Source organism: Mariprofundus sp. EBB-1, assembly GCF_003665155.1.
Classification (GTDB): Bacteria; Pseudomonadota; Zetaproteobacteria; order Mariprofundales; family Mariprofundaceae; genus Mariprofundus.
This window is the reverse complement of the sequence record NZ_RCFQ01000005.1, coordinates 1-113,556: the sequence shown is the minus strand read 5'-3', so window position 1 is coordinate 113,556 and position 113,556 is coordinate 1. Positions and strand designations below refer to the sequence as shown.

102 protein-coding genes and 1 pseudogene are annotated in these 113,556 nt (G+C 46.6%); 40 read left to right on the top strand and 63 right to left on the bottom strand.

What is annotated here, in order from left to right; translation table 11 throughout:
- Positions 1–239: 239 nt before the first annotated feature.
- The 3 genes from recQ to D8Y20_RS03705 all read right to left on the bottom strand — a co-directional run bounded on the left by recQ (position 240) and on the right by D8Y20_RS03705 (position 3,643).
- Entirely contained in the window at positions 240–2,081 is a 1,842-nt protein-coding gene (recQ, locus tag D8Y20_RS03715) for a DNA helicase RecQ (protein WP_121541697.1), read from the bottom strand.
- A gap of 155 nt (positions 2,082–2,236) precedes the next feature.
- On the bottom strand, positions 2,237–2,806 hold the full coding sequence (locus D8Y20_RS03710; protein ID WP_121541696.1) for an outer membrane beta-barrel protein: 570 nt from the start codon (positions 2,804–2,806) through the stop codon (positions 2,237–2,239).
- 165 nt (positions 2,807–2,971) lie between these two features.
- Entirely contained in the window at positions 2,972–3,643 is a 672-nt protein-coding gene (locus tag D8Y20_RS03705; protein ID WP_121541695.1) for a spermidine synthase, read from the bottom strand.
- Between the two features lie 411 nt (positions 3,644–4,054).
- Between D8Y20_RS03705 and D8Y20_RS03700 the strand changes: the two genes are divergently transcribed.
- Together D8Y20_RS03700 and D8Y20_RS03695 are read left to right on the top strand one after the other, a co-directional pair.
- Positions 4,055–4,498 carry an NfeD family protein gene (locus D8Y20_RS03700; protein ID WP_121541694.1) on the top strand — a complete coding sequence of 148 codons (444 nt, stop codon included), beginning with the start codon at positions 4,055–4,057 and terminating at the stop codon, positions 4,496–4,498.
- A complete protein-coding gene (locus D8Y20_RS03695; RefSeq protein WP_121541693.1) occupies positions 4,498–5,463 on the top strand; it encodes an SPFH domain-containing protein in 966 nt (321 codons plus the stop codon). Before D8Y20_RS03700 ends, D8Y20_RS03695 begins: the two co-directional genes overlap by 1 nt.
- A gap of 127 nt (positions 5,464–5,590) precedes the next feature.
- Here the strand turns inward: D8Y20_RS03695 and D8Y20_RS03690 are convergent, their stop codons facing one another.
- From D8Y20_RS03690 to D8Y20_RS03675, 4 genes are all read right to left on the bottom strand, one after another.
- Positions 5,591–5,884: a 4a-hydroxytetrahydrobiopterin dehydratase gene (locus D8Y20_RS03690; RefSeq protein WP_121541692.1), complete on the bottom strand. Its 294-nt coding sequence runs from the start codon at positions 5,882–5,884 to the stop codon at positions 5,591–5,593.
- 171 nt (positions 5,885–6,055) lie between these two features.
- Positions 6,056–6,373: a HigA family addiction module antitoxin gene (locus D8Y20_RS03685; RefSeq protein ID WP_121541691.1), complete on the bottom strand. Its 318-nt coding sequence runs from the start codon at positions 6,371–6,373 to the stop codon at positions 6,056–6,058.
- A gap of 9 nt (positions 6,374–6,382) precedes the next feature.
- Positions 6,383–6,676, bottom strand: a complete 294-nt coding sequence (locus D8Y20_RS14005) for a type II toxin-antitoxin system RelE/ParE family toxin (protein WP_121541690.1) — start codon at positions 6,674–6,676, stop codon at positions 6,383–6,385.
- Between the two features lie 168 nt (positions 6,677–6,844).
- A complete protein-coding gene (locus D8Y20_RS03675) occupies positions 6,845–7,426 on the bottom strand; it encodes a hypothetical protein (RefSeq protein WP_121541689.1) in 582 nt (193 codons plus the stop codon).
- A gap of 129 nt (positions 7,427–7,555) precedes the next feature.
- On the opposite strand from D8Y20_RS03675, the gene D8Y20_RS03670 reads away from it, so the two are divergent.
- From D8Y20_RS03670 to D8Y20_RS03660, 3 genes are all read left to right on the top strand, one after another.
- Positions 7,556–8,578, top strand: a complete 1,023-nt coding sequence (locus D8Y20_RS03670) for an integron integrase (protein WP_121541688.1) — start codon at positions 7,556–7,558, stop codon at positions 8,576–8,578.
- A 49-nt stretch (positions 8,579–8,627) separates the two neighbouring features.
- A complete protein-coding gene (locus tag D8Y20_RS03665) occupies positions 8,628–9,290 on the top strand; it encodes a DUF3800 domain-containing protein (RefSeq protein ID WP_121541687.1) in 663 nt (220 codons plus the stop codon).
- Positions 9,291–9,400: 110 nt separating this feature from the next.
- Complete coding sequence (locus D8Y20_RS03660) at positions 9,401–10,000, top strand: class I SAM-dependent methyltransferase (protein ID WP_121541686.1); 600 nt, start codon at positions 9,401–9,403, stop codon at positions 9,998–10,000.
- Between the two features lie 94 nt (positions 10,001–10,094).
- Here the strand turns inward: D8Y20_RS03660 and D8Y20_RS03655 are convergent, their stop codons facing one another.
- From D8Y20_RS03655 to murA, 10 genes are all read right to left on the bottom strand, one after another.
- Positions 10,095–10,523 (bottom strand): Hsp20/alpha crystallin family protein, encoded by a 429-nt coding sequence (locus D8Y20_RS03655; RefSeq protein WP_121541685.1) that lies wholly within the window; start codon positions 10,521–10,523, stop codon positions 10,095–10,097.
- 260 nt (positions 10,524–10,783) lie between these two features.
- Entirely contained in the window at positions 10,784–11,539 is a 756-nt protein-coding gene (hisF, locus tag D8Y20_RS03650) for an imidazole glycerol phosphate synthase subunit HisF (RefSeq protein ID WP_121541684.1), read from the bottom strand.
- A gap of 151 nt (positions 11,540–11,690) precedes the next feature.
- The gene (gene hisA / locus D8Y20_RS03645; RefSeq protein WP_121541708.1) at positions 11,691–12,431 is read right to left on the bottom strand and encodes a 1-(5-phosphoribosyl)-5-[(5-phosphoribosylamino)methylideneamino]imidazole-4-carboxamide isomerase; all 741 of its coding nucleotides are present in this window, start codon (positions 12,429–12,431) and stop codon (positions 11,691–11,693) included.
- 87 nt (positions 12,432–12,518) lie between these two features.
- Complete coding sequence (locus D8Y20_RS03640) at positions 12,519–13,601, bottom strand: cytochrome c family protein (protein WP_121541683.1); 1,083 nt, start codon at positions 13,599–13,601, stop codon at positions 12,519–12,521.
- Between the two features lie 199 nt (positions 13,602–13,800).
- Positions 13,801–14,430 carry an imidazole glycerol phosphate synthase subunit HisH gene (gene hisH / locus D8Y20_RS03635; protein ID WP_121541682.1) on the bottom strand — a complete coding sequence of 210 codons (630 nt, stop codon included), beginning with the start codon at positions 14,428–14,430 and terminating at the stop codon, positions 13,801–13,803.
- Between the two features lie 86 nt (positions 14,431–14,516).
- Positions 14,517–15,104, bottom strand: coding sequence for an imidazoleglycerol-phosphate dehydratase HisB (hisB, locus tag D8Y20_RS03630; protein WP_121541681.1), 588 nt, complete (start codon positions 15,102–15,104; stop codon positions 14,517–14,519).
- A complete protein-coding gene (hisC, locus tag D8Y20_RS03625) occupies positions 15,101–16,186 on the bottom strand; it encodes a histidinol-phosphate transaminase (protein ID WP_236075226.1) in 1,086 nt (361 codons plus the stop codon). The genes hisB and hisC overlap by 4 nt, the downstream gene beginning before the upstream one ends.
- 45 nt (positions 16,187–16,231) lie before the next feature.
- Positions 16,232–17,533, bottom strand: coding sequence for a histidinol dehydrogenase (hisD, locus tag D8Y20_RS03620; protein ID WP_121541679.1), 1,302 nt, complete (start codon positions 17,531–17,533; stop codon positions 16,232–16,234).
- Between the two features lie 41 nt (positions 17,534–17,574).
- Positions 17,575–18,246 carry an ATP phosphoribosyltransferase gene (gene hisG / locus D8Y20_RS03615; protein ID WP_121541678.1) on the bottom strand — a complete coding sequence of 224 codons (672 nt, stop codon included), beginning with the start codon at positions 18,244–18,246 and terminating at the stop codon, positions 17,575–17,577.
- Positions 18,239–19,534 (bottom strand): UDP-N-acetylglucosamine 1-carboxyvinyltransferase, encoded by a 1,296-nt coding sequence (murA, locus tag D8Y20_RS03610; protein WP_121541677.1) that lies wholly within the window; start codon positions 19,532–19,534, stop codon positions 18,239–18,241. The genes hisG and murA overlap by 8 nt, the downstream gene beginning before the upstream one ends.
- A gap of 276 nt (positions 19,535–19,810) precedes the next feature.
- On the opposite strand from murA, the gene rho reads away from it, so the two are divergent.
- Positions 19,811–21,769 carry a transcription termination factor Rho gene (rho, locus tag D8Y20_RS14000; RefSeq protein WP_121541676.1) on the top strand — a complete coding sequence of 653 codons (1,959 nt, stop codon included), beginning with the start codon at positions 19,811–19,813 and terminating at the stop codon, positions 21,767–21,769.
- A 351-nt stretch (positions 21,770–22,120) separates the two neighbouring features.
- Here the strand turns inward: rho and D8Y20_RS03600 are convergent.
- Positions 22,121–22,456 (bottom strand): annotated as a pseudogene (locus D8Y20_RS03600) (transposase); the annotation flags it as partial.
- 432 nt (positions 22,457–22,888) lie between these two features.
- On the opposite strand from D8Y20_RS03600, the gene carA reads away from it, so the two are divergent.
- The 5 genes from carA to pilQ all read left to right on the top strand — a co-directional run bounded on the left by carA (position 22,889) and on the right by pilQ (position 29,287).
- Positions 22,889–24,016: a glutamine-hydrolyzing carbamoyl-phosphate synthase small subunit gene (carA, locus tag D8Y20_RS03595; RefSeq protein WP_121541674.1), complete on the top strand. Its 1,128-nt coding sequence runs from the start codon at positions 22,889–22,891 to the stop codon at positions 24,014–24,016.
- A gap of 504 nt (positions 24,017–24,520) precedes the next feature.
- Positions 24,521–25,603, top strand: a complete 1,083-nt coding sequence (gene pilM / locus D8Y20_RS03590) for a type IV pilus biogenesis protein PilM (RefSeq protein ID WP_121541673.1) — start codon at positions 24,521–24,523, stop codon at positions 25,601–25,603.
- Positions 25,600–26,184 (top strand): PilN domain-containing protein, encoded by a 585-nt coding sequence (locus tag D8Y20_RS03585; protein ID WP_121541672.1) that lies wholly within the window; start codon positions 25,600–25,602, stop codon positions 26,182–26,184. Before pilM ends, D8Y20_RS03585 begins: the two co-directional genes overlap by 4 nt.
- An 11-nt stretch (positions 26,185–26,195) precedes the next feature.
- Positions 26,196–26,801, top strand: a complete 606-nt coding sequence (locus tag D8Y20_RS03580; protein ID WP_236075225.1) for a type 4a pilus biogenesis protein PilO — start codon at positions 26,196–26,198, stop codon at positions 26,799–26,801.
- A gap of 53 nt (positions 26,802–26,854) precedes the next feature.
- Positions 26,855–29,287 carry a type IV pilus secretin family protein gene (gene pilQ / locus D8Y20_RS03575; RefSeq protein WP_121541670.1) on the top strand — a complete coding sequence of 811 codons (2,433 nt, stop codon included), beginning with the start codon at positions 26,855–26,857 and terminating at the stop codon, positions 29,285–29,287.
- Between the two features lie 6 nt (positions 29,288–29,293).
- Here the strand turns inward: pilQ and hemW are convergent, their stop codons facing one another.
- The 3 genes from hemW to D8Y20_RS03560 form a co-directional block, all read right to left on the bottom strand.
- Positions 29,294–30,457, bottom strand: coding sequence for a radical SAM family heme chaperone HemW (gene hemW, locus D8Y20_RS03570; RefSeq protein ID WP_121541669.1), 1,164 nt, complete (start codon positions 30,455–30,457; stop codon positions 29,294–29,296).
- A gap of 16 nt (positions 30,458–30,473) precedes the next feature.
- Entirely contained in the window at positions 30,474–31,991 is a 1,518-nt protein-coding gene (locus D8Y20_RS03565) for an Rne/Rng family ribonuclease (RefSeq protein WP_121541668.1), read from the bottom strand.
- A 72-nt stretch (positions 31,992–32,063) separates the two neighbouring features.
- Entirely contained in the window at positions 32,064–32,627 is a 564-nt protein-coding gene (locus tag D8Y20_RS03560) for a nucleoside triphosphate pyrophosphatase (protein ID WP_121541667.1), read from the bottom strand.
- A gap of 62 nt (positions 32,628–32,689) precedes the next feature.
- On the opposite strand from D8Y20_RS03560, the gene D8Y20_RS03555 reads away from it, so the two are divergent.
- Both D8Y20_RS03555 and D8Y20_RS03550 read left to right on the top strand, forming a co-directional pair.
- Entirely contained in the window at positions 32,690–33,679 is a 990-nt protein-coding gene (locus D8Y20_RS03555; protein ID WP_236075224.1) for a polyprenyl synthetase family protein, read from the top strand.
- Between the two features lie 125 nt (positions 33,680–33,804).
- Positions 33,805–34,161, top strand: a complete 357-nt coding sequence (locus D8Y20_RS03550) for a glycine zipper domain-containing protein (protein ID WP_121541666.1) — start codon at positions 33,805–33,807, stop codon at positions 34,159–34,161.
- A gap of 34 nt (positions 34,162–34,195) precedes the next feature.
- Here the strand turns inward: D8Y20_RS03550 and D8Y20_RS03545 are convergent, their stop codons facing one another.
- From D8Y20_RS03545 to D8Y20_RS03535, 3 genes are all read right to left on the bottom strand, one after another.
- Positions 34,196–34,936: a pseudouridine synthase gene (locus D8Y20_RS03545; protein ID WP_121541665.1), complete on the bottom strand. Its 741-nt coding sequence runs from the start codon at positions 34,934–34,936 to the stop codon at positions 34,196–34,198.
- Positions 34,936–35,946 carry a methyltransferase gene (locus D8Y20_RS03540; RefSeq protein WP_121541664.1) on the bottom strand — a complete coding sequence of 337 codons (1,011 nt, stop codon included), beginning with the start codon at positions 35,944–35,946 and terminating at the stop codon, positions 34,936–34,938. The genes D8Y20_RS03545 and D8Y20_RS03540 overlap by 1 nt, the downstream gene beginning before the upstream one ends.
- A 79-nt stretch (positions 35,947–36,025) precedes the next feature.
- Entirely contained in the window at positions 36,026–39,223 is a 3,198-nt protein-coding gene (locus D8Y20_RS03535) for an FkbM family methyltransferase (RefSeq protein WP_161957570.1), read from the bottom strand.
- A 265-nt stretch (positions 39,224–39,488) separates the two neighbouring features.
- Here D8Y20_RS03535 and D8Y20_RS03530 point away from each other — a divergent pair, with 265 nt between their 5' ends.
- The 6 genes from D8Y20_RS03530 (at position 39,489) to fliS (D8Y20_RS03505) (ending at position 45,105) form a co-directional block, all read left to right on the top strand.
- Positions 39,489–40,682, top strand: a complete 1,194-nt coding sequence (locus D8Y20_RS03530; protein WP_121541662.1) for a flagellin — start codon at positions 39,489–39,491, stop codon at positions 40,680–40,682.
- Positions 40,683–40,750: 68 nt separating this feature from the next.
- Positions 40,751–41,128 carry a flagellar protein FlaG gene (locus D8Y20_RS03525; RefSeq protein ID WP_201265514.1) on the top strand — a complete coding sequence of 126 codons (378 nt, stop codon included), beginning with the start codon at positions 40,751–40,753 and terminating at the stop codon, positions 41,126–41,128.
- 3 nt (positions 41,129–41,131) lie between these two features.
- Positions 41,132–43,492, top strand: a complete 2,361-nt coding sequence (gene fliD, locus D8Y20_RS03520; RefSeq protein ID WP_121541661.1) for a flagellar filament capping protein FliD — start codon at positions 41,132–41,134, stop codon at positions 43,490–43,492.
- Positions 43,493–43,595: 103 nt separating this feature from the next.
- Positions 43,596–44,030, top strand: coding sequence for a flagellar export chaperone FliS (fliS, locus tag D8Y20_RS03515; RefSeq protein WP_121541705.1), 435 nt, complete (start codon positions 43,596–43,598; stop codon positions 44,028–44,030).
- Between the two features lie 59 nt (positions 44,031–44,089).
- Positions 44,090–44,419, top strand: coding sequence for a hypothetical protein (locus D8Y20_RS03510; protein WP_121541660.1), 330 nt, complete (start codon positions 44,090–44,092; stop codon positions 44,417–44,419).
- 281 nt (positions 44,420–44,700) lie between these two features.
- Entirely contained in the window at positions 44,701–45,105 is a 405-nt protein-coding gene (fliS, locus tag D8Y20_RS03505) for a flagellar export chaperone FliS (RefSeq protein ID WP_121541659.1), read from the top strand.
- 222 nt (positions 45,106–45,327) lie between these two features.
- Here fliS (D8Y20_RS03505) and D8Y20_RS03500 read toward each other — a convergent pair whose 3' ends face one another.
- The 5 genes from D8Y20_RS03500 to D8Y20_RS03480 all read right to left on the bottom strand — a co-directional run bounded on the left by D8Y20_RS03500 (position 45,328) and on the right by D8Y20_RS03480 (position 49,959).
- The gene (locus D8Y20_RS03500; protein WP_121541658.1) at positions 45,328–45,666 is read right to left on the bottom strand and encodes a phosphoribosyl-ATP diphosphatase; all 339 of its coding nucleotides are present in this window, start codon (positions 45,664–45,666) and stop codon (positions 45,328–45,330) included.
- Between the two features lie 5 nt (positions 45,667–45,671).
- Entirely contained in the window at positions 45,672–46,028 is a 357-nt protein-coding gene (hisI, locus tag D8Y20_RS03495) for a phosphoribosyl-AMP cyclohydrolase (RefSeq protein ID WP_121541657.1), read from the bottom strand.
- A 117-nt stretch (positions 46,029–46,145) separates the two neighbouring features.
- On the bottom strand, positions 46,146–47,444 hold the full coding sequence (gene hemL / locus D8Y20_RS03490) for a glutamate-1-semialdehyde 2,1-aminomutase (RefSeq protein ID WP_121541656.1): 1,299 nt from the start codon (positions 47,442–47,444) through the stop codon (positions 46,146–46,148).
- 252 nt (positions 47,445–47,696) lie between these two features.
- Complete coding sequence (locus tag D8Y20_RS03485) at positions 47,697–49,151, bottom strand: SLC13 family permease (RefSeq protein ID WP_201265513.1); 1,455 nt, start codon at positions 49,149–49,151, stop codon at positions 47,697–47,699.
- 40 nt (positions 49,152–49,191) lie between these two features.
- Positions 49,192–49,959, bottom strand: coding sequence for a bifunctional 2-polyprenyl-6-hydroxyphenol methylase/3-demethylubiquinol 3-O-methyltransferase UbiG (locus D8Y20_RS03480; RefSeq protein WP_121541655.1), 768 nt, complete (start codon positions 49,957–49,959; stop codon positions 49,192–49,194).
- Positions 49,960–50,189: 230 nt separating this feature from the next.
- Between D8Y20_RS03480 and D8Y20_RS03475 the strand changes: the two genes are divergently transcribed.
- Entirely contained in the window at positions 50,190–50,543 is a 354-nt protein-coding gene (locus tag D8Y20_RS03475; RefSeq protein ID WP_121541654.1) for a cupin domain-containing protein, read from the top strand.
- Between the two features lie 138 nt (positions 50,544–50,681).
- On the opposite strand, the gene D8Y20_RS03470 is transcribed toward D8Y20_RS03475, so the two are convergent.
- The gene (locus D8Y20_RS03470; RefSeq protein WP_121541653.1) at positions 50,682–53,324 is read right to left on the bottom strand and encodes a PAS domain-containing hybrid sensor histidine kinase/response regulator; all 2,643 of its coding nucleotides are present in this window, start codon (positions 53,322–53,324) and stop codon (positions 50,682–50,684) included.
- Between the two features lie 167 nt (positions 53,325–53,491).
- Here D8Y20_RS03470 and D8Y20_RS03465 point away from each other — a divergent pair, with 167 nt between their 5' ends.
- From D8Y20_RS03465 to D8Y20_RS13580, 3 genes are all read left to right on the top strand, one after another.
- Positions 53,492–54,334, top strand: coding sequence for an ion transporter (locus D8Y20_RS03465; protein WP_121541652.1), 843 nt, complete (start codon positions 53,492–53,494; stop codon positions 54,332–54,334).
- Positions 54,318–56,198, top strand: coding sequence for a diguanylate cyclase (locus tag D8Y20_RS03460; RefSeq protein ID WP_121541651.1), 1,881 nt, complete (start codon positions 54,318–54,320; stop codon positions 56,196–56,198). Before D8Y20_RS03465 ends, D8Y20_RS03460 begins: the two co-directional genes overlap by 17 nt.
- A gap of 114 nt (positions 56,199–56,312) precedes the next feature.
- The gene (locus D8Y20_RS13580; RefSeq protein ID WP_153232653.1) at positions 56,313–56,453 is read left to right on the top strand and encodes a hypothetical protein; all 141 of its coding nucleotides are present in this window, start codon (positions 56,313–56,315) and stop codon (positions 56,451–56,453) included.
- Here D8Y20_RS13580 and D8Y20_RS03455 read toward each other — a convergent pair.
- Positions 56,421–58,547 carry a YgiQ family radical SAM protein gene (locus D8Y20_RS03455; RefSeq protein ID WP_121541650.1) on the bottom strand — a complete coding sequence of 709 codons (2,127 nt, stop codon included), beginning with the start codon at positions 58,545–58,547 and terminating at the stop codon, positions 56,421–56,423. The two genes, D8Y20_RS13580 and D8Y20_RS03455, sit on opposite strands and share 33 nt — an antisense overlap.
- A 155-nt stretch (positions 58,548–58,702) precedes the next feature.
- Here D8Y20_RS03455 and D8Y20_RS03450 point away from each other — a divergent pair, with 155 nt between their 5' ends.
- Together D8Y20_RS03450 and D8Y20_RS03445 are read left to right on the top strand one after the other, a co-directional pair.
- Positions 58,703–59,350, top strand: coding sequence for a DNA-3-methyladenine glycosylase I (locus tag D8Y20_RS03450; RefSeq protein WP_121541649.1), 648 nt, complete (start codon positions 58,703–58,705; stop codon positions 59,348–59,350).
- Between the two features lie 106 nt (positions 59,351–59,456).
- Positions 59,457–59,816: a YbaN family protein gene (locus D8Y20_RS03445; RefSeq protein WP_121541648.1), complete on the top strand. Its 360-nt coding sequence runs from the start codon at positions 59,457–59,459 to the stop codon at positions 59,814–59,816.
- A 330-nt stretch (positions 59,817–60,146) separates the two neighbouring features.
- Here the strand turns inward: D8Y20_RS03445 and D8Y20_RS03440 are convergent, their stop codons facing one another.
- The 14 genes from D8Y20_RS03440 to D8Y20_RS03375 form a co-directional block, all read right to left on the bottom strand.
- Positions 60,147–60,476 carry an ASCH domain-containing protein gene (locus D8Y20_RS03440; protein WP_121541647.1) on the bottom strand — a complete coding sequence of 110 codons (330 nt, stop codon included), beginning with the start codon at positions 60,474–60,476 and terminating at the stop codon, positions 60,147–60,149.
- 70 nt (positions 60,477–60,546) lie between these two features.
- Positions 60,547–61,038 (bottom strand): hydrogenase maturation protease, encoded by a 492-nt coding sequence (locus tag D8Y20_RS03435; RefSeq protein ID WP_121541646.1) that lies wholly within the window; start codon positions 61,036–61,038, stop codon positions 60,547–60,549.
- 3 nt (positions 61,039–61,041) lie between these two features.
- Complete coding sequence (locus D8Y20_RS03430; protein WP_121541645.1) at positions 61,042–62,532, bottom strand: Ni/Fe hydrogenase subunit alpha; 1,491 nt, start codon at positions 62,530–62,532, stop codon at positions 61,042–61,044.
- Positions 62,533–62,545: 13 nt separating this feature from the next.
- The gene (locus D8Y20_RS03425) at positions 62,546–63,088 is read right to left on the bottom strand and encodes an NADP oxidoreductase (protein WP_121541644.1); all 543 of its coding nucleotides are present in this window, start codon (positions 63,086–63,088) and stop codon (positions 62,546–62,548) included.
- Positions 63,081–63,824 (bottom strand): 2Fe-2S iron-sulfur cluster-binding protein, encoded by a 744-nt coding sequence (locus D8Y20_RS03420; protein WP_121541643.1) that lies wholly within the window; start codon positions 63,822–63,824, stop codon positions 63,081–63,083. Before D8Y20_RS03420 ends, D8Y20_RS03425 begins: the two co-directional genes overlap by 8 nt.
- A complete protein-coding gene (locus D8Y20_RS03415) occupies positions 63,824–65,566 on the bottom strand; it encodes an NADH-ubiquinone oxidoreductase-F iron-sulfur binding region domain-containing protein (protein ID WP_121541703.1) in 1,743 nt (580 codons plus the stop codon). Before D8Y20_RS03415 ends, D8Y20_RS03420 begins: the two co-directional genes overlap by 1 nt.
- Before the next feature lie 148 nt (positions 65,567–65,714).
- The gene (locus D8Y20_RS03410) at positions 65,715–66,428 is read right to left on the bottom strand and encodes an urease accessory protein (protein WP_121541642.1); all 714 of its coding nucleotides are present in this window, start codon (positions 66,426–66,428) and stop codon (positions 65,715–65,717) included.
- Positions 66,421–68,784, bottom strand: coding sequence for a carbamoyltransferase HypF (gene hypF, locus D8Y20_RS03405; protein ID WP_121541641.1), 2,364 nt, complete (start codon positions 68,782–68,784; stop codon positions 66,421–66,423). The genes D8Y20_RS03410 and hypF overlap by 8 nt, the downstream gene beginning before the upstream one ends.
- Before the next feature lie 18 nt (positions 68,785–68,802).
- The gene (gene hypE, locus D8Y20_RS03400) at positions 68,803–69,840 is read right to left on the bottom strand and encodes a hydrogenase expression/formation protein HypE (RefSeq protein ID WP_121541640.1); all 1,038 of its coding nucleotides are present in this window, start codon (positions 69,838–69,840) and stop codon (positions 68,803–68,805) included.
- Positions 69,840–70,988 (bottom strand): hydrogenase formation protein HypD, encoded by a 1,149-nt coding sequence (gene hypD / locus D8Y20_RS03395; RefSeq protein ID WP_121541639.1) that lies wholly within the window; start codon positions 70,986–70,988, stop codon positions 69,840–69,842. The genes hypE and hypD overlap by 1 nt, the downstream gene beginning before the upstream one ends.
- Positions 70,985–71,233, bottom strand: a complete 249-nt coding sequence (locus D8Y20_RS03390; protein WP_121541638.1) for a HypC/HybG/HupF family hydrogenase formation chaperone — start codon at positions 71,231–71,233, stop codon at positions 70,985–70,987. Before D8Y20_RS03390 ends, hypD begins: the two co-directional genes overlap by 4 nt.
- Position 71,234: 1 nt before the next feature.
- Positions 71,235–72,089, bottom strand: coding sequence for a hydrogenase nickel incorporation protein HypB (hypB, locus tag D8Y20_RS03385; RefSeq protein ID WP_121541637.1), 855 nt, complete (start codon positions 72,087–72,089; stop codon positions 71,235–71,237).
- Positions 72,089–72,430 carry a hydrogenase maturation nickel metallochaperone HypA gene (gene hypA / locus D8Y20_RS03380; protein ID WP_121541636.1) on the bottom strand — a complete coding sequence of 114 codons (342 nt, stop codon included), beginning with the start codon at positions 72,428–72,430 and terminating at the stop codon, positions 72,089–72,091. The genes hypB and hypA overlap by 1 nt, the downstream gene beginning before the upstream one ends.
- Positions 72,431–72,585: 155 nt before the next feature.
- On the bottom strand, positions 72,586–73,005 hold the full coding sequence (locus D8Y20_RS03375; RefSeq protein WP_121541635.1) for a CBS domain-containing protein: 420 nt from the start codon (positions 73,003–73,005) through the stop codon (positions 72,586–72,588).
- 201 nt (positions 73,006–73,206) lie between these two features.
- On the opposite strand from D8Y20_RS03375, the gene D8Y20_RS03370 reads away from it, so the two are divergent.
- Positions 73,207–73,728, top strand: coding sequence for a CREG family protein (locus D8Y20_RS03370; RefSeq protein ID WP_236075222.1), 522 nt, complete (start codon positions 73,207–73,209; stop codon positions 73,726–73,728).
- A gap of 93 nt (positions 73,729–73,821) precedes the next feature.
- Here the strand turns inward: D8Y20_RS03370 and D8Y20_RS03365 are convergent, their stop codons facing one another.
- The 5 genes from D8Y20_RS03365 to D8Y20_RS03345 form a co-directional block, all read right to left on the bottom strand.
- Complete coding sequence (locus D8Y20_RS03365) at positions 73,822–74,628, bottom strand: adenylate/guanylate cyclase domain-containing protein (RefSeq protein WP_121541634.1); 807 nt, start codon at positions 74,626–74,628, stop codon at positions 73,822–73,824.
- 159 nt (positions 74,629–74,787) lie between these two features.
- On the bottom strand, positions 74,788–75,048 hold the full coding sequence (locus D8Y20_RS03360) for a (2Fe-2S) ferredoxin domain-containing protein (RefSeq protein WP_121541633.1): 261 nt from the start codon (positions 75,046–75,048) through the stop codon (positions 74,788–74,790).
- The gene (locus tag D8Y20_RS03355) at positions 75,048–75,617 is read right to left on the bottom strand and encodes a YqiA/YcfP family alpha/beta fold hydrolase (protein ID WP_121541632.1); all 570 of its coding nucleotides are present in this window, start codon (positions 75,615–75,617) and stop codon (positions 75,048–75,050) included. The genes D8Y20_RS03360 and D8Y20_RS03355 overlap by 1 nt, the downstream gene beginning before the upstream one ends.
- A gap of 285 nt (positions 75,618–75,902) precedes the next feature.
- Entirely contained in the window at positions 75,903–76,124 is a 222-nt protein-coding gene (locus D8Y20_RS03350; RefSeq protein WP_121541631.1) for a hypothetical protein, read from the bottom strand.
- A 204-nt stretch (positions 76,125–76,328) separates the two neighbouring features.
- Positions 76,329–77,354: a DUF3187 family protein gene (locus D8Y20_RS03345; RefSeq protein ID WP_255418404.1), complete on the bottom strand. Its 1,026-nt coding sequence runs from the start codon at positions 77,352–77,354 to the stop codon at positions 76,329–76,331.
- Between the two features lie 255 nt (positions 77,355–77,609).
- On the opposite strand from D8Y20_RS03345, the gene D8Y20_RS03340 reads away from it, so the two are divergent.
- From D8Y20_RS03340 to D8Y20_RS03330, 3 genes are all read left to right on the top strand, one after another.
- Positions 77,610–78,521 carry a cation diffusion facilitator family transporter gene (locus D8Y20_RS03340; RefSeq protein WP_121541629.1) on the top strand — a complete coding sequence of 304 codons (912 nt, stop codon included), beginning with the start codon at positions 77,610–77,612 and terminating at the stop codon, positions 78,519–78,521.
- 8 nt (positions 78,522–78,529) lie between these two features.
- Positions 78,530–79,006: a paraquat-inducible protein A gene (locus D8Y20_RS03335; RefSeq protein WP_161957569.1), complete on the top strand. Its 477-nt coding sequence runs from the start codon at positions 78,530–78,532 to the stop codon at positions 79,004–79,006.
- A gap of 475 nt (positions 79,007–79,481) precedes the next feature.
- On the top strand, positions 79,482–81,389 hold the full coding sequence (locus tag D8Y20_RS03330) for a SurA N-terminal domain-containing protein (protein ID WP_121541627.1): 1,908 nt from the start codon (positions 79,482–79,484) through the stop codon (positions 81,387–81,389).
- A 26-nt stretch (positions 81,390–81,415) separates the two neighbouring features.
- Here D8Y20_RS03330 and lpxK read toward each other — a convergent pair whose 3' ends face one another.
- Together lpxK and D8Y20_RS03320 are read right to left on the bottom strand one after the other, a co-directional pair.
- Positions 81,416–82,438 carry a tetraacyldisaccharide 4'-kinase gene (lpxK, locus tag D8Y20_RS03325; protein WP_121541626.1) on the bottom strand — a complete coding sequence of 341 codons (1,023 nt, stop codon included), beginning with the start codon at positions 82,436–82,438 and terminating at the stop codon, positions 81,416–81,418.
- On the bottom strand, positions 82,431–83,660 hold the full coding sequence (locus D8Y20_RS03320) for a 3-deoxy-D-manno-octulosonic acid transferase (protein WP_236075220.1): 1,230 nt from the start codon (positions 83,658–83,660) through the stop codon (positions 82,431–82,433). Before D8Y20_RS03320 ends, lpxK begins: the two co-directional genes overlap by 8 nt.
- Positions 83,661–83,775: 115 nt before the next feature.
- Here D8Y20_RS03320 and D8Y20_RS03315 point away from each other — a divergent pair, with 115 nt between their 5' ends.
- The gene (locus D8Y20_RS03315; RefSeq protein WP_121541625.1) at positions 83,776–85,164 is read left to right on the top strand and encodes a cation:proton antiporter; all 1,389 of its coding nucleotides are present in this window, start codon (positions 83,776–83,778) and stop codon (positions 85,162–85,164) included.
- 169 nt (positions 85,165–85,333) lie between these two features.
- Here D8Y20_RS03315 and D8Y20_RS03310 read toward each other — a convergent pair whose 3' ends face one another.
- A complete protein-coding gene (locus D8Y20_RS03310; protein WP_121541624.1) occupies positions 85,334–86,125 on the bottom strand; it encodes a GDSL-type esterase/lipase family protein in 792 nt (263 codons plus the stop codon).
- A gap of 277 nt (positions 86,126–86,402) precedes the next feature.
- Positions 86,403–88,643, bottom strand: a complete 2,241-nt coding sequence (gene katG, locus D8Y20_RS03305) for a catalase/peroxidase HPI (protein ID WP_121541623.1) — start codon at positions 88,641–88,643, stop codon at positions 86,403–86,405.
- Positions 88,644–88,802: 159 nt separating this feature from the next.
- Between katG and D8Y20_RS03300 the strand changes: the two genes are divergently transcribed.
- Positions 88,803–89,705, top strand: coding sequence for a hydrogen peroxide-inducible genes activator (locus D8Y20_RS03300; protein WP_201265512.1), 903 nt, complete (start codon positions 88,803–88,805; stop codon positions 89,703–89,705).
- Between the two features lie 43 nt (positions 89,706–89,748).
- Here the strand turns inward: D8Y20_RS03300 and D8Y20_RS03295 are convergent, their stop codons facing one another.
- The 6 genes from D8Y20_RS03295 to D8Y20_RS03270 form a co-directional block, all read right to left on the bottom strand.
- Positions 89,749–91,215: a catalase gene (locus D8Y20_RS03295; RefSeq protein WP_121541622.1), complete on the bottom strand. Its 1,467-nt coding sequence runs from the start codon at positions 91,213–91,215 to the stop codon at positions 89,749–89,751.
- A gap of 155 nt (positions 91,216–91,370) precedes the next feature.
- Complete coding sequence (locus D8Y20_RS03290) at positions 91,371–91,766, bottom strand: DUF2391 family protein (protein ID WP_121541621.1); 396 nt, start codon at positions 91,764–91,766, stop codon at positions 91,371–91,373.
- Positions 91,767–91,865: 99 nt separating this feature from the next.
- Positions 91,866–92,498 (bottom strand): hypothetical protein, encoded by a 633-nt coding sequence (locus tag D8Y20_RS03285; RefSeq protein WP_121541620.1) that lies wholly within the window; start codon positions 92,496–92,498, stop codon positions 91,866–91,868.
- A gap of 108 nt (positions 92,499–92,606) precedes the next feature.
- A complete protein-coding gene (gene kdsB / locus D8Y20_RS03280) occupies positions 92,607–93,326 on the bottom strand; it encodes a 3-deoxy-manno-octulosonate cytidylyltransferase (protein ID WP_121541699.1) in 720 nt (239 codons plus the stop codon).
- A 2-nt stretch (positions 93,327–93,328) separates the two neighbouring features.
- On the bottom strand, positions 93,329–94,246 hold the full coding sequence (gene rfaE1, locus D8Y20_RS03275) for a D-glycero-beta-D-manno-heptose-7-phosphate kinase (protein WP_121541619.1): 918 nt from the start codon (positions 94,244–94,246) through the stop codon (positions 93,329–93,331).
- Between the two features lie 164 nt (positions 94,247–94,410).
- Entirely contained in the window at positions 94,411–95,778 is a 1,368-nt protein-coding gene (locus D8Y20_RS03270; RefSeq protein ID WP_121541618.1) for a glycosyltransferase family 39 protein, read from the bottom strand.
- A 259-nt stretch (positions 95,779–96,037) separates the two neighbouring features.
- Between D8Y20_RS03270 and D8Y20_RS03265 the strand changes: the two genes are divergently transcribed.
- The 5 genes from D8Y20_RS03265 to D8Y20_RS03245 all read left to right on the top strand — a co-directional run bounded on the left by D8Y20_RS03265 (position 96,038) and on the right by D8Y20_RS03245 (position 100,644).
- A complete protein-coding gene (locus D8Y20_RS03265; protein WP_161957568.1) occupies positions 96,038–97,153 on the top strand; it encodes a DegT/DnrJ/EryC1/StrS aminotransferase family protein in 1,116 nt (371 codons plus the stop codon).
- Positions 97,154–97,162: 9 nt separating this feature from the next.
- Positions 97,163–98,110 (top strand): glycosyltransferase family 2 protein, encoded by a 948-nt coding sequence (locus D8Y20_RS03260; protein WP_121541616.1) that lies wholly within the window; start codon positions 97,163–97,165, stop codon positions 98,108–98,110.
- Complete coding sequence (locus D8Y20_RS03255; RefSeq protein WP_161957567.1) at positions 98,094–98,522, top strand: GtrA family protein; 429 nt, start codon at positions 98,094–98,096, stop codon at positions 98,520–98,522. Before D8Y20_RS03260 ends, D8Y20_RS03255 begins: the two co-directional genes overlap by 17 nt.
- Positions 98,523–98,543: 21 nt before the next feature.
- Positions 98,544–99,467, top strand: coding sequence for a WxcM-like domain-containing protein (locus D8Y20_RS13965; protein WP_121541614.1), 924 nt, complete (start codon positions 98,544–98,546; stop codon positions 99,465–99,467).
- A 364-nt stretch (positions 99,468–99,831) separates the two neighbouring features.
- Complete coding sequence (locus D8Y20_RS03245; RefSeq protein ID WP_121541613.1) at positions 99,832–100,644, top strand: ion transporter; 813 nt, start codon at positions 99,832–99,834, stop codon at positions 100,642–100,644.
- A 120-nt stretch (positions 100,645–100,764) separates the two neighbouring features.
- Here the strand turns inward: D8Y20_RS03245 and D8Y20_RS03240 are convergent, their stop codons facing one another.
- The 3 genes from D8Y20_RS03240 to D8Y20_RS03230 all read right to left on the bottom strand — a co-directional run bounded on the left by D8Y20_RS03240 (position 100,765) and on the right by D8Y20_RS03230 (position 106,461).
- Positions 100,765–102,276, bottom strand: coding sequence for an OmpA family protein (locus D8Y20_RS03240; RefSeq protein ID WP_121541612.1), 1,512 nt, complete (start codon positions 102,274–102,276; stop codon positions 100,765–100,767).
- Complete coding sequence (nadA, locus tag D8Y20_RS03235; protein WP_121541611.1) at positions 102,269–103,372, bottom strand: quinolinate synthase NadA; 1,104 nt, start codon at positions 103,370–103,372, stop codon at positions 102,269–102,271. Before nadA ends, D8Y20_RS03240 begins: the two co-directional genes overlap by 8 nt.
- 131 nt (positions 103,373–103,503) lie before the next feature.
- On the bottom strand, positions 103,504–106,461 hold the full coding sequence (locus D8Y20_RS03230) for a PAS domain S-box protein (RefSeq protein WP_161957566.1): 2,958 nt from the start codon (positions 106,459–106,461) through the stop codon (positions 103,504–103,506).
- 240 nt (positions 106,462–106,701) lie between these two features.
- On the opposite strand from D8Y20_RS03230, the gene ilvD reads away from it, so the two are divergent.
- The 4 genes from ilvD to D8Y20_RS03210 all read left to right on the top strand — a co-directional run bounded on the left by ilvD (position 106,702) and on the right by D8Y20_RS03210 (position 113,463).
- On the top strand, positions 106,702–108,549 hold the full coding sequence (gene ilvD, locus D8Y20_RS03225; RefSeq protein WP_121541609.1) for a dihydroxy-acid dehydratase: 1,848 nt from the start codon (positions 106,702–106,704) through the stop codon (positions 108,547–108,549).
- Between the two features lie 242 nt (positions 108,550–108,791).
- On the top strand, positions 108,792–109,871 hold the full coding sequence (gene dinB, locus D8Y20_RS03220; RefSeq protein WP_121541698.1) for a DNA polymerase IV: 1,080 nt from the start codon (positions 108,792–108,794) through the stop codon (positions 109,869–109,871).
- 571 nt (positions 109,872–110,442) lie between these two features.
- Positions 110,443–111,615, top strand: coding sequence for a formylglycine-generating enzyme family protein (locus D8Y20_RS03215; protein ID WP_121541608.1), 1,173 nt, complete (start codon positions 110,443–110,445; stop codon positions 111,613–111,615).
- A 135-nt stretch (positions 111,616–111,750) separates the two neighbouring features.
- Positions 111,751–113,463: a YfaP family protein gene (locus D8Y20_RS03210; RefSeq protein ID WP_121541607.1), complete on the top strand. Its 1,713-nt coding sequence runs from the start codon at positions 111,751–111,753 to the stop codon at positions 113,461–113,463.
- Positions 113,464–113,556: the final 93 nt, after the last annotated feature.

Here is a 113,556-nt window from a genome sequence, read left to right as displayed (position 1 = left end):
GGTTCCATTAACGGTGCGTTGGCGCGGTTATGAAAAAACGGTGCTGTTTACATTGAAGTCGCGCATCAATATGCATTATCGCGTATTGCTCGGCCGTAACTGGCTACGTGGTGATTATCTGGTTGATGTTGATCGCACCCCGGCAGCGGTTGATTAGCACTCAGATATGGTTGATCAGCGATTGTTTAAGGGGTGAAGGGTAAGGAGTACTGAATGCCCTGTATGACTTAAGTCGTGAGCTATCTATTCATTATTTCATTTAGAAAAGCTTCACCGTACCTGCTAAATTTGACTTCGCCGATGCCTGAAATTTCCAGCATCTGGGATTCGCTGCCGGGTTTGGCGATGACCATCTCTACCAGTGTTTTGTCCGGGAAAATAACGTAGGGCGGTACATTCTGATCTTTAGCCAGTGTGCTGCGTAGTTGGCGCAGTTGTTCAAACAGCTCCTGATCATGCGTCGATAAATCCTGAGCGAAGCGTCTGACTGCTGCATTGGATGATGAGCTGCTTCTCTTTTTCTTCACTTTTGATGCTTTACTCAGTTTTCTTAACATCACGGTTTGTGGCGATTCACTGCGTTTAAGTAAGGGCCATGCTTTGGGTGTGAGTTTGAGTACACCATAGCCTTCCACATCGGTAGCCAGATAACCGTGTGCAACCAGTTGGCGGAATATGCCGCGCCATTCCGGGCTGCTATGTTCCTGACCAATGCCAAAGGTACTCAGTTGATCATGATTATTGGCTTTGATGCGCTCGTCATCTTTACCGAGCATGATATCGATAATGTATTGGGCACCAAAGCGCTCCTTGGTACGATAGATGCAGGAGAGTATTTTTTGCGTGGCGATGGTGGCATCCCATGTTTCTGGTGGATTGATGCAGTTATCGCAATTGCCACATGGCTTTTCTAAGGTCTCACCAAAATAGGCCAGCACAGCCTGACGTCTGCAACTGGTGAGCTCACACAGGCCGAGCATAGCATCGGTCTTTTGCAGCATCATGCGTTTAAACAGCTCATCGGCATCACTGTTCTGGGTGAACAGGCGCAGATTGATCACATCTTTCAGGCCATAATTCATCCATGCATTGGATGGCAGTCCATCACGGCCAGCGCGACCAGTCTCCTGATAGTAGGATTCGATGTTTTTCGGTAAATTCATATGGGCTACAAAGCGTACATCGGGCTTATCAATACCCATGCCAAAAGCGATAGTAGCAACAATAATCAAGCCATCCTCACGCAGGAATCGTTGTTGATGCTCTTGACGTATATCCTGATGAAGACCGGCATGATAGGGCAGGGCGGTGCGGCCTTTTTTATTGAGCCACTCGGCTGTGGTCTCAACATTTTTACGGCTCAGGCAGTAGACGATGCCGGCATCATCAGGGTGATTCTCCTTGATGAATTTCAATAGTTCTTCACGGCCATTCCCCAGATCGTTGATGGCATAATGAATATTGGGGCGATCAAAACTGTTGATGAACAGATGCGCCTGCTGCAGGGCCAGTTGTTCAATGATTTCAATGCGGGTGCGCTCATCAGCAGTCGCAGTAAGTGCTATGCGTGGTACGTTGGGATAGCGCTCATGCAACATGGATAACTGCTGATATTCTTTGCGGAAATCATGACCCCACTGGGCCACACAATGCGCTTCATCAATAGCGAATAGCGATATCTCACAGCGGTCGATGAGGTTCAGGGTATAGCTGTTGAGTAGCCGTTCAGGAGCCATGTAAATGAGATCGTATGCACCATGGATAAATGCTTCCTCGATCTCACGCTGTTCGCTGGCATGGAGCGTGGAATTCAAAAAAGCAGACTTGATTCCCAGTTGTTGCAATGCATCAACCTGATCTTGCATGAGTGCAATCAGCGGTGATATGACAATTGCAGTGCCACTGCGCACAAGTGCAGGTATTTGATAACAGATAGATTTTCCACCACCTGTTGGCATCAGTGTTAATACATCCTGACCATCGATGATGGCTTCAATAATATCTGCCTGATGATGACGAAAATCATCGTAACCGAAGGTGGACTGTAAAATGTGACGGGCTTGCGGCATGTGCTGATCCATCAAGCGAGTATCTATCAACTGCGATGGCCTGTCACTTACAGCGAAAGCGAAACGAGGGAGAAATAAAAACGGCCACCTGCCTGAGCAGATGACCGTTGATTACTGACAAATAGTTACTTAAGAAAGCGCTGATGTATTCAGCATATCCTTAATGATTAATAGTTATAAGCGAATGTGGTGGTGAAACCGTTTACATCCAGGCCGCTAAATGAGGTGTTTTTTGTTGCCAGGTCAGCTTTGGTGGAAAAACGAGCCCATTCCATACCAATAGTGAATCTGTCATTGTAGCGGTAAGTACCACCTAGACCATAGCTGAATCCAGTACTGCTTTTTGTGGTTTTAATGAGTGAATTGGCAGGGGTATGGCTGGCGTTGACGGTGCTGAATCCCGCCAAAGCATAGAGATCGAAACCGTCGGCAACTTCAATTTTAGGTTTGGCAAATGCGGATACAAACCAGTTCACCTGAAATTCTTCACTGAGTACAATCGTACGTTCTTCGCGCTGTTCTGCGCCAGTTGTGCCGACGCGAAATTCTGTAGCGAAATATTCATGCAGGTTCGCGCCTACAAAACCAAAGCCACCGATGGTGGTTTTTTTGTTTGCTCCAGGTTCGAGTTCAAAAATACCAAGTCCTATGCCCGCATAAGGTTCAATTTCAATAGCCTGGGCCGCGTTGGCCTGTGTTAATAGCAGAGCCGTAGTCATCAAAAGTATTTTTTTCATGGTGATCCTCCAAATTTTTCCGACATTATCGCCGTATAATGCATAAGCGCAAATCCGTTCTACTGTCGGCTATGGTATGAACGGCTACGGCTTACCTTGTGGGGGTGTTGCACTTCGTATCATTTCAGTTTGCATCAAGGGAGAATTACCATTAAATGGTATGAACTACGTGCGAATAGCAACCCAGATGGTGTGTCGGTTATTGGCCTGATTTTTATGGCCCCGCACACTATGTACTTTCACATCAAAGCCGATTTTCATTAAGCGTTGTGTGAAGCTGGGGGATGAAAACCCCGACCAGACCGTGAGGACGCCACCGGGTTTCAATGCATCAAAGGCATTGTTAAGACCGCGCAGGCTGTAGAGGGAATCATTGTCATCAATAGTAAAAGCGTCCGGGCCATTATCGACATCCAGCATGATGGCATCAAAGCTATTTTTATGCTCAAACATGATTTTACCGACATCACCTTCAATCACCTTTACACGTTCATCCTCCAAAGGTGAGCCGGCCAGAATACCCAGATATTCATAATTCCAGCGTATGACGGCAGGCATCAGTTCTGCAACGGAAACAGTCGCTGTTGGGCCTGTATTGGAAAGTGCGGCAGCCAGCGTAAACCCCATACCAAGGCCACCGACCAGCACATGGGCATTTTTACGTTTTGCGATGGGCTTGCAGGCCAGCTCGGCCAGCACATCTTCCGAATTATGCATGCGTGAATTCATCAGGTCGCCGGCTTGATCGACTCGGATCGAGAAATCCATACCGCGTTGATATAGTTTCAAGGTTGCACCATGTTCTGTAGCTGTATCGAGTAGTCGAAAAGGTATCATGTCGGCAAGTGTCCACTTGGCCGTGATCTACGCAAGTTTGGTGGGGGCGGTTTTAATGAGTGAGGGGGCATAGGTAGGGCAATCGTAGTAAAATATCCTGTGTTTTAGTATCACTGTTCAGCATTTTTACCGCAGAGTACGCAGAGTTTCGCAAAGTAAAGACAAAAACAGATGCAATCCTCATGTTTTACTATTCTGTTATATTACAATTTTTTGATCATTGTAATGACTTCTTTGCGCCAAGGTGACAACATTTACGTACGACATAGGGTAAACCTGTGACGTGCAGGACGCACAAATGCTATAGACGCGGACGGTTAAATATTTAAAGAACTTGGCCTAGGATCACAGGAGGCCATGTTGTTACATTTGGACATTATGACTATGCTTTAAAATCGATCAGGAGGTTACATGTTTGAATCGTTGGGATTAGAGGTTTGGCATTTATGGCTACTGGCAGGATGTGTGATTGCAGTAGTCGAGTTGATACTGGTGGGTTCTTATTATCTGTTGGCATTAGCTGCCGGTGCAGGGGTCGTAGGCATAGCGGCTTCAATGACCGAGCTGTCGATGCAGGCACAGTGGCTGGTTTTCATATTGGCAACGGCTGCGGCGACGGGGCTGTTATATTTCCTGCGCTCCAAAGGTGGTGATGAAGAAATTGATAATATCTCATTTATGGTAGGTAAACAGGTGAAAGTGGTTGAAGACGTTTCACCGCGCGGTCGTGTGGATTATAAAACGGTGACATGGGAAGCTGAATCAGAAGACAGACTACAAGCTGGTGAACCGGCGATTATTATTGGCGTCAATGGTAGTACGCTGTTTGTCGCCAAACTTAAGGAGAATAACTGATGGATATGGTAATGATTGCGATCGCAGTAGTGGTCGTTGTAATAGTTTTTAAAGGCGTGGTGGTAATTCGTAACTCAGAGCGCATGGTGATTGAGCGCTTGGGTAATTATAGTCGGACATTAATGCCAGGTATCAACTTCATTGTACCTTTTCTTGATCAACCACGTGAATTTATCTGGAAATCGCCTGCGTCAGGTGGCGCATTGGGTCGTTTATTGGGTGACGCTGGTGATTCTGCCTATTCAAGTCTAACCAGCGTCAAGCGCATTGATATCAGGGAAACTGTATTGGATTTTCCATCACAGACAGTGATTACACGCGATAATGTGAGCATCCAGATCAATGCGTTGCTCTATATCGAAATTACCAATCCGCATGATGCAGTGTATCGCATCGCCAACCTGCCAAATTCAATTGAGAAACTTGGCCAGACTACCCTGCGTAGTCTGGTTGGGGAGATGGAACTGGATAAAACACTCTCATCACGTGAAGACATCAACGCACGCTTGCAGATTACGCTGGATCAGGCCGCTGATGACTGGGGAGCCAAAGTTAAGCGTGTGGAAGTACAGGATTTGAACGTACCTGACGCAGTACAGGCGGCGATGGAAAAACAGATGCGGGCAGAGCGTGATAAACGCGCATCTATTTTGGAAGCAGAAGGTTCTCGTCAATCGGATATTCTCAAAGCCGAAGGTGAAAAGCAGGCCGCGATTCTGGTGGCTGAAGGTAATCGTGAAGCACGTATTCTTGAAGCTGATGGTGAAAAGGCCGCGCTGGATAAGCTCAAAGAAGCTTTGGGTGATGAGGGTTTCAGTCAGTACCTCATTGCGATCCGTTATCTGGACACACTCAAGACGGTTGGTGCCGCTGGTGAAGGCGACAAGACCGTATTTATGCCGATTGACGCAACAGCCACGCTGGGTGCTATCGGTGGCATTAAAGAATTGTTCGGGTCGAAATAAAAGAGGGTGTGAAAAACGTCATGGTAGGCTGCTGGGTGGTGTTGTGTTTCCTGAATTCAGTAGCCTGGCCATTGCCTGCTATGCATCAATGATAGACCTGGCCCTGAAGCGATTCCGCGTGAACGCTCTATTTTTTTGAGGCTATTTCTTCCATTTTCATTGCCAGTGAGAAATCGCGTTCGGTAATTCCGCCAGCTTCATGTGTAGTTAAATCGACAGTCACTTTCTTATATACGTTAAACCACTCGGGATGGTGATTTGTGGATTCAGAAATCAGTGCTGCTTCTGTCATAAAGCCAAATGCCTGTACGAAATCATTAAATATATACTCACGATGTAGTTTGTTGTTTTCAACAGACCAGCAATGATATGTACTGATAAACGCTTGAATCTCTGTGTTGCTTGCTTTTACTAATGCCATTGCTTATTTCCTCTATGGTATTGCCTTATATTGTTCGCAGCAATGGGGGGAGCGAGCTGTGTTATGTGTTTTCATCTGCGGAGCTATTGTGAGCAAGAGAGAATCCTGATCTGGCCCCGCTGCTCAAATTCAGCCAAAAGTGGTGCACTTACAACTTGAATCCACCTTTGGTTAGGCGATTTTCTGAACATGTTGATAGTCTTGAATGGCATTCAGTTCAGTCGCCTCTGTATTTTTTGCTTTGAAAAGCTCCCATCGCATTTGCATATTAAGCCAAAAATCAGCTGACATTCCAAAGAACTTAGCCAAACGAAGAGCAGTACTTGGGGTAATACCTCTTTTTTTATTGACCAGTTCATTGACGCGCTGATAGGGCACATGGATTGCATCAGCAAGGTCGCGCTGGCTGATATTCATAGGAATAAGAAATTCTTCCCGAAGCATTTCGCCTGGGTGGGTAGGCTCTCTGTCACTTGGAATACGTATCATGATTCACCTCTAATGATAGTCCGTTATTTCTACGTTGTATGGGCCTGTTTCACCCCATATAAAACAAATTCGGTATTGCTCATTGATGCGAATACTGCACTCATCTTTTCTGTCTCCAGACAGGTTTTCCAGTCTATTGCCCGGTGGAATCTTCAATTCCTCCAATAATAGGACAGAATCGAGTTGATCCAACTTCCTGGTGGCGACTCGCCAAAGCGTTCTAGGGCAAGATTTTCGCGCTAATTTTGAGTTGAAGCCATTAAATATGTCTTCCGTAGCTTGATCTCTAAATGATACGATCATAGTGACATGATAGCATGGACATCATGCTATTCAAGTTTTACGAATGTTTGTGTGCATAACGCCTAGTTCAGCGGCACCGAACACGGAGAGGCTTTTTGCGAAAAAATGCCGAAGGCATTCGCAAAAAGGCGCGGAGTGTTCGGGGTCCGCTGGAACTATTTGTTAGGTTCATTTAATCGATTTAAACCATTGCCAAAGTTTCACGCCATTTTTGATCAATTCCCAGTCTTCTGCATGCGTAATGGCAAGCGACGTCGCTGAATGCACACCCAGCGGATTCCTTAGGTTCTTAGGTGAGATTTCTTTTAGAGCATCCGATACTGTTTGGATGTGAGCACTCATTGAGTTGAAAGCCTCTTGTTCAGTGCTCCCTTTAATCGTCATTACATTCTTCAAGTAACTACCGTGCTGTTCTCTAGCGAACACAATAAGACAAGGAAGTTTTTCAGTGTTTTCGAGCTCGAAGGCCTCTAATAGCTCCTTATTTGCTCTCGGTTCCTCCCATACGGGAACCATCATCGCTAATATTCCTGGGGGTGGCGATGGCATTACATATGTTCCCGGTTCTGCTCGGGTGCAAAAAATTGGCCATAAATCACCAGATATTTCATCTAGCGCGCGCCAGTAATCGTCGTCATAAACGACTTTCTTGACGTGCGCATGCGTGTCTGTAAACAAAAGCACGCCATAAATGCTGGCTTCTTTATCCGACGGCTTGTGCGTTTTCAAGACTCGTTCAATCCATGCCATGTGCTTCTCCTTCGATAAACCTAACTAACGTAATAACAGGCTTGGTTTTCCATCTATTACGCTCCTATATACGGCCTTGATTTCCTTGCTATTGGATATTACTGTTGAAACAAGGAATAAGGAGCCAGATTGCCGTCGTATCCATCAAAGGTCAACGAAAAGTCAAAGTTTAGGCCAACATCTATTCGGCTGATGGATCAGGTGCGTGAGGTTTTGCGCTATCATCATTATGGGCGAAAAACTGAATTGGCTTATGTGCGTTGGATTAAGGGCTATATTTATTTTCATCACAAGCAACACCCAAAGGATATGGGGAAGCACGAGATCGAGGCCTATTTGAGCGATTTAGCGGTCAATCAGAACGTTGCTGTATCGACACAAAATCAGGCTTTCAATGCCTTGTTATTTTTATACAAACAAGTGCTGGATTTGCCGTTCACAGACGATATTTCTGCGATTCGTTCTAAAAAGCGTGTGCGCTTGCCTGTCGTTCTTAGTGTGAAAGAAGTCGGCCTTATCTTTGACAGTTTGCGAGGTGATCATTTGTTGATGGCGCGCATCATGTATGGCGGCGGTTTGCGTCTGATGGAGCTATTGCGTTTGCGTGTGCAGGATATTGATTTTGCCAATGGTTATTTATCGATTCGGACTGGCAAAGGTGATAAGGATCGCACTACATTATTACCCGTCTCAGTGCGCGATGAACTGCGACAGCATCTACTCAAAGTGCGGGGAATGTTTGAAACCGATTTGTGCGAAGGTCATGCCAATGTCTGGTTGCCGGGGGCGTTGGCTAAGAAATATCCCAGTGCGCCAAAATCTTGGGAATGGCAATATGTGTTTCCATCCAAATCATTATCCAAAGACCCTCAAAGTGGGGAGATACGCCGCCACCATGTCAATGAGTCGGGCTTACAAAAGGCTATTCGTAGCGCACGCAGCAAGGCGGATATTAACAAGCGGGTGACCACACACACCTTGCGCCATTCTTTTGCTACGCACTTGCTGGAATCAGGCACAAATATTCGGGTAGTACAGAAACTGCTCGGTCATGCAGATGTGAAAACGACTGAAATCTACACGCATGTGTTGCAGCAGAACCTGGGTGCGGTTGTGAGCCCGCTTGATTCGTTACAGAGTCCTGGCGGATGAAAAAAGAACAGCGCCAGCGCATTGTTAATCGTCACCGGGATAGCCTTAAATGAAAACCTTATACCTGTTTATTGATGAGGGTGGGAATTTCGATTTTTCATCGGGCGGTACTGAATATTTTATGCTTACATGCCTAATCGAAGAGCGTCCATTCCCAAGTTACGATAAGTTACGAACGCTTCGCTATGATCTGCTGGAAGAGGGCATCAACATAGAATATTTTCATGCCACTGAAGATAAGCAGGCTGTGCGCAACAAGGTGTTTTCAGTCGTTCAGGAAAATTTGGATCATGTGCAGGTCTGTTCGATGATTGTGCAGAAAAACAAAGTGAACCCCTCACTGCGGGAAGAAAGTACATTCTATACCCATGTGTTTAACATGCTGATGAATTGGGTTGTGAAGAAACATGTACACGGCAAAGACTATGAACGGGTGATATTGTTTACCGATGTGATGCCTGTAGCCAAGAAGAAAAAAGCGATGGAAAAAGGTGTGAAGACGGTGCTTAAAGCGTTATTGAATGAAGGAATCACCTACCGCATTTATCATCACCAATCAAAATCTAACTTGAACTTACAGGTCGTAGATTATTGTAACTGGGCAATTTATCGCAAGTGGTCGCGAGGAGATGTTCGATCATATGATATCATTAGCGCAAGCATTGATGCTGAATGGAATGTGTTCAGGAATGGTAATGCGGAGTTTTATTAAATGTTAAAAATGCGACCACCCCGGCTATCCTCCGAAGAGGAAGAGCTCCATGAGCTCTTGTTACCGGGGTGGAACCTTTTAATTGAAAACAGGGCAAGGCTATATATCGAATGAAAAAAGAACAACGTAAACGTATTGTAGATCGGCATCGGGATAGTCTTAAACGTCATGGTTATCATGCCAATGCGCTCTACTGGAGCAGCAAAGAAATTCAGGATATCCGTTTTCGGGTGCTTTCAGAAATAGGCATTGAATCGGGTGATGCACTGCTTGATGTAGGTTGTGGGTTTGCCGATTTTAAAGGCTGGATAGAAGGTCATGGCAAGGTTGTGGAGTTTACCGGCGTTGACCTCTCACCTGATCTGATTCGAGTAGCTAAAGAGAAACATCCGGATGCAAAACTACTATGCGGAGAGTTATTTGATTTTCACTTTGATGACGAATCGTTTGACTGGGTTATTCTGTCCGGTGCGATGAATGAGCAGCTGCATGATCAGGGTGAATATGCCCGTAAAATGATCGCTAGGATGTTTGCTCTCTGTGGCAAAGGCTTAGCCTTTAATATGTTAGATGCTCGCACACTCAAGGCCCATGACCTGCAAAGTGTTGAGCCTCAGGAGATGCTTGAGTATTGCCAGAGCCTGTGTGCCGATGTGCAGCTACGGGATGATTATCTGCCCAATGACTTCACGATCTATATGCGCCGCTAAAAAAGAGTCTGTTAGTACATTACTGGATACACTTGATCATAATGCTTGAGCGGGACCTGATGTTAGGTCCCGCTCTTTTCATTTCAGTAAGATATTAATGAATATCAATGGCTTTGGGTTTGGCGCTTTCTCGTTTAGGCAGCCTAACCTCCAGGATACCATCCTTCATGGTCGCTGCGACTTTCTCAGCATCGACATTTCTGGGAAGGCTGAAGCTGCGAGAAAAACTTCCGTACGCGCGTTCAACGCGATGAGCATTTTCTTCCTTATAATCCTTCTCATAACGTCTTTCGCCTGAAAGTGTCAGTACGCCATCTTTTACTTCAAGATGGATATCTTTTTTATCAATGCCTGGCAGTTCAGCTTGAACCAACAGAGCATCATCGGTTTCTCTAATATCCACCGATGGAGCCCACTGGCCAGCATCTCGTGCTGTATCAAGGTGACTATCGTCAAGTAGGCGGCCGAGTTGCCGATTCATACTTTCAAGTTCATTCCATGGTGTCCAACGCATCAGGGTCATAACACACCTCCTTCATAGATTTTAAGCCGTTATCTTTCTCCGGCATTAAATATGTAAGGTGATGTTTTTTGCATTTCAAGGGGCTGTAATCACCGATGTATATCGGTCATTTGTGTGGCATGAAGATCGGTTAAAAGCATTTTCGGTTCATCCACAGGGGGGTGAGAAAGTTTAGGAATAATCTGCTCAAACCTACAAGCTGGGGGATAGGGTCATCCCATTTGAATCACATTATTGTCTCTAATTTTTCGGAGAAGCAATTAAATGCGAACAGGAATACCTTTTTTGGCCAGGTAGGCTTTGCTTTCAGCAATAGTGAAGGTGCCGAAATGGAAGATCGAGGCTGCCAGTACTGCATCGGCTTTGCCTTCGCTTAAACCTTCAGCCAGATGTTCCAGTGTTCCAACCCCGCCGGAAGCGATGACATTGGCACTGATTGCATCAGAGACAGCACGTGTAAGAGGGATGTCGTAACCATTCTTGGTGCCATCTGCATCCATGCTGGTCAGCAGGATTTCACCAGCGCCATAATCGGACATACGCTTGGCCCATTCCACAGCATTGATGCCGGTCGGTTTGCGGCCACCATGGGTGAAACACTCCCAGTGATCATCGACAGATTTTGCATCAACTGCTACCACAATCGTCGATGATCCGAAGCGTTCAGCAGCCTCTTTGACCAGATCAGGATTGAAAATAGCAGCAGTATTGATCGATATTTTATCGGCACCGGCATGCAGCAGGTTTTCGATATCAGCCAGCGCTTTCACACCGCCACCAACAGTCAGCGGCATAAACACATGTTCAGCCACTTCAGTAACCATATGATAGAGCGTGTCACGGCTTTCGTGGCTGGCACGGATATCGAGGAAAGTGAGTTCGTCAGCACCCTGCTCATCATATTTAATAGCAGCTTCAACCGGATCACCGGCATCAATGATATCTACAAACTGTACGCCTTTGACCACGCGACCATGGGCGACATCCAGACAGGGAATAATGCGTTTGCTTAACATTATTTTTGCACCGCAGAGGACACAGAGTCTCGCAGAGTAGTGGCAAACAGGGTTCTAATGGACTTCATTCCAAAAGGTGTTTCAATTAGTTTCAAGGTTAATTTCTTTGCTTCCTTTGCGTAACTTTGCGTCCTCTGCGGTAAAATGGTTTTCATTTCAGAATCCGCATGGCTGCAGCGAAGTCGATGCTGTTCTCATAAATAGCCCGGCCGGTGATCGCACCACAAATGCCATCGCCTACATGCGCAGCACAGGCTGTGACATCATCCATTTTGGCGACACCACCGGATACGATGACAGGAATGGAGATAGCTTTGGCAAGGTTGACGGTCTCTGGAATATTCGGGCCAGTCATCATGCCGTCACGGGCGATGTCGGTGTAGATAATCGATGCCACACCAGCATCTTCAAATTTAAGTGCCAAATCAATAGCACTCACATCAGTCACATCATCCCAGCCGTGCACAGCAACCATGCCACCTTTGGCATCAATCCCGACACAGATCTGGCCGGGGAATGCTTTACATGCTTCTTCCACAAGGCTTGGCTTAGAAACGGCAATAGAACCCAGGATCACGCGTTGAATACCAAGATTAAGGGTAGCTTCAATCATGGAGAGATCACGCAGACCACCACCGAGTTGCACGGGGATGGTCATCTCGGCACAAATAGCGCGAATAGCGTCCTGATTGGCGGGTTTGCCGGCAAAAGCACCGTCGAGATCTACAACGTGTAGGCGTTTGGCACCCAGAGACTGCCAGTGCGCAGCCATGGCGGCCGGATCATCACCATAATCGGTGGCATCATCCATACGGCCCTGTTTCAGGCGTACACAGTGGCCACCTTTCAAATCGATAGCGGGAATAAGTTCAAATGGGGTTGTGTTTTTCATGCGGCCAATGATGACGATTATACATAAGAAATGCACCCGCAAATACATTGCGGGTGCATCACTAGGATATAAATGATGAACTTCGTTTTAGCTATCTGTTTTGCGTTTTATAGATGCCTGTGATTTAAGGGTACGAAGGTATGCCACAACATCTTTAGCATCTTGACCACATATGTGTTGTGGTAACATTTTTGTAGAGGCGTAATTGTTGCCGGTTAATTTTTTAATGCTTTTTCCAGAATGACAAATCCAATCCGTCAGGTTTTCTTCATTCCATGTGAAGTCGGCCTTTGCCAGTGAGGCTCCATATTTGTAATCCTGAGACTTGCCAGCCTGCTGGCCAACTATACTGAACAAATTAGGGCCGAACTTCTTTTCCTGATTGGGCTCGAAGTTATGACAGCTCTGACATTTTTGGGCCAAGCCATGGCCGCGTTGTGCATTGCTTGCCAGTTTCAGGTCTGCTTTCTTTGCTGCCTTGTGCGCTTGTTTTTTGACTGTTTTTTTGGTGGCGACTTCAGTTTTTGCCACTGTATTCACATGGTCCTTTTTTAATTTCGCAGTTGTTTCAGCAGCGCTGGGCTGCATTTGCATGTTGTGCTCTGTGTCTGCGTTTGGCGTAACCAGATGAATGGAAAGGGCGGCGAGTCTTTCTGCTTCAAGAACCACCGCCAGTTGTTTCTCTGCATTTAATTTACCTAGCATGGCCGCTTTGGCATCATTCTGATGTTGCTCATTCAGCATGCGAATATCTATGAGTGCTTTCTCTTTTTCAGCCAGCAATGCTTTTGCATCCGATTGTTCCATAGCCGCTTTTAATAATAAGTTTCTGGTTTCAGTTGCCTGATCGTGTGTCTTTTTTGCCCAGGCTGCTCTCATGGCGGCTTCTTTTTTCAGGGCCTCTGATTCTTCTGTTGCCATTGCAATGGCATTGCGAACCGCTTCACGCTTTTTCTCGGCATCTTCAACGGCTAATAATTTATTGTCATCGGCTGTTTTGATGGCATTTCTAGCATCAAGAACCTGATCAAGGGCGGTCTGAACTGCAGCCATTTTATTGACTGCCATTTCTGCAGAGCGCGCATTGCTTTGATCGGCAGTACTTTCACTGCACCCGCTGACTACTACCCCGATAAATATTAAACTGCTAATCCATGCAAACATCTTCATTAGTGACTCCCACAAATATGATGCGGCAATGTTAGTGCTGATAACCAAAGCGAATGTGACATAGATTACATAAGCATATTATGCAAAATATGGCTGTTAGCTATGTGTTAAGTGATTGTTAATACTTGTTTTTAATAGGTTTTAATTTTTTTGCATAGTACAAAGAAGCCCGGTTGAACACCGGGCTAATGCAATAATTTTAAGGTTTCCATTGCTGGAAAGCTTCCAACATCGCCAAGCCTGCACGTTGGGACTTCTCCGGATGAAACTGAACTGCGACCACATTATCATGCCCGATTGCAGCGGCAAAGGGGTGATCACCATAGGAGCAGGCAGCCAACAGGTGGGCGGGATTTTCCGGAGCACAGTAGTAGGAGTGCACATAATAGACCTGTTGATTGGCTAAGGGCGCAAGCACCGGATGTGTATCTTTTTCTGATGAGAAAATAACGTCATTCCAGCCCATATGCGGAATTTTGAATCCGCGTTCAGGGTGATCTTCCGGGAAATGTTTTACTGCTCCAGAGACAATACCCAGTCCCGGATAACGACCAAATTCATAGGAGACATCCATCAGAATTTGCATGCCAAGGCAGATACCAAGAAAAGGGGTGCCGGAAGCAATAGTCTCTTTCAGTGCTGCATCCATGCCTGTTTCTTTCAGTGCAGAAGCACAATCACGAAAGGCACCAACACCGGGTAATACGATGCGATCATAGTTCAGTAGTGATTCAGCATTATCCACCAGCTCAACGCTACTGCCGGTTTTCTCCAGTGCTTTAGCAACCGAATGTAGATTGCCCATGCCATAATTTATTAGTCCAATCATAATGGGGTAGTGAGGGGTAAGAGAGAATCGGTGAGGGGTAGGAAGTTCATCACTAACTTCTAACTCCTGACTGCCTTACTTCTGACTCACAATGCTCCTTTTGTAGATGGGATACCACTCTGGCGGGGATCATTTTCCACAGCCATACGCAGGGCGCGACCAAACGCTTTAAACACGGTCTCGATGATGTGGTGGTTGTTGCGTCCACGCAGTGAATCGATATGCAAGCTGATTCTGGCATGATTCGCTACGGCCTGAAAAAACTCTTTAAAGAGATCGACATCAAAGTTTCCAACCATCTCTTTAGGGAAATCGACATGATATTCAAGATCCGGACGACCGGAGAAATCGAGCACTACACGAGAGAGTGCTTCATCCAGTGGCACATAAGCATGGCCGTACCGAACAATTCCTTTTTTATCGCCGATCGCTTCACGCAGGGTTTCACCCAGACAGATGCCGATATCTTCAACCGTGTGGTGGGCATCAATATCAAGATCGCCTTTGGCATTGATGGTTAAATCAATCAAGCCGTGGCGGGCAATTTGTTCGAGCATATGATCAAGGAAGGGGATGCCGGAATTGAGTTCGGAAGCACCAGTGCCATCAAGATTAATAGATAAGCTGATTTGTGTTTCTTTGGTATTGCGTTCAATACTGGCTATTCGCGTCATGCTGAAACTCCATTGATAATGTCATCCATTGCAGCCAACACTGCATCGTTTTCATCCTTGCTGCCAATCGTGATACGCAAACAGTTGCTCAGCAAGCCACCAGAGGCGTGCATGTTTTTGATCAGGATACCGTGTGTTTTGAGCTGATCAAAGAGTGCATTGGCATCAGGGACTTGCATCAGAATGAAATTAGCCTGCGATGGAAATGTATTCACGCCGTTGAATGTCTGCAGCGCTTTGGACATGCGTTTGCGTTCCTTTTTGATCTCAGTGGCTTGCATTTCAAATAGATCAAAGTGATCCAGTAAAAAGGAGGCTGCAGCTTGTGTCAGCGCATTAATATTGTATGGCATGCGTACCTTGTTCAGGTGGGCGATGGTTTCTGCTTCACCAATGACATAACCCAGCCGTAAACCGGCCCATCCTAATTTTGAAAAGGTGCGTAACACCAATACATTGGAAGCCACAAGATGTGTGTGGCTACGTTCAGAGAATGGCCCATAGGCTTCATCAATGACCAACAGACCATCAAATCCATTGGCTATTCTGGCGATAGTCTCTTCCGGCCACAGGTTGCCTGTCGGATTGTTCGGGCAGGCAAGAAATGCAATTTCAGCTTTTTCGCGTCCACACACCTGTAAAAACTGATCGGCATTCAGGCTAAAGTCATTGGCCAGAGGCACGGTGGCGACAGGGCGTTTAAACCAGCGAGAAATAAGATCATACATCACAAATGTGGGAGAAGGTACTACACAGGTGCCGGGATCTATCGCCATGATAATCATCTGAATGATTTCATCAGAACCATTACCAAGCAGGATCTGATCCGCATTTACACCAGCGTGATGCGCGATCTTCGTGCGTAGCTCAGCCATCTCGGCATCGGGGTAACGATTAATATCCACTGAACTAAGACACGCATCCCAGCTTACTTTTAAAGATTCCGGAAGCTTGAATGGATTTTCCATCGCATCCAGTTTGATCATGCCGGAGCTATCCGGTACGTGATATGCGGATAAGGATTTAATATCTTTTCTTATCAATGTACTTTCACCTGTACGCACGCTGTTTGTTCGCCGCACATTACTGTGAGGAGATGGTTCTCAATAGATATGTGGTTTTCGATTTTATGATTTGTCATTGAGTCGCAATTCAAGGGTTAAGGCATGTGCTTGCAGGCCTTCGCGGTGGGCCAGATGGGCTGCGGCAGGGCCAATCTTTTGTACTGCATCACGGGTTGCACGAATAACACTGCTGCGCTTCTGAAAATCGTACACGCCCAATGGAGAAGAGAAGCGGGCGGTACGATTCGTCGGTAGTACATGGTTAGGTCCGGCAATGTAATCACCGAGTGCTTCTGGTACATAATGACCGATAAAGATTGCACCTGCATGCCTGATGGCCGGTAACATGGCATCGGGGTTCTCCAGAGCCAGTTCCAGATGTTCAGGCGCAATAATGTTCACTACATCAGCAGCTTCATCCCAATTCTGTACATGAATCAAGGCACCATGGGTTTCCACTGATGCACGGGCAATGTCTGCGCGTGGCAATACGGAAAGGTGTGCTTCAATAGAATCAGCCACCTGAGCTAACAGGTGTTTATCTGTAGAAATTAAAATACTTTGTGCAGCCTCGTCATGTTCAGCTTGTGAGAGAAAGTCAGCTGCAATCCAGGCAGGGTTTCCACCATCGGCGACCACTACGATTTCAGATGGGCCGGCAATCATATCAATACCGCAGGTACCAAAGACCTGTCGTTTGGCAGCTGCTACATATTTGTTGCCGGGGCCAACGATTTTATCGACGGCTGGAATAGTCTCTGTGCCGTAAGCCAATGCAGCAACAGCCTGGGCACCTCCGACAGCAAAACCACGCTGTACGCCGGAAACATAAGCGGCGGCCAGCACCAGCTCATTGATTTCACCATTTGGCGTTGGAACCACCATGATGACCTCTTTGACACCGGCTACTTCAGCAGGCACGGCATTCATCAATACGGAAGAGGGGTATGCCGCTTTGCCACCGGGTACATATAAACCGACACGATCAAGCGGTGTAACTTTTTGACCCAGTGTCATGCCAATATCATCGGTATATTCCCAGTCATCCTGTTGCTGATGCATGTGATATTCACGAATACGATTAGCTGCGAGTGTAAGCGATTCCCGATCCATATCGGACACTGCGTTCCAGGCTTCCTGCATACGTTCACGGGTGATTTCAATACTTTCACCGGTACAGGCCCAGCCATCAAAACGCTCGGTATAATCACATAATGCAGTGTTACCGCGTGTTTTTACATCAGCAAGGATGCCAGCAACCAAGCCTTGCACATCATCACCGGTATCAGCTTCTCTGCACAGTAAATCATCGAGTTGTTTGGCGAAGTCACTGTTCTTTGAGTCCAGTCTGAGAATGTTGATCATGTCTTTTTCCCCTGTTCCTTACCTGTCTTTTAGACTAATTATTATTTTGTTTGTTCAGACAGCTCAACAGCCTGACGCAGCGATTCAATAATGGATTGAATGCTATGTTTGCGTGTAGCAAAACTGGCCGGATTCACAATCAAGCGGCTGGAAATGTTACACATAGTTGTCTCTTCTATCAGGCCGTTGGCTTTTAATGTGCCGCCAGTTTCAACCAGATCGACAATACGTTCTGCCATGCCAACCAGTGGCGCTAATTCCATAGAGCCGTAAAGATGAATGATTTCAGCCTGTATGCCTTGCGCTAGAAAATATTCCGAAGCCAGTTTATCATATTTGGTGGCAACACGAATGCGGCTACCTCGCTCAGGCGTGCCTGCTTCTACCAACGCTTTCGGGCCACACACACATAGGCGGCAGCGGCCAATTTTCAGATCCAGAGGTTCATAAACGTGGGGACGGTATTCCAGCAGTGAATCGCGACCGGCAATGCCCATATCCGCAGCGCCCTGCTCAACATAGGTACAGACATCAGCAGCGCGAATAATTAGAAAACGTACCTTTTCACCGTGACAATCTCCATCCACCATCAGTTTGCGGGTGGTTTGTACATCCTCGGCCGGATGCAGGCCGGCAGCCTGCAATAACGGCAGGGTCTGCTCTAGAATACGGCCTTTTGACAGGGCGATGGTTAACGGTCTTGAATCAGACATCCGATTGTACTCCCTTCATCCAGTTTTCACTGGCACTGTGCCGTTTAATACGTGCACCAAGTTTACTTAATTTTTCTTCAATGCGTTCATAACCACGGTCAATATGATAGACACGGGAAATAACAGTTTCACCATCAGCCGCCAATCCTGCCAACACAAGGGATGCGGAAGCGCGCAAATCCGTTGCCATCACTGGTGCAGCGGAAATACGTTCACAGCCTGTAACCAGTGCTGTATTACCGTCAAGACGTATATCGGCCCCCATGCGTGCAAGTTCCTGCACATGCATGAAACGGTTTTCAAAAATGGTCTCTTTGACTACGCTGGTACCATCTGCCAATGTCATTAAAGCCATAAACTGGGCTTGCAGATCGGTGGGGAAGCCGGGGTGGGGCAGGGTGTGGATATCGACTGCTTTTAATCGGCCTTGCGCTTTGCAACGGATAAAATCATCACCGTATTCAACCAGACATCCGGACTCTTTCACACGCGCCAGAAATGCTTCGAGCAGTTCCGGGCTAATGCCCGTTACGGTTACATCACCACCGGTAATCAATCCGGCAGCAAGATAGGTAGCCGCTTCAATGCGGTCTGCAATGGTCGTCATTTCACCACCATGCAGGCGATCAACACCTTCAATAATAATACGATTATTGCCATCGCCATTGATCTTGGCTCCGAGTGCACGCAGGGATTCAGCCAGATTAACGATCTCGGGTTCGCGGGCAGCATTATCTAATATAGTAATGCCATCAGCTAAAACAGCCGCCATCATCAGGTTTTCAGTACCTGTTACAGTCACCTGATCGAAAACAATGTGTGCGCCCTGTAGTTTGCCATCAACCCTGGCAATGATATCACCCTGTTCGACTTCAATGGTAGCGCCCATGGCTTCCAGACCTTTGAGATGCATATCAATCGGACGTGCACCAATGGCACAGCCACCGGGAAGGCTGACTCTAGCATGTCCAAAACGGGCTAACAGTGGCCCCAACACCAATGAAGATGCACGCATAGTTTTGACTAGCTCATAGGGTGCTTCGGATTTACTGGCATTGCGGGTATCGACATGCAGACAGTGCTGATCATCGTAGGCCACATCAGCGCCTTGCCAGGCTAGTAGCGTCATCATGGTTGAAATGTCGCGTAAATGAGGGATTCGATGATAGACCACTGGCCCATCGACAAGAATTGCGGCGGCCAGCAATGGCAGCGCTGCATTTTTTGCGCCGCTAGCTTCGATGGTGCCGGAAAGTGCTATACCGCCCTGAATAATGATTTTGTCCATGATTACCTACCGTTTAAAAGATGGCAACGCTAACGGTAGAAAGCTGGCCAAACAATGCCCGTGAATTTACCTGGTGAGACGGCCTTATCGCATGTTGAAATGGGTGAATATAAAGTTGACATGGCAAAGGGCAACAATTAGCAATGCACCTGTTGTCGGTATTGTCTTCCGGCTTTTCGATCTCCCCTCAGGACTTATTGTCAGCTTTAACTGTCAGCTTCCCAGCACCCAATTTGTCCATCATTGTATCGTTATTAGAATACTTGGAGTATTTTTATGTCTCAAACTACAGAACCAACACAGGATGTGGTGGCATCAAACGCAGCCGATGCTGTCGCAGAAGAGAAGCCACGTCGCCGTGGACGGCCACCGAAATCTGCAGCTGAAAAAGCTGCAACATTAGCTTCGAAGGAAAAAGCTTCGAAAGATGCAGAATCAAATGATAAGCCTGTTGTGAAAAAACGGGCGGCAAGAAAACCTGCAAAAGCCAAGGCTACGACGAACGAGACTGTTGAAAGCAAGACCAAAGCTGCAGCCAAGGATGTTGGCACAGAAGTTGAAACAAAAGCTAAACAAGAAGCTGTAAAAACTACTCCAACAAAAGCTACTCCTGAAATGCCAAAAGAAACGTCAAATGAAACAGCCAAAGAATCGGTCAAAGCGCCTGCCAAAGAAGCTACAGCAGAGCTTACTAAAGAGACTTCAAACGAAGTGAAAAAAGATAAACCTGAATCAAAACCACGACGCAGAGTCAGACCGCAAAAGGGTGATCAGGCTGACAATGCACAGAAAGGTGGAGAAACGAAACAGCACAAAGATGGCGCTGATAATCATGCTAAAGAAGACAATCAGCATGGCTCAGAGCAGCAGCCACGTAAAAACCGATGGAAAAAGGGCGACCGCAATAATAACAACAAACAACGTGGTCGCCGTGAAGAAGTGGAAGAAAAGATCTCTGATGAAATGCAGGGTGTTTCACTGCATCTGAAAGAAATTTCATCCAAGACTCCGATGGAATTGGTGGAGCTAGCCGACACCTATGGTCTTGAAAATGTAGCGGGTCTGCGTAAACAGGAACAGGTGTCTGCGATTCTGCGTGCGCATGGGTTGCGCTGCGGTACGATTTACAGTGAAGGCGTGTTGGAAATCTTACCGGATGGTTTTGGTTTCCTGCGTTCAGCTGATGATAACTATCTATCAGGCCCTGATGATGTGTATGTTTCATCGCATCAGATTCGCCGTTATTTCTTGCGTAAGGGTGATACCGTCTCCGGTGAAATTCGCCCTCCCCGCCGTGGTGAAAAGTATTTTGCCCTCAAAAGTGTTGAAACCAGTAATGGTGAATCACCTGAAGTGGCACGTACCAAGGTATTGTTTGATAATCTAACGCCTTTGTATCCGGATGAACGCTTGCATATGGAGATCGAGAATCCGACCAAGAAAGATATTACCGGTCGTATTATTGATATTGTATCCCCAATTGGTAAAGGCCAGCGTGCATTATTGGTAGCGCCGCCGCGTACTGGTAAAACAGTCATGATGCAGTCCATTGCGCATTCGATTGAAGCCAATCACCCAGAAGCTGTGCTGATGGTATTACTGATTGATGAACGTCCGGAAGAAGTGACCGATATGAAACGTTCTGTGAGGGGGGAGGTGATCTCATCCACCTTTGATGAACCTGCACAGCGTCATGTTCAGGTCTCTGAAATGGTGATTGAGAAGGCCAAACGCTTGGTTGAGCATGGTAAAGATGTGATTATCTTGCTTGATTCTATTACCCGTTTGGCACGTGCGTATAACACGGTTGTTCCATCCTCCGGCAAGATTCTAACCGGTGGTGTGGATGCCAATGCGCTGCACAGGCCAAAACGTTTCTTTGGTGCGGCGCGAAATATTGAGGATGGCGGCTCACTAACCATTATTGCTACTGCGCTGGTGGATACCGGTTCGAAGATGGATGAAGTGATTTTCGAAGAGTTTAAGGGTACCGGTAATATGGAGATCAAACTCGATCGCAAGCTCACGGATAAACGTGTGTTCCCATCGATTGATATTGCGCCATCTGGGACCCGTAAAGAGGAGTTGCTTACCCCGCGTGATGATCTGCAGAAGGTGTGGATTTTGCGTAAGATTCTCTCGCCGATGCATGCTGTTGATGCAATGGAGTTCCTGATCGATAAATTGACTCCTACCAAGAACAACGCTGAGTTCTTCGATCGGATGAATCAATAAGAAGCAGTGAAAACAGTAAAAAGGCCGGGCTTAGAGCCCGGCCTTTTTTTTGCGACAAAATCACTGTTCTTCTCTGATGTGGAGTAGAAATCGAACTGAATGGCTGCTCCTTTAATCGGACCCATTCGTCAAGCTCCCACATTTAACAGGATATAACGGGGGTTGTCTCTGTGTGGGTCAAGCTCCTTTCCGCAGTCGGCTGGTGATCCTGATCCAGCTCGCTGCAAGCAATAGTCGGACAGAATGGAGAGCCTGGCTTTCGGACGCGCTTGGTTGGCGCAGCAGTCATTTACGGCTTCATCCAGACATTCGTCCACACGAGGGACGTTTCTGTTACAGCTCTAAGTCAGTTCATATCGCAGTCTCCTTAGATCCATAACGGAAATCAGAGCCATCGACCCACATCTTGTGGAGGATGACAGCAAGCTTTCGTGCCACTGCGATCACAGCGCGTCTGTAGCCTTTGGTTTTCATCAATCGTAATCCCCACACCTTGAGTGATGACCATTCAGTTGAACGAATTACCAGAGAGTGAGCGGCTACGTAAAGTGCACAACGCACATCGGTATCTCCAGCCTTGGATATGTGCCCTGGATTATCAACTTCACCGGACTGGAAACGCCTCGGTGTTAAACCGAAGTGTGCAGCCACGGTTCGTGAGCGTTTGAATCTGCTTGGGTCATCAACAAAGACATCAATCACACGAACCGGATTATCTTCGCCAACATAATCATCAAGAAGTTCAGGAAATAATGTGCTCTGGCTGCGGCTTTCGCCTTCAATGAAACGCTTCATGAAAAACACCCCACCAACGTTATGAGATAATCATACCATTAATGTTCAGCGTTTTCACACGGTCCGGGCCGAAATACGCCATTGAGCAATAAAGGCACCTGACTTGCAGATATGATATTGATTAGGCATGACTTACTATTCAGGGATCTGTAAGTGGCCAAAGCGTGTGAAAACGTAATTCAAACAGTGATTCGGGGGGATGTGCTGCGAAGGAGTGTGGATTGATGAATAAGCGCTCCATTTGCATGGGTTGGTTCATCGGGCTCGACTTTTCTGTGTGGATTTCGTAACCTGCGCGTCGTTAAAACAGTGAGGTAATCATACATGGCGGACTCGAATATTGGGGCGATATTGGTATTAGCTGACGGACGTGTTTTTCGCGGTGAAGCTATTGGTGCTATCGGAAATACAGTTGGTGAAGTTTGTTTTAATACATCTCTGACGGGTTATCAGGAGATCCTCACAGATCCTTCTTATACGGATCAAATTATAACATTTACCTATCCACATATTGGCAATGTAGGCATTAATGAAACAGATATGGAGTCCGATGCGATTTCAGTTCGTGGTTGTATAGTGCGCGCACCTGCTCGTATTACATCCAATTATCGAAGCGAACAGGATTTCAATGCATGGTTATCTGATAACGGTGTTGTCGGTATTGCAGGTATTGATACGCGTGCGCTGGTGCGTCATCTGCGTGATCATGGTGCGCAAAATGGTGTGATTGCATCTGATGGTATGTCCGAAGCTGATGCGCTAATTATTGCTCAAGCCTGGGATGGTCTCGATGGGCGTGATCTGGTTGGTCAGGTCAGTTGCAAGGCTCAATCCGAGTGGCATCAGGGTACCTATGATTTAGATCGGGCTGAGTTTCAAGCACCATCCAGTGAGAAGCATGTAGTCGCGTTTGATTTTGGTTGTAAGCGTAATATTTTCAGAAAGCTATCCGATCGTGGTTTGAAGGTGAGTATTGTACCGGCCTCAACATCTGCCGCAGATGTGTTGGCGATGAAACCGGATGGTATTTTCCTCTCAAACGGGCCAGGTGATCCGGCCGCTGTTGGTTATGCAGTGGAAACCATTCGTGAATTGCTAGACGCTGACACGCCAGTGTTTGGTATTTGCATGGGGCATCAATTGCTCAGTCAGGCCTTAGGCCTCTCAACCTTTAAATTGAAATTCGGTCATCGCGGTGGCAATCATCCGGTGAAAGATGAAACAACGGGTAAGATTGAAATTACCAGCCAGAATCATGGTTTTGCAGTTTCAGATGAGCGCGTTCCCGATCATGTGGAAATTACACATCGCTCACTTTTTGATGGTACTGTGGAAGGTTTGAAGGTGAAAGATAAACCTATTTTCTCCGTGCAATACCATCCGGAGGCCAGCCCTGGTCCACAGGATGCAGATTATCTGTTTGATCGATTTGCGGATCTGATTGTCCAATAGGTTGGCAAAGGTCGCCCTGTCATGGGGGTGACGGTGAACTTTTCTTTAATCTTGCGCTGTTCCTTCGGGGCTAAATGCTTTTCCATGCGTTACTAAAAAGGCTTCGATCATTGTATTGCTTGTGATCGATCCTGCTTTGTATATGAGCATGCCATAGTTTTTTTGCTTAATGTATTTAGCGGAAAAAGCGCTGGATATTCTTCAGTGTATTCATCTTTTAAGCTTGAGTTGCATTGATAATATGGATTTTCTGCCAAGTGTTATACCATATTTGCGTTGTAATGATGACCATCTTTCGGCTGTTAAACAGCGATACATCATCAAAGAGAGGGGCTGATCCTCCATGGTTGGCTTGATCTTTGCTTAACTGATTTGAGAAGGCTGTGCATATAAATCATAGTAAAAATTGACGCTTGTTTATTAGAAGCTAAACTTGACTTAATTGCTTATTATAAGATAACTTGCATGAGTTTGTGTTAGTAATGCTTAAGCTGCGGAGGGTAAGTGTCCTTTTTTTCAAATAAGTCTGAGGGTGTGATGGGAATCGACATTAGTTCTACTGGCATTAAGCTGGTAGAATTAAGTAAGGGTCGTTCTGGTTATGATCTGACTTCAATGGCCAGGGTGGCGTTGCCACGCGATGCGATTGTTGAAAACACTATTATTGATTCTACCGCCGTTTCTAATGCCTTGATTGAAGCAGTCAAACTCGCCAAACCATCAACTAAGAACGTAGCACTGGCTGTATCCGGTAATGCTGTAATTATTAAAACCATCCATGTGGCGGCAACCACTGAATTTGATCTGGAAGCACAGATTGCGTTCGAAGCCGATCAACATGTGCCTTATGATGTGGATGATGTGTTTCTGGACTTTTTTATTCAGGGTGTTTCTGCAGAAGATCCGGAAATGATGGATGTTGTACTGGTAGCCTGTAAGCGTGAGGTGATTGAAGATTATCAACTTGTGCTCAATGAGGCCGGTTTACATGCGAAGTTTGTCGATTGTGGTGTGTTTGCATTGGAAAATGCAGCTGAAATTACAGATGAACACACAGTCTCTATTGAAGATGAATATATGTCGCCGGACGAAGATGCAGAGGTGAATGCGCTGATAAATATTGGCGCCAATATGATGAATATCAATGTGCTTATTAATGGCCGAATGTCCTTTGTGCGTGATCAGTTTTACGGCGGTCAAAATTTAACTGAAGAAATTCAGAAAGCTCATAATATGAGCTATCACAATGCTGAGCAGTTAAAAATCAATAATTTTTCTGACATTCATGCTGATGCACTCGAACATTTTTATGTCGGGTTGACGTCTGAGCTGGTGCGTTCACTGGACTTCTATTCAGCCAGTCGAGCCGAGTTTCCGGTGCGTAAGCTATTTCTCAGTGGTGGTTGTGCATTATTGCCGAACATTACCACGGAGCTGGAGCAACGGCTGGGTATAGACACGATGATACTTAATCCAATGCAAAATATTAATATACCATCCCGCCAATTCAATGCGCAACAAGAGCGTGATTTAGGTCCGATGATGATGGTGCCGGTTGGCTTGGCATTACGGAATTTTGATACATGATTCGTATTAATCTTATTCCCTACCGGACTGCACGCCGCGAGTCTCAAATTATTCAGCATATCAGTGCTTTTATTGCTGTCATTGTGTTGGCTGCATTGCTGGGCTTAGGGGTGCATACGATGGCATCTTTGCAACTGGCTGATTTGAAAGAACAGACCATGGTGTTGCAGCAACAGAACATAGATTTGAAAACGAAGATTGGTAAAATTAAAGACTTGGATAGTTTGCGTACAAATGTTGAACGCAAGCTGGGGATTGTCGATGATCTGCAAGAAGGGCGTTTTCATTCTCTACATACGCTGAATACTATTGCTACAATGATACCGAAAAATGTCTGGCTCAAATCCGCTTCTGATCAGGGCCTTGATATTAAATTATCCGGTTTGGCCGAGAGTAATAAGGCTGTAGCAAATTTCATGCGTAAATTGGATCAGTCTGCAATTTTCTCGAATGTGCGCTTGGGTGAAATTACCAGGGTAGTCCAAGATGGATTGCCGTTGCGCCGGTTTAGTCTGACTCTGGCACGTGATGACGTGAAAAAGGCACAGGTATCAAAAGCTGGTAGCGGGAAAGGTTCCTGATGTTTGATTCTATGAAACTATCTATATACGAGTCATTGCGTCCTTTGCTGCCTTTACCGTTGTGGCACAAACTCTTGTTTTTACTGGCGACATTTGGCGTAATTATTGCAGTCTATTTTTATATGGGATGGATGCCCCTGCAGGAACAAATCTCCAATCAACAGTCAGCAATGCAATTGCAGAAGACTATGTTGCTGAGGAATCAACATCTGGCTCATGATTTGCCGCGCAAACAAAAGGAATATGCGACACTTGAGAAGCAATTGAAAGTTGCCTTGAATATGTTGCCTAGAAAATCACAAATCCCGGATTTGTTGGAAAATGTGTCGTGGGCTGGTAAAGATTCCGGTCTTGAATTTAAGGCATTTAAACCTGGTAATGAAGTGAACAGGTTGATTTATGCTGAAGTGCCTGTGAAGTTTCATATATCCGGTAGTTTCCGGCAGTTGTTAACATTTTTGAAACGGGTTGGAGAGATGCCACGTATTGTGGATGTGAAAAATATGAAGTTATCACCCGGTGACAAAGCTGGAGAGTTATCGGTGACAGGGTTGGCAGTGACGTATCGGTTTGTCGAAGCGAAAGCAAAGAAAGGCCGTAAGGGGCAGCGTAAATGAGTATGAAGTGTTCAACGTTGAGATACGTCCGGGAGACATGGATGAGGCGAATCATGAATAAAATTGCAATAACCCAACAAGCGGCTTGGCGTTATCTGTTAGCACTGCTAATGCTATCCCTGTGTTGTGGACACGTTACCTTGGTGCAGGCAGCTACCATTGGCAGTTTGCAGGTCCTTTCTGATGAATCAAGTGACAACCTGCGTATTACAATGGATGAGGCTGCTGAATATCAGGTGTTTAACCTTGAAGGGCCAAAGCGATTGGTGGTGAGTTTTCCTAATGCCACACTGTCTAATGGCGTAAGTGCGATCAAGGGTGGTGGCAGTATAGAAAATATCGTGCCTGTTCAGGATAGTAGCGGCGTTCGGATTGAAGTGGGCCTGGCTAGTGGTACTGCATATGAGATTATTGAAAAGGGAAATGATCTGCTGGTTAAGTTTTCAGGTCAGGCTCCATCGGCTAAAAACAGTAGCGGCACCGTATTGCAAGATATTGAAGTGCGTGAACTGGACAATGTCACTGAGTTAATACTGCGTGGTCAGCATATGGATGCGAACCATAACGCACTATTGAGCAATGATGGCGCTACCATGGTATTGGACTTTTGGGGTGGTAAATCCAGTCTGCCAAAAGAGTATTATACCTATACAGCACGACGCTTGAATCATGTTGCGATTGGTTCAGCGGAAGGGCGCATGCGTCTGGTTGTTTCCTTGCTTTCTGAAGCTGGCGTGAATCACCAAATTGATGCGAGTGCGAACGAAATGGTTATCCGCTTTGGCAATATCAAGCCAATTGCCCATGCCGGTACGATGCTTGTCGAGGCCATTGATTTTCAGCCGGATGACCGTATTGCACACCTGGTCATTCGTACGGATGAAAGTAATCCCATTATCAATTTGCAGGAAAAAGATGGAAAAGTTATCGTTGATTTGAAGAAGGCTCAATTGGCACCCGGTCAGGAACGTAGCCAGGATGTGCGTGCTTTCCCTGGTCCGGTACAGCAAATTGACAGCTATGCAGTGGACAAAGATGTGCGCATTGTCGCTCGCCTGCGTCAAAAAACAGTAGTGACATCGTACCAAACCGGTAATGTGTTAACGATAACACTCAAACCAGCGGATATGATTGCTGTAGCACAAGCTGATGAAGATGTGGCCAAGGATGAAAAGGTATATAGCGGACAAAAAGTGACCTTTCAATACAAGGATATTGATATTCGGAATGCCTTACAACTGATTGCCGAGATGAGTGAACTCAATATCATCATGTCAGATGATGTGACCGGTGTTCTAACCATGCGTTTGGTGGATGTACCTTGGGATCAAGCGCTGGATATTATTCTTTCTACCAAAGGCTTAGGCAAAGAGAAGAATGGCAATGTCATTAGAATTGCGCCATTGGCAGTCTTGAAGTCAGATGCAGATGCTCGTAAAGATGCTAAAATGAGTGCAGAGCAGGTTGCAACGCTAGACACTGAATTCATTCAACTTGGTTATGCTTCTGTCAATGATGTTAGTACCATTCTGAAAGGTGGATCGGTCACGTCGGCCGTGAAAACTGATCCTGCTAATAATCAGGAGAGCGGGATCGGTGGTGAGGGTGGTCTGAAGCTGTTGTCTAAGCGCGGTAGTATTTTGCTGGATGAGCGTAGCAATACCATGATTATAACCGATACCCGTGAGCGTTTGAATAACATCAAACTGCTGATTTCGGTGATTGATAAACCAATGCAACAGGTATTGATAGAGGCGCGGATCGTAGAAGCATCGGATACTTTTTCGCGTGATCTGGGTGTGAAGTGGGGTGGTTCTTATAATGATGCCGGTGGTAAATTCACCAATAATCTGTCTGGTGCCGCAGTAGGGACTAATGTCGTGGATCTGGGGGCTGTTGTGGGTGCTGGAGCCGGTGGCGCCGTAGGATATACGCTTGGTACCTTGAGTGGTGCCCTTAACCTGAATCTGGAGCTTTCTGCAGCTGAAACAGAAGGTGATATCAAGGTGGTATCCAGTCCGCGTGTATTCACCAGTAATCTACGTGAAGCACTGATTGAACAGGATGAGCAGATTCCGTTTGACCAGGTTACCACCACAGGTGGAGCTACTACAATCACGCCGATCTTTAAGAGTGCCAAACTGTCATTGCGTGTGACGCCGCAGATCACTGCAGACCAGCGCATCATTATGGAGCTAAAGATTAACAAGGATACACCTGTAACCAATGCGGGTGGTACTGCTACTGCGATTAATACGAAAACAGTAGAGACCAGATTGCTGGTGAATAACGGTGAAACGGTTGTGTTGGGTGGTATTTATACCCAGACCGAAGCAGATCAGAATTCCGGTGTGCCGGGGCTGATGGATCTGCCGTTGATTGGATCGTTGTTTAAACGCAAAATAAAAACCAAGAATCGTAGTGAATTACTCATCTTTATTACACCAACGGTAATCAATGCCGAAGGGACAAGTAAGAACCAATAAAAGCCATTATAGTACGCTAGCGGCGATTTCATCTGCCAGGGAGAGGCCCTTGCTGGTGAGATGGATTGCAACGTCATTGATTGCTAGCTGGTTACGATCCACCCATGGTTGAAGTGCTGTAGAGAATGCATCCCAGGCATCGATGGCGAAGCGTTGTTTGAATGCGGCGCGATTGATACCACCAGTACGTCGTAGCCCTAACCAGAAGGCTTCAGCTGCGGCTTGTTGGTTATTTAATGGGTCTTCTGAGTTGACTGCTTTGCCGTGTTGCAGTGCCTTTCTTATATAAGACTCAGGTGTGCGTATATTGCTGTAGCGGATGATGCCCCGATCCTGTTGATCCCACTTGCCGGATGCGCCGGCACCTATGCCAATATAATCATTGTACAACCAATAGCCGTCATTGTGTCGGCATTTTAAGTCTGGTTTGGCAAAATTGGATATTTCATAGGCGTGATAACCAGCCTTTAAAAGTTGTTGGCGTGTCTCAAAAAACATATGCAGTGCATCTTCATCATCGGGCAAGGCAATTGGAGCTATGCTATGGGTGGTGGCCAATTTTGTGTGTGGCTCAACGGTGAGCTGATAACAGGATAGATGTTCCGGCTTTAATGCGATCGCTCTGTTTAATGATATTAACCAGTTATCAATGCTTTGATCGGGTAGGCCATACATTAAATCCAGATTGATATTATCAAAGCCGGCCTGACGGGCAATGTTGTAGGCTTGAGTGGCTTCATCAGCGCTATGAATGCGCTCCAGCCATTGTAATTCTGCAGTATCAAAGCTTTGAACACCAATGGATAGGCGATTGATGCCAGCTTCTCTATAGGCACGGAAATTATCTGCATCGGCAGTACCGGGATTGGCTTCCATACTAATCTCAGCATCCTTATCAATGCCGCAATAGTGTGATGCTGCATCAATGACCGCTTTGATCAACGCAGGTGGTGCCAATGATGGTGTGCCGCCGCCAATGAAAATGGTATGTAATGATCGCCCCTTAAACATCGGGGTAGAAGCCCAGTGTTCAAGTTCTGTGATCAGCGCCTGCTGATAATCAGCCCAAGCAGGAGCACAGCGCTCATGTGAATTAAAGTCGCAGTAATGGCACTTGTGTACACAGAAAGGGATATGCACATACAGCTGTAGTGGAGAGGGTGATTTCACGAATTTAAGAAGGTGTTTATTTCAGAACGATTTCATAGTGATCAGGCGCGAAATTATCATCACTTTCCAATGATATCTCTTTATTTAAAAAGGACTCCAGTTGTAGTACACCCTCATTTTCTTCCCCAAGCATGAGATCTATGATTTCCGGGTGGGCGATAACCGTGAGTTTTTCACAAGGGTATGCTCGAGCCTCGGCAACCACTTCGCGAAACAGCTGATAGCAGATGGTTTTTAAGCTTTTTGCCAGGCCAATACCATGACAACTGTTGCATTCAGTTAGCAGTGTGCGACCAAGGGATTCCCGCGTGCGTTTACGAGTCATTTCAACCAGGCCAAGCTCCGAGAGTTGAACAATATGATTTTTGGCTTTGTCACGTTTAAGGGCATCAGCGAGCACTTGCATGAGCTGCTGTTTATTTTCCTCTTCCTGCATGTCGATGAAGTCGATGACAATGATGCCGCCCAGATTGCGTAGTCGAAGTTGGTGCACTATTTCATGCACCGCCTCAAGGTTGGTTTTGAAGCCTGTTTCTTCCATGTTTTTAGAGCCAACAAATGAACCTGAGTTGACGTCGATAGCAATTAAGGCTTCGGTTTGATCAATAACAATATGACCACCGGATTTTAATGGGACATGGCGCTTGAGTGCGAGTTCAATACTCGTTTCAACACCGTAAACGTCAAAAATAGGGCGGTCACCGGGATAATAGTACAGTTTTTTCGCGACCTCTGGCATGAAGCGACGTGCAAACTTTTTCATCGCGTCATAGGCGCTACGTGAATCAATATGAATTTTCTCAATGTCGCTATCGACATAATCACGCATGACCCGCAGATAGAGATTAAGTTCACTGTGAATCAATGAACCACGAGCGGAATTTTTGGAGCGTTTCTCAATATCCGCCCATAAACGCAACAGATAATCGAGATCCTGTTGTAATTCGGGTTCCTCTTTACCTTCGGCAACCGTACGAATGATGATGCCGCCCTGTTTTAGCTCCATCGATGTGCAGATGTTTAAAAGGCGCTCTCGTTCTTGCGGATCTTCAAGGCGTTTGGCTATGCCAATATGATCCAAATGGGGTAAATAGACCAGATAACGGCCGGGTAAACCTATCTGGCTGGTCATGCGTGGCCCTTTGGATGCAATGGGTTCACGCGATACCTGAACCATCAGCTCCTGATTATCTTTGAGTAGATTACCGATAGGGGGGGCATTGCGGCGCGGAGATGGTGCGGATTCATCTGCGTTGTTATCGTTTTCATCACTCTGCTCTATATCGTCTGTGAAGGTGGAATCAGGCTGTTTGGCTGTAGCGATATCACCGGCATAAAGAAAACCGGCCTTTTCCATACCTATATCAATAAATGCAGCTTGAATACCGGGCAGTACGCGCTGCACCCGGCCTTTATAAATATTTCCTTTCAAGCCGCGTTCGCGTTCAATGTAAATTTCTTCCGCCTGCCCGTTTTCTACCCGGGCTATGCGGGTTTCAAATGGTGCGACATTGACTAACAGTTCCACGCTCATATTGGTGATCCTTCGACTGAATGATTCATCGTATGCTAAGAGCTAGCGTGTCAGGGGCTCTATGATGATGAATTACGCAGGTATATTTTTTATTTCTGCTATCATATTCAAGGTGGTGCGAATGGGCAAACCAATTACATTATCCAGAGGCCCGTCAATGGATTCAATGAAACTGGCTGCACCGGCCTGAATGGCATATGCACCGGCTTTATCAAGCACATCATTGTGTAATAGATAGGTGTCGATTTCAGATTCATGCAGAGCCCGAAAGCGCACACCAGTACGCACCTGTTGGAAAAGGATATGCTGATTAAGGCGAACACACACACCGGTAAATACCTCATGTTCCTGTCCTGATAATTGCTGCAACATGCTTTTTGCATGCTGCAGATCAGTAGGTTGTCCGAGTGCCTGACCATGAATGCTAACCAGCGTATCGGCAGCAATGACGGGAATATCTATGGGGGCATCACATGCCATTGCCTTGGCCTGACATAAACGTTCGACCATCTGTTGTACCGATTCGTCGGGGAGCGGGGATTCATCGATATGAGATGGACATACCTCAATGGCAAGACCGGCACTTTGCAATAGAAGGCGACGGCGAGGGGAGCGAGAAGCAAGTATAATTTCCATATCTGAATGATAGCCTTACTTTGGCTTGACGGCACGGATTGGGCGCTTACGATGCACCGACTGTGAGTAATTCTATTTCTTCCCCATTAGAACGCGCTGTTGAATTGTGCAAGGCCGATATGGCTCTTGTAGATGCCTGTATCCATCACAATCTACAGTCAGATATTATGATGATTCCTGCTATCGGGCATTATATCGTCAATAGTGGTGGCAAACGTTTCAGGCCTTTGCTCTGTCTATTGACTGCACGCTTGTTCGGTTATCATGGTGAACGCCATATTCCACTCTCTGTGGTGGTTGAATTTATCCATACCGCATCCTTATTGCATGATGATGTGGTTGATTCATCCGATCAGCGTCGAGGTTCTCCTTCGGCTAACGGTGTATGGGGTAATCAGGCCTCTGTATTGGTGGGTGATTATCTGTTCTCTCGGGCGTTTCAGATGATGGTGTCTGATGGTGATATGGCCATGCTGAAACTGATGAGTGATGTTACCAACGCTCTGGCTGAAGGTGAGGTGTTGCAACTTTCACGCACCTTCCATCTGGAAATGACAGAAGCCGAATGTCTGGAAGTCATTGAACGCAAAACTGCAGTACTGTTCAAGGCTGCTAGTGAAGTAGGGGCGCATGCAGCGGATCAATCGGCTGAAACAGTAGCTACGATGGCTGAATATGGCATGTGTTTGGGTGTGGCATTTCAGTTGATGGATGATGCACTGGACTATCTGGTTGAAGCTGAACAAGCCGGTAAACCGGTTGGTCATGATCTGGAAGAGGGTAAAATCACCTTGCCATTGATTCATGCTATGCAGCGAGATGCAGTATTGGCAGCCAAGGTTGAAGAGATATCCGAACGTGGTTGTTATGAAGAGGGTGACCGGGAGTGGGTACGTGAGCGGGTTACGGCACAAGATGGTACCGGCTTTGCCATGGATCGCGCCAAAGATTATGCCGAACGTGCCAAACGCTTGCTGCCGGAAACTGCTGAAGTAGAAGTGCGTAAGCTGTTGGCAGAATTGGCTGATTTTTCAGCACATCGGCCTTATTGAAGCTTTTTTAAACCTGTCTGGAAAATGTACACCTACAGGTGAAGGAATTGCGTATTGTGTCCTGCGCTACATTTTCTTAAATTGTTCGCCGTAATATTCCCAGATGTATGTATTCGAGGTGTGATATGAAATTATTGATAACGATGACGCTACTATTATGGCTTTCCGGTTGTGCTACATCAACCTATGAACAGCGTACTACAGCTCAGGGTGCTGCTATTGGTGCAACCGCAGGAGCTGTGATCGGAGCACAAAACAACAGAGCCGTTGAAGGTGCTGTTGTTGGTGGTGCCTTGGGTGCGATTACCGGAGCAATCATTGCAGAGCGAAAAGAAAAGCGTAATCAGGCTAATGCCCGCCAAACGCAATATTACAATCAGCAAAGGGGTACTTACCCAGTTCAGCAACGTTATGATGATCGGGAATATGATGATCACGATGAGCATGAGCGCCATTCAAGAGATCATGAAGATGACGATTAAGCGTTCATTGTATTTACCACGCATACAGCCGTGGCTAGATTGGTGATGGTTTAACCAAAATCATTAGCTCTTCGCCTGTGAGGGTTTTGTATTCACCCGGTGCAAGTGCCGTGTCATCTAATGCTAATGCGCCAATATGGGTGCGCTGCAGTGCCTCTACGTGGTTGCCTACAGCAGCAAACATACGGCGCACCTGATGATAGCGGCCTTCATGCAATACCAGTGAGACATGTGTTTCATCATGAATGGTAAGTTCAGCAGGCAGGCAGGGTTTCTCTTCACCTTCGAGTATTAGCTTTCCATCAGAAAACTTCTCGGCTTCGGTTCCGTTTAACGGGCGATCCAGTGTCACAGCATAGGTTTTTGAGATATGTTTTTTCGGGCTGGTCAGTTGATGATTCAACTGCCCATCGTCGGTGATGATCAACAAGCCAGAAGTCTCTTTGTCTAGACGCCCGACACTGGAGAGAGCCGGTTTGCGACCTATCCAGCGTTCAGGGAAATCGGCATAAATCAAACGGCCATCTTCTTTGCGGGAGCAGACGGTATCCAGCGGCTTGTGATAGATGAGGGTGAGTCCATATGGGTGATCCAGCGGCTTTTCCATCAATAAAACCTGATCGGGGGTGACTTTCTTGGCAGGATTACTTGCAGGTTCTCCATCAATGGTAATCAAACCATCTTTGATCCAGAAGCGTACATCTTTACGCAGGCCGTAACCCAGGCAGGTGAGTAATTTATCCAGTCGTTCGGCTTTTACAGGTTTGGTATTCATTATCGTATCCCTTTGATGATCTTGAAACCATTGGCTTCGATGATGGTTTGGCATGCTCTTAGCTCTGCCTGCATCAATGTTTCATAAGCCAGTTTGCGATTGGCCACGACATAAATGCTGCCACCGCGTTTCAATTGTTGGCAGCCACGTTTCACGATATTCTTACCCAGCTCCACATCTCTTTGCTGAGCGGTGTGAAAGGGTGGGTTGCAGACAATCCAGGCCAGCTTTTCCGGCAGTGCATCATGCGTTGCATCGAGCCAGTGGGATTGCGTTTTCTGCTGCCATACGGTTGTGTTTTGTATGGCACAATCCAGTGCCAGTCGATCCGCTTCAACCAGATGAAGTCTGTCGACTTGAGGTGTTGTGCGCAGCAGATGTTCAGAAAGCAGTCCGTAACCACAGCACAGATCCATACCAGTGCCAGAGAGATTGTCGGGTAGATGATCAATTAACAGTTGTGAACCGATATCGGCATGATCCCAGCTGAATAGCCCGGGCTGAGCGATCAGTCCATGGCTTGGGATCGTCCTGACTTCTCCTGCACGCAACCACTGCGCAAGTAAGGCCGAATCCAGTGATGCTGTCTTTTTGGCCGAAAAGATGCGGCATTTCGATTTGGAACGGGAGAGTGTATTACCAGCCAATGATTGCAACGCTGACTCATAGGATTTCGCTCCGTGGTTATTAGCGCAAGCGATCAATAATGTGCCATTCGCATCAAGTGATTGCATCGCTTGTGCCATCCATGCCAAGGTCTGCTGTTTGTTTTTAGATGGTAGCAGGAAAATGGTGTCATAGGTTTCATCGAGCGCAGGTAATGTTGGAGAAACATTCAGACCTAGTTGATGAATGGCTGTATGTTCAGGCTTGAAATGCTGATGCAGGTCAAGTTGCTGGCACTTCTCTGATAGCTGTAACAACAGCGCATGGGCATGCGCATTGATAATCAATGTAGGCGCGCTCGGTCTATTGAGCGCGGCATGGTATAACAGATCAATAGCAGACATGTTGGGCACTGTATGAACTCCACTCGGCGCTGTCTACGAATAGCTACTGAGATGTTTATGCTCCAATGGATTTAAGCTGTCATGTAAGTATGGCACCGGGTTGAAACCGCTGACGAATCAGATCCTTTCTCCTAATCATCTCTTCATCGTGAAACCCCAGAGAAAGGAATCGTTCGATTTCAGGTAGTGATGATTGGCCAGTAAAGTAAGATGAAAATGCCTGACGTTTTTCTTTGCTGGCCAAGACTGTCGCTAGCGACCAATCGAGTAATCTATTGTCAGGATTGAGATGTTCGGCTGTGGATGAAACAGCAAGGAATGGTTCTGATGGGATGAAAATTTTCTCTTGTTCCAGATGTTGTGCAATTTGGTTCAACACCTGAACAGCTACGCCTCGATGACCTAATTCGCTGGCAATGCGAGTCAGGGTCATTAATCGTGGAATGGAAACGTGGATGTCTAGTAGGGAAACCATATTTATAAATGACTGTTGTAGATGTGAAAGTTTTGTTGCTGGTTGATCACTCGCTTGTGCTGAAGCGTACTGATTTAATGCAAGTTCATAAATTTCCCATCCTTCTGGGTGCTCCTCGGGTTGTTGTGATTGCCATGGATCAATTAATTCACTGGCATATGGGAAATTTGCAAGGTGTTGTTGCCACCTTGTAGTAGGACTATCACAGTTATCATCCACCTTAAGGATAAGAAAACCGTCGTCAGCAAGCTGTTTTGCTCTGTCCTCTTTACAGCAAAATAAATTGAGCAGATAGATATCTTGATGCTCATCAGGGCTGAATGGGGTGAGAATTTGTATTCCTGGCGTCAGGACGAATGAATGATAGTCCATACTCTCAAACTTTTGTATTAAGCCCTCATTGACTTGGTCTCCGTGTTTTAATTCAAACATGACTAGTGGTGAGAAGCGGGAAAAGAATTCTTGGCCACCTTCAAGAATACGTATCTCTTCACCTTCTGCATCCAGTTTGACAAAAGCAATATCCCGCCATTGATAGCTCTTAATACAGTCATCGAGGCGTTTTAATGGAACTGACTCCCTTGCGCTATTGCTAGATCCTGATGTTGAAATGGAATTTAATTCGCTGTTGGCCTGCAATAACAGTTCAGCAGTGCCTTCGCGATTGGATAGTGCCGCTTTTATCAAGGTAACCTGTTTAAAATGATTGATTTTAATACTTTCCTTGAGAAATGAAACTGTACTGTTTGCTGGTTCAAAGGCCCATAAGTGCCCTTTGTCTCCAACTAAACTGGAAAAGGTCATGCTATAACAGCCATAGTTTGCCCCAATATCCACAACTTTCATGCCCGATTTAATGATTTTTCTAATGAATATTATTTCGTCCTCAAACCAGTCTTGTTGTTCAGTTAATACATATGGAGTCATGAGATTCAGATCATTAGGCACCACAATTTGAATTCCACCATTGATGGACAGGGTAAGAGATGTAGAAATGCTTTTTACTTCTTGTTCTTGCATGTCAGTAGTGCCATCAAGCATATTGATAGTTGATGAGGCAGAATTATCGTGTGCTGATCTGGTTGGCAAGGGATCATTTTGTTGTTCTAGAGTGTTGTCTGAGGGTTGTTCGATTTCTGAAAGATCGAGGCCTTTTTTGTGGCAGGCTTCCTTGTATAGGTTTTCCAAATCATTTATAAATGGATGAATTTGTTTGACGGGAGAGTGCTGTAAAAGAATTGGCAATGATGATCGGATGATCCTTAAACCTTCTGGGTTACCTGCTAAGTTGACTGCTTTTTCAATATATTCTTGGTTACTGAAGGCGATAGTGCTTTCAAATCCAATATTTTTCAGGATTGAATATGAGACCCGATTGGCATGCTTTGCTCCAACCAGCGTAACGACAGGAACCCCCATTGCAAGAGCTTCACATGTGGTGGTGGTGCCAGTATATGGAAAGGTATCCAGTGCAATGTCGATGTCATTATATCCGAGCATATGCTCTTCCAGTGATGTGCGTGACAGGGTTGTTATCCGTGACGATTCAATGCCAAACTTTGCAAAGGCTTTATATAAATTCTTCTGGATGAGATCATAGTCACATCCGGGGAACTTTAAATGCATACGTGAATGCTTAACCTGGGAGAGGATTGAGCTCCATACTTCGACCACTTCTAGATTAATTTTGCGCCCATTATTGAACGATCCAAATGTAATATAACCTTTCTCTATACATGGTGCGTTCTCGGATCTCTTTAGATCCCAACTGACCCCGTAATTGAGAAACGTTTTAGGCATGGTTAGTAGCTTTTCAATATATTGGGTTCCATGATTTTCATCTTCACAAAAAGGATCTGTAATGTGGAAATCCATCGCCTCAAGACCTGTTGTGTTTGGGTATCCGAGATAGGATATTTGTACAGGTGCTAAGCGCAGTGCAAAAGCAGCAGTACGACTACAAGTGGTGTGGCCAGAGAGGTCAATGGCAATGTGGATATTATGCGTTCTCATGAGGTCGTGTAGGGCTTTATTGTTCATGTTTGTAATATCAAAGAATTGATCTGAATCCTCGATAAACTGTTTGGTCAAATCATCCTCTCGTCCGGAAAGATGAGCGAAGCAGTATACCTCAAACTCATCTCTGTTATGGGCAGGAATGATTTGATGCATAAAGTAGGCAACGGGGTGTCTGTAAAAATCGCCTGAGATATATGCGATGCGAATACGCCCTTGAACTTTGGGTGGTCTTATTTCAGGCACATTAGGATTGCTTTTTCCCCATTCCCTATGTAATTGAAAGTCTAATTCAGGAGAAATATTGGGGCGTCCATTGAGTGCTAAGAGCAATGCAGGTAGCACTTCGTGATCAGGATTATTTTCAGATGTGGCAAGGAGCATTTCATTTTCAAGCTTTGCTGCAGAGTCCCAGTCACAGGCCGACAGGTAGCATCGATAGGCAAGAATAAGTTCATTGTTATTTCTGGGTTGGTTTTGAAAAATATCAGAAAGTTCAATCATTTTAGGAAGGTTGCTTGAGTCTATATAACTGGCCATAAGCAGTGTCCTGACATCTTCATTGTCGGGAGCAAGTTTAATGGCTTGTTCCAATAATGGAATTGATTCCTGCGGTTTAAGTTGGTTATACAAAGAGCGTGCATACAGGAGGTGAATGGGAATGTTGTCGGGCTCTAGTGCAAGTGCTCTTTTGCATAATAGCTCTGCATCACTATACAACCCGCGCGTGTAAAGCTGGCTGATATCATTTATAAGTTTATGTGTTTGAACTTGTTTTTTGTTCATGGTTTTTTTCCTGTTTGAGAGATTAAACCAGTGTGAGCACATATTGTGCCAAAAATTAAAGTGCTCATTTTTTTCACCGATACTCTTATGTGCTAGTGTGAGAGAAAGTGGAATGAGAGAAGTTTGATAAAAATTAAAGTTGATCTTTTTTCTTCCGATACACATATAGTACAAGGGCTGAGGAACAGATCTTGTTAGGGGATAATCCCCACCGTGACAAGGCATGATGTCGTTCACGTATTAATATAACTCAAGGAGAGATACAATGGCATTAACAGTTCAAACCAATAACGCGGCAATGACCGCACTGAAAAATCTTAATACAAATAGTACCAACATGAATCAGTCGTTGAATCGTTTGTCATCTGGCTTCCGTATTAACGGTGCATCAGATGATGCATCTGGTTTTGCGATTTCATCCAAGTTGGATGCCCAGACATCACGCCTGAAAGCAGCCAGTCAGAATGCTACACAGGCAACTGCAATGGTGAAAATGGCTGATGCGGGCGTTAACGAAATTCAAAATATGGTTGTTCGTATCCAAACACTGGCAACACAGGCTTCATCTGCAAACAATGCAGGCGAACTGGTTAAACTGGATGCAGAACGCATCAAACTGGAAACTCAGATTGACAAAATCGCTGGTTCAACCAATTACAATGGCGTAAATTTACTTAACGGCATAGATGCTAACTCTGCAGCTGTCACTGGTGTTACTTTCAGTCTTGCTCAGACTACAGCGGGTACTGGTTCTGTAACGTCATTGACTACTACTGCTCCAACTGATGGTGGTGTATCCACTACTTATAGCTACACTGCATCTCAGACGAGTGTTGCTGGTGATACTCTTACCGTTGCCGGTGCTGATGGATCTGCAGGTACTGCAACTCTAACTGCTGGTGGCGCATTCACTGTAGCGATGGATAACGGGGCAACTCTAACCGGTACTGCTGCAGCTACGCTTGCAAATGCTCCTACCGCTGGTGTAACTACAGTAGTGGCTGATGTGACCGCTTCTGCTGCTGGCGCAGGTGTCTATACTTCGGCTCTGGCGTTCCAGGTTGGAGCAGACAATGATGCAGCAGGTAATAATCAGGTGACTGTGAATTTGCAGCAAAAATATACTACTGCAGGGCTTGGGCTTGCAGGAACGGCTGCAACCTCATTGACTACTCAGGCTGGTGCTCAGGCATACATCACAACGTCTAAGGATGCTCTGGATACCTTGATCACTCAGCGTGCTGATCTGGGTGCTACCCAGAACCAGCTGAGCTTTGTGCAGGCTAACCTGTCAACCAGTATCGAACAGTCCACTGCGGCTGTATCCTCTATCAGGGATGCTGATATGGCTGCTGAAATGGCTAATTTCACGAAGAATCAGATTCTTACTCAGGCTGGCACTTCAATGTTGGCTCAGGCTAATCAGGCAGCACAGAACGTATTGTCACTGTTCAGATAAGAGGCAGGATATAGCCCTCTCCCAGTGATGGGAGAGGGTTAAACCCTAAAAAGGCAAGGAGGTAAGACATGACTGCAATTCAAAACAATATCGTTCAATCTAGTCCTGTGCTTTCTTCGCTGAATGTGGGTTCTGCAAATGTTCGCCCGGTAAGCCAACCACAAGCTAGTCCGACTCCTCCGGTTCAACAGAATGTACAAAATAAAGTAGAACAGAAAGTGAGTACGCAGGATTTACAAAAAGCGATTCAACAGGCCAATGTTTCATCAGGATCATCGGGTGAATCGATTGCATTTGGTTATGAAGAGAAGCTTGGGCAACTGTTTGTTACCGTGACAGATAAACATAGCGGTGAAGTGATTCGTGAAATACCATCAAAAGACTTTATTCAACATAAAATCTTTATGAAAGAGATGGTGGGCTTATTGCTGGATAAACAGGTCTAAATTATGGCGGATACAGGAATTGGAAGCATCATTTCCGGCCAAGTGGCTGGATTTGATGTGCCTGCGGCTGTTGATGGTATCTTGGGCTTGCGCAAGTTTGAAATTAACCAATTACAACAGAGACAGGATAATCTTACAGCTAAACAAGATGCTCTTCTTTTAATTAACGATGCATCCAGAAATTTGCGGAGCACATCCATTGCGCTGGCTGATGAAGCTACATTTTTTGGGTATTCAGCTAGTCTGTCCAGTAGTTCTTCAACGGTTACTGCAGCATCTCTTGTTGATATTAGTGGCACTTCCGGTGTTTCAGCTGGACAACATAATATAGTTATAACCCAAACAGCACAGGCCGAACGTCTCTCATCATTGAGAGCAGTGAAAGATAGCGCTGGGACAGCGATTGCGGCTGCGACTACGGCGATGAATATAAGCGGTAGTTTTTTGATCGAGGGTGCTACGGTTACAGTTTCAACATCAGATTCTTTAAATGATATCGCCGCTAATATTAATCAACTCAATAGTGGGTCGTCCGCTACAGGCGTCACTGCATCGGTAATGAAAGTGGCTGATAATGATTTTCGATTAATTCTGGCTTCGGATGCTACTGGAGTGACAGGGTTTACGCTTAGTGGTACTGCTCTGGATGCAAATACGGGTGGCACCCTCTCTTCACTTCAGCTTGGTGCCGTTGGACAATCGAACGCCCATCAAGTGCTGCAATCCCCTCTGGATGCCCAATTTTCTATTGATGGCTTAAGTATGACCCGCAGCAGCAATACCATTACAGATGCATTATCCGGTGTGACCTTGAGTCTGAAACAGGCTGATCCTGCGGTTACAGTTGGTGTGAATATTAGCGTGGATCAGCAGGCTATACGTGACAACGTGCAATCCTTTATAGATGCCTATAACAGTTTACAGTCATTAATTGATGACCATTATAAGTTTGATGTGAATACTGGTTCAAGTGGTATCCTGGCAGGTGAACCGTTGCTCGCTACCATTAAAGGCAGTATGTCATCAAGTTTGCTTAAAACAGTGCCCGGACTGGCTAGTGATCGCAATAGCCTGGTGATGATTGGTATTGAGCCGGATATAAATGGACAACTATTGATTAATGAAGATCGATTCAGTACGTTTGTAGCGAATGACACCAGTGCCATTCGGGATCTGTTTGTTGCGCAAGGAAGTAGTGCTAATAATAGTCTCCAATTTCTCACAAATGGAGTGACTACCCCATCCGGATCCTACAGTGTAAATGTTACACAAGCTGCAGCAAAGGCGGCAGTAACCGGGGCAACTGATCTCTCTGGGGGGCTGGCTGCTGATGAGCTTGTTACCATTACTGATACCGGCTCTAGCAGGCAAGCCATTGTAAATTTGACTTTAGGGCAAAGCCAAGGTGCCATGATTACAGCTTTAAATGCTGAGCTCTCAGCTAATTATACGGAACAACATCAGTTATCTACGGCTTTGATTGCAAGCACGCTTCCGGCTACAGGGAGCACAAGTTTTTCAGCACTTGATGGAGTTGGAGTCGCTGCCAGTGATACCATATCAATCAGTGGTACGTTGCGCTCAGGTGTTTCAGTGAGTGGTACTTACTCCATACTCAACCCTGCTACGGATACAGTTTCTGGTCTGTTATCTGCAATTCAATCGGTTTTTAATCAGGAGGTAACAGCCAGTCTTGATGTCAACGGAAAACTTACACTGACTGATATTACAACAGGGGATTCTCAGTTGACCGTTAATCTGACCGCTAATAATGAAGGTGGCGGCTCTCTTGTCTTTGGCAGTGACACAGTTGTGACAGAAGGGCGTTATGCTTTGCCTGTGACAGCTGTAATATCTGGAAACGCCATCGCATTTGAATCTACTTCATTTGGAGCTAGTAGTGGTTTTTCTATTGCTCAAAGCGTTAACGGTTTGGGTATCGCAGATCAAGCTCTTGCTGGAGCAAATGTGACGGGTACGATCAATGGATTGGCTGCCACCGGCACAGGACAGATGCTTCTCGGTAGTAGCGGTAATGTTGATGGATTAGCGGTTCTTTATACCGGTACAGCGACAGGGGTTGTCGGTGATCTCTCTGTAGGCATTGGCATTGCTGCGGCCTTTGATGGCATACTAGATCTCTATTCAAATCCTGTTTTTGGGCTGATTCAAAACAGTATAGAGACGGATCAGACATCATTTGATGGTATCACAGCTAAAATAACCAGCCTAACAGATCAAATGGAAAGGCAGCGAGTGCTGCTCATGCAGCAGTTTAGCAGTATGCAGTCAGCTATGGCATCCTTACAGCAATCGGGAGATTTCTTAACGCAAAATATAAATGCTCAGTATGGAACGAATTAAGAACAAACTAAAATTTAATTTTAGTTTACTGAATAATAACCGATAGATATTGGTGTATGAGAGGGCGATGATCGCCTTTAAAACTAAAACGCATGGAGGCAGTATGACAGGTTATAAAGCTTATCAAGGCAATCAGGTGGATGGAGCAACTCCTTTAGGTTTGGTTCTTCTTACGTACGATGCATTGTACAAATCACTCGGCAGAGCACGGCTGGGAGTTGAAAGTAAAGATATGATGCTTGAGAGCGAACAGACAGCACGTGCGCTTGAGGCGTTGATTGAACTCTCTACCTCTTTGAATATGGAAGAGGGTGGTGAAGTAGCAGTCAACCTGGCTAGACTCTATATCTATATGAATGAACGATTGGTTAGTGACATGTGCAGTGGCTCTGTTGTGGCGATTGATGAAACCATGGCGTTAACGCAGACACTGCGTGATGCCTGGAAAGGACTGGATGATAGGCAGCGGAAGCCTGCAATGCGTTCACAGGCATCTATGGGTGGCATGCAAACTGCTACAGCGGCTTACGGCTACTAACAGTTTAGATAGAGTCTAGGAATGGCCAGAATGCGCGATAAAAGGATCTGATTTATTTAATGGCAGAATATACCATAGCTACCCAACTTGATCGTTGCGATGCAGCACTCAAATCATTCAGTCGTTGTATGAGGGAAAGGCAGTGGCAGAAGCTGCCAGCGCGTGTGGATCTAGTCAGTCGGGAAATGGAACTATTGCGCGCCAGAATGATAGAAATCCCTGACTTGGATGATGAGCTTTCGGCTCAAGTCAAATACCTTGAAATTCGTTTAAGGCGTACTCAGAGGCAATTGGCAGTGCATATGGGCGCTGTAGGTGCTGATATCGCTACGCTGAATAGTGGGATGCGTCAGGCCGATGCTGCAAAAGCACTACTAAAAAACCCATAAATATTGGGGCATATCTGTGGGTTTCTCCGCGTTTATTTAGCTAACCATATTGTATTCAACTTGGTGATTGAATCAGTTTTGGAAGTGCGGCTTTAGCTGTGCAATGCTACTGCGTTTGGCACGCTCAAAGCGGCATTCTCTACTCGGCTGTATCCGTTCCTTATGAACTGTTTGCCCCATTTTTCTTAACATTTAGCTAAAGTCCTCTTTCAGCGTGTCGATATATCAATTATGCAAGCAGTGCGATGATCGCAACTGCATATCTATGCAAGGAGGCAGTCATGGTCGGGTATCAAGCATATCAGGAAAACCAGGTAGAAGGGGCAGGGCCATTGGGATTGGTTTTGCTGAGTTATGAAGCACTGTTTAAATCACTTGGACGTACGCGTATGGCTATTTTGGCTGGAGATCTTTCAGCAGAAGCGGATCATACAAGTCGATCTATGGAGGCCTTGATTGAGCTATCCAGCAGTTTAAATATGCAAGAGGGTGGTGAGATGGCAGAGAATCTGGCTAGTTTATATGCTTATATGATGAACAGGCTTATCGAAGGATTGTGCAGTAGTTCTACCGGTCATGTTGATGAGGTGCTTAAGTTGGTGACAGAATTGCGAGAGGGTTGGATGCAGCTTTCAGTGCAGCAGAAAAAGCCGCAACACCTCGCTTTAGTGCGGAATGCGGCCTGAATAGATTTTCCCGATTTCTCATGGAGTTTAGCTGAAAATCGAATTCACAGTAGCCACGAATTAGCACGAATAAAGATTTTAAATCAGTGAGAGTTCCTGGAAGAAGGTTAATCCCCCAGGGGATACTCTTTTGAGTCAACTCAATTCACCTGATCGCGAAGTAAGAGAAGCTGCCCTGAGCATCAGTGGCTAATCAGTTAGACTGCTGTTGTTTCGCCGAGTTTATTTCGATCTGGATGCTTTCTCATCATGGCCGGACATGCCGAATCGACGTGCCAGTTCATTTAATACAGCTTCATGGGAAAGGCCTTTTTGCGCTAGCATCACCATACAGTGAAACCACAGATCAGCCGTTTCATAAATAATTTTATCAGCTTCGCCATTCTTGGCGGCGATAATCGTCTCTACAGCTTCCTCACCAATTTTTTCCAGCATCTTATCTGGTTTGGCGTACAGCGATGCCACATACGATGCATCTGCAGATTCGGATTTTCGTGTTTCCAATACTGCCGCAAGTTTTTTCAGAATATCGATATCCTGAGGTTTTGTTGAATCAGACATATCATTTACTCCAAAGGTTTTTCAATGCTTACCCAATCGTCTGCTTGGCGTTGTTTGTAAAAGCATGATTGACGGTTGGTGTGGCAGGCAGGGCCGGTCTGTTCGATTGTTAGTAAAATAGTGTCTCCATCACAATCGAGGTACATATCCAGCACTTTTTGTACATGTCCTGAAGACTCACCTTTCATCCACTGCTTTTGGCGAGAACGGGAATAGTAGTGGGCGAAACCGGTGGCGACTGTTTGTTGCACGGCTTCTTCATTCATCCATGCCATCATCAATACGCGGCCACTAGTGGCATCCTGAGCGATAGCAGGCACCAGACCGGCATCGTTGAAGGTAATGGTGTCGAGTAAACTCATGTAGAACTCCAATCCCCACAGGAGGTGGGGCGGGCGCATGCATATAAGCCCGGAAGTGAAGCATAACGACGCTTTTGCAGAACGGTCAATGCGGAAGGCAGGATGCCTGGAGTCATATCAAATGATCCTGGCGAGTGCGCGGCCGGCAGCAGCCATGGTGGCATCAATATCTTCGTCTGTATGGGCTGCTGAAACAAATGCAGCTTCATATTGTGATGGAGCCAGATAAATACCCTCATCCAGCATGGCGTTAAAATAACGACCGAAGAAAGCAAGATCACAATGCTTGCTGACATCATCACAGCAGGTGACTTCATCAAGATCAGTAAAGAAAATGGTAAACATTGCACCGACCTGATTGGCCACAGCAGGTACGCCTGCTGCTTTGCATCCTGCTAGTAAACCTTCCACCAGACGGGTGGTTTTGGCTTCCAGTGCATCATAAAAACCGGGCGCCTGCAGACGGGTCAGTGTTTCAAGACCTGCACGCATAGCCAGAGGGTTACCGGACAAGGTACCAGCCTGATAAACAGGACCGTCTGGAGAAATTTGACGCATGATCTCTTCACGACCGCCATAAGCGCCAACAGGTAAACCACCACCAATAATTTTACCCAGACAGGTCAGATCAGGCATAATGTTGAATCGCTCTTGCGCACCACCGGCAGCCACGCGAAATCCGCACATCACTTCATCAAAAATAAGCAGCGCACCTTCAGCATCACAAATGTCACGCAGTTGTTGTAAGAATCCATTTTCATACAGTTTCATTACACCGGTATTGCCGGGTACAGGCTCCACAATAATACAGGCGATTTCATCTTTATTTTCAGCAAACAGTTGTTTGATTGCTTCAATATCATTGAATGCAGCAGTCAGTGTTAACTTGGCATAATCAGCAGGTACACCGGCGGAATCAGGTTCGCCAAATGTGGCTGCGCCGGAACCAGCTTTGACCAGAAAACCATCGGCATGACCGTGGTAGCCACCGTCAAATTTGATGAATTTATCACGTCCAGTGAATCCGCGTGCCAGTCGTAATGCACTCATGGTGGCTTCAGAACCGGAGTTCACAAAACGGATCACATCAATTGAAGGCACCATATCAATAACCAGTTTAGCCAGATCAATTTCCAGTTCACATGGAGCGCCAAAACTCATGCCAAGCGCTGCGGTTTCCTGTACACCTTTAACCACATCCGGGTGGGCATGGCCGAGAATCATTGGTCCCCATGAACCGACATAATCGATATAAGAATTGCCATCAACATCCTGCACATAAGCACCACTGGCCGAAGCGAAGAAACGTGGTGTGCCGCCTACCGATTTAAATGCGCGTACTGGTGAATTGACACCACCGGGTAATATTTTTTTAGCTTGATCGAAATCGATTTGTGATTGCTGGATGTTTGGCATGGAAAGTCCTTGGGTTTTAGTGTGGCGCGACGTTAGAAAGTGCGTTGAAGTATGTCAATCGTGTTCCTGTTAAAAATAGAAAACAAGGTTCAATTTTTTTACACTTCAAACGTCGGATTTTCCAGTCATGATTGTATAGGTATGTCTGTGAGGGAACACCAAAGCGTAAATATAGAGTCGCTGCGATTGATCGGGCCAGAAAGGGTTACGCTGCCGCGTGGTGAGTCTTAGAGAATTGTTTGAATAGGCCACCTAAATGCCCGGCAAAAAGGGCCTCAGCATATAAACGATGCCGGTCACAATGAAAATCATGATCAGATTTAATCGGATACCGGCTTTTACCATGCTGTGCATGGGCACACGATCCGTTCCGAATATGATGGCATTGGGTGGTGTAGCAACCGGCAGCATGAATGCACAGGATGCTGCCAGCGTAGCAACAAGCAAAGTGGATGTGATATCCAGTCCACTGGCAATACTTGCAGCGGCAAGGATCGGCAACATCACCTGTGTGGTGGCAGTATTGCTGGTGATCTCAGTCAGGAAAATAATGATACAGGCGATACCGAGCATCATTAGCACTAAGGGCACATCACCAAGAAATTCAAGTTGCCCACCAATCCAGCCTGACAGACCGGAATGTTGCATGCCGTAAGCCAGTGCGAAGCCACCACCGAGTAGCAGTACAATATCCCAGGGTAGTTTTCTGAATGAAGCTGTATTCAATATTGGACCATGTTGTTTGCTGCGAAACAGGAATAACAGGCTGGCCATCAGAATAGCCACGGTGCCATCATCAATGCCCTTGTAAGGCAATAGCCCTGCCCACCCGGGGATGTCAAAGCTGTCCGTTTGAATGCCCTTGCGGCTCATCCACAACAGTGCCGTGATGGTGAGTACCCAACCAACCATCTTCTCTTCGAAACGCATGCGGCCAAGTTCAACGAGGGAATGATGGAGTGCTGCACCATCAGATGGTTTCCATGGTAATCGAGAGAGCTGCGGCCCTAACACTGCGAACAGTACAGCCAGTCCGACAATGACCATCGGTATGCCGATCATCATCCATTCCAGAAAAGAGGGCACAGATTCTGGAGCATAGAGACGTATGTTTTCTAAAAATACCAGATTAGGTGCTGTACCAACCGGTGTGCCCATGCCACCAATATTGGCGGAGTAGGCGATGATTAATAAAAAGCTGGTGGACATGGGAGCAATATCCTCAGCTTTATGATCATCCATCAATCGCTGCAGTAGTGGCAGGGCGATGGTTACCATCAACATGGTAGTGGCGGTATTGGATATCCACATGGATAAAAATGCGGTAGCACCTGCAAAACCCATGGCTAGCTGTAGGGGGCTGGCATGTAATCTGGCCAGCATGTTCAGGGCAATGCGTTTATGCAGGTGTGTGTTTTCCATGGCTTGTGCAATGAGGAAGCCACCAATAAATAGAAAGATGATGCTGTTAAAATAATGCGGGGCAATCTCTTTGCCAGTGGCAATACCGAATAGTGGAAAACAGACCAGAGGAATAAGTGCGGTCAAAGCTAGTGGTACGCATTCAGAGATCCACCAGATGGCCATCCACAACGCAATGCCAAGCATGGCAGAAGCTTGCGGTTGATCAGGGATTTCTATCATCGTAGCACAAATCAGGGCAATGGCGGGGCCACTGATGCGGGCCAATATTTGAGACCCGTTCAAAACGGTCGTAAACCCGTGTGGTTGCCCTCAAACAATGCGCTTATCCACCTGTTTTGCGAGCAGATACAACAATGCATCTACCCAACAGCATTTGCAGGGAATTGATTTGACTGATGATCGGGGCGTTATGTGTATCCAATGTATGGTATCGATTGCGCTCTTTTCTCCATACCAGTGCGCCGATGATCCGTATTGGTAAATAAAATAGCACAAGCCAGAAAATGGAAGGAAACTGGATTTTATCGACGTTGAGCTTTGGCATATCAAAACCTACGCTCATCAGCGCATGTGCCAGGTAAGGATAAGCAATCGGCGTGATATGGCCACCGGTACTTTCAATCGCCGTTTCACCGACATGCAATGGTCCGAACATGCTCCAAAAACCATTGGTAAGAAAACGCATGCGTGATTTCATATTCAATATGTTGGGGGTGGTGAGAACAATCACACCGCCCGGTTTTAGTATCCGATGAACTTCACGCACAATGGCGCGGTAATTCTCAAGGTGTTCGGCAACCTCTGTAAATGTAACCAGATCAAAACTGTTATCTGCATACGGTAAAACGCCGTCATTGAGGTCAACGATATCAACCTTAACATCATCCAAGGCCATAAATTCATCGGTATAATCGCAGGCAGAGCTGGTGAGATTATACTGCATGCGCATGCGACGGATTAAATTTCCGGTGCCGCTGCCAATGTCGAGATGATTGCCGGTAATGTTCGGGTAGTTATTTTTCAGGTTAGTCAGCGCGCCTTCCAGCGTAGCATCGTGACTAAGTGTGTTGTCATCAAGGTTTTCATGCATGCAGTGAAGCTAGCGTGATGATTTGATGCGTCCATATCCTTGTTACTGAATCGGAACATTTAACGGGTGCTCGCAAAATTTCATTGGATGGTTACATTGTTAATATATGATGCTGAACAGGTCTCGCAGAATGTGCTCATGGGCGATGTAGATTGGGCTAGCCGATCCTGTTGAACAACCGTGATGGCTACAGAGGCGTTGTATAATGATGCAGCGGGAGGAAATAGTTTATGAAAATAACCCATCTTGATCACTGTGCAGAGCAGGGATTATCGCATGATGCAGAGATTGTGAAAAAGATTCTATTCCACGAAAATGAACTGCCAGCTTCGGTACGTTTGTCGCATGCCGTGTTCAAGCCCGGTCAAAAGGCTTCTGCACACAGCCATGATGATCTGTATGAAATTTTTTATGTCATCGGCGGTTCAGGTCTGTTTCGCATTAACGAAGATGCATATCGGGTCACTACAGGTAGTTGCATGCGGATTGATCCGGGAGAGCTGCACGAAGTGATCAATGATAGCCATGATGATATGATAATGATCTATTTTGGCTTGGCTCAGTCTGAAGGAAATATAGCGTAAACAGGTTAAAACTACTGCCAAGGGTGTCAGATAATCGTTATAAAATGCTAAAAGCTTTTACCGCAAAGTACGCAAAGTAGAGACAACCACCGATGCAACCTCATCTCTTACTCTCTGGTTAGCTTGGTTATGACGTTATTAGAGCTCAACACCATCAAGTAGTTGCCGGATAGTGGTGCTTAAATCGACGATGCTGAATGGTTTCATCAATATATGCTGACTTCCTTCTTTACTAACTACCAGTTGCAAGGAATTGGTCATGTCATAGCCGCTGATGAACAGAACTTTCAAACCAGACTTAATTTGCGCTAGTTTTTGAGCAACTTGAACACCACCAATGTTAGGCATAACCACATCAAGCAATACCAGATCAATTTCATGGGCATGATCAGTAAAAACGTTGACTGCATCACGGCCATCAACAGCTGTCATGGTTTTGTAACCGAGGCTTTGCAGTACATCGGCTGTGGTATCGCGCACTGACTGTTCATCATCCACAATAAGGATTCGCTCTCCGTGGCCGAGAATCACCTCGCCTGCATCATCATCCGCAGCGGCTACCACTGTTGAATCTATAAGGGGTAACAAAATACACATTTCAGTACCCATACCTGCAGCACTCTCCACATCAATAGCTCCGCCGTGGCTTTTTACAGACCCGTAGGTCATGGATAGTCCAAGCCCGGTGCCTTCGCCCGTCGGTTTAGTCGTGAAGAAGGGTTCAAAAATATGTTCAAGGTGTTCCTCACTGATGCCGCAACCATTATCTTTGATGCACAAACGTGCGAAACCGCTGGCAGTAGGGGAGAGATTATCGTGACGGGCTTGCAGCGCCGCGTCATTAGTCAGCATGTTCAGGTGGGCAGATATGCTCGGTTGATCACATTCCTTGGTGGCGTGAATGGCATTATTAATAAGATTCATAATGATCTGATGCAATTGTGAAGCATCGCATTGTACCTGCATCTCTTGTTGGCAGACCTCGAATGTAAAATTGATTTTTTCAGGCACAAACAGATGCATCTGTTTCATAACCTCTTTGATATAACCGGTAAGTGGGGTGATTTTTTTGACCAATAAATCATTACGGGCAAAGACCATCAATTGAGAGACCATGTCCGCTGACTGCATGGCCAGTTGCTCAACATTGGATATGTGTCGAACAACATCCGGTATGGTTTTTGCTTTTGATTTGGCCAGATAGAGATTGCCGGTCATGCCGGCTAAGGCATTATTGAAATTATGTGCAATGCCACCCACCAGTGTGCCGATGGCCTCCATCTTCTGGGCCTGAATAAATTGATCTTCCATCTTTTGTAGTTCGGAGAGGTTTTCCTGAATGCCAACGTAATGGGTGATGTTATCGTGAGTATCGCGCACTGGGGAGATTGTTAGCATGGCGGGATAAAAGCTGCCATCTTTTCTGCGGTCTGTGATGCGGCCTTCCCAGACGTTTCCACTGGCGATGGTCGCCCACATCTGTTTATAGAAAGTGTTATCATAATTGCCGCTTTTAAGGATGCGCGGCGATTGACCGATAGCTTCGCTGGCGCTGTAGCCGGTGATGCGGGTAAAGGCCGGATTTACATATTCAATGATGCCGGCTTTGTCCGTGATGACGATTGATTCACCAGTCTGTTCAACACAGGCTCTGATCTTGTGTAATTCAGATTCGGCTTTTTTACGCTCGCTGATATCGCGAATAATGGCAGTGAAAAAATATTGATTGTCTTTTTGCCATTCCGAAATACAGACTTCAAGCGGTATTTCATGACCATCTTTATGGCGGCCATGAAACTGATTCACCTTTCCTAAAATCAGGTTGCCTTCGACGCCTTCTAAATGGCGAGTGAAGCTGAGCGTATGGGCCTGCTGGTATCGCTCTGGCATGATCATCGTAATAGCATTATCTGTGCATTCATCTTCGGCATAGCCGAAAATTCGGCACGCACCATGGTTCCATTCAACGATATTACCTGCCTTGTTGATGGTTATAATAGCGTCGGGAGCAGTGCTAAGCATGGTGCGTAAACGGGTTTCGGAATCTTGTAACTTCGCTTCGGATTGACGTCGTGCGTTAATCTGCAGTTGCAAGGCCTGGTTATTCTCATCGAGTTGGCTGTTCAATGTATCCAACGCTGTATGTGAGGATCTGAGTCGGAATATAAATTGCAGCACAGCGATCATTAGAAATGCCAACAGTGCCACGAAGATATAGATGCCATTAGAGAGGTTTTCATAGTGATTCATGTCAGTGTAAATCAGCTTTTGCAGCAATGTTTCCATCTGCATGGTCTCATCAATGATATTGTTATACACTTGATCGAAGCGATTATCGATCGGCGTGCCGATGCCGCTATGTTGTTTATCTTTGATTCGCAGTTGGGCGATGCTGCGTAATTGCTGAAGATCAGACATCACGTGTTGGCTTTGATGCCCCAATTCAACATTATCCACAGAGAGGTGAAACAGGCGGCCATTGTGCAGTGCTTCATGCTCATCTGCCTCGCTCAATATGCCGGCAAATCCTTTAGCATGATCGAAGTGTGGCCATGCTTTATCTGGACTGGTATTACTTTCCAGTGCTTCTTCGAGCCAGATATGAAATTCTGCAGTATGTGCTCTGGTCTCGATGGTGGCCTCAAGCAAAGGGTGGTAATGCTCAATGGTGTGATGTTGGATGGCACTTAAATAAATTAAAGAAGCCAACAGCATGCCAAACAGCATCACAACCAGACCCCATAAGAATCGCAGTTTGATAAAAAATATCGGTGTTGCCATTGCTGTCTCCTTAAATCAGTGAAACATCATGAACGGTTAAAGCATGTATTATGCCATAATGAGGGTTTAACGGGGCCTTATTTTTCAGTCTTTAGTATGCGGGATACGAATTCTTCAATTATGGCACTAAATATGCTCTCTTTTTATAGACTAGGGGGAATGAATGTATGCGGCTTGATTCGAATTCACCTGATCGTGCCTTTAAACATGAACAGGATGGCAACAGATTGCGTGCACTGTTGAATAATATGTTGTTTGATGTGCATAGTAAGCTTGGTAAAACAACCAATTTAAGTATTACCCTGTTGATCGTTGTCAGTGTATTTGTCTCCATGTTTGGTACCTTGAAAGGGCTGGACGCCGTAGATGTCCAACGGATTCAGCTGTTGGAGTTCTGGGTGACCGTTGTATTTGCGGTGGAGTTCTTAGCCCGTTGTTATTCCGCTAGAAATTTACGTGCCTATCTGTTCAGTTTTTACGGTGTCGTCGATATGTTGGCGATATTACCGATGTTGTTGATCGGCGATCCCAATATTGCCATTAGATTATTACGCATCGTTCGGCTGCTTAAACTGGTGCGTTATCTGCGTTCGATGCGGTTATTTATTTCATCGATGCGCGATACACTGGAAATGCTGGCCATGGTGTTTGGAGGCATTGCGCTTGGTGCAGTGTTAGCAGGCAATATTATTTATATGATCGAACCTGAAACATTTTCGAGTGCCTTTGAAGGGGCGTGGTGGGGCATCGTGACGATGACTACGGTGGGTTACGGTGATGTGGTGCCACATACGCTGGCCGGACGTGCTATCGCAATTTGCCTGATGGTGGTCGGCATTTGCATGTTTGCGGCGGTTACAGCGGTAGTCTCGGTTAAAATTGCGCGCAGCCTGCACCATGGTGTGAAATGTGAAGCTTGTGGAAAAGGTATTGCGCCAGAATTTCCTTATTGTCCATATTGTGCGACTAAGCAGGATCAGGAAGAGATTAATCATGAAACTAAAAACTAAAGTTAACCGCTTAACGATTCTAATAACCCTTGTTTTGGCACTATTGGTGAGTGCTGTTGTTTCAGTCCTGATTCGTGATTACGCCGAAAATCAGGCTCGCAAAGAGGGGTTAATTATTGTCGAGATGGCAAGGATCGGTTTATTGCACTCTATGCAGGAGGGTATGCTGCTTGCCGATAATAAGGAGCATGTGCGCGATGAAATCAGTCGTTTGTTTGATGAGTTTTCCAAAATCCCTCAATTGATTGAAATGCGGGCCTTACGTGGTGAGCTGGTTAATCGTCAATATGGAAAGCGTGCCGCGCAGGGTCAAATTGAAGCGGTTGAGAAAAGAATGCTCAATTCGGGGAAGTCTTCAGAAGAGATTGAAGTGAATGAAAACGGGATCAAGATTTACCACTATAATGGCCCCTTGATTGCATCATCTCATGGCGCCTTGAATTGTATGAAGTGTCACGATGCCGCTGAAGGTGATGTGCTAGGCGGGCTGTCTGTGCAGGTGGATTTGAGCGATGCTGAAGATGCGATCAAATCAGCTATTTATCAGTTGATTGCACTGCTGTTGTTTGTTGGTGTTTTGTTTGCTTTTGTTATGCGCAGAATATTTTTACCAATGATGGATATTGTCGGCCAGATTACATCCGTGTTTAGTAAGGCCAGACATGGTGACTTTTCACAGCGCATTGCATATGAGTCAAATGATGAGATTGGTGATATTTCAACTAGCACAAACCTTTTGATGCAGTCGCTGGAGGATCATATTGGTGCTATTGCGCGAGATATCGAAGGCTTGACCGGTGAAATGTTTAACGACAGCAATCTGGAACCTATGCAGCACATGGCCAACGTTGTACATAATCTGACATCGGCGGTGCGTTTCAAGGAGGAGATTGAGGCGGATAGAAATCTTGAAGAGGTCTATGAACATTTTCAGCGTATTTTATTGCATGATTTTGGCATTGAACAGTTTGTATTGTATGAAATATCCTCATTGAGAAATAGAAGTGTACCTGTTGCCTCGGCAGGTTTACCTGATGGACTTGAGGGTTGGTGTTCATCGGATGTGATGGAAGATGCACAGGCATGTAGAGCCAAACGTAGTGTGCGTATGGTGGATTCTCGTAATGATCAGGGAATCTGTCCGCCTTTCTGTGCCGACTGCAAAGAGTCTTGTGTTGGCTTGCGGCATATCTGTCTCCCAGTGCTCAATTCAGATGGTGATGGTGTAGTGCTGCAGATTATTTTTGATGTGACCCAACAGCCTGATATTGAGAAAAAAGTATCTCTGCTTGAATACTATTTGCGTGTGGCGGCGCCAGAAATCGAGGCCAAGCGTCTGATGCGCAGTTTGAAAGAATCATCGTTACGTGATGCACTGACCGGTATGTATAACAGGCGTTTCCTCGAAGAGTTTACCATGAGTATGGAGGCATCTGTCAGCCGCCGTAATTCATCACTTGGTGTGTTGATGTGTGATATTGATCTGTTCAAACAGGTCAATGATAAACGTGGCCATGCCAGTGGAGATCAGGTGTTGGTTGAAACCGCGGCCATTCTAAAGGATGCAGTCAGGGCCAGCGATCTTATTGTACGTTATGGTGGAGAAGAGATTGTTGTGCTCTTGATGGATGCTGATGAAGTTCGCTCACATGAAATTGCAGAGCGTATCCGCAAAAATATTGAAGCCTTTGAAATGAAGGATGCTCAGGGCAGTTTTAGCATTACCATGTCCATCGGCATGTCGATGTATCCGGCTAATGAGAGTGATCTGTCCGCTTGTATTGGTCTGGCTGATACCGCGCTTTATGAGGCTAAGGAGTCTGGTCGCAATAAAGTGGTCCGTTATGAACAGGTGGAAACCTGATCCGACCAAATTGCTGTATCATTTTCACACAGTGTGATCTTGATCACTTTATGATGGTTGGCTGATCGTAGCTTTCTGGTTATAGACACCAAAGGGTATGAAGAGGAGATCACTATGTTTGAAAAAATCAGCAAAGAAGAAAAACAGAGCGCTGAAAGTGAAAATAACGTAACGCGTGTGACTCATACATTCCCACGCCCTCTATTTAGCGATAAACATCAATCACCTTCTCCGGTTATGTCGATTCCGGCTTGATCTGTGTTGCTGAACGGATGTCTTTTTCATTAAACGTTCGTTTCTGCCTGCTGCTGGCACCAGGCACTCAGGCGTATTTCCAATAAGTTCAGTTCGCCCCATAGCTTTCAATGCATCTCTAAGTAGTGGCCAGTTTTTAGGGTCGTGATAGCGCAGCAGTGCTTTGTGTAGATCACGCTGTTTTTTGCGTTTAGGAGTGAATACCGATTCACTCTTTCTGGTAATTTTTCTAAGCGGGTTTTTACCCGAATAATACATCGCACTGGCGGTCGCCATCGGAGATGGCAGAAAGGCTTGAACCTGATCCGGTCTGAATTGATTGGCCTTCAACCAGAGGGCCAGATTTAACATGTCCTCATCGTTAGTGCCGGGGTGTGCCGCGATAAAATATGGGATCAGATACTGCTTTTTACCGGCCTTTTGCGAGGCTTGGTTAAACATCTTTTTAAAACGATCAAAACTATCAATGCCGGGTTTCATCATCTTGGAAAGTGGTTCATTTTCCGTATGTTCCGGTGCTATCTTCAGGTAACCTCCCACGTGGTGGGTAGCCAGTTCCTGGATATATTCCGGTGATTCAACGGCCAAGTCGTAACGCAGCCCTGAGGCGATGAAGATACGTTTAATGCCGCGTATGGAGCGCGCCCGGCGATAGAGTTTAATCAGTGGATTATGGTCGGTATTGAGATTGTTGCAGATGCCGGGGAATACACAGGATGGTTTGCGACAGGCTTCTTCAATCTCGGTAGATTTACAGCTCAAGCGATACATATTGGCGGTTGGTCCACCAAGGTCTGAAATGGTGCCGGCAAAGCCCGGCGTCTTGTCGCGAATTTGCTCAATTTCATGGATAATTGAATCTTCTGAACGGCTCTGAATGATGCGCCCTTCATGCTCGGTGATAGAGCAGAACGTACAGCCGCCAAAACAGCCACGCATGATATTGACCGAGTGTTTGATCATCTCATAAGCAGGGATGCGTTGATCACCATAAGCCTTGTGCGGTAGTCGTGAATAAGAGAGGCCGAATACGGCATCCATCTCGGCTGTAGTTAATGGAATAGCGGGTGGGTTGAGCCAGACATCACGTTCACCATGTTTCTGTACCAGGGCGCGCGCATTACCCGGATTGGTTTCCAGATGCAGCAGACGTGATGCATGGGCATAAAGCACAGGGTCAGCTTTGACCGCTTCAAACGAGGGCAGGCGAATGACGGTTCTGGCCCGATTCAGTTTGAGATGCGAGATGGGAATATGGATTTCATTGTTGTTTTGGGTTGCTTGAGCGCTGGATTTTGTGGCGCAATCGCTGCCATCATCAGGTTTAGCTATGGCATAAGGGTCGATGTGTTCAATCAGTTCACCGGGTGTATCGACGTCGGTTGAATCGAGTTCCGACCAGCCGGTGGGCACATCACGGCGCATCAAGGCCGTGCCACGAATATCCTGCATCGCCTTGATCGATTCACCGGCAGCCAAACGATGTGAAATTTCAATGATCTGTCGTTCGGCATTGCCGAAGACCAACATGTCCGCTTTGGAATCGGGCAACACAGACCGGCGTACCGTATCCGACCAGTAATCATAATGCGCAATGCGGCGCAACGATGCTTCGATGCTTCCAATAATAACGGGTACACCTTTAAAGGCTTCTCGGCAGCGCTGAGCATAGACTGTCACGGCACGGTCAGGGCGTTTGCCTGCAACTCCGCCCGGTGTATAGCTGTCATCGGAGCGAATGCGTCGTTCTGAGGTGTAATGGTTGACCATCGAATCCATATTGCCAGCCGTAACACCAAAATAGAGATTGGGTTTACCCAAAGTTCGAAAGTCATCAGCCGATTTCCAGTCTGGTTGGGCGATAATACCAACCCTGAATCCCTGTGCTTCGAGCACACGCCCGATCACGCCCATGCCAAAACTCGGGTGATCCACATAGGCGTCACCACTTACGATAATAATATCGCAACTATCCCAGCCGAGCTGTTGCATCTCGGCTTTATTCATGGGCAATTGCGGAGCAGGCCGCAAATCAGGCCGATATTTCGGCCAGTCCAGAATCGATTGTGTTTCAGGTGTGAAAGGGGAAGTCATGTCGCAAACGCTATCATCAATTCAGATAGATGCGCGGTAGTGGGAATTTTAGTTCAGTGTTTTAGTCTGAAATGGACATGCATCGCTTTGCTGACTACTGTTTTATCTGTCACATATTGCATGTCCGTGTGATGTGAAAGAGGAGTCATTGAACAATGTCTGATGAGAGCCATTCATATTTACATACCGCTGAAGATGGCATCAGCCGTTGCTGGTGGGGGAGTGATGATCCGGACTATCGTCGTTATCATGATGAAGAATGGGGCCGTCCTACAATCGATGATTTTAAGTTGTTTGAGAAGATCTCTCTTGAGGGTTTTCAGTCGGGGCTTTCCTGGCTCACTATCCTGCGCAAGAGAGAACATTTCCGGGAGGCTTTCGCCGGGTTTGATTTTAATAAAGTGGCTCTGTTCGATGATAATTCTGTGCTTTGCCTGCTTCAAAATGCGGGCATAGTCCGACATCGGGGCAAGATTGAAGCCACGATCAATAATGCCGGTCGTGCCTGTGACATCGTTGACGAGTTTGGATCACTGGCTGCGTATATATGGCAATGGGAGCCTGATGCGCCGGAGCCACATATCGGCAAGGGCGAGTACAATCATCCCATCCCGAGCATTACCAGAACTTCTCAGGCCTTAAGTAAAGATCTTAAAAAACGCGGCTGGAAATTTTTTGGCCCGACCACAGCCTATGCCTTCATGCAAGCCATGGGGCTGGTGAATGATCACATGGAAGGGTGCGCTTGCAGGCACGAGGTAGAAGCCTTGAGATTAGCATTTAAAAAACCGAAGTTACTCTGATATTACTGTAGTCATGAATTGAGTGGCTCGATAAAAGGCGCGATGATGGCGCGGGGAAATCAACAGAGGCCTTGGCTCGCTATGTAAAGCATATAGCCTTGCTGGGATGTTGTTATACAAAACGCTGGGATTTCTGTTTCTGGGTTTAGGGTTTGTCGGGGTATTTCTGCCCCTGTTGCCGACTACGCCGTTTATATTGCTGGCGGCAGGCTGCTTTGCTAAATCATCAGAGCGTTGGTATGGCTGGCTGCTGGCCAACCGTACATTTGGTCCGATGATTAGAAACTGGCAGGAGCAGCAATGCATCTCCTGTCATGTCCGACGCATTGCTGTGTTATCCATGTTGATCTTTGGTGGTTACGCGGTCATCTTCGCCTTTGAAGATCCGTACTTTATCGCCTTTGCTGCCACGGTTGTGTTGCTCTCTCTATTCTCGGTATTGCGTTTGAAACTGTGTGCACAATAAATAAATTCCTGATTACGCACAAAGTTCAGCTATTTTACGACCTGTTTATAAAGAGCGAAAATACACCCTTTAACTCAAAAACATAACTACAAGCGAGCCACGACACACGAATTTCCACGAATAAGGCAACAATCAGAAATAAGAATAAAAAATGGATGTGAACGTTGGATAAATAAGGGGTGTACACAGTTTAAACATAAATCACGAATTAGTAATTCGTTCCCTAGGGGAGCCTCTCTTGCTACGCATCACAGGCATTTCCTACAGTCACAATTCATCTTCTGTGCATTCGTGTGTCGTGGCTAAGATTATTTTCTTCTGTGGCTCTGTTTAATCGTTGCGTTTGAAGCAGTGTACCCAGACTTTGGCATCATCATTCCACTCCATGCCTTTATGCATCATCAGGATTAATGATTTGTAGGCATCCATCGATTCATAGCCTTCAGCGGTAGCACCGCGATCACCCATTTCGCCGAGGGTTTCGCGTTTTAGATCAGTGACAATAAACGGCACACCATCCAGTTCAAACGCTTCGCCAGGATAGGCGTAAACACCATCACGACGCTGTTCAGTTTTTTGACCGGAAAGGGCTGCGGCCACCAGTTTGGGATGACGAACCAGACGATCTATCTCGCATGTTTTTTCAGGGTAATTATTCATTCTTTCACCTAGCGTGAGTTATTTTATTTAATCATAATAGTTGCTTAAGAGATATAGATCATGTGCTGCTTTATATCTTTGTGGCGTCGAAATTCACGTCGCAAAACGCTTTGGCCATTTCGATTGCCAAGGATAAATGCTGACGTGCTTGCTCGCAAATATCATCGCCCAGTTCAAATGCATAAGTGCGGATACTCAATACATAAGCTGTCGGAGCAGGGCGGCCATACACCTGTTGATAGGTATAGATCAGCGCACCCGGATTCATGGCATGGGTGGTGTAGCTGTCATCTTTTTCAGACGGCAGCAGGCGCAGCGCGCACTCCTCTTCGCACGACATATCCGCATCGATAAAGAGAATGCGATCGCGATCCACCAGATCGGTGACATGCTCAATTTGCAATTGCATGTCCGTCAAACACTCAATATCGGCGGCACGACCGCTATCAGCCAGATACGTTTGCATAGCCTCAATCAAGGCTGGGCCGACAGCATCATCACCGCGTCCAGGGTTGCCGTAACCGAATAGCAGGATGGCAGGCGTGCTGCTTGCGATAGTCACCGTTTAAGACAAACGCTCGAATTTCCCGTCACTACCCTTGCTGAGCTGATCCACCATATTACCTGCGCTATCCACCAGTTCGACCTGTAGGGGCATTTTACCCAGCGCATGGGTCGCACATGATAAACATGGATCATAGGCGCGTACGGCGACCTCAAGGTGGTTGAGCAGCCCTTCAGTCACTTCATTGCCTTCAATGTAATGATTGGCAACAGAGCGTACGGATTCATTCATGGCTTGATTGTTGCTGGTGGTGGATACGATCAGGTTGGCTTTTTCAATCAAACCCTCTTCATCAATCTTATAATGATGGAAGAGGGTACCACGCGGTGCTTCAATCACACCAACACCTTCACGGCGTTTTTCACCGGTCACGACCAGATCATCACCGGAAATATCCGGATCATTGAGCAGGCGTTCAATCGCTTCCGCACAGTGCAATACTTCGATCATACGGGCCCAGTGATAAGCCAGTGTATCCTGTACCAATGCACCGCCGCCATAGGCTTTGAAGCGTTGACGTGCTTCTTCAGCCAATGGGGTGTTGATGGAATCACAGTTGTTCACTCGTGCCAATGGGCCCACACGATACCAGCCGTTCTCTTTACCGAGTTCGGTCAGGTAAGGGAACTTCATATAGCTCCATGGGCGAATCTCTTCACGGATGATCTCTTCATAACCACGGTAATCGAACTGGTCGAACAGTGAGTCACCATTGGCCAGGTTGGCACGCAGACCACCATGATAGAGCTCTAACTCACCCTTGGGGCCGACCATGCTTAAGAATGGTGTGTTCAAGGTGCCAAAACTCTGGTTTTCAGCATTGGTCATATGCAGCTGTTCATTGAGCAATACCGCATCCATAGACCAGGCTTTGATGTCCTCAATATCAGCTAATAGCGTATTGCGTTGCTCTTTAGTGAGTGATTTGTTCATGCCGCCGGGGATGGCTGCGGAACCGTGTACACGTTTACCCATGATCGCAGCGATAACCTGTTGGCCATATTTGCGCAATTTCACACCTTTGATGGCAACATCAGGGTGTTTGTCGATGACGCCGACAATATTGCGTTTGGCCATATCACTACCAAAACCGAACAGCAGATCCGGAGAGGAGAGGTGAAAGAAGTGCAAGGCATGCGATTGCATGGTCTGACCGAAATGCAGCAGCTCTCTTAATTTCAGACTTGTAGGTGTTAATGACTCTACACCGACCAGTTGATCCACTGCTTTCGCTGCAGCCAGATGATGACTGACCGGGCAGATACCACACAGGCGCTGAACAAAGGTTGGCACTTCCCCGTAGGGGCGTCCCTGAATGAATTTTTCAAAACCACGAAACTCGACGATATGCAGTCGTGCTTCCTGAATATGATTATCATCATCCATCAGCAGGGTGATTTTTCCATGACCCTCTACGCGTGAAATGGGATCGACGGCAAAACGACGCGATCCGTTTGCTGTGGTTTGACTGTTTACTTGGTTGGATGGCATAGCATATTCCTCGTTAATCGTAGTGCAGAATGTCTTTTGGCAGGCTGGGTTCTTTGCCTTCGAGCAGGTCGGTTAATACCTTCATGAAGGCGTCAGCCGGTGGCGGGCATCCGGGTAGATAATAGTCGACATGTACTACTTCATGAATGGGGTGAACCTTATTCAGTAGTAGTGGAATTTCCACATCGTTGGGAATCATGGGGTTATCGACGCCAACGCCATTCAGATAGGCTTCTTCCAGGCACTCGGTTAAGGTGAAATGGTTGCGCATGGCTGGCACGCCGCCATTGATGGCACAGGCACCAACCGCAATGACAATCTTACAATTCTCGCGGAACTCTTTGAGTACATGCACATTTTCTGCATTGCACAGACCGCCTTCAATCAGGCCGATATCACAGGTGTTACTACAGTGTTTGATGTCGGTAAGTGGGGACCGATCAAATTCAATGTGTTCGATGAGTTCGACAATACGTTCATCAATATCAAGAAAGGACATATGGCAGCCGAAGCAGCCCGCCAGTGAGGTGGTGGCGACACGAATTTTATTACTCATCAGTATGCTTTCCTTTGCGCAAGATAACCGGCTCAACACCGGGTTCAGCAACACTGTGCAGGTCAAAGGTGCGTCGGCCAATTGGCACTTCATAACCATGTTCTTTGATCATGATGGCACCTACCGGACAAATATGCGCAGCCAGATCATCGCGATCAATATCTGTATCGACCAGTTTTCCGGAAGGAGCGTTGACGATCAATTTAGCAGCGCTGCCACGGCCGGCAATATCAAAGACATTTTTGCCATCAACTTCACGGCTGGCGCGTACACACAATGCACACAGAATACAGCGGTCACGATCAATGATAATGCTGGCATGGGAAGCATCAACTTCGCGACGTGGATAAAATTGTGGAAAATGACCATCGAGCATATCCAGATGATATGCCACTGCTTGCAGCGTGCAGTCGCCGGTCTTTTCGCAGGATGGGCAGAAATGATTGCCTTCGACAAACAGCATTTGGGTGATGGTTTTGCGTACTTCATTCAGATCTGTTGTGTTAGAACTTATCTGCTGTCCTGCCGTGGCGGGCAGGGTACAGGATGATGCACTGCGCCCATCCACATCCACAGTACAGAGTTTACAGCTGCCGTGCGGCTTTAAGCCGGGCCTGTGACATAGGTGTGGAATATAGATGTCCGCTTCGAGGGCGGCATCCATAATAGTTTGTCCTGCTGTGAAAGGAATCTCACGGCCATCAATGGTGATGGTTTGATTATTGCTGTCACTCATTAGAGGTGTGCCTCCGCATCATCGCGTTTGGTGAGCTGGCGTGCTTCTTCAAGCGCTGCATCCAGGTCAAAATGGGGTTCATAGTCACTGTGTACCAGTTTTGCATTAAACAACTCAGGGAATCGTTCCAGAGCATCGAGAATCGGGTTAGGGGCAGTTTGGCCCAGTCCGCAGTGTGAGCGGCGTTTGACCAGTGCTGCCATGCGCCGCATCTCATCGACATCATATTGCGTGCCGCAACCTTTGCAGATTTTATCCAGTCCATTTCTGAGCAGCGTGGTGCCGACACGGCATGGTGTGCAGAAACCACAGCTTTCATGGGCAAAGAAGTGAGCAAAATTTTGAATGACCTTGAGCAAATCACAATCTTTACCGAAAATCATGAATGAGCCGCCGGTGGCAAGGTCTTCAAAACCAAGTTTGCGTTCGAATTCATCGGGCCCGATCAATGTGCCCGATGGGCCACTGACCTGAATGGCTTGTACATCTTCTGCACCACAATCATCCAGAATCTGTTGAATACTGACCCCGAAGGCATACTCATATGCGCCGGGATTGAGGCAATCACCGCTGATACTTAAAATTTTGCTACCTGCAGATTTATCAGATCCGTGTGCGTTGAACCAGTCGCTGCCATGCACGGCAATGTGAGCCGCAGCAGCTAGTGTTTCAACATTGTTCACAACAGTGGGTTGGCCGAGATAACCGCAGGTAACCGGGAACGGGGGACGTACACGCGGGACGCCGCGTTTCTGCTCCATCGATTCAATCAGGGAAGATTCTTCCCCGCATATATAAGCACCAGCACCGATAATAATCTCGATGTCAAAGTTGAAATCCTGTTGTGCCAAGATTTTTGTGCCAAGCAGGTTGGATTCTTGACGGTTAGTCAGTACTGCCTGCAGGACGGGTAACATATAACGGTATTCTGCACGCAGGTAGAGATAGCCTTTTTGCGCGCCGATCAGATAACCGCAAATGGTCATGCCTTCGAACACCGAATGGGCGTGGCTGGTGAGCAGGATACGGTCCTTGAATGTCCCCGGTTCACCTTCATCGGCATTACATACGACATAATGCGCATCGCCGACTGCTTCGCGGCAGAACTTCCATTTCATACCGGTACTGAAACCGGCACCGCCGCGTCCTCGCAGACCGGAGTCATCAATGCTGGCAAGCATGCTTTCGGCACCTTGCTTGATTGCAGCCAGCAGACCAGAACCCGGTTCAAATGGTGCGCTTAACAGGAGGCCATTTTTGCGCACATTATCATGCACTTCAAACCATTCGACGGGCCACTGTTCAAGCGGGGTACTGTCCTGGATGTATTCAGCAATCAGATCCAGTCGTTGGTTGGAGAGTTGGGTGATCGTGCGCCCGTTGATCAGTAGCGCAGGCCCCTGATCACACATGCCTATACAGGATGCATCGCTAATGCTGACAGCTCCATCGGCCCTGGTTTCACCTGGCATAACGCTCAACTGATCACACAGGTATTGCATCATTGTCATATCACCGCAGCTGGTGCAGTTGCTGAACATGATATCAAAGCGGCCACGCGCACTACGGTGGAAAAAGGCATAGAAGTCGATGGCAGCTTCTATCTGGCTGACAGGTAGTTTCAGCTCTTCAGCCAGATCCGTGATGCTCTGTTTCGGAATATGGTGAAGCTGTTGCTGTATGTCATGTAGTCGATGCAGCAGGTGATTATTGTAGAGATGATCGCTGTTCTCATTGCTGATGAGATTTGTATGGGTGTTTAAGCCATGATGTGGTTTCAAGAGAGGCTCCTTTTGCGCGGGTGCATTATAGCGAATAAAATAGAAGTATGAAAGGGGGTAACCACACTTTTTTTGTATCTTTTTAAAATATGTTTTTTAAGGTGGGTTTTCATAAGAAAAGCCCGTTGTTTGTTATCCCGACCATCATGCTGCAGCCGAGGAAGATAGTGGTTGTTCCAATGCCCATCAGCAGATACTGATACAGGCCGTTATAGCGTGTGCTGGTGTGACGGAGAGGCAGTATGATGGCGATGGAAAGTAGCGCCATGCCTGCAATAGAACCGATGCCGAACAGGGTAATATAGATAAGACCCATTGAAAAAGAGTGTACACTTTGCAGTGTTAATACGATCAGAGCAGCAGAACCTGCCATGCCGTGCATGATACCGACCAGCAGCGCACGCATGGGGAAAGGGGTGGAAGGGTGGCGATGTTCATGATCGCTGTTGGTGTGTGTTGTGGTGTTGATGTGCGTATGTGCATGAAAATGCACCGTGCCATTCTGGTGCTGATGGGCGTGGAAATGCAGATGTTTTTTCATGGCGCGCCGCAGCACATCCACACCGAGTACGACCAGCATGATAGCAACGAAGAACTCCAGCATCATGGCGATCTGTTCGGGAATCATGTTGTCGAGCAGCATCACGGCAGAGCCGAAAATAAACAGGGTGATCGTATGGCCTACGCCCCAGACTGAACCCAGACGGATGGATTCACTTATACTGGAAGAGCGTGTTACCAGTGATGCCACTGCCGCCACATGGTCTGATTCGATCGCATGTCGCATGCCGAGCAGAAATCCGATAAACAATATCTCAAGCATCTGTTGCTCCTGATAATCGTGTTGCTGCAGCGATAGCAGCCTGACCAAGCGAGAGCCCGCCATCATTGATGGGAGTCTGTTGAGCGATCAGTACGTTGAAACCCGCAATTTCAAAACCGGAAGCCAATGTTTCGAGTAGCAATCTATTTTGAAATGCGCCCCCGCAAAGTACGATGCTCTCCACCGCGTGCTTACGGCATAACTGCGTGGCTAACTCAGCAACTGCGGCAATGACAGTGTGGTGAAAGCGGGCGGCAATGATGCTTTTATTGACATCGATTTTGAGATCGTGAAGCAGGTCGCGCCACATGGACTGCCAGTTGATCTGCATGATGCCATCGTTACTGCTATCGCTTTTGACGCAATCCAAACGGTATGCATAGGCAGCCGGTTGCGTGCTAAATGCCTGTTGTGCCAGAGATTCAAGTGCAATCGCAGCCTCTCCTTCGTAGCTGGTGCCGTTCAGACAGATGCCCAGTGCTGCGGCGACCGCATCAAACAGACGACCGCAGGATGAGGTGAGCGGACTGTTTATACCTTGGTCGACCATGTTGCGCATAAGTGTTAATGGTTTTGTGGATAGAAAACGCAGCAGATCCGTGTCGCTGAAGTCGGATTCGCGTTCATTCCAGCCCAGGCCAAACAGGTGTGCTGCGGTATTGCGCCATGGCTCACGTATCGCTTGTGTCCCTCCCGGCATGGCAACCGGCTGAAAGCAGCCCAGACGCGTGAATGATGTGAAGTCGGCCAGCAGAAACTCTCCACCCCAGATGGTGCCATCTTCGCCAAAACCAAGCCCATCCAGTGCGATACCGAGCACGTTACCGGTAGTTACTGGCATGCGATGTTCGGCCAGTACCGCTGCAATGTGGGCATGATGATGTTGTATGCTGAGCAGATCTGTTTCAGAAGTTTCTGATATCTGTTGTCCCAGTTGGGTGGAGAAATAGTCCGGGTGTTTGTCCACAGCAATCAGCTCAGGCCTGAATGTAAACATCTGCTCGTACAGCGTGAGTGTATGCCGGTAATCATGATGGCTTTCAGCGTGTTCCAGATCACCCAGATGTTGCGATACAATAGCCTGACCATCACGCAGTTGGCAGAAGGTGCTTTTGAGTTCGCCGCCCATGGCCAGGACGGGTGCAGCCGATGTGAAACTGTCATGCAGCAGTACAGGAGCAGGCGCATAACCACGGGCACGCCTTAACAGGCGGGTGTCATGATGCATGACCATGGCGACGGAATCATCCAGTCGATTGATGATGTCGCGATCATGTAGTAGAAAATAGTCGGCGATACCAGAGAGGCGTTCGCGGGCATCTTTATTGGTGATGCATTGCGGTTCATCGGAACGGTTACCTGAAGTGAGGACTATCGGGCCATTCATTTGAACCATGAGCAGATGATGCAGGGGAGAATAGGGTAGCATAAAACCGAGTCTGGACTGACCGGGTGCAATGGCTCCGGAGAGTTTGCTGTTTTGCGGTAGAGATTCAAGCAGTACGATAGGTGCTGCTGAAGCGTTTAACAGAGCTGATTCCTGTGCTTCTATTTTGGCATAATGCGCGATGCTTTGTTGATCTTTCGCCATCAGTGCAAAGGCTTTGCTATAGCGTTGTTTGCGTGAGCGCAGGCGAAGCACGGCATTGTGATTGCTGGCATCGACGGCCAGATGGATGCCACCAATACCTTTGATCGCAACAATATGACCTTGATGTAGCAACGCAGCTGTCGTTGTAATGATTTGCATTGGCGATGTTGCATCCGGTAACAGATTACCGGTTGCATCTTCGAGTGTTAGTTGTGGCCCGCAATCAGGACATGCGTTGGTTTGGGCATGAAACCTGCGATCGGAAGGGGTGTCGTATTCACGCTGACAGGCGGGGCACATGGGAAACGCATCCATGCTGGTGTTGGCACGGTCATAGGGTACTGCTTGTACAATGGAGAGGCGCGGGCCGCAGTAGGTGCAGCTGGTGAACGCATAAGCGTGATGACGATCGTTACTGTTGCGAACCTCTGCCAGACAGTGGGGGCAGGTGGCTGCATCCGGGGTGATCGCGGCACTTACCCGGCCTTCGGTCTGACTCTCTGCAATAGTAAATATTGATGGTGTATCGCTTGTAATAAACGATGATGTTTCCATATGATCAATGCGGGCAAGTGCTGGGCTTTGCGTCACAATCTGATGCTGAAAATCTGTGAGTGCACCCTCATTGCCCCATGCGTGAATGACAACACCTTCAGCATCATTCCAGATACTGCCGGTGATACCTAATGCAGTGGCGAGGTGCCACGCAAAGGGTCGGAAACCGACGCCTTGAACCAGACCATGAATGCGGATGGATAGTGCCATGATGATACTTCAGTTGTTTTAGCAGATGCGGGGCAGTTGTTCGCTGGCTAACCAGTCGACAATGCGCGAGCCGCCGAAAGATGTTTGCATCTGTACCATATGATGATCATCAGCTACTACTGTACCAATGATGGCTGCATCACGCCCAAGTGGATCCGCTTGCATGGCAGCGATCAGGGCATCGGCATCGGCTGCATCACAGATACAGATTAATTTACCTTCGTTGGCAACATATAAAGGGTCCAGTCCGAGCAGTTCACATGCGCCCGTCACTGCAGCTTTAACGGGGATGGATGATTCCTCAAGCAACATGCCGACAGATGATTGCAGGGCCAGCTCATTGAGTGTGGTGGCCAAGCCACCGCGGGTAGGGTCACGCAGACAATGGATGTCTGGAGCAACCTCTACCATACGTTTTACCAGCCTGTGTAGTGCAGCAGAATCGGATTGCAGGGTGGTTTCAAAGGATAAGTTTTCACGACTTGAGAGTACGGCCATGCCGTGATCACCAATGCTGCCAGATAAGATAATCACATCACCTATGCATGCACGCTCGCCGGAGATATTGATGCTATCAGGCACAACACCTACACCGGTCGTGGTGATGAACACGCCATCACCATTGCCTTTCTCAACCACTTTGGTGTCGCCCGTAACAATGGGGACACCGGCTTCACGCGAGGCTTTGGCCATGCTGATGACGATTTGTTCCAACTTGGATAGTGGAAAACCCTCTTCCAGAATAAAGGCGGCAGAGAGATAGAGTGGCTTGGCGCCGGACATACAGACATCATTGATGGTGCCATGCACGGAGAGGGAGCCGATATCACCACCGGGAAAAAACAGGGGTGAAATCACATGGGCATCGGTACTGATCACCATGCGTCCTGCCGGCACATTGAAAGCCGCCTGATCGTTTTGTTGACGCAGCAGTTCGTTGTCGAAATGAAACATGAATATTTGATCGATGAGTTGCGCCATGGCACGACCACCACTGCCGTGGCTCATGTTGACAAGGCCGTGCTTGATATCAAGTTTACCTGAATAGGGGCGCATTATGCTGTTCTCTCCTGTTGCGCTGTTGCTGTGTCGGGTTGGCGAAAACGGCCATAACTCCAGTATGCAGCACATGAACCTTCTGATGAAACCATGCAGGCACCCATCGGGTTTTCAGGCGTACAGACCGTACCGAACAGTTTGCAGTCGGTGGGTTTGTTCAGGCCACGCAAGATGGCAGGGCAGAGGCAGCTTTTCACATCACTGCTGGTAATGTGTTCGATAGCAAAACGTTGTTCTGCATCCCACTCGGCATAGATATCACGAATTTGCAGCGCACTGTTCGGCATCATGCCAAGCCCGCGCCATTCAAAGATTGGGCGCAGTTCAAACACTTCCTGCATCAAAGCCTGGGCTTTACGATTACCTTCATCGGTGACGACGCGGGTATATTCATTTTCCACTGTAACCCGCCCACTATTGAGCTGGCGAATTAACATCAGCGTGGATTGCATGACATCGAGTGGTTCAAAACCGGCAATGACGATCGGTGTATGAAATTCAGTGGCACAGAATGCATAAGCCTGACTGCCAATAATGGTGCTGACATGCGATGGGCCTAATATGCCATCGATATTGGCACTTTGATCGCCATCCTGTTGCAAGATATGACGCATGGCAGGAGGGGTGAGCACATGATTACAGAAGACTGAGAAATTGTTTAAGCCTTCCTGTTGCGCAACTTGCAGAGCAACAGCTGTGGGTGGTGTGGTCGTTTCAAAGCCGATAGCAAAAAAAACCACCTGTCGATTAGGGTTCTGACGTGCAATTTGTAGTGCATCCTGGGTGGAATAGACCATGCGGATATCGCCACCATCAGCCTTGGCTTTGAGCAGGCTCATCTGTTTAGTGGCAGGTACACGTACCAGGTCTGCATAGGTGCAGAGGATTACATTATGGTCTTGAACCAGTTTGATGGCATTATCAATACGCCCTTTGGGTAACACACATACAGGGCAACCCGGGCCATGCACAAAATTCACGTTTTCAGGCATCAGATCCTGAATACCAAAACGGAAGATAGCATGGGTGTGACCACCGCAAAATTCCATCAGACGGTAATCTCTATCGCTCTCCACTTCGTTGGCAATAACTCTGGCTAATTTGGCCGCGACATCACCATTACGAAACTCATTGACGTATTTCATGAGGATGCCTGTTCATCTTGATTGTTCATGACTTCAAGCTCTTCAAACAGGGCCAGCGTGCTTATGGCTTCCTTTTCACTGAGTTTATGCAGGGCAAAACCCACATGAATCAGGAGGTAGTCACCAATGTTTACATCATCCACCAGCACGGTGGAGACATCTTTTTGTATGCCGGATAAGTCGACGGTTGCCATTTCACTGCTTTCATTCAGTGCGATGACAATGGCTGGAACTGCTAAGCACATATTAAGCGTCCTGGTCTATTGTTATTTGCTGTGCTGTCGTTGTCTGAATGGATTGATGCAGATCCAGTAACCATTGATACCACTGTTCCATGCCTTCACCGGTGGTGGCTGAGACCTGCAGGATCGTAATGCCCGGATTAACGCGTTGGGCATAGGCGATGCATTGATCAACATCGAAATCAAGATAAGGCAAGAGATCTGTTTTGTTCAGCAACATCAGACCTGCTGCATGAAACATGTCCGGATATTTGAGCGGTTTATCTTCACCTTCCGTGACGGATAAAATAACCACCTTGTGCGCTTCACCGAGATCAAATGAAGCAGGGCATACCAGGTTGCCTACATTTTCAATAAACAGCAGGCTGTTATCTTCGGGCTTAAGGGATTCAAGGGCGTGGCCGACCATATGCGCATCCAGATGGCAGCCTTTGCCAGTGTTGATCTGAATCGCTTTTACACCAGTGGCACGAATACGCTCTGCATCAAGCACTGTTTGTTGGTCACCTTCTATGACAGCCAAGGAAACTTCACCCTTGAGATCATTCAGGGTGCGCGTGAGCAGGGTGGTTTTACCGGAGCCGGGGCTTGAGACCAGATTGAGCGCCAACATGTTGCGTTGGTTGAAATAGCCTCTGTTGTCTGATGCATAGGCATTATTTTTACTGAGGATATCCTGCTCTATTTTTAAAATACGTGAAGGGCTGATACCAGCAGCATGTGTGGCCATCAATGCATTTTCATGATGATGCCCGTGGGAGTGGTCGTGGGAATGATCGTGGTCATGCGTGTGAGCATGCTCATGAGTGTGGCCTTCAATGGTTGTGTCGCCTTCAGCGCAACCGCATGTTGTGCACATTATTGCACCTCCAGTTCTTTAATTCGCATCTCTTCACCTGCTAAAATATTCAGAGGGTAGTGTCCACATGCAGGGCAGAGGTCAAAACGTGCCGAGACCTCTGTCTGCTGTTTACAGAGTGGACATGCTGCATGCCCCTGAACGTGAATAATTTCCAGTTTGGCAGCATCTGCGATCGTGTTTCTGGCGATGGCATCAAAGCTGAAACGCATCGCTTCGACTTCAACACCTGCCAATGCACCGATTTCCAGCCACACTGTAGTGACCTTGTTAAAATCCTGCTCATCTGCCTGTTGTTCGATCAATTGTATAACGCCTTCGCACAGTGACATCTCATGCATGCGTGAACTCCATAACATCGCAATTAACATTTCTATTCTGAATGAGCCGCATAATTATCCTTGATGATTAACCCATGATTAATCTGTTGAATAGAATGACGGAAGAGCGGGAGTGATGATTCCCGATCCTCTTCTCGCGGTGATGTTAAGTCAGCTCAGGTGACAGAGATATAGCCTTCGAGTTGCTGGATAAGATCATCCTTTTCCTGCAAGTTGAGCACAACAATATCCCTGAGTGATATCAGTCCGATAAATTCATCGCCATTGAATACCAGCAGATGACGACATCGTTTCTCTTTCATGATTTGCAGTGCTTCATCACATGTCGCTTCAGGATCAATCTTCAGGTGATCGGTATGCATCACGCCTTTGATTTTAACATTGCCCGGCTCACGTCCTTTACCAACGACCTGCATCATCAATTCACGCTCGGTGAAGATGCCAACAACCTGAGCATGACTGGTAACCACAACTGAGCCAATCTGATTTTCTGTCATCAGCTGTGCCGCTTCCAGCGCTGTATGATTTTCGTCAATGGTAGTGATAGTTTTATTGATGCCTGGATTGATTTTCATGGTTTTTTTTATCCTTTTATGAATCGACGTAAACGATTAAAACGCATAATATATGAACAGATGTGCGCTGTCATTATTTATTGCGCGAAAAAAAATAAAGAGGCATCTCTGCAATGAAAAGAGTGGAATACTATATGAGGTCGTAGTTTTTCAACATTTTCCCGGATAAGATGTGTGACAGTGAAGCGGGAGGATATTTAAATGGTGGCAGATCGCGTGGATGCAGACGGAGGAGGGGGCAATGTTGCAGATGCCCCGATAACTAATAACTGGCTAGAGGGTGTTCAACAGCTGTTCAAACAGAGCAGAGTCGCTTTGATCGCAACGACGGGTATGCATGGACCAGAGGCAAGCATGGCCCCCTTTGCGCTTCACAAGGCTAACATCCTGTTGCATCTCTCTGCTCTGGCGAGACACACTGGCAACATTGAACGCGATGCGAATATAGGCCTCATGGTTTGCACGCCTGAATCAGTAACTGAATCACCGCTTGCCCTGCCACGAATCACTATGCAAGGTAAACTCACCCCGGTTGGGGATATGGATATTGCAGCAGCCAAAGCCGCCTACCTCAAATGCATACCGGATGCAGAACAGCTCTTTGCATTCGCTGATTTTCGACTGTTTAAGTTTTCTCCAGCCCGTATCCATTGGGTCGGTGGATTTGGTAGTGCAAGAAAAGTGTCATTCGCGCAGTGGGAAAGCCTGACATCACTGGTGTGATGGTTGTATTTTAGGGCGGTACTGATTTATTGGCTCCTGCCAAACAGAGCTCGCAAAAGGCAAAACGGAAACGCTGACTACATCAGCGATTCCTTAATGGAACACCTTTTTCATACGTGTGAAAATACTGGATTCCAGACCAAGGTTTTTGGGCGAGACTTCATACAGTGTACTCACACCTACACCTTTGAGTGTCATGTTTTTTGGTTTCCCAATGACAATATCTCCAGAATAGTCGCGGATTTTTGTATGAATCAATCCGTACACAATTTCGTCGATCAACACCTGATTACGCAGTGCATTGGTTTGAATACGTGAGCCTTTATCCATGGCATGGCCGATATAGTCTTTATTTCTACCGGGAATCTGTTTTACATATCCGCAGGTGATGCCAATGCGATAATTCATAGGGCCTACGAGTTTCTTCAGCTTTTTACGGTTCGCGGCAATGCTGCGTTTAATTAATAAGGATGCGAGTACAGCATCAATGGCATTTTCAAACACCACCATGACACCATCACCAAGGCGTTTAACAACATGGCCCTTGTGTTTTTTTACCGCATTTTCGCAGATGTCACAGAATAGACGATTGCGCATATAGCCTTTGCTATGGCCCATTTCACGTTTGTATTCGGTTGAGGATTCTAAATCGGTGAACATGATGCATTTATATTGATCATCATTGGTGGCGATAGCATGAGACACTTCTTCGATAATGGTATCAATCTCAAGCAACTCACTGTCCATACGATTGGCAGGCTTGGATGCTGTCATTGTAGGTACTACAACCAGATCTACGACACCATTTGTGTTTGTTTTTTTTGCACGTGTTCTAGCGGGAGAAACAGGAAGTGCTTTTAATTCTCTATTGGACGCTTTTAACTTCGCTTCAACTGCCATGATATCCTCCGGTAAATACCGATCATTAGTTTGGCGAAGGCTGATCATAGAGAGAGGGATTAATGTGACAGACCGCACAAAATGCAAGATGGGTCACTTTTTATATCTGTTAGCGCTGTTGAATCGGTTGCGAAGTGTATTCCATTTGGAAGGCACTGATTAATAAGAGGGAAATGCGCCTGAGGCAATATCGTCAATGCGGTTGCGTACTTTTTCAACGGTAGCATTGCAGATCATTCGATTATCAACCAGCACCAGTGGAGCATTAGGGCACTGCCCCCGGCAGTCACCAATGATCGATTTCATGCCGTTTGCTTCGAGCTCTTCTGAAAGCGCTCTGCCTCCAATATCGCTGCACTGAGGGCCGTGGCACACTTCTATTGTTAGTTCCTGGTCAGGAGATGTTGTTGAATGATTCATCATATGCTTCCTTGCTGAAAGATGGCTTTGATTGCGGGTAATGATTCAGGTAGATGATCAAAGCGGTGTGATCCGTTTTCAAAAAGGTGCACGTCTGAGTGCTGGCTGAAGCGTGCAATTGCTTTGTTGTAATCAAGTACATCATCCCCTCTGTCCAGCAGCAATAGTGATGGGGCAGAAGGTTCCTGCATCTCTGCGCTCATTTGATGCAGACAATCAGCATCGCTTTGATCCATGATGAAGGTTTCATCAGTATAATAGTTTTTGTACTCACCAAGCGCATGACTGGTCAAATCATTCACATCAGCAAGCGGGTTGATCAATACCGTGGGCCAGGCAAATTTTGCGCCGTAATAGGCTGCGAAAAATCCACCTAGAGAGGTGCCGATCAGGCCGACAGATTCACCTTTCAGGTCAGCAAAGAGTTTGTCCAGAAAACGTGCGGCATCGGATGATTTGTTGGGTAGATCCGGAGCAGTGAAATCATCATCACTGATATGATCACGTAACCAGTGACTTTTGCTGCTATTGCCGATGCTGGCAAAACCATGCAGATAGATCAGTTTCATGTGAATGTTCTCCTGAACAGAATGATGGGGAAGATATGCGTGAATGGCCAACTCTGCCAGTCACAGATGATTACCGGCATGCTTGTTGTGATTCATGTAAGTATTGAACCTTGATCACCATCGCCTTTATGAGCACCGTGTTGTCCGATTTTTTGCCTTCTATCGATGTCTTGCTATTGCCTGTTCTACTCAAAGGTATGACGCAGTATGGAACATTAAAGAATGTTGAATATGCAATCAAAAAACCCGGCACAAGGCCGGGCTTCTTATTGCATTACTCACTGTTTAGTGGTGATCTTTTTTATCTTTATGATCACTGTCTTTGTTGCTTTTGTCATCTTTATCGGCGTGTTTGCTTTCGCTCTTATCATCTTTTTCAGAGCCATAGCCTGATGATTTTTCGGAGTAACTCTTGGAGTCATGTCCATGATCTCCAGCGTATGAGGCTGGTACTACTGCAAAAGCAGATGCCATAAGAAATGCGAACAGCATGATGAGTTTATTCATTGTTATTCTCTCCTGAGGTTGATGTGAATCTCAACGTGTTGTGATAGTGCCGCGAAGGTATCAGCTGGATTGATCATGATGGTAGTGTAAAAAAAGCACCGGCTGGGCGCGAAAGGAGATGTACCGTTTGCGTAAACGCTTGTATGTGACGGTTTGTGTGCCCAATGCTTTATAGAAAGTTTGCAGTTTCGGTTGTTGAACTAATTAATCGGAAAAACTGTAATGCAGGGAGAATGTAAAACTGAAATCTTGAGTGGTCAGTTGTGTTAGGCCATTTTCGGTGAAAACCAATGTCCATCCTAAACTGTTATCTGTTTCAGCTTGTATGCCAAACGAGATTAGCATGGGTTTACTATCGAGTTGCTGCATAGGTGTTGAATAAGGGGATGTGCCGACCTGAACTTGCGCGATGGCAGAGAGTTGTTGGCTATATTTCCAGCCCAGTGTAGAGGATACCCGTGTATAATAAGGTTGGTAATCCCAGCCAAGAATGTACGCAGGACCAGTGATGGATGCATTGAATTGTGTGCCCGGCACATCATTGATGAAGGGGTGGATTAGCCAGCCTTCAGCATGCATGAACCAATGCTCACTGTTGAAACTGGCGACTGCACCAAGGCCTGCATCGGGTTTACCACTACCCCAGCCGCGTTGCTTCGAAGCAGTTGGCAATTTGACCGCAGCAAGTGCCGCAATGGCCCAGCCATCGCCATCAATAATCTGCTTGCGCAGTGAAATAGTTGCATTGCCCAGTTCCCATCTGTTTTTACCTTGCCAGCCAGCACTGCCACCCTGTTTGAGGTGGTATGCAAATGTATTGTTTGGTCTGGTTGAGCGATTGGCGGCAGGTATGTTCAGGAGCTTATGGAAGTCATTGATGAATGGATCCAGCACACCATTGAAAGGGCGCTGTACTGGCAATTGAATCGACACATCCATGTCGTTGCTTAAGGATTTGCGTACGGTCAGGTCTGCCACATACATTTCCATATCGACCATCAAAAAATCAATGGTGCCATGGTTAATTTGGTGAATGTTGGCCAGATGTTGATCCAACTTGATATCCCAGTTGCTGTAATCGCGTAAGGCGGAGTCTGGCATCGGATCAAGGAAGCGCATCATGGGTGCATAGAGGTTGCGAACAGGTAATGGTGCAGTAATAAAGCTTCCAGCAGCACTGATAAATGAGTGCGAAAACATTGAAATGACAATGATTCCTAATAGATGCATATATATTTTTTTAAACATATATCGCCACGAGCACAATGTAGCGAAAGGGCCATAGGATTTAAAGAAATATATTTGGATTTTATTGAATAGAATGAATGTCTTCAATCAAGGATGCCTTTATGCACTATAAATACCATGGTTATGCATAGTGGAATCAATGAACTTTCATTGCTGCATAGTATTAAAGACTTGAATAGTTGTGCGAATATATAATGATTAAGTCATGATGACACGTATCGTTATGCGAGAGACCTGATGTCTGGACATCATCACCATTCATCGGGTGAACATGTGCATCACCATCATTTGGATATGGCGCTGGCTTTAACGGCCTTGTTTGCCGTGGTGGAGTTTGCTGGTGGATGGATATCAAATTCACTGGCCTTGTTGGCCGATGCTGTACATATGAGTTCTGATGTAGTGGCTCTGGGTATTGCCGCCTTTGCAGGGCGAGTGGCTTTAAGACCAGCACATAGCGGCATGACCTATGGATATGGCCGGGCCAAGGTGCTGGCTGCTCAGGCCAATGGTGTGGCACTTTGGTTCTTGAGTGGTTGGATTATCTGGGAGGCTTTTGGACGCTTGGCAGAGCCGCCTGAAGTAGGAGGTGGAATTGTCATTGCGGTGGGTTTTGTAGGGCTCATTGTCAATGTGGTGATCCTGAGATGGTTGCATGGTGCGCATGATATTAATAGAAGGGCGGCATACTGGCATGTGCTTGGCGACATGTTGGGCTCCATAGCCGCGATTGTTGCCGGTGTTGTCATCTTTCTCACCGGCTGGATGCCTATAGATCCGATACTTTCATTTCTGGTGGCTGCTATTCTTGCCTGGGGAGGGTGGAACCTCTTGTGTGAGACAACATCTGAATTGATGGAAGCAACACCGGTAGATATCGATGTGTCGAAACTGGAAACGGTAATACATGAGGCAGATGGCGTATTGGCTAGCCATCATCTGCATATTTGGACACTGCCTGGCGGCGGGTGGGCAATGTCTGCACATATTGTAGTTGAAGATTTACAATGCTGGGATCAGACACTTGTCGATCTACAGACTATATTACACGAAGCGGGGGTGAAACACGCCACCCTGCAGCCAGAATCAGGTGCTACATATTGCAATCAGCACTGTTGTGAACCGTGTGAGCATGAAAAGGTGGTATGATCTTTCCCGTGAAGAGAAAAATAGTTGAATACCTGATGTGGTTCAGTTCATCGCTCTTATTGGCTGTTGGCATTGTTTTGCCGATGTTCTCATTTCAAAAGTTTTATATATTTAATGATACCTTTTCATTGCTCGGTGGTGTTCTTTATCTATTAGATCAGGGTGAGATCGCGCTGTTCTTAATTTTATCTGTTTTCAGTATCGTGTTACCAATGTATAAAATGGTGCTGGCTTTTTTACTGGTGAGTAACCGGCTTAAGGATACAGAACAAAACATGAGAACGGTAAAACGCTTGGCAGTTATCGGGAAATGGTCGATGACCGATGTGTTTGTGATTGCTGTACTGGCGGCTACAGTCAAGTTGAACATGATAGCTAGCATAGAAGTGCATGTCGGTTTGTATGTCTTTGCTGCGGGGGTGATGATTAGCATGTTATTGGTACATACCCTGCTTTCAGATTATGAATTAAAACCTATTGCTTAACAGTTGAGCCATCTTTTTATTGCCCTACATGCACATCTGTTTTGACCTACCGCGCCTACCCGACAGGGTAATCGCATTAATATGTTTAAAAGCATTTACAGCAGAGTGATGCAGAGAAATTGGTATAATGATCAAACAACATCGCGTAACCGGAGAGCAATAGATGAGGATTGCATTGTTTTTTGTCTTTACTTTGCGTAACTGTTGCTCTGCGGTAAAATATACTGAGTAATGACTGTAAAACAGAGGTTATTTAATGCGATTGCCTGCCAGAGCAACCCCATTGCTCTATTTTTTTAGACCTATCGTGCTAACCAGAGCAACCCCATTGCTCGATCTGTTTTGAACTATCGCACCTACCAGAGCAACCCCATTGCTCTGGTAGGTTTGCTTAGGTAGCGTGCCGATTCCATAAATTGGCTGGATTTGACTCTGTTCATACGATCCAGCCTATTCTTTAATACTGGGGTTTATAATGCTCGAATCGATGCGTAAACATGCGAAGTCTTGGGTCGCAAAAATCATCCTTGGCGGTATCGCACTATCGTTTGTTTTGTGGGGTGTTGGTGATTATTTCACAGGCGGCAATTCAGAGCCGGTAGCCACCATCAATGATACTCCAGTGAGTAATGCTGAGTTTTATCAGGCTTATAACCGCCAGATTAACTATTACCGCTCTATGCTGGGTAAACAGTATTCCAAGGATTTGATCAAATCACTGAATGTGAAAGACAATACCTTACAAACGATCATCAACCGTAGAGTTATGCTCAATACCGCCACAGAGCTAGGGCTTACGGCACCGAATGCGGTGGTCTTGGCAACAGTTACAAATAACCCCTCATTCCAGTCTGCTGGTGAATTTGATCCGAAACGTTATCAGGCACTGACCCGCAATATGGGCTTTGGTTCAGAGCAGGATTATGAGAATGATGTGCGATTGAATGTGGTGGTTGATGCACTGCAGCAAGCGATTGTTGGCTCTGTGCATGTTAGTGATGCTGAAATTCGCGAACGTTTTGATCGTGAATATGAACAACGCGTATTGGTGGCTATTGTTGTTGATCCGGTTTCAGTAATGGATCAGGTGACAATCTCTGAAGCCGATGCCAAAGCCTGGTACGAATCACATAAAGGTGATTATCAATCACCACTACGGATTAAAGTGAATACTGTAGAGATTGATCCAAATGCTCTGGCTGTAGATATGAGCGTTGATGAGTCAGAAATTCAGGCTGCATATGATGCGAAAAAAGGTGATTTTGTTGAAGCTGAACAGCGTAAAGCGCGTCATATATTGATTAAACTTAAATCGGATTCTTCAGAAACCGAACGTCTTGCAGCCCGTGTGAAGATTGAAGCTGTACAGGCACGTATCAAGGCTGGTGAAGATTTTTCCAAGATCGCTAAAGAAGTCTCTGAAGATTCTACTGCCGAAAAGGGCGGGGATCTGGGCTGGTTCAAACCGGGAGCTATGGTAAGTGGATTTGATCAGGCGGTGTTTGCGATGGAAAAGGGCAGTGTCAGCGGTATTGTTGAGACGCAGTTCGGCTATCATTTGATTCAGTTGGATGATATTCGCCCAGCCACGACCAAGAGCTATGCTGAAATGAAAGATACTTTACGTGTTGGATTGCTTCAGTCCGCTGCCAATAATGAAGCGTACAATCTATCACAGAATTTGGATGATGCCCTGGGTATGGAAGACTCATTGAAAGCAGCTGCCGATGTGCTGAATTTGAAAATGAACTCAAGCAATGCTGTTAGTCTGCAAGAAGCTGAACTGGATCCGATGTTCACCGATGTGGAGATTCGTTCGAAAGCATTTGCTACATTGCCAGGTCAGCCTATTGAGATTGTGGAAGCCAGTAATGGCAGTTTTGTTGCTCTGGAAGTGGTTGAACGCATTGAACCGGATACCTTGCCTTATGAAGACGTGGCGGCAAAGGTGAAAGCCAACGCTAAAGTGGACGCTGCCAATAAAAAGGCGCGCGATATTGCCGATACAATTCGCACGTCGTCGGGTAAATCGCTGGATCAATTGGCACAGGAATATGGTCAGGCCAAATACATTTCTAAACCACTACGCAGCAATGGTGAAGGTGACAGTGCGTCATGGTTGAGTCGTAGTTTGTTGAATCGTGCTTTCAGTACTGCTTCAGGCAGCTGGGTGTCTCAGTCTATTAAGGTAGCTCAAGGCTATGCAGCGGTAAGGGTAGAGAAAACCATCGCTCCTGCTACTGATGCATTCAATGGAAAAAAAGAAGAGATTCGTAAAGAGGTAGAGAAAGCCAAGGGCAATGTGCGTTTCGCACGTTTTATGGCTTCTGTGCGTGATCGTTCTGAAATTGTGATCAATCAGAGAGAGCTGGAACGCTTTTAAGCGCTAACCCTACGAACAAAGAAGAATCATGAAACCCTGTCGCTTGCGGCAGGGTTTTTTCGTTGCGGTAGATAATGTTGAATGGTAGATAATAGTTCAGCTTCTGCATGACCTTGTTGCGGTAATAACCATAAGGGGCGCTCTTTAGGCCACAGACTTTGCAGTTTAACAGCATCCTTGGCTGTGATAGCGATATGTTCGCCAAGTTTTAATATGTCGCTGACATCACTGGCACTGAATGCATAATGATCCGGATAGGCTTTGGTGCCGATGAGTGAGAGTCCGCTGCTTGTTAAATCATTGAAAAACCGCTCAGGCCTGGCGATAGCCGTTACAGCATAGACATGCTTTGGCGTTGGTATACCTGTTTTCATGAGATCAATGATATCGAGTGGGGCAGTAAGCCATTGCCATTCATGCCAATCGCCCAGTTTCTCGCATAACTGTTTGTTGGAGGTGCTGCCGGTGCGGATAATAATGTCGGCACGGGCAAGTGCTTGCACAGGTTCGCGTAATGGGCCAGCTGGAATACCATGTCCATTGCCGATGCCTTCAACTGGAATGAGCACGATATCGCAGCAACGCTGCATATGTCTGTATTGAAAGCCGTCATCGAGAATAAGGATATCACCCAGTTCGGCGGCCATCTGACTAGCAGCGATTCTATCAGCTGCTGAAATCACCGGGCAGTTGGAGAGATCAGCTAGCATTTTTGCTTCATCTCCAACGTATGCCGCTTGATCATCACGACTGACACGTTTGCCGGATCTGTTTTGACCACCATCACCACGGCAGAGAATAACCGGTCTATAACCCTGAGCTTTCAGTTGTTCTGCCAACCACAGTACAAACGGTGTTTTGGCACTGCCTCCGGCGGTGATATTACCAACGGAGATCATCGGTAGGGCAGGTGTAGTTATATTGGCAGCGCGCCTGTTCAGATGGATTTGACTGATGCCCGAGTACAAAGCTTCGACAACGCGCAGCCATAAAGGAGGTGGGGAAGGACGCCACCACATCTGTTCAAACCAGTGGTGTAATTTAAACATCGGTCCGTTCTGTGTCTGTAGCTTGCTTTGTTGCGGGTAGATACGCTTTGATCGCATCCAACATGCGATCGAGCACATGTGAACGGTCTTCAATAAAAAGGGCAGCATTGGCATGCAGGCTTTTAAGCTCTTGCGGATGCATGAGCAGACGACTCACGGCTTGTTCGAGTTCATGATCATCACGGCAAACAATAGCCGCTTCTGCTGTTTGCATATCGGCCATAATTTCGCGGAAATTTTGTATATGCGGTCCGCTGACAATGCCGCGCCCACATATGGCTGCTTCGAGGGGATTGTGTCCACCGATATGTTCTAAACTACCGGCAATAATGACGGCATCAGCAACCGTGTAGAGATCGGTGAGTAAGCCCATAGCATCCAGCAGTACTACATCATTATTGATCGCAATCGAAGATGGGTCAGACCAGCGTGATAAAGAGATACCACGTTGACGAATTAAGGCCGCTACCTGATCAAAGCGTTCCGGATGGCGCGGTACGATCACAGTAAGCAGTTCAGGGCAAGCCGTGTGCCACTTCGGCCACATATCCAACAGGCGTGCATCTTCACCTTCATGCGTGCTGGCGATGACCAGGATAGGGCGAGAGCCGGAAGCATCGAGTTGTTGGCGCAGGGCGGTAGCGTCCACATTCGGAGGGCTGATGGCATATTTCAAATTTCCCACAACCTGTACATGGGATGCTGCAATACCCAGCGCGATCAAACGATTACGATCAGTATCACTCTGTGCCAGAAATAGATTCACGGGAGCCAGCCAGCGTTTCCACAACCATGATGTGGCCCGATAACGTGGGAATGATCGATCTGAAATGCGTGTGTTAATACCAATGACTGGAATATGTTGTTGGCGACAGGCTGCTAACATACCAGGCCAGAATTCGGTCTCAGCCAGTAAAAGCAGTGCCGGTTTTAATCTACTGATCATGCGTGACATCGCGGTAGGTAAATCCCACGGTAAAAAGGCCACAGATATAAGGTTGGCTGCAAGTTCTGTTTGCAGTAGTCGTTCAGCATGGCTGAAGCCGGTTGCTGTGACCACGGTCAGATGTACCTTGTGACCTTGTTTTATCAGAGCCTTGATCAAGGGAAAGACGGAGCTCACTTCACCAACGGAGCAGGCATGCAACCAGATACAACCGGGTTGCGGCGCTGGTAGATCAAGGGTGAATTGTTGTCGCCATTTCATGGAAGGATCACGCATAGGCGTATTGGAACAGGAAGAAGTGCATTGTACCAGTTTCTCGCCACACGATAACATTCAATTGTGGCCTGTTTATTGCTAATGTTGTGAAGATACTGCACATAAGGATGCCTCTATGATCATAACCGTACTTTCTATCGCTGCAATTCTATACCTAGCACTGCAACTGGAAGATAAAATTAGCCTGCCTTCACCTGTTGGTCTGATTGCCTTGTCTATTGGGTTTCATGCCTTGTTCGGTGATCTGTTTTTACTTACCGGGGATGCAGAACATTTTGCAGCCTTGGTGATTTTGTTACTGCCAATTCTCCTGATTGCAGACTCGCTTGAGTTGAAGTTGGATGATCTCAAAGAGCATGGCCTGAGTCTATTTTATCTGGCCGTGGTGGCGGTAGCACTTTCTGTAGTGACAGCTTTGTTGGTTGGGGACACATTGTTTGCCGAGTACAACTTGTCATTCGCAGCTATTATCGTTCTGTTTGCCATGGTGCTGGCGACAGATCCGGTATCGGTAGTCAGTATATTCTCCAATTTCGCGTTGCCGCACAGATTGAAAATTCTTTGTGAAGGTGAAAGTCTGTTTAATGATGCGACGGCATTAATTGTGTTTGTATTTATTGGTCTGTATGCACTTGATGGTGGCGAAATTACATTCGGGTATGTGGCAGAAACCAGTGTCCTCGTGGTAGTTGGTTCTGCCTTGTTTGGTGTGTTTATTGGTTATTTGGGATTGATCGGTATGAAAACAACGACCAACCGTATTGCGGAGTTGTTGGTGTTGATACTGACCGGTTATGGCGCATTTGAGTTATCGGAACATTTTTATGCGCTATTGAATTTATTCGGAGCTCATTCGCATATGCATCTCTCTGGTATTTTAGCTTGTATTTTTGCAACGGTAACAGTGCATCACGTTATGACTAAGGAGATTGCTGCTGATAATGTGCAGCTTGAAATTGAAGAAAATGCTTTGCAACGTGAATCGATGGCTGAAAAGTCTTCACGTAATTTGATTCAGCATGCTGTTTATAAGATCAAAGCAACTGTGGAAGAGCGGGATCGTCATATGCGTACCAAGGAAGATATTCAGTTGCTGGCGATTGTGGCCAATACCATGCTGTTTGTAGCGATGGCCGAAATCGTCGATATGGATCTGTTATGGCATTATAAAACAGAAATTTTAGTGATGTTCTTAGCCACTACAGTGATCCGTGCGGCCATGATGGCCAAGTTTGCTATCATCACCAATCAAACGGATAAAATGACCAATGTGAATTTCCGCTGGTGGGGAGTATTAACTTTTGCTGGCATTAAGGGCGGTTTATCGGTGGTGATGTTGATGATGATTCCATCCAGCTTTGAACATCTGGAGATGTTTAAAGCCATTGTGGTTGGTGTGATCATGCTTTCTACGTTTATTTATTCATTTATTCTGTTGGCGATTATCGGAAAGAACAAAGAGATATTTGCACAGGAGCTGGAAGAAGAGGGTGGTCATCACTGATTACACGTTTTTAAGTTCCCTTCAGTCAAAACGATAAAAGGCCCCGCGATCGCGGGGCCTTTTTTTAAACGGTGTCTGATGCCTAAGGGAGGGGAGGAGGGTGGCACCAGACAGGTCGAACATTAGGGTTGAGCTATGAGTGATGTGTTAATTGCAAATTAAAATTATTTTATATTGCTCCTGATTCCTTCATTAGCGCATATATTGTCTCCGCTATAAGCTGATAGCCTTTACTGTTGGGGTGAACACGATCTGATTTCAGAGCGTGATCGGCAACGATATGTGATATGATTTTATCTTCGATAGGAATATGCATCTGTTCAGCAATATTCAGATAAAAGTCAGCTGGCGATAACAATATACCGAACTCTGGTACGGCCATGATGATCACGGCTATGCCGCGTTGTTGTGCAATATTCACCATAGCCCGCACATTTAACTCAGCCTGTCTGAGTGATTTCCTCCTCAGAATATCATTGGCACCGTGGCAGATGATCATCAACTCTGGCTGTGTCTCATCAAGCAGTTTGGGCAATCGTGCCAGCCCAGCATCACTCTCTTCACCGGGGATGCCTGCATTGATCACGGTATGGCCTGTTAAGGTCGATAATATTGAAGGGTATGACTGCTCAGCTTCAACACCAGTGCCGTACGTCAGACTATCACCAAAGGCGAGAATCACCGCATCAGGAAATAATTTTGGCAGTTGTGCAGCCTGCGAACAGGATAACAAACAGCATGCCGCCAGCAGATAAGATAGATGCGCTGCAATAGGTTTGAATATACGTTTTAGATTCATGTTAACAGTTCTGGCAGACCAAGAATGGAAGCCAGCAGATGATCCTGTTTGTACCAGTACAGTTTGCAAGCCTGCATCATGGGCACCGCCAATATCTGATTCAATATCATCACCGACATCAAACAGAACTGCTTTGATACGGTCTTTTCTCAGTTCACGCATAGTGCAAGGATATCACTAAATGGCTATTGCTGCTGACTCAGGTGAGCCTTGCATAATAGATGGGGTGACTCTCTCAAATGGGTCAGTGTCAGATGCTCATGCTGAGCTTACGATGTAAACAGAAACATCATTGCGACTAGAAAAGTGGTGGAGATTCAAAGGTCTGACTGGGGTTTCGTAACGTTGTCGTGCTACCCCACCCAGCTAGCCATCATGAGTGGAGATTAAAAATGGGAGGGCAATTGCCCCTCCCATTTTTTTAGTCTATCTGTTACATCTATTGTCCGTTGTCAAAGCGATCAAGGTTCATCGTTTTGACCCAGACAGCAACAAAGTCATGCACAAACTTCTCTTTCGAGCTATCAAATGCATAAACCTCTGCAACAGCACGCAACTCAGAATTTGAGCCGAAAATAAGATCTACAGGCGTAGCAGTCCATTTAAGTTTACCTGTCTTGCGATCATGCCCTTCATACACACCTTCAGACTTGGTTGATTTTTTCCATGTTGTAGACATATCAAGCAAGTTAACAAAGAAGTCATTATTCAGCGTTCCCGGCTTGTTTGTGAATACACCATGTTTTGATTTTCCGGAATTGGCGTTGAGTGCTCGCATGCCACCGACCAAAACCGTCATCTCAGGAACACTTAGATTCAACAGGCTTGCTTTGTCCACAAGCATTTCCGCGGGTGATCTATCATTATCACTAGCGAAGTAATTGCGGAATCCATCTGCTTTTGGCTCCAGCACTGAAAAAGATTTCACATCAGTCTGTTGCTGTGATGCATCTGCACGGCCTGGCCTAAATGGAACATTTATACCGTGTCCTGCATCTTTCGCTGCTTTCTCTATAGCAGCAGATCCAGCAAGAACAATCAGGTCGGCAAGTGAAACTTTGGTTCCGTCTTGCTTCGACTTATTGAACTCCTTTTGAAGCTTCTCCAGGACCTGAATCACTCTCTTCAGTTCAGCCGGATCATTCGCCTGCCAACTGTTTTGAGGTTCAAGACGAATGCGTGCGCCATTTGCACCACCACGCATGTCACTGCCACGGAATGTTGACGCGGATGCCCAGGCTGTTCCGACAAGCTCAGGCACAGTCAAACCCGATTGCAGTATCTTTTCTTTAAGATCCTGAATGTCTCCTGCATTAATCAGCTTATAATCAACTGCCGGAATGGGATCTTGCCAAACAAGCGTTATATGTGGCACATCAGCCCCGATATAACGTGCCTGCGGCCCCATATCTCGGTGTGTTAGCTTAAACCAGGCTTGGGCGAAGGCGTTTTCGAAATCTTCCGGATCCTTCTGGAAGCGCTTCGCTATTTTTTCAAAGCTTGGATCAAACTTGAGAGCCAAATCTGTGGTGAACATAATCGGAGCATGAGTTTTACCCTTTATATGTGCATCTGGAACCAGATTCGAAGCAGACTCATCGGTTGGTATCCACTGGATGGCTCCAGCAGGACTCTTGGTTTTCTGCCAATCGAAATTGAACAAATTATCCAGATACATGGTAGTCCACTCAGCTGGAGAAGATGTCCATGCTCCTTCAAAGCCACTGGTCACTGTATCTTCAGCATTGCCCTTACCACATCTGTTTTTCCAGCCAAAGCCTTGTTCTTCAATAGCGGCACCAGCAGGCTCAACACCAACACATTTGGGTACATCACGAGCACCATGTGCTTTACCAAACGTATGGCCACCAGCAATTAAGGCTACAATTTCTTCATCATTCATCGCCATGCGGCCAAATGATTCACGAATATCGTTTGCCGCAAGCAGCGGATCAGGGTTACCGTTTGGTCCTTCTGGGTTGACGTAAATCAGACCCATCTGAACAGCAGCGAGAGGTTTCATCAACTTGCCGTCTTTGTCGTGACGTTTATTATCAAGAAACTTGGTCTCAGGGCCCCAATAAACCAAATCAGGTTCCCAGTCATCCTCACGACCACCAGCAAAACCAAGCGTTTTAAAGCCCATGTTTTCCATGGCGACATTGCCGGCTAGAATCATCAAGTCAGCCCATGAAATACTCTGTCCATATTGCTGTTTGACAGGCCAAAGTAATCGACGTGCTTTATCAAGATTTCCATTATCAGGCCAGCTATTGAGGGGCTCAAAGCGTTGTTGGCCACCGGCCGCACCGCCACGTCCATCAAGTGTGCGGTATGTGCCTGCGCTGTGCCAAGCCATGCGAATGAAAAATGGACCATAATTACCGTAGTCTGATGGCCACCACTCTTGTGAAGTGGTCAACACAGTATCTATATCTTTCTTTACAGCTTTAAGATCGAGGTTTTTAAATGCTTCCGCATAATTAAATGTTTCGCCATAAGGGTTTGACTTTATGTCATGGGCGCGAAGAGGGTTGAGATTGAGCTGCTCAGGCCACCAGAATTGATTTGGCTTTGCTTCGCCTTTACCTAAATCTGGGGATGCTAAAACAGCAGTTGATAGCGACAGGCCCATCAAACCCGCGACTATTGTAGCCATTAGTATGTTGCTTTTTTTCATGGTTGATCCTCCTTCTGGACTTCATTATTTAGCTCGCTGTATTTATGAATAATGCGGACTAGATATGAATTATAGAAACATCATCAGCATAAATAAAATTGGATATATCAATGATAACGATTCATTATTTAGATCGATGATGATCTCGGAGGTGTATAAGTGATTCCTACAATCAAACAACTGAAGTATTTAATCGCACTCGATGATTATCTCCATTTTGGCAAGGCGTCTGCGGCCTGTTATATATCACAGTCTGCCTTCAGTATTGCCATTAAAGAGCTGGAGACGACGCTGGATGTGCAGTTGGTCGATCGTTCCAATAAAAGCGTGATTATGACAGAGGCCGGTTCTGCAGTTGTCAGACAGGCACGTCTGTGTATCGGCGATGTGGAGGCTCTGGTTGAAATCGCTGCAAGTGGACAAGCGCCTTTAAGCGGGCGATTGACACTTGGTGTTATTCCAACCATTGCACCATTTTTGTTACCGCCTTTCATTCCAGAGGTTCTGAAACGATTCCCAAAGCTGCAACTGTATCTGCGTGAAGATAAAACAGCCGTGATTCACGAGCAGTTGCTCGATGGCAAACTTGACCTGATTCTGGTTGCTTTGCCGTTTCAAATGAGAGGCGTGACTGTCATGCCACTATTTGATGACCCCTTTCTGCTTGCCTGTAGACGAGACAGTAAATGGGTAAACGCCACGAAAAATAAACTGGATTTTGATGCACTAGCTGATGAAAGTGTATTGTTGCTCGAAGATGGACATTGCCTGCGCGATCATGCGTTAGCGGCATGTGATGTTCGCGAGACCGATCAGGTCAGTCGTTTTGCTGCAACAAGCCTGCAGACCCTGTTGCAGATGGTAGTGGCTGATCTGGGTATTACATTTCTTCCCGCGATGGCCCGGCACTCATTGATAGGGGGAGAGTCTGATCTGGAGCTTCATCCCATGCCCAGAAAGAGTTTTCGTGAGATTGGTCTGGCCTGGCGCAAGGGCAGTAGTCGTAGCGATGAATTTACTCTGCTCGGTGAGTTGTTAAAGGAGCTGCATTCAGCGTCATAAAGAAAAGGAGGCGCAAGAGCCGGATACCCTTGCGCCTCGCAGTTTATGCTTTCATAGCCTGACGAATACGACGGCCATAATCGGCATCGCAGGCATCAAAATGCGGTAGCATACGCTCCTGTACAGGGGTTGAGCACTGTTGAAGACCACCTGCAATATTGGTTACCAACTGCTGTTTCTGATCCTCTGTCATTAGTTTAAACAGAGCTCCAGCCTGGCCATAGTTGTCATTGCCCTCCTGATGGTCGTAGCGATCCGCATCACCACTGATACGTAGCGGGGGCTCGCTTAGGGATGCCGTTTCTACAGGCCCGCCTTTGGAGTTGGGGCCATAGTTAACTGCTGGGCTGGCACCGTCGCTTGTGCCATGATTAAACGGACATGATGCTCCCGCCATCGCTCCGGCACGCTGATAGTGATGTGCCGATGTTGCATGCGGGCAGTTCACAGACAGCTGATTGTAGTTGGCTCCAATGCGATAGCGCTGTGCATCCGGGTAAGCAAACAGCCTGGCCTGAAGTACCCTGTCAGGTGAAGCGCCTATGCCGGGAACCATATTACCGGGTGAGAAAGCAGCCTGTTCGGTTTCCGCAAAGTAATTATCAACATTGCGGTTGAGTTCCATGACACCGATATCGATCAATGGATAATCGGCATGTGGCCAGATCTTGGTGAGATCAAAAGGATTGAATGCACATTGTTCGGCATCCATCTCCGGCATGATTTGAATCTTGACGTCCCAACGGGGAAACTCACCTCTCTCGATAGCCTCTACCAGATCACGCTGGGCATGGTCAGGGTCACTGCTACGAATCTTGGCCGCCTCTTCTTCACTCAGATTTTTAACACCTTGAACTGTTTTGAAATGCCATTTCATCCAGAAGCGTTCACCACCACTGTTCCAGAATGAGAATGTGTGGGAACCAAAGCCATGCATATGACGATAGTCTTTAGGAATACCCCGATCAGACATCAGGATAGTGATTTGATGCAGTGCTTCCGGATTCAGTGACCAGTAGTCCCAGACCATTTCAGCTGATTTTAGATTGGTGTGCGGGTCACGTTTCTGGGTATGGACAAAGTCAGGGAATTTTTGAGGGTCACGTATAAAAAACACAGGTGTATTATTGCCCGCCACATCATGATTGCCCTGTTCTGTATAGAATTTCACGGCAAAACCGCGCGGATCACGCTCTGCATCGGCTGAACCGGTTTCGCCGCCCACCGTTGAGAAACGAACAAAGACTTCGGACTGTTTACCCTCTGCTCGTAGAAAATCGGCGATGGTGTAATCAGATAAATCCTTGCTCAATGTAAAGGTGCCGTAAGCACCTGTTCCCTTGGCATGCACAACACGCTCAGGAATCCGCTCCCGGTTAAAGTGCGCCAGCTTTTCAAGCAACGCTACATCCTGCATCAAAATAGGGCCGTTAGTTCCGGCGGTGATTGAGTTTTGATCATTGGCTATTGGTATGCCCACCGATGTAGTTAATGAATTGTTTTTTTTCATTCCGCTCTCCTTGTAAAGCTTATCTGCTTCTGTAGAGACACTGCTTCTGTAGAGAAATTGTAAATGGGTGAGTCTTTAAGTAAAATTGAACGTTTTAATGATAACGATTGTTTTTATAGATGATGTACAATGGCAGCGAAGAGTAGTTATTGAACTTATTCTTTGTCAAAACTGTCTACAATAATTGCACCCATAGATGCTGGCATAGTAATCACTATGATGCGTTTTATCGATGTTACAGGATCGTCCAGTAGAGGTAGTTTATCGAGGCAGAGTAAAACCAAGCCAACAACCAGAGCTGTCATCAAGTACGCTATCACGATACGAAATATGAATACGAACAAACGAGATTTAACATTTTTCTGAAACACACTTTGGTAGGTGAAAATGGTAAGAAATAGTAATGAGAGCACAAATAACATCATGATATTAGGAAAAGGCAGTGTTTCTCCTAATCGCCATGCCTCTTCAGAAAAGGAGATTGGCACTGCCAGCGCAAATGCGCCGACAAAGACCTGACTTGCATCTTCCATATTGAAGCTGAATTTCATTTTATTCATCTCTATTTAGCTCAGATTAAAATGCTGTCCAATGATACTATACCTACGCATGATAATAGATAGGAGTCTCCAGCGGCATTGTAAGCGGCGCTAAATAAAGCGTTCCTGTGTAGGCTCTTTAGGGCGAGGTTCAATGAGAATGCCTTTGCCATAGGTGATCGGGCCGAAGATGGTATCAATGGTTGGGCGCACTTTTAGGGCTACACCTTGTGGAATAGCACCATCTGATCCGGCAAAAGCCAGGGCCAGATCAAGCATGTCCATGGCTGACTTTTCATTAAAATATTCGAACATATTCAGACTGAGGCTTAGTGGGATGGATTCCACTTTTCCTGCTGTCAGTTTGATATTGTTATGCATGGTGCCACTGACGGTGTCGCGGCCATCAAGCACAAGTGTCCAGTCAATGCGTATAAGTTTGGCAGCGACCCTGTTGGCCAATGGGTTCTCTGATTTCAGATGAAGGGTTAGATTCAAAGGCAGATTTTCTCGCGATACAGCCAGTGTGGCGCGGGCAATCTGGAACATATTCAGGTCTTCAGGGGATTGGATATGTGTCAGATTGATGCCTGCAACGCTGACATCTGAGATATGATCAAGCGTGAATTTTACTTTTGACAGATCGCTGTGTTGCGACATGGTCGCACAGCCGGAAAAAGAGAGCAGGGCGATGATGCCAAATATTGTTTTTATACGACAATATTGTGAAATCCATTGCGTCATGATGATAGTCTCCTGTCGGTAATACTGAGGAGAGTATAGAGCTGTGTGGCAGCTATGCGCTGTGATTTAATGCACTATAGGGTGCAAAAGAGAAATGTCGCAGCGGGTTTAAGGTGCAGTGAGCAATGTTTCTGCACGTTGAAGATCAGCCGGTGTATCCACACCGATACAGTGAAAATCACCCACAGTCACAGCGATATCGTAACCATGATGCAATACACGTAACTGCTCTAACTGTTCGGTCTGTTCACTTTCACACACATCCAGTGAAGGATAAATCAGCAGAAATTCTTTGCGATAGGCGTATAGGCCCACATGTTGCAGGGCTTGCGCAGCAGCACTGCGCGGGAACGGGATAGGGGCACGACTGAAATACATGGCACGGCCTTTGGCATTGCATACGACTTTTACCACATTGGCATCGGTCAGGTCGTTTATGTCACGTAGCGGGTGAGCCAGTGTGGCCATCGGTAGATAAGCATCATCTTCAAACGGCTTTACCACCGCACGAATCGCCTCAGGATCAATCAGAGGCTCATCGCCCTGCACATTGATAACAATGTCGCAGTCGAGCTCTCTGACTGCTTCAGCAAGGCGATCACTGCCGCTGGGATGATCGGAACGGGTCATGACAGCAGATGCTCCGGCACTGCGGGCAATGGCTGCAATACGGCCATCATCGGTAGCTACAAATACAGGTCCTAAATCAGCAGCAAGCGCTTTTTCAATGACATGTGCGATCATCGGTTTACCAGCCAGCATGGCAAGTGGTTTACCTGGGAAACGGGTGGAGCCCATGCGGGCAGGAATACCGATAGCAATATTCATCATCAGTGTGTCTCTATTTCAGACCAGTTGGCAGTGGCAGTACCTACTTTGCCTACCACAACGCCGGCTGCTCGATTGGCCGTTTTAGCCGCGCTCAAGGCATCATCACCGCGTGCCAGACAGGCTGTGAATACAGCAATCACCGTATCGCCGGCACCGGTGACATCAAACACATCACGCGCTGCGGTTGGAATATGGTGGCTAAGCTTACCGTCAAACAGGGTCATGCCGCGCTCAGAACGGGTGAGCAGTACATATTGCAGATCAAGCTGATCATGCAGTTGGCGTGCAATCGCTTCAGCCTGCTCATCGCTGTTAATGGCCTGCATACCGACCATGGCGGCAGCTTCAAAGAGGTTGGGGGTAATGACGGTCGCACCACGATAAGCGTCGGTATGTTCAGGTTTGGGATCAACCGCGATAATGCCACCCTGTAACTGCGCAATGAGTTGTCGGATAAAGTCAGCTGTTAACACCCCTTTTCCATAATCGGATAAAATAACGGCAGTCGAGCTTGGCAATAGTTCGTTCACTATATCTGTTAAGTGTTGGTGACTTTCCGGCTGTGCTGCCTGGGTCCACTCACGATCATAACGAACCACCTGTTGATGACGGGCAATCACACGGGTTTTTATCGCAGTGGGGCGGTCATTGGTTTTGGTAATGACACCACGGTTATCCGAATCCAGTTCAGCAAGGCGTTGTTTGACCCACTGGCCTGGTTCATCATCACCGACAATACCGAACATGGCTGAACTGGTGTCGAGCGCATGCAGATTGCGTACCACATTGGCCGAACCACCAAGGCGTCGATCTATTTCGTTGACCGATACAACCGGTACGGGTGCTTCAGGTGAGATGCGTGTTACATCGCCCCAGATAAATTCATCTACAATGATGTCACCAATGACAAGAATCAAAATCGTACTCCGTATATACTATTTTTGGCTACACGAATCGACACTATAGAGCGCTGGCTGGCAACTGGGTAGTTGTCTGCAAACTCAGGCTCTGTGCCGGTGCGACAATGATCATCGTGATGCATATCAACAGGCCATCAATGTTTGGCCGATAGATATGAGCTTTACTGTTGCCAATACAGGTAGGCATTTGTGCCTTGCAGTCGCCAGTGTTTGATCATTTTACCGAACAAGGGTTCTTCGACTTCGGTTAGAATGAATACCTGTCGTTCTTTGCCATTATACCAGTGAATAAATTGGTCATGCGGCGTGCGTACATTGATGTAAGCGGCAAGGCTGAGTCCAATCGAGACATCATTTTGTGTACGAAGAGGCTTCTCACCAGTGAACTGCATGATCTCTTCAGCAACAATTTTGATGTCACGTTCAGGTCTCCAATCTTTGATGTAAGGGAGAATTCCAAAGCTATATGGCACTTTGATGATAACAATGATGACCATGATTTTGAATGCCAGCTTTAACTTATCATGATCCAACTGCAGAACCAGCCCGGTAAGAAGCAGTGCAAACAGTCCGTAAAATGGGATCAGGTAGCGTGGCGTAGCAGCAGCAGAGACCCAGAAAGGTGCAATACATGCAATCAGCAAGCAGATGAGCGTGATCAGGTAGGGTGAGAGTTGGTAGCGTTGTTTGTTTTTCCACATCAACCAGACCAATAATATTGTCATAGGAAATGCACGGGCAATGAAGAGCAGCGGGTAACTGATCCAGTGGTACACATAATCAAGTATGCCGAACCCTTTGAAGTTCAGCATGGCATGAATAAGGGTGTCACTGGTGCTGGATCCAAATTGAATAAAGTAGGTTTGATATGCCCAGGGAAAAGCCAGCCCTAATAAGCCCAGGGCAAGGAAAAGCGGGTTGGATAACATATGCCAGCGTTGAAAGCGGTGCAGCAATACCATGCCGGCTAGGCCATAAATCGCGTAGCAACTGAAATTTTTAACCAGAAATGCGAGAGAAATGAGCAGCAGAGAAACTATAAACCATTTCAGCTTATTATCTTCAATAGCAATCCATAAACAGATAATGGCGGAAAAAATGAAAAAACCGAATGTGGCATCGGCATAACCAAGCCAGCCATACCAGAAGAAAACTTCGCCCATTGTCAGGTAGATTAATGTGGCCAGCCAGGGTGTGGTGTCGTGGCCGGGGAACAGTCGGCGAGCCATCAGAAACACGACACATGCAGAAGCCCATGTGCTGACAACAGAAACAATCCTCGGGGCGATTTCAAGATGCTCCCATCCGATTACTTCTGCTACAGCAATCGTCAGCCAGTTAAATAAAGGGGGTTTGCCTAAATCCCAGCCAAACAGGGTTTGGTGCCACCATTTATGGTTTACGAACATTTCGTAGGCACTCATGGTGTACCAGCTCTCTTCACCGATATATTGCATCACAGGCAGAGGTAACAGCATGGCTAGGGCGGCGAATAGAACAACTATTTTTAAGGTGTCGGGTTTGATCATTGCATCATACCAGCATTAGGTTCGATCATTGTATTGCACCGGCATCAGGTTCGAGTTCCCTCATGAGAATTAGTTGTTTGCCATTGAGGCGTTGGTGTTTAAAAAAAATAAATGCATTGTCGATTGTTCGCAATGGTATTGTTCATGCCTAAGTTTGTCATTAATGCAGTATCGGTGGCCGAGATCAAACGCATGCGTTTTATTGCAAGCCTGAGGCAACTGTGATGGGCTTGCTGACATAGATGAGATGAGGATATCCATGAACGTGTTATTTAATCTGCCTTCGAGAGAAAATGCTTTATTTAGGGATGAGATCGACAAAACGATCAAGGATGTTCTCGACTCTGGATATTATTTGCTGGGTGCGCATGTAAAGGCCTTTGAGCAGGAGTTTGCAGATTACTGTTCGGTTCAACATTGTGTTTCAGTTGGAAATGGTACTGACGCGTTAGAAATTGCACTGCGGGCGCTGGGTGTTCGGCGTGGTGATGAAGTGATTACCGTGGCCAATGCCGGTTGCTATGCGACAACAGCCTGCAATCTTATCGGAGCAGTTCCGGTTTATGTGGATGTCTCTGAGAGCGATCTGTTGCTCGATATTAACAAGGTGAATGCGGCTGCATCTCCAATCACGCGCTGCGTGGTGGCAACACATTTGTATGGTCAGGCTGTGGATGTGCCGGCCTTGCGTGACGCACTGGATCAGGCGGGGCATAGTGATGTCACCATTCTGGAAGACTGTGCTCAGGCACATGGTGCCATGATGCATGGACGCATGGTGGGCGGTCTTGGGGATGTGGCGACCTTTAGTTTTTATCCCACGAAAAATTTAGGTGCGCTCGGTGATGGCGGGGCCATTGTGAGCAACAATGAGCAAACAGCGCAAACCTGCATGCAGCTCAGACAATATGGTTGGCAGGGTAAGTATGAGAGTACGCTGCCTCTGGGTCGGAATAGTCGGCTTGATGAACTGCAAGCCGCCATTCTACGCGTTAAATTGAAAGCGTTGCCAACACTCAATGCACGCCGACAGCAGGCCGCTGCGTATCTGCAGCAGCATTGTCATGGCATTGTGGAGGTGGTGACGCATGCATCACCTGCTTATGTCGGTCACTTGTTTGTGGTGCGCCATCCTCAGCGCCAGTTGATTCGGGATGAACTAGCCTACCATGGCATTGCTACCGATATTCATTATCCGGTATTGGATACAGACCAGCCAGCTATGCAGATGCAGCCTTTCAGATCGATGGGGTTGGATCGCTCAATCGCCGCAACGGCCGAAATTTTCTCATTGCCATGTTATGCCGGTATCACCGATGATGAACTTGAACATATCGGAAAGGTGTTTGATTTGTATATCGCCAAAATGGTGTAGGCTTGGCCCATGCGTAAACCCGTTCATTCACTCATCATTCCGGTATACAAGAATGAGGAAAATATTCCTGCTCTGCTTGTTGCCCTTGGTAATCTGAATCAGAAGATTGAAAATTTGGAAGTAGTATTCGTTGTAGATGGTTCCCCAGATCATAGTTATGCGATGTTGCTGGAACAATTATCGACCCAGCCATTCATGTCTCAGTTGATTTTATTATCGCGAAATTTTGGTTCCTTTGCGGCTATCCGGAGAGGCTTGGAAGTTGCCCGTGGTGAATTGTTTGCTGTGATGGCTGCTGATTTACAGGAACCACCGGAATTGATTGTCGAATTTTTCGCCTTGTTGGCCGGGGGGCAACATGATGTTGCTGTTGGTGTTCGTGCCAAAAGGGATGATCCATCGCTGACAAAACTGTTGTCGAAACTGTTCTGGACTTTTTATCGCCGGCTGGTGATCAGAGATGTGCCCGATGGTGGTGTTGATGTGTTTGCCTGTAACGACAAGGTCAGATCTTCACTACTGATGCTGGAAGAGAGTAACTCATCCCTGATCGGGCAGTTGTTTTGGGTTGGGTTCCGGCGTGGTTTTGTCACCTACGAGCGACAGAAGCGTGAACTTGGTCAATCTGCCTGGAATTTCAGTCGTAAACTGCGCTATATGCTTGATAGCGTGTTTGCCTTTTCTGATCTGCCCATTCTTATGTTTCTGTGGGTGGGTGGATTTGGTATAGCCATATCCTTTGTGGTGTCGCTGGTGGTGACCATTTCCTGGATGTTGTCGCTGATTACAGTGCCCGGTTATGCGCCGATTATTCTTAGTATCTATTTCATTGGTTCCTTGTTGATTTTAGGGCAGGGCATCATTGGCAGTTATGTTTGGCGCTGCAACGAAAACACCAAAAAACGGCCCATTACATTGCTGCAGGAGAAGCATCAGTTTGATGGACATGAAGGATGATGCCGGACGATACGGGCGTTTGAAAGCTGAAGTCATCCGTTTTGCCCTGACAGGTGGCCTTAATACATTACTGACAATTGCACTCTACCAACTGCTGGTCACCTTTATAAATCCGGAAATATCCTATGCTGTTTCCTGGCTCGCCGGTTTTGCCTTTATCGCCATTGCATATCCGAAGTATGTGTTTCGCAGTGCTACTACCGGTGTTCGCCAGATAGTGTTACTGGCTCTGCTCTACCTGCTTTCATTTTTTCTCGGCCTGTATCTGACATCTGCGTTTGTCGCCCTGGGAATGCATGCTCGCTTGGCTGTATTTGCAGTCATTGCGATTACATCTGCATTGAACTTTATCTTTTCCAGGCTGTTGTTTGCTGGTGGAAAAAACTATTCTGCCGGTAGTTCTGAGCGTTAAGGGGTGTTAAAGGGGTTGTCTATGAATTATTTTGTACATGAACAAGCTATTTGCGAGAGTAGCCAGATTGGTTCAGAAACACGCATATGGGCTTTTGCACATGTGCTTCCCGGGGCCGTGATCGGTAGCCAGTGTAATATTTGTGACGGCGTGTTTATTGAAAACGATGTCAGTATCGGTGATGGTGTCACCATCAAGTGTGGCGTACAGATTTGGGATGGCATTCGCATTATGAATGATGTCTTCATTGGCCCCAATGCGACCTTTAGCAATGATAAATTTCCGCGCTCCAGACAGTATCCGGAGCAATTTTCCTCTAGTGTGATTGAACGTGGTGCCTCTATTGGTGCCAATGCGACTATTCTGCCCGGTATCAGGATTGGCATGGAAGCGATGGTTGGGGCAGGGGCAGTGGTCACCAAAGATGTACCACCAAAAGCTATTGTGGTTGGTAATCCAGCCAGAATTGTCGGTTATACGGGCACAGGTAAGCAGCACAGTGTGGTAAGCGAAAGCGAGCATACGGCCTCGAGGCCCGCGCATTTGGGCGTTGGTGGGGCAGAGCTGTGGCAGCTTAAAAAGTTCGAAGACATGCGCGGCTCCTTGCTTGTGACAGAATTTTCCGATGATCTTCCATTTGTCCCGGTTCGTACCTTTTGTATCTATAATGTACCTTCCGAAGATGTCAGAGGAGAGCATGCCCATCGCGAGTGCGAACAGTTTCTTGTTTGCATGAAGGGCAGTGTCAACGTGGTGGTGGATGATGGTTCCAATAACAGGGAAGTCTGTCTGAATAGTCCGGATATGGGGCTGTATATGCCTACCATGACCTGGGGTATCCAGTACAAGTTTTCAAAAGATGCATTATTGATGGTGTATGCGTCGCATGCCTATAATGCAGATGAATATATTCGTGATTATGCGCAGTTTGTATCTGAAAAGTAAGCTGTCATGAAGGTACGGCACTTAGGTGTGTTGGATCGTTATATTTTACCCGTTTGTAGTGGATGCTGTATGTTTTCCTGAGGATGAATATCAGGTTGGCTGATGCATTGTTGTAGCATCTTTCCAGGTGTTATTTCGTATATCCGCTAAAACATCCTATTGGCTGGATAATGATCCGAGCCCTTTTCCTTTTTAAATAAATAGATTTTGTGTTTTGCCATATATGAAAGTGCTGCGTAGTGCGATTCATAGGGGGAGTGTAAGGCAATCTATTATGTTGGTTTAAATTCACAGATAAGAAAAGTAAGCTGCGCGCCTTGTGACTCATACTGATGCATAAAATTGGATGTGTGGAGAAAATTATATGAAACTTCTGGCTCAAAATATTATTGCCCACGTTGCCTTTGAACGTTTTATTATTGGAATTATTTTGCTCAGTGCGGTGTTGATTGGCATGGAGACATCGACTGATTTAGTGGATCAATATGGACATTGGATTACGTGGGGTAACAGGATTGTATTAACGATATTTATCATTGAAGCTACGTTGAAGATCTATGCTGTTTCTCCGAAAGTTGGTAACTATTTTCGTGAAGGTTGGAATGTATTTGATTTTACCATCATTTTATTAGCCCTGATCCCGAGTACGGGTGAGTTAGCCATGCTGGCACGATTAGCGCGTCTGTTGCGAGTGCTGCGTTTGATCTCTGCTATTCCCGAACTGCGTTTGATTGTGACTACATTGATGCGCTCCATCCCAAGTATGGCCAATGTCATGCTTCTGATGAGTGTGATCTTTTATATTTATGCCGTAGCTGGGCAGCAACTGTTTCATGCGCATGATCCTGAACATTGGGGTAATCTTGGTATTTCACTGTTAACGCTGTTTCGCATTGTCACCTTAGAGGACTGGACTGACCTGATGTACACCGCCATGGCCATGCACCCCTTGAGCTGGATCTATTTTGTGTCGTTTGTAATTATGGGCACGTTTGTGATCATCAACCTGTTTATCGCTGTGGTAATCAATAATCTGGATGAAGCCAAACAGGAGCGTCTGAAAGAGATGCGCGTGCCGCCAACGCGTGATCAGTTGATGGATGAGTTGCATGAAACACAACAAGCGTTGGAGAAGCTGCGCTTTCAATTGAGTAAAGCAAAACCCGATGAATCATAGGTAGTAGTACAACCGGCTAGCGGAGCAATAAGCGTTTATCTTGCATGGTGCTGAACGTGTTGTCGGCAGTTAAATATTTGATAGGTCTGTAACTGAGCTACTATGATCTGTTCAATGCTTTTATTTGCCCGTTTGAATAACCACATCAATGCGTCGATTCATGGCGCGCCCTTGTGGAAAATCATTGCTGGCAATGGGACGTACTTCTCCATATCCAAGGGCTTTCAAACGTGAACTGTCAGCGCCGGAAGAAATTAAGAAATCACGTACAGCCTCAGCTCTTTTCAGTGATAATTGCTGATTGGGTTTTACTTCACCAAGGTTGTCTGTATGTCCTTCAATGCTAAGGGATCGATCCTGATAGATTGCCATGGCCTGTTTAAGGCGTTCCAGCATATCATAATATTTTGCATCGACTTTACTTCTGCCCGGGGCGAATTGCAGACCAGAAAGTCTGATTAACAGTGATCCATCAAGGTTAACCAGAACGCTGGCTTCATTTTTCTTGAACAGTTTATGCAATTTAGCCTGTCTTTTGGTTTCAAATGTCTCTTTTTCAAGCTGTGCCTGACCGCGTTCAAGTTTTGCTCTATAGGCATCTTTGATGGTGGACATGCGTTGTTGTTGGGTCAATGTCATACTTTCAGTTTGCAATGAGAGTTGGCGTTGGAGCTCTTCGGCCGCCTGCTTTTTCAACAGCGCAATAGTTTGCTTGTGTGCGGTACGTTCATCAGCCAGATCCCGGTTAGCTTTTTCCAGAGCGGCCAAAAGATCTTTCCCTTCGATCTCAGTGAGCATGGGGTTGGTGGCAGAACTGATATGAAGTGCATTGGCCAGTTTCAGTTTCAAGCTGCGCTGAGCAAGTACTATCTGTTCATGGCTACCTGTTTTTTTGCGCCATAATTTCACCTGCTCCGACATGTGTTTGGCTTCACGAGCCAGATAAAGGCCATCTACAGGCCGTGATGGCATTACCTGACTTAAACCATCCATAAAATTACGCAGTTCAGCCAGTTTCTTTTTTGAACGTTGATATATTTTCGGAGCATATTGCTTCGCACCGCTATTGGCCGCTTTACCAACTACACTGGCAGTTATTTCTGTGAGTTGTGGAATGGCATCGGAGATGATTTGCGTAAAGAGTTTCTGCGCCTTGTCGGCATAAGCCTGTGTTTGATTCAGCTGTCCCTGTTCATGGCTACTGATCGCTTGCATCAATGCGTCTCTGGCAGGTTTGAGAATTTGCGTTGGTGAAATATAACCAGACGATTGACCGGGTGAGGCGACAATTTCTGCGATCGACTTGGCATCGTCACGTAATAAGATGAGATCATTGAAGCGTCTTTTAAACGCAGTGGCAGTCTGTTTGGCTTCAGCCAGTTTTGCTGTGGCCAGTACAACCGCACTTTTACTCTCTTCCCGTTTTAACTGATCTTTGGCCAGCATTGCCGCACCAACTAAGGCATTGGCCCGATCAATAGTTTGCGGGGCAAACATAGCGAGTTCACTCTGTTTAAAGTCATCTAGCTGTTGTTGCACCTGTTTCAGACTATTTTCTGCGGCATTCGCTGAGCTAACCAGAAAGAGCAGAGATAGAAGTAACGAAGCGAGTGGTGTGACAGCTTTATACAAGGTTCAACATCCTTTCCAATGATAATTTGCCCCAGCGTTGTTGTTCATGCGGTACAATAATTTGATTGCTTACAGCCTGATCGTGTTCAATGGCTTCACGTACAGAAGTGAGCGCAACAAGCAGATGCTGCGGGTCGGTACGAAACATGGTGGAGCACATGCAGATCATCGGTGATAAAAACCAGATCGGTTTGTCGGGGAATTCAATACGTAGCCTGTTCACCAGATTCAATTCAGTCGCAATGGCAAATTTACTGCCAGAGGGTGCGCTCTCGACATGCTTGATGATCATTTCGGTCGAACCGATGAAATCGGAAACTTCACACACAGCACGCGAACATTCCGGATGCGCCAGTATTTCAATACCGGCATGGTTCTGGCGCATGGTTTCAACATGTTCAGGTTTGAAGAACTGATGTACGGAACAAAAGCCTTTCCACAAAATAAGACGGGCTTTCTCAATCGCTTCAGCTGTATTGCCACCGAGTGGTTGGAAGGGGTCCCAGACAATCATATCTTCATCGGGAATACCCATAGCTACGGCGGTGTTTTCTCCCAGATACTGGTCAGGGAAAAAGAGAATCTTTTCGCGGTTTCCCCAGCTCCACTCCAGCACCTTGCGCGCATTGCCGGAGGTACAGACGATGCCACCATGTTCACCACAGAAGGATTTGAGAGATGCGGTTGAATTGATATAGGTGACCGGAGTGACCTTTAATTCTGGGTTAATCACTTCGGAGAGTTCAGCCCAGCAGCGTTCCACCTGTTCATCGTTGGCCATATCAGCCATTGAACAGCCAGCGGCCAGATCAGGCAGAATCACGGTTTGTTCGTCAGATGTGAGAATATCGGCGGTCTCAGCCATGAAATGCACACCGCAAAAAATAATATAGGGGGCAGTGGTTTCAGCCGCCTGTTGCGAAAGCTTGAGCGAATCACCGCTCACATCAGCAAAGGCGAACACCTCTTCGCGCTGATAGTGGTGACCGAGAATGAGCACCTGATCACCGAGTTCGGTTTTCAAATTAGTGATTTGTTCAAGAATATCTGTTTCGGGGGTATCGTATAACTGCGTAAGCAGTGTCTGTGCATTCATAAGCCAAAGTTTCAGGTCGGATGGCTGGCTTGTCAAACCCGGTGCCGATCTTTCTATACTCGGACAGCCTTCGGGTTTAATAATATTATCTGTTTATCCAGCAAAGAATGGTCACCACACAGCCATACATATCATACAATCATTAATTTTATACGGTGGTTTAAATCATCAAATTGCACGGGTTTGGTTAGAATTTCGCAATGCGGTATCTGCCCTTTATCACCTAAGACATGCTCTCGGTCATAACCGGTCATGAAAATCACTGGCAGGGCGGGGCGGAGCACTCTGATGCGGCTGATCAGTTCAAGGCCGCCACAATGCGGCATCACTATATCCAGTATGGCGATAGCGATCTCATCCTGATGGGCCATAAACAGTGTATATGCCTGTTCTCCGTCGCTTGCTTGCAACACCGTATAACCGAGCTCTGTCAGTACTTCAGCTGTGGTCTCACGTACATTTTGTTCGTCATCAGCCAGCAGAATGGTTTCTCCGCAAGCTGTTTCGGAAGCTGTATGTGGAGCGGGGCAGAGCGGGAGTGATGATGGGACAATAAGCGGTAGATAAATATCGAAGGCTGTACCGCCATCTGTCAGGCGTTCCACTTCAATACATCCCTGATGGGTTTTTACAGCGCCATACACCATGGCCAGACCAAGTCCTGTACCTTTTCCCTGCTCTTTGCTGGTAAAGAAGGGTTCGAACAGATGCTCTATCCGTTCTTCAGGAATACCACAGCCGTTGTCCTCAATCCGCAGGTGTGCGTACTGGATCATCTGGAAATAAGGGTGTTGTTTTACAAACGTATCATTGGCATCAAAGGTATTCAGGCGAATCGTAATACGGGGCCGGGTGGTCTCTTCAAGCGCATCACGTGCGTTGGTAATCAGGTTCACCAGTATCTGATGAATCTGGGAGCTGTCAGCGTGTACAAGGAGTGAATCGTTGCAGATATTCTGATCCATTTCGATATTTTCAGGGATGACCGTACGTAGAAATTTCAGTGTTTCCTTTATAAAGGGTGTTAGTGGTAAATCCTTCATACTGACATGACCCTTGCGGGCAAACGTGAGCAGCTGTTTGATCATTTCAGCAGCGCGTAAGGAGAGGCTTTCAATATTATCCAGTTTCTGTACTGCTTCCGGTATTGCCCTGATACGCTGCTTGGCCAGATAGAGATTGCCGGTAATGCCAGCCAGAATATTATTGAAATCGTGGGCAATGCCACCGGCCAGTGTGCCAACGGCTTCCATTTTTTGCATCTGAGAGAGCTGCATCTCCATGGCTTCGAGCTGAGTTAAATCGGAATGTGAGCCAACATAATGGGTAATATTACCGTTATCATCGATGATCGGACCAATGGTCAGCATAGCTGGAAAAAGCGTGCCATCCTTGTGCCGGTCAATCACCTTACCATGCCAGACGTGACCATTGGAAATGGTCGTCCATAGGTTTTGATAAAACAACGCATCCTGTTTGCCGCTTTTAAGGATGCGGGGTGTTTGGCCCTTAATATCATCCGGGCTATAGCCAGTGATTTGTGAAAAGGCCGGGTTCACGTATTCAATCACGCCTTCGTGATCGGTGATTAATATCGATCCGCCGGACTGGGTCACAGCTTGGGAAAGCATCCTGGCTTGATGTTCAGCATGCCTGCGTTCGGTGATATCCCGAAGCACAACCAGATCAGCCGGTTTGCCTGCAAATTCAATGTGATTACCTGCACTTTCAATCCAGGCGATCTCTCCATTATGTTTGATCACCCTTAGAATATAGGGTGTATTACTGCCGTGATTCTCTAATTGGAGATGATAGTTGTTCATGACCTGAGCATGATCATCCGGGTGCACCAGCTCCAGAAAGGCTTTGCCTGTCAGTTCTTCTTGTGTGTTTCCCCATACCTTCGTGGCAGCAGCATTGGCAAAGACAATGTTGCCGTCTTGCAGAATGACAATGCTGTCAAATGCACCATCAACCACTCTCCGGTATTTGATTTCACTTTCGTGCAGTGCCTGCGAGTTTAGATCACGCTGCAGACGATAGCGGGCCAGCAACCAGGCCAATAGAATGCTGGCCAGCATTAACAATGCACAGGTGATGGTCACACTATAACGCGTCCGTGAAGTCGCTTGGGCAAAACTGGCTGCGGATAGTCTGGAAGCGATGATATAACGATCATGTCCGCTTACTATCGCCTGATCCAGGCCGGTTTGATCCAGCAGATTGAGTAAATCAAAAGAGATGAATGTGAACAAGTCACTGCCAGCCTCAACTTGGTTCTGGCTCTTTTTGTTCATCTGTTGCCAGGCATGTGGAAATTTCACCGCGAAGTTTTGTTGATCCTGACCCGGAATCATGAATCCCCAGTTCCATTCGGGATGTGGACTTGAGAGAAAAAAACCATTCTGGTTGAGCAGATAAGCTTCGCTTGCGGCTTTGTCTGCCACCTGCTGAAAACGTAACAGTGTCTTGTTTAAGTTCAGGTTAAGCACAGCAACACCTGCTTTTCTGTCCCCCTCAAATAGTGGCATGGCCAAACGAATGACTGGTTTGTGCGGTAGCTCCAGTTGGCCATGTTCGGTGTTCAGATCCAGTGCGGAGAGATACATCTGGCCTCGGGACAGGCGCATGGTTTCAGTGAAATAGTAGCGATCAGATTTATTCTGGAGTGCTGCATCAACCACAATATCAGGGGCATCGTTATGCTGGTTAACGCGGATAAGCTCTTTCCCCTGATGATCAAGAATGCGCAGTTGGTCATAGGAGGGGGCCGATTCGAGAATAGAGAAACTGTCTTCGGAGATCTGCCACTGACCTTGCTGATCAGAAAACGGGTGATGTCGGTACACCTGAGAGGCAATAAAAGAGAGTGAACGAAAGGCACTGGCCAGAGTGTCGGTCAACAGGGCTTGCTGAAAGGAGTGCAGGTGCTGGTCTTGTTCGATGATGTGCTGTCTTTCTTCTTGAATTTCAAGTTGATAAAACAGAAATCCGAGCAGCGATATTGTCAGAGCCATGCTGATAAACAGCATGACAAAATTACGCCAGAATCCGGCATGGTGCGCGGACAAGGTACTTGTATCCTGCATCGACATCTCTCCTTGCAATCGGAGCACAGCATACACAATAAGGGCGATGACGGGTAGAGAGTCTGGGGCGAATCGTTCAATAAGCACGCAGTGCAATACATATCAGATGGTGCTCATAACACCAAGATCATGTATCAGTAACATGCATTGGCGCTAGTCGGTGAACTCACTTTAACTTGTATGCGTGCATCAGTCAGATGCCTTCGCTACGCTTCGGCTACCAATTATCGGAGGAATCTAATGCCTGTTTACCGTTCCAGTACATCCACCCAAGGCCGAAATATGGCCGGTGCCCGCTCACTCTGGCGTGCAACGGGTATGAAAGATGAAGATTTCTCTAAACCAATTATCGCGGTAGTGAACTCCTTCACCCAGTTTGTGCCGGGCCATGTGCATCTGAAAGATATGGGGCAGTTAGTAGCGCGCGAGATCGAAGCGGCCGGCGGTGTAGCCAAAGAATTTAATACCATCGCGATTGATGATGGTATCGCCATGGGTCATGGCGGTATGCTCTATTCATTGCCAAGCCGCGATCTGATTGCCGATTCGGTGGAGTATATGTGTAACGCCCATACTGCCGATGCCATGGTTTGCATTTCCAATTGCGATAAAATCACACCGGGCATGCTGATGGCAGCATTGCGCCTGAATATTCCTGCGGTGTTTGTATCCGGTGGCCCGATGGAAGCCGGTAAAGTGACCATCAATAATCGTGAAAAACATCTGGATCTGGTCGATGCCATGGTGATGGCGGCTGATCCGAATGAAACGGATGAAGATGTGGCTGCAGTTGAACGCTCGGCATGCCCAACATGCGGTTCTTGCTCCGGTATGTTTACAGCTAACTCCATGAACTGTCTGGCCGAAGCACTCGGTCTGGCGCTGCCCGGTAATGGTTCGCTTTTAGCGACACATGCAGATCGTAAAGAATTGTTCCTCGAAGCAGGTCGCACTGCTGTGGCATTGTGTGAACGTTATTATAAAAATGAAGACCACTCTGCACTGCCGCGCTCTATCGCTACCTTTGAAGCATTTGAAAATGCCATGGCGTTGGATATCGCTATGGGTGGTTCCACCAATACTGTTCTGCATCTCTTGGCCTGTGCGCAGGAAGCCGGTGTTGATTTCACCATGGCCGACATTGATCGCATGAGCCGCAAGGTGCCGAATCTGTGCAAGGTTGCACCTGCTGTTCAACAATACCATATGGAAGATGTACATCGCGCCGGTGGTGTGATCGGTATTCTTGCCGAGCTTGATCGGGCAGGGCTGATCCACAGAGACGTACCGACGGTACACGCAGCTACTCTGGGCGCGGGCCTGGATGCCAACGATGTGATGAATGAGGCCAATAGTGCGCCGCGCGAAATGTACCGTGCTGCACCGGGTGGTATTCCTACCCAGACAGCATTCTCACAATCTGAACGCTGGAAAACACTCGATACAGATCGTGAAGCAGGTTGCATCCGCAGTTTAGAGCATGCCTACTCGAAAGAGGGGGGCATTGCCGTGCTCTTTGGTAATATCGCAGAGCGTGGCTGCATCGTAAAAACTGCCGGTGTGGATGAATCAATCTGGAAGTTCACTGGTCGCGCCCGTGTATTTGAATCACAGGATGACTCTGTGAGTGCCATTCTCAACGATAAAGTCGTACCCGGTGATATTGTCATCATCCGCTATGAAGGCCCCAAAGGCGGCCCGGGCATGCAGGAGATGCTCTATCCAACCTCATATCTGAAATCAAAAGGCATGGGCAAGGAGTGTGCGCTGCTCACCGATGGTCGTTTCTCCGGTGGTACGTCCGGTCTCTCTATCGGTCATGCTTCCCCGGAAGCTGCTGAAGGTGGCGCTATTGGTTTGGTAGAAGAGGGGGATTCTATTGAGATAGATATCCCGAACCGCACCATTCATCTGGCCATCTCCGATGATGAACTGGCTACCCGTCGCGCTGTCATGGAAGCCAAAGGTGCCGATGCCTGGAAACCGCTTGATCGCCAGCGTCCGGTCTCCAATGCACTCAAAGCCTACGCCGCACTGACCACATCCGCAGATAAAGGTGCAGTTCGTAACCTCGATCAGCTCAAGTAATTTTTAAAGTTCCACTAAATCAAAGCCCTCTGCTGATTCTTTGTTGATTGGCAGGGGGCTTTTTTTTGCCATTGTTGTGAAACCACTGCTTGAAGCCAACCTCCACTCCAAAGCGGGAAGGGTGATGCATGATTTAAGCCCTTGTATCTGCCCCCAAAGCTCCTAAGGGGTAATGGAGATAAAAACAGGCTGTGGAATTTAATCCTGCATACATATCTGCTGCATTGTTAGGGTATGAACCGATGGCTATACAGAGAAAAATAATCCATGTGGATATGGATGCCTTTTTTGCTTCGGTGGAGCAGCGGGACAATCCGGACTATCGTGGTAAGCCGCTGATTGTTGGAGGCCAACCGAATAGCCGGGGTGTGGTGGCGGCTTGTAGTTATGAAGCGCGTGAGTTCGGTATTCACTCGGCCATGTCCTGCGCTCAGGCATTTAAACGCTGTCCGCAGGCGCTGTTTGTGCCGCCACGGTTTGAGGCATATCAGCAGGTATCCAAACAGATTCGGGAAATATTCTGGCGCTATGCGATTCAGGTTGAACCGCTCTCACTCGATGAAGCCTATCTGGATGTGACCTATACCGAATCATGTGGTGGTTCAGCCACAAAGATGGCGCAGCAGATCAGAAAAGAGATTCTGGCCGAGACCGGTCTGATTGCGTCAGCTGGTGTCTCATACAATAAATTTCTCGCAAAGATTGCCTCGGACATGGATAAACCCGATGGCCTCTATGTGGTGAGACCGGAAGCCGGGGAAGCATTTGTTGCGAGCCTGCCAATAAAAAAGTTTTACGGTGTAGGACCAGCCACAGAAAAGAAACTGCACAAACTGGGTATCTATACCGGCAAAGATTTACAGACTTGGAGTAGGGAAGATCTACAACAGGTGCTGGGCAGTTCGGCAGAGTATTTTTACTTGGCAGCACGCGGCATTGATCACAGACCGGTTAAAAGCTCCCGTGTGCGTAAATCATTGGGCAAAGAGACCACCTTCGCCAAAGATATTCTGGATCGGGAAGAGCTGTTGGAGCATGCAAAAAAACTGGCTGAGAAAGTATCGCTTCGTCTGCAAGCCCAGAAGCTCATGCCCAAAACGATTACCTTGAAAGTAAAATATGGTGATTTCAAACAGATCACGCGGGCGTTCTCTCAGCCACAGCCGTTCACCAATCTGAAAGATATTGAAGCACAACTCCCCAAACTGCTGGATCAAACAGAAGCAGGTCAGTGCCCCGTTCGCCTGATTGGCCTAACCGCCAGTAACTTCGATAACGGAGAGGATGATCACTCCCCACAGCAATTAATCCTGGAGCTATAAAACTTCTCCGACTCTCGAATTCATCCAAATGAATTGCCCAAAATCAATTTTTTACCTCTATACTTAAAAATAAGTGCGTTTTCTGAATCACAAACCAACAGGACAGTTGATTTGGACGAGCTTCAGCTCGCCTACTGGGTGAGTGCCAGGATGGCACGAATCACTATTGATGATGAAACGCTATTGGTGTGCTGCAGGATGATGTGCTTCAATGGTAAAGGGTGGAGGAATGCAATAATGCGCGAATCAAGACCCAAATATCCTTAAATGTCATCTTTGCTACCCTGGAGCCTCAGTTCTGACTGATCTGTTCTAGCCAGAAAGGCTGAAATATCTGTAACTGTTTTGATTTTCCTTTCGTTCATCTGGATAAGCATCCCCGTATGATGAACAGAACAACTGCGATTTCAGACTCACTTCATATTGGAAAAGACTAGGTGTTGATCTTTTGTCGGTTAAAGTCTACTTTAAATATAGGTGAATAATCTGGTGGTTAAGTGTCGTGAAGGTGGTATGTACTGCGAAGTAATGATCGACGCAGATCCATTGGATTTTCCGAGGGGATAGAAGAATGAAACGAGTAATATTATTTTTAATTGTGATTGCTCTACTGGGAGCAGGTTGTTCACAGGATGGGCAGGATGAAAATGTAAATAGCCGGGATAAGTATATTGCTGCTGCTAAGAAGGGGGATGTAGAAACTTTCAGACCACTTTTACCTCATGTGAAAAAGGCATCCAAAGCTGATGTTGGAAAAGTGCTGCATGCGCTGCTGCTGGAATACGATATAACCAAGAAGCAGGGGGAAACACTGGATCAGCGTTTGGGTCGTTTGAATGCTGTGCATGACGGCAAGCTCAAGATACTTGATTTACTGCTATCAGATCAGGGCATTCCTGACGCAGTAGGCTCTGTCCCAGTCACGGGAGAACAAACCACAGAAGCTATTGTATCGACTCTAATCGATAACAGCCGAGGTAAAAGCAGCCGCGCCTCACAAGCAGCACATCAATTTGCCAGTGCTATGAATGACAAAATCAGGTCAGCAGGGCTTACTATTGAGATGGTGCGTATTCCAGCAGGAGATTTTCGCATGGGGCTATTGGCTGGTAATGGTTATATAAATGAAGAACCTGCACATGCGGTTCACATTAATAGTTTCAGGATGAGTAAATATGAAATTACCCAACCACAGTGGAAGCGTATCATGGGAAGTAATCCGAGTAGCTATAAAGCAGATGACCGCCCTGTAGAAAGTATAAGTTGGGACAATGTTAAAGTATTTATAGTGAAATTAAATCAAAAGACAGGTAAGCATTATCGGTTACCTAGCGAAGCTGAGTGGGAGTATGCAGCCCGAGCGGGTACAAGCAGTCAATACCCTTGGGGCAACAGTGCAAGTCATGACTATGCGAATTATGGTAAAGATAAATGCTGTGAAGGGCATGCATCAGGCAGAGATCAGTGGGTAAACACATCACCTGTAGGCTCATTTCCTGCCAACGGTTTCGGCTTATATGATATGCAAGGCAATGTCTGGGAGTGGGTTGAGGACTGTTACCACGAAAATTATAAAAGGGCGCCAGCAAATGGTGAGGCTTGGACCTCAGGCGTATGTAGTAAGCGTGTTTTGCGCGGCGGCTCCTGGTTCGACATTCCGAGCAGCCTGCGTTCGGCCTACCGTTACGGGTACTCTACAGATGCTCGCGACGACGATAGTGGCTTTCGTCTCGTCCAGGACTAATTTTTCTTTGCCCTTTGTACTTTTTTCCTTTGCGTGATTTGCGACAGAAAATCACCCTCCCTCCCTTTAGGGAGGGCCGGGGAGGGGCCTTTAGCGGCGTAGCCACTCGAATAGATACAACATAAGGAGTTATCGATGATGATAACCAAAATTAAATTTAACATTGTGGGTGCTTGCCTTCTATGTCTGCCACTTTTTTCTCAAGGTGTATTGGCAGCCTCGAAATATGAATATAGCGATGAAGGATCGTACAGCCTCAATGTAGAGGATGCTCTCGGGGATCTAACTTTGCGCATCAGAATGAGAGTGAAATGGAAAACCTGGACGATTCTTGGAGAGCCAGTGGTTAACTGCTGGCAAAATTGGACAGCAGGGTCTGGTATGGGTGAAGGCGGTGGTGGGGGGAGTAATTATATCAAAGTGGGGAATGATTCACTTGAGTTTTTCTGGGGTGAATTACCAGAAGAAGTTCGCCGAAAAACTCGGGTTAATGTTGAAGCCTACTTGATCCAATCAGATAGGTTGAATGGGTACCTTGGAACTGCTTTTGTGTGCCAGAATGGCATAGATGCCGGCGCGGGGAAATGGTCATGGAATATTCCAGCAAGTCCAAATTGGAATAAATTCCTTACCGATGGGAGTGTCTTTAATTATCAGTTTAATGAGCCTCGAAAATCCATGACGGCGTTGTATCGGCAGGCTGCATCCCAAGGTTATCTAAGTACAGATGCTGCGAAAAAGCTGTACAAGAATTTTAAAAGCTATGAAGACTACGAAACAAAAATTTTACCCGCAGGGGCTTCCATCGATAGTTATTACATCAGAAAGTGGGCAGTTAAGCAGATAGCAGCGAAAAAAGCGGATAAAGTAGAGCAAGCAAAAAAGAAGGCTGCTACAGAGTCTTTGAATCAACTGGATGATCTTTTTTCTGATTTTCCTGAAGAGGGAGGTACTGGTTCTGCGGGATCATCACTGGGGCAGTTGGATGGTCTGTTTGAAGAGTTTCCAGAAGAACAGCAAGCCCGTAGGGCCGATGAAGCTCGCCAATTAAAAGCAGAGCTAAAGGCCAGTGAAGATCAGCATAATAAATTCGTAGCCAAACAAAAGAAGAAAGAACGCCAGTTTAGAGGCTGGGAAGTTCAGTTATCTGAAGTCAAAAAGGGCAAACGAAAGGTTAAGAAAGGCAGCTCTGATACAAGGCAACGGTATCTGGCTTTGTTTAAACCTAAATATTCAGGAACAATATCTGTATCATCAGTGAATAATAATCAATCCTTTCAAAAGAATGTTGTTAAAGTGTCAGGTAGTGTTAGTCGTTCTCTCATTGGAAAGGGTATACTTCAAGTCAATGTGAACGGTTATACTCAACATATTGGCGTAAGCCATGATGGTGGTTTTTCCTCTCCAATTGTCCTTGCAGCTGGAAATAATAGTGTGAAGTTTGAATTCATTGCAAATAACTCCAAAGAGATAGCGGCTCGAAAAAACTTGAATCTATCCTATGAAGGCAGGCGAACTAGATTGCGTGCGACACTGACATGGGATGGGAGTAGTTCAGATATAGACCTGCATGTAAAAGGGCCAGCTGGTCATTGTTACTATAGCAACAAGAGTGTCGGTAATATGTCGCTTGATGTAGACAATAAAAGTGGTTACGGGCCAGAAAATATTTCTACCTATCCAGGGTACCCAGGAAGTTATTCGATTGAAGTGGTTAATTTTTCCAAAGGTCGTGGAGATACTGCTAGCGTTTATATTTATGTGGATGAGCGGCTTGAAAGTGTTAAAACGCATACATTCAGAAATAGCAAAGAGACATGGAGTGTAGATACTATTGTACTAAACTGATTAAGACTGGATGTACAGCCAGTACAGTTGGGGTGAGGGATCTTTAAGGCTTGCTCCGACTGACGGGGCCATGACGGGGCCAGGCTTTGGTTA

Coding starts and splice junctions, on each gene's coding strand:
- D8Y20_RS03565 (WP_121541668.1), bottom strand. CDS start 31,991: ATGAGCGTGGAACTGTTAGTCAATGTCGCACCATTTGAAACCCGCATA.
- rho (WP_121541676.1), top strand. CDS start 19,811: ATGTCTCAAACTACAGAACCAACACAGGATGTGGTGGCATCAAACGCA.
- D8Y20_RS03215 (WP_121541608.1), top strand. CDS start 110,443: ATGAAACGAGTAATATTATTTTTAATTGTGATTGCTCTACTGGGAGCA.
- D8Y20_RS13580 (WP_153232653.1), top strand. CDS start 56,313: ATGTTTGAAAAAATCAGCAAAGAAGAAAAACAGAGCGCTGAAAGTGAA.
- D8Y20_RS03475 (WP_121541654.1), top strand. CDS start 50,190: ATGAAAATAACCCATCTTGATCACTGTGCAGAGCAGGGATTATCGCAT.
- lpxK (WP_121541626.1), bottom strand. CDS start 82,438: ATGTTTAAATTACACCACTGGTTTGAACAGATGTGGTGGCGTCCTTCC.
- D8Y20_RS03375 (WP_121541635.1), bottom strand. CDS start 73,005: ATGAAAATCAATCCAGGCATCAATAAAACTATCACTACCATTGACGAA.
- D8Y20_RS13965 (WP_121541614.1), top strand. CDS start 98,544: ATGAATTATTTTGTACATGAACAAGCTATTTGCGAGAGTAGCCAGATT.
- fliD (WP_121541661.1), top strand. CDS start 41,132: ATGGCGGATACAGGAATTGGAAGCATCATTTCCGGCCAAGTGGCTGGA.
- recQ (WP_121541697.1), bottom strand. CDS start 2,081: ATGGATCAGCACATGCCGCAAGCCCGTCACATTTTACAGTCCACCTTC.
- D8Y20_RS03530 (WP_121541662.1), top strand. CDS start 39,489: ATGGCATTAACAGTTCAAACCAATAACGCGGCAATGACCGCACTGAAA.
- hypD (WP_121541639.1), bottom strand. CDS start 70,988: ATGAAATACGTCAATGAGTTTCGTAATGGTGATGTCGCGGCCAAATTA.
- hisB (WP_121541681.1), bottom strand. CDS start 15,104: ATGACGCGAATAGCCAGTATTGAACGCAATACCAAAGAAACACAAATC.
- hisD (WP_121541679.1), bottom strand. CDS start 17,533: ATGATCAACATTCTCAGACTGGACTCAAAGAACAGTGACTTCGCCAAA.
- D8Y20_RS03440 (WP_121541647.1), bottom strand. CDS start 60,476: ATGAATAATTACCCTGAAAAAACATGCGAGATAGATCGTCTGGTTCGT.
- D8Y20_RS03695 (WP_121541693.1), top strand. CDS start 4,498: ATGGATATGGTAATGATTGCGATCGCAGTAGTGGTCGTTGTAATAGTT.
- D8Y20_RS03510 (WP_121541660.1), top strand. CDS start 44,090: ATGGCAGAATATACCATAGCTACCCAACTTGATCGTTGCGATGCAGCA.
- D8Y20_RS03660 (WP_121541686.1), top strand. CDS start 9,401: ATGAAAAAAGAACAACGTAAACGTATTGTAGATCGGCATCGGGATAGT.
- D8Y20_RS03295 (WP_121541622.1), bottom strand. CDS start 91,215: ATGAAAAAAAACAATTCATTAACTACATCGGTGGGCATACCAATAGCC.
- D8Y20_RS03255 (WP_161957567.1), top strand. CDS start 98,094: ATGGACATGAAGGATGATGCCGGACGATACGGGCGTTTGAAAGCTGAA.
- fliS (WP_121541705.1), top strand. CDS start 43,596: ATGACAGGTTATAAAGCTTATCAAGGCAATCAGGTGGATGGAGCAACT.
- D8Y20_RS03420 (WP_121541643.1), bottom strand. CDS start 63,824: ATGAGTGACAGCAATAATCAAACCATCACCATTGATGGCCGTGAGATT.
- D8Y20_RS03265 (WP_161957568.1), top strand. CDS start 96,038: ATGAACGTGTTATTTAATCTGCCTTCGAGAGAAAATGCTTTATTTAGG.
- D8Y20_RS03480 (WP_121541655.1), bottom strand. CDS start 49,959: ATGCATGAAAACCTTGATGACAACACACTTAGTCACGATGCTACGCTG.
- hemL (WP_121541656.1), bottom strand. CDS start 47,444: ATGCCAAACATCCAGCAATCACAAATCGATTTCGATCAAGCTAAAAAA.
- D8Y20_RS03245 (WP_121541613.1), top strand. CDS start 99,832: ATGAAACTTCTGGCTCAAAATATTATTGCCCACGTTGCCTTTGAACGT.
- D8Y20_RS03430 (WP_121541645.1), bottom strand. CDS start 62,532: ATGCCATCCAACCAAGTAAACAGTCAAACCACAGCAAACGGATCGCGT.
- ilvD (WP_121541609.1), top strand. CDS start 106,702: ATGCCTGTTTACCGTTCCAGTACATCCACCCAAGGCCGAAATATGGCC.
- D8Y20_RS03410 (WP_121541642.1), bottom strand. CDS start 66,428: ATGCTTGAGATATTGTTTATCGGATTTCTGCTCGGCATGCGACATGCG.
- D8Y20_RS03550 (WP_121541666.1), top strand. CDS start 33,805: ATGAAATTATTGATAACGATGACGCTACTATTATGGCTTTCCGGTTGT.
- D8Y20_RS03545 (WP_121541665.1), bottom strand. CDS start 34,936: ATGAATACCAAACCTGTAAAAGCCGAACGACTGGATAAATTACTCACC.
- D8Y20_RS03340 (WP_121541629.1), top strand. CDS start 77,610: ATGTCTGGACATCATCACCATTCATCGGGTGAACATGTGCATCACCAT.
- katG (WP_121541623.1), bottom strand. CDS start 88,643: ATGAAAAAAAGCAACATACTAATGGCTACAATAGTCGCGGGTTTGATG.
- D8Y20_RS03460 (WP_121541651.1), top strand. CDS start 54,318: ATGAAACTAAAAACTAAAGTTAACCGCTTAACGATTCTAATAACCCTT.
- D8Y20_RS03445 (WP_121541648.1), top strand. CDS start 59,457: ATGTTGTTATACAAAACGCTGGGATTTCTGTTTCTGGGTTTAGGGTTT.
- hisG (WP_121541678.1), bottom strand. CDS start 18,246: ATGTCTGATTCAAGACCGTTAACCATCGCCCTGTCAAAAGGCCGTATT.
- D8Y20_RS03470 (WP_121541653.1), bottom strand. CDS start 53,324: ATGGCAACACCGATATTTTTTATCAAACTGCGATTCTTATGGGGTCTG.
- hypE (WP_121541640.1), bottom strand. CDS start 69,840: ATGCGCCCCTATTCAGGTAAACTTGATATCAAGCACGGCCTTGTCAAC.
- D8Y20_RS03710 (WP_121541696.1), bottom strand. CDS start 2,806: ATGAAAAAAATACTTTTGATGACTACGGCTCTGCTATTAACACAGGCC.
- murA (WP_121541677.1), bottom strand. CDS start 19,534: ATGGACAAAATCATTATTCAGGGCGGTATAGCACTTTCCGGCACCATC.
- D8Y20_RS14005 (WP_121541690.1), bottom strand. CDS start 6,676: ATGATCGTATCATTTAGAGATCAAGCTACGGAAGACATATTTAATGGC.
- D8Y20_RS03425 (WP_121541644.1), bottom strand. CDS start 63,088: ATGAGTAATAAAATTCGTGTCGCCACCACCTCACTGGCGGGCTGCTTC.
- D8Y20_RS03365 (WP_121541634.1), bottom strand. CDS start 74,628: ATGGCAGTTGAAGCGAAGTTAAAAGCGTCCAATAGAGAATTAAAAGCA.
- D8Y20_RS03350 (WP_121541631.1), bottom strand. CDS start 76,124: ATGAATAAACTCATCATGCTGTTCGCATTTCTTATGGCATCTGCTTTT.
- D8Y20_RS03580 (WP_236075225.1), top strand. CDS start 26,196: ATGAAACTATCTATATACGAGTCATTGCGTCCTTTGCTGCCTTTACCG.
- nadA (WP_121541611.1), bottom strand. CDS start 103,372: ATGAATGCACAGACACTGCTTACGCAGTTATACGATACCCCCGAAACA.
- pilQ (WP_121541670.1), top strand. CDS start 26,855: ATGAATAAAATTGCAATAACCCAACAAGCGGCTTGGCGTTATCTGTTA.
- D8Y20_RS03310 (WP_121541624.1), bottom strand. CDS start 86,125: ATGCGTGAACTGAGAAAAGACCGTATCAAAGCAGTTCTGTTTGATGTC.
- hisI (WP_121541657.1), bottom strand. CDS start 46,028: ATGAGTTTACTCGACACCATTACCTTCAACGATGCCGGTCTGGTGCCT.
- D8Y20_RS03690 (WP_121541692.1), bottom strand. CDS start 5,884: ATGGCATTAGTAAAAGCAAGCAACACAGAGATTCAAGCGTTTATCAGT.
- D8Y20_RS03700 (WP_121541694.1), top strand. CDS start 4,055: ATGTTTGAATCGTTGGGATTAGAGGTTTGGCATTTATGGCTACTGGCA.
- D8Y20_RS03330 (WP_121541627.1), top strand. CDS start 79,482: ATGCTCGAATCGATGCGTAAACATGCGAAGTCTTGGGTCGCAAAAATC.
- D8Y20_RS03345 (WP_255418404.1), bottom strand. CDS start 77,354: ATGCATCTATTAGGAATCATTGTCATTTCAATGTTTTCGCACTCATTT.
- hypF (WP_121541641.1), bottom strand. CDS start 68,784: ATGGCACTATCCATCCGCATTCATGGTCTGGTTCAAGGCGTCGGTTTC.
- D8Y20_RS03315 (WP_121541625.1), top strand. CDS start 83,776: ATGATCATAACCGTACTTTCTATCGCTGCAATTCTATACCTAGCACTG.
- D8Y20_RS03540 (WP_121541664.1), bottom strand. CDS start 35,946: ATGTCTGCTATTGATCTGTTATACCATGCCGCGCTCAATAGACCGAGC.
- D8Y20_RS03535 (WP_161957570.1), bottom strand. CDS start 39,223: ATGAACAAAAAACAAGTTCAAACACATAAACTTATAAATGATATCAGC.
- hisA (WP_121541708.1), bottom strand. CDS start 12,431: ATGAAAAACACAACCCCATTTGAACTTATTCCCGCTATCGATTTGAAA.
- D8Y20_RS03560 (WP_121541667.1), bottom strand. CDS start 32,627: ATGGAAATTATACTTGCTTCTCGCTCCCCTCGCCGTCGCCTTCTATTG.
- D8Y20_RS03675 (WP_121541689.1), bottom strand. CDS start 7,426: ATGGCATGGATTGAACGAGTCTTGAAAACGCACAAGCCGTCGGATAAA.
- hypB (WP_121541637.1), bottom strand. CDS start 72,089: ATGTGCACAACATGCGGTTGCGCTGAAGGCGACACAACCATTGAAGGC.
- D8Y20_RS03705 (WP_121541695.1), bottom strand. CDS start 3,643: ATGATACCTTTTCGACTACTCGATACAGCTACAGAACATGGTGCAACC.
- dinB (WP_121541698.1), top strand. CDS start 108,792: ATGGCTATACAGAGAAAAATAATCCATGTGGATATGGATGCCTTTTTT.
- D8Y20_RS03390 (WP_121541638.1), bottom strand. CDS start 71,233: ATGTGCTTAGCAGTTCCAGCCATTGTCATCGCACTGAATGAAAGCAGT.
- D8Y20_RS03290 (WP_121541621.1), bottom strand. CDS start 91,766: ATGAAATTCAGCTTCAATATGGAAGATGCAAGTCAGGTCTTTGTCGGC.
- kdsB (WP_121541699.1), bottom strand. CDS start 93,326: ATGAATATTGCTATCGGTATTCCTGCCCGCATGGGCTCCACCCGTTTC.
- D8Y20_RS03370 (WP_236075222.1), top strand. CDS start 73,207: ATGGTGGCAGATCGCGTGGATGCAGACGGAGGAGGGGGCAATGTTGCA.
- D8Y20_RS03270 (WP_121541618.1), bottom strand. CDS start 95,778: ATGATCAAACCCGACACCTTAAAAATAGTTGTTCTATTCGCCGCCCTA.
- D8Y20_RS03355 (WP_121541632.1), bottom strand. CDS start 75,617: ATGAAACTGATCTATCTGCATGGTTTTGCCAGCATCGGCAATAGCAGC.
- D8Y20_RS03320 (WP_236075220.1), bottom strand. CDS start 83,660: ATGCGTGATCCTTCCATGAAATGGCGACAACAATTCACCCTTGATCTA.
- D8Y20_RS03640 (WP_121541683.1), bottom strand. CDS start 13,601: ATGAAGATGTTTGCATGGATTAGCAGTTTAATATTTATCGGGGTAGTA.
- D8Y20_RS03360 (WP_121541633.1), bottom strand. CDS start 75,048: ATGAATCATTCAACAACATCTCCTGACCAGGAACTAACAATAGAAGTG.
- D8Y20_RS03665 (WP_121541687.1), top strand. CDS start 8,628: ATGAAAACCTTATACCTGTTTATTGATGAGGGTGGGAATTTCGATTTT.
- D8Y20_RS03465 (WP_121541652.1), top strand. CDS start 53,492: ATGCGGCTTGATTCGAATTCACCTGATCGTGCCTTTAAACATGAACAG.
- hisH (WP_121541682.1), bottom strand. CDS start 14,430: ATGATTGGACTAATAAATTATGGCATGGGCAATCTACATTCGGTTGCT.
- D8Y20_RS03230 (WP_161957566.1), bottom strand. CDS start 106,461: ATGCAGGATACAAGTACCTTGTCCGCGCACCATGCCGGATTCTGGCGT.
- D8Y20_RS03655 (WP_121541685.1), bottom strand. CDS start 10,523: ATGACCCTGATGCGTTGGACACCATGGAATGAACTTGAAAGTATGAAT.
- D8Y20_RS03585 (WP_121541672.1), top strand. CDS start 25,600: ATGATTCGTATTAATCTTATTCCCTACCGGACTGCACGCCGCGAGTCT.
- fliS (WP_121541659.1), top strand. CDS start 44,701: ATGGTCGGGTATCAAGCATATCAGGAAAACCAGGTAGAAGGGGCAGGG.
- carA (WP_121541674.1), top strand. CDS start 22,889: ATGGCGGACTCGAATATTGGGGCGATATTGGTATTAGCTGACGGACGT.
- D8Y20_RS03450 (WP_121541649.1), top strand. CDS start 58,703: ATGTCTGATGAGAGCCATTCATATTTACATACCGCTGAAGATGGCATC.
- D8Y20_RS03500 (WP_121541658.1), bottom strand. CDS start 45,666: ATGTCTGATTCAACAAAACCTCAGGATATCGATATTCTGAAAAAACTT.
- hypA (WP_121541636.1), bottom strand. CDS start 72,430: ATGCATGAGATGTCACTGTGCGAAGGCGTTATACAATTGATCGAACAA.
- D8Y20_RS03210 (WP_121541607.1), top strand. CDS start 111,751: ATGATGATAACCAAAATTAAATTTAACATTGTGGGTGCTTGCCTTCTA.
- D8Y20_RS03455 (WP_121541650.1), bottom strand. CDS start 58,547: ATGACTTCCCCTTTCACACCTGAAACACAATCGATTCTGGACTGGCCG.
- D8Y20_RS03685 (WP_121541691.1), bottom strand. CDS start 6,373: ATGATACGTATTCCAAGTGACAGAGAGCCTACCCACCCAGGCGAAATG.
- D8Y20_RS03260 (WP_121541616.1), top strand. CDS start 97,163: ATGCGTAAACCCGTTCATTCACTCATCATTCCGGTATACAAGAATGAG.
- hisF (WP_121541684.1), bottom strand. CDS start 11,539: ATGTTAAGCAAACGCATTATTCCCTGTCTGGATGTCGCCCATGGTCGC.
- D8Y20_RS03285 (WP_121541620.1), bottom strand. CDS start 92,498: ATGACGCAATGGATTTCACAATATTGTCGTATAAAAACAATATTTGGC.
- D8Y20_RS03525 (WP_201265514.1), top strand. CDS start 40,751: ATGACTGCAATTCAAAACAATATCGTTCAATCTAGTCCTGTGCTTTCT.